Annotated in this window: 96 protein-coding genes, 7 tRNA genes and 1 pseudogene (2 of these 104 running past the window's edge); 52 read left to right on the top strand and 52 right to left on the bottom strand. The window is 39.3% G+C overall.

Going from position 1 to position 115,343, the window contains the following annotated elements; all coding sequences use genetic code 11:
* The 4 genes from QUE35_RS08240 to QUE35_RS08225 all read right to left on the bottom strand — a co-directional run.
* Positions 1-282: the start of a glycosyltransferase gene (locus QUE35_RS08240; protein WP_031258936.1), read on the bottom strand. The gene continues 864 nt to the left of window position 1, outside the view; 282 of the gene's 1,146 nt are visible here — the first part of the coding sequence; the start codon lies at positions 280-282; its stop codon lies beyond the left edge, outside the window.
* Between the two features lie 109 nt (positions 283-391).
* Positions 392-2,053 carry a putative transporter gene (locus QUE35_RS08235; RefSeq protein ID WP_009318156.1) on the bottom strand — a complete coding sequence of 554 codons (1,662 nt, stop codon included), beginning with the start codon at positions 2,051-2,053 and terminating at the stop codon, positions 392-394.
* A gap of 54 nt (positions 2,054-2,107) precedes the next feature.
* Positions 2,108-2,740 carry an HAD family hydrolase gene (locus tag QUE35_RS08230; RefSeq protein WP_022602960.1) on the bottom strand — a complete coding sequence of 211 codons (633 nt, stop codon included), beginning with the start codon at positions 2,738-2,740 and terminating at the stop codon, positions 2,108-2,110.
* A gap of 7 nt (positions 2,741-2,747) precedes the next feature.
* The gene (locus tag QUE35_RS08225) at positions 2,748-4,421 is read right to left on the bottom strand and encodes a nucleoside kinase (RefSeq protein ID WP_022602961.1); all 1,674 of its coding nucleotides are present in this window, start codon (positions 4,419-4,421) and stop codon (positions 2,748-2,750) included.
* Positions 4,422-4,619: 198 nt separating this feature from the next.
* On the opposite strand from QUE35_RS08225, the gene QUE35_RS08220 reads away from it, so the two are divergent.
* Positions 4,620-6,434: a Na/Pi cotransporter family protein gene (locus QUE35_RS08220; RefSeq protein WP_031258937.1), complete on the top strand. Its 1,815-nt coding sequence runs from the start codon at positions 4,620-4,622 to the stop codon at positions 6,432-6,434.
* 66 nt (positions 6,435-6,500) lie between these two features.
* Here QUE35_RS08220 and QUE35_RS08215 read toward each other — a convergent pair whose 3' ends face one another.
* Entirely contained in the window at positions 6,501-7,190 is a 690-nt protein-coding gene (locus tag QUE35_RS08215) for an SIR2 family NAD-dependent protein deacylase (protein WP_022602963.1), read from the bottom strand.
* Positions 7,191-7,437: 247 nt separating this feature from the next.
* On the opposite strand from QUE35_RS08215, the gene bamJ (QUE35_RS08210) reads away from it, so the two are divergent.
* The 4 genes from bamJ (QUE35_RS08210) to QUE35_RS08195 all read left to right on the top strand — a co-directional run bounded on the left by bamJ (QUE35_RS08210) (position 7,438) and on the right by QUE35_RS08195 (position 10,332).
* The gene (gene bamJ / locus QUE35_RS08210) at positions 7,438-8,022 is read left to right on the top strand and encodes a BamJ family beta-barrel-assembly machinery protein (RefSeq protein WP_009318149.1); all 585 of its coding nucleotides are present in this window, start codon (positions 7,438-7,440) and stop codon (positions 8,020-8,022) included.
* 17 nt (positions 8,023-8,039) lie between these two features.
* On the top strand, positions 8,040-8,897 hold the full coding sequence (locus QUE35_RS08205; RefSeq protein ID WP_009318148.1) for an FKBP-type peptidyl-prolyl cis-trans isomerase: 858 nt from the start codon (positions 8,040-8,042) through the stop codon (positions 8,895-8,897).
* 91 nt (positions 8,898-8,988) lie between these two features.
* On the top strand, positions 8,989-9,735 hold the full coding sequence (bamJ, locus tag QUE35_RS08200) for a BamJ family beta-barrel-assembly machinery protein (protein WP_022602964.1): 747 nt from the start codon (positions 8,989-8,991) through the stop codon (positions 9,733-9,735).
* A 126-nt stretch (positions 9,736-9,861) separates the two neighbouring features.
* Positions 9,862-10,332: an Lrp/AsnC family transcriptional regulator gene (locus QUE35_RS08195; protein ID WP_009318146.1), complete on the top strand. Its 471-nt coding sequence runs from the start codon at positions 9,862-9,864 to the stop codon at positions 10,330-10,332.
* An 11-nt stretch (positions 10,333-10,343) separates the two neighbouring features.
* Here QUE35_RS08195 and QUE35_RS08190 read toward each other — a convergent pair whose 3' ends face one another.
* Positions 10,344-11,291, bottom strand: a complete 948-nt coding sequence (locus QUE35_RS08190; protein ID WP_022602966.1) for a bifunctional riboflavin kinase/FAD synthetase — start codon at positions 11,289-11,291, stop codon at positions 10,344-10,346.
* A gap of 7 nt (positions 11,292-11,298) precedes the next feature.
* Entirely contained in the window at positions 11,299-11,913 is a 615-nt protein-coding gene (locus QUE35_RS08185; RefSeq protein WP_022602968.1) for an HAD family hydrolase, read from the bottom strand.
* Positions 11,914-12,262: 349 nt separating this feature from the next.
* On the opposite strand from QUE35_RS08185, the gene QUE35_RS08180 reads away from it, so the two are divergent.
* From QUE35_RS08180 to QUE35_RS08160, 5 genes are all read left to right on the top strand, one after another.
* A tRNA-Ile gene (locus tag QUE35_RS08180) sits at positions 12,263-12,336 on the top strand.
* A 250-nt stretch (positions 12,337-12,586) separates the two neighbouring features.
* A complete protein-coding gene (locus tag QUE35_RS08175; RefSeq protein WP_022602969.1) occupies positions 12,587-13,651 on the top strand; it encodes a hypothetical protein in 1,065 nt (354 codons plus the stop codon).
* Between the two features lie 8 nt (positions 13,652-13,659).
* Complete coding sequence (locus QUE35_RS08170; RefSeq protein ID WP_081705756.1) at positions 13,660-15,240, top strand: C25 family cysteine peptidase; 1,581 nt, start codon at positions 13,660-13,662, stop codon at positions 15,238-15,240.
* Positions 15,241-15,577: 337 nt separating this feature from the next.
* A complete protein-coding gene (locus tag QUE35_RS08165) occupies positions 15,578-17,839 on the top strand; it encodes a GH92 family glycosyl hydrolase (RefSeq protein WP_022602973.1) in 2,262 nt (753 codons plus the stop codon).
* A 189-nt stretch (positions 17,840-18,028) separates the two neighbouring features.
* Entirely contained in the window at positions 18,029-19,801 is a 1,773-nt protein-coding gene (locus QUE35_RS08160) for a family 43 glycosylhydrolase (RefSeq protein WP_022602975.1), read from the top strand.
* Positions 19,802-19,954: 153 nt separating this feature from the next.
* Here QUE35_RS08160 and QUE35_RS08155 read toward each other — a convergent pair whose 3' ends face one another.
* The 5 genes from QUE35_RS08155 to QUE35_RS08135 all read right to left on the bottom strand — a co-directional run bounded on the left by QUE35_RS08155 (position 19,955) and on the right by QUE35_RS08135 (position 26,018).
* Positions 19,955-20,422, bottom strand: a complete 468-nt coding sequence (locus QUE35_RS08155; RefSeq protein WP_022390276.1) for a flavodoxin family protein — start codon at positions 20,420-20,422, stop codon at positions 19,955-19,957.
* A gap of 105 nt (positions 20,423-20,527) precedes the next feature.
* Positions 20,528-21,403 carry a TlpA family protein disulfide reductase gene (locus QUE35_RS08150; protein WP_022602977.1) on the bottom strand — a complete coding sequence of 292 codons (876 nt, stop codon included), beginning with the start codon at positions 21,401-21,403 and terminating at the stop codon, positions 20,528-20,530.
* A gap of 6 nt (positions 21,404-21,409) precedes the next feature.
* Entirely contained in the window at positions 21,410-24,391 is a 2,982-nt protein-coding gene (locus tag QUE35_RS08145; protein WP_022602979.1) for a serine hydrolase domain-containing protein, read from the bottom strand.
* A gap of 13 nt (positions 24,392-24,404) precedes the next feature.
* Positions 24,405-25,166, bottom strand: a complete 762-nt coding sequence (locus QUE35_RS08140; protein WP_022602980.1) for a 5'-nucleotidase C-terminal domain-containing protein — start codon at positions 25,164-25,166, stop codon at positions 24,405-24,407.
* Between the two features lie 9 nt (positions 25,167-25,175).
* Positions 25,176-26,018: a bifunctional metallophosphatase/5'-nucleotidase gene (locus QUE35_RS08135; protein WP_031258939.1), complete on the bottom strand. Its 843-nt coding sequence runs from the start codon at positions 26,016-26,018 to the stop codon at positions 25,176-25,178.
* 271 nt (positions 26,019-26,289) lie between these two features.
* Here QUE35_RS08135 and rplS point away from each other — a divergent pair, with 271 nt between their 5' ends.
* From rplS to trxA, 6 genes and pseudogenes are all read left to right on the top strand, one after another.
* A complete protein-coding gene (rplS, locus tag QUE35_RS08130; protein WP_009318129.1) occupies positions 26,290-26,637 on the top strand; it encodes a 50S ribosomal protein L19 in 348 nt (115 codons plus the stop codon).
* A 259-nt stretch (positions 26,638-26,896) separates the two neighbouring features.
* Positions 26,897-28,414, top strand: coding sequence for a 2,3-bisphosphoglycerate-independent phosphoglycerate mutase (gpmI, locus tag QUE35_RS08125; RefSeq protein WP_022390271.1), 1,518 nt, complete (start codon positions 26,897-26,899; stop codon positions 28,412-28,414).
* Between the two features lie 82 nt (positions 28,415-28,496).
* Positions 28,497-29,081 (top strand): DUF3109 family protein, encoded by a 585-nt coding sequence (locus QUE35_RS08120; RefSeq protein ID WP_022390270.1) that lies wholly within the window; start codon positions 28,497-28,499, stop codon positions 29,079-29,081.
* A 198-nt stretch (positions 29,082-29,279) separates the two neighbouring features.
* Positions 29,280-31,734 (top strand): annotated as a pseudogene (locus QUE35_RS08115) (FAD-dependent oxidoreductase).
* 6 nt (positions 31,735-31,740) lie between these two features.
* Positions 31,741-32,106, top strand: a complete 366-nt coding sequence (locus tag QUE35_RS08110) for a MarR family transcriptional regulator (RefSeq protein WP_009318125.1) — start codon at positions 31,741-31,743, stop codon at positions 32,104-32,106.
* Between the two features lie 19 nt (positions 32,107-32,125).
* Positions 32,126-32,611 carry a thioredoxin gene (gene trxA, locus QUE35_RS08105; protein ID WP_031258940.1) on the top strand — a complete coding sequence of 162 codons (486 nt, stop codon included), beginning with the start codon at positions 32,126-32,128 and terminating at the stop codon, positions 32,609-32,611.
* 274 nt (positions 32,612-32,885) lie between these two features.
* Here trxA and serS read toward each other — a convergent pair whose 3' ends face one another.
* The 14 genes from serS to rsmH all read right to left on the bottom strand — a co-directional run bounded on the left by serS (position 32,886) and on the right by rsmH (position 49,520).
* On the bottom strand, positions 32,886-34,157 hold the full coding sequence (serS, locus tag QUE35_RS08100) for a serine--tRNA ligase (protein ID WP_009318123.1): 1,272 nt from the start codon (positions 34,155-34,157) through the stop codon (positions 32,886-32,888).
* A 28-nt stretch (positions 34,158-34,185) separates the two neighbouring features.
* A complete protein-coding gene (locus tag QUE35_RS08095) occupies positions 34,186-34,635 on the bottom strand; it encodes a GatB/YqeY domain-containing protein (RefSeq protein WP_022602991.1) in 450 nt (149 codons plus the stop codon).
* Positions 34,636-34,664: 29 nt separating this feature from the next.
* The gene (ftsZ, locus tag QUE35_RS08090; protein ID WP_416241614.1) at positions 34,665-36,014 is read right to left on the bottom strand and encodes a cell division protein FtsZ; all 1,350 of its coding nucleotides are present in this window, start codon (positions 36,012-36,014) and stop codon (positions 34,665-34,667) included.
* 67 nt (positions 36,015-36,081) lie between these two features.
* Positions 36,082-37,443 (bottom strand): cell division protein FtsA, encoded by a 1,362-nt coding sequence (gene ftsA / locus QUE35_RS08085; protein ID WP_009318120.1) that lies wholly within the window; start codon positions 37,441-37,443, stop codon positions 36,082-36,084.
* Between the two features lie 6 nt (positions 37,444-37,449).
* Entirely contained in the window at positions 37,450-38,184 is a 735-nt protein-coding gene (locus tag QUE35_RS08080; protein WP_022390267.1) for a cell division protein FtsQ/DivIB, read from the bottom strand.
* Entirely contained in the window at positions 38,181-39,551 is a 1,371-nt protein-coding gene (gene murC, locus QUE35_RS08075; RefSeq protein WP_022602993.1) for a UDP-N-acetylmuramate--L-alanine ligase, read from the bottom strand. Before murC ends, QUE35_RS08080 begins: the two co-directional genes overlap by 4 nt.
* Positions 39,538-40,662: an undecaprenyldiphospho-muramoylpentapeptide beta-N-acetylglucosaminyltransferase gene (murG, locus tag QUE35_RS08070; protein WP_031258943.1), complete on the bottom strand. Its 1,125-nt coding sequence runs from the start codon at positions 40,660-40,662 to the stop codon at positions 39,538-39,540. Before murG ends, murC begins: the two co-directional genes overlap by 14 nt.
* A gap of 12 nt (positions 40,663-40,674) precedes the next feature.
* Complete coding sequence (locus tag QUE35_RS08065; RefSeq protein WP_009318116.1) at positions 40,675-41,907, bottom strand: FtsW/RodA/SpoVE family cell cycle protein; 1,233 nt, start codon at positions 41,905-41,907, stop codon at positions 40,675-40,677.
* A 15-nt stretch (positions 41,908-41,922) separates the two neighbouring features.
* On the bottom strand, positions 41,923-43,260 hold the full coding sequence (gene murD / locus QUE35_RS08060) for a UDP-N-acetylmuramoyl-L-alanine--D-glutamate ligase (protein WP_009318115.1): 1,338 nt from the start codon (positions 43,258-43,260) through the stop codon (positions 41,923-41,925).
* Positions 43,261-43,288: 28 nt separating this feature from the next.
* Entirely contained in the window at positions 43,289-44,548 is a 1,260-nt protein-coding gene (gene mraY / locus QUE35_RS08055; protein ID WP_009318114.1) for a phospho-N-acetylmuramoyl-pentapeptide-transferase, read from the bottom strand.
* Between the two features lie 15 nt (positions 44,549-44,563).
* The gene (locus tag QUE35_RS08050) at positions 44,564-46,033 is read right to left on the bottom strand and encodes a UDP-N-acetylmuramoyl-L-alanyl-D-glutamate--2,6-diaminopimelate ligase (RefSeq protein ID WP_031258944.1); all 1,470 of its coding nucleotides are present in this window, start codon (positions 46,031-46,033) and stop codon (positions 44,564-44,566) included.
* 26 nt (positions 46,034-46,059) lie between these two features.
* On the bottom strand, positions 46,060-48,183 hold the full coding sequence (locus QUE35_RS08045) for a PASTA domain-containing penicillin-binding protein (protein ID WP_022603001.1): 2,124 nt from the start codon (positions 48,181-48,183) through the stop codon (positions 46,060-46,062).
* Positions 48,170-48,577: an FtsL-like putative cell division protein gene (locus QUE35_RS08040; protein ID WP_022390260.1), complete on the bottom strand. Its 408-nt coding sequence runs from the start codon at positions 48,575-48,577 to the stop codon at positions 48,170-48,172. Before QUE35_RS08040 ends, QUE35_RS08045 begins: the two co-directional genes overlap by 14 nt.
* 34 nt (positions 48,578-48,611) lie before the next feature.
* Complete coding sequence (gene rsmH / locus QUE35_RS08035) at positions 48,612-49,520, bottom strand: 16S rRNA (cytosine(1402)-N(4))-methyltransferase RsmH (protein WP_122329726.1); 909 nt, start codon at positions 49,518-49,520, stop codon at positions 48,612-48,614.
* 312 nt (positions 49,521-49,832) lie between these two features.
* Between rsmH and glsA the strand changes: the two genes are divergently transcribed.
* The 4 genes from glsA (at position 49,833) to QUE35_RS08015 (ending at position 53,627) form a co-directional block, all read left to right on the top strand.
* Positions 49,833-50,657, top strand: a complete 825-nt coding sequence (gene glsA / locus QUE35_RS08030; RefSeq protein ID WP_031258946.1) for a lyso-glycine lipid O-acyltransferase GlsA — start codon at positions 49,833-49,835, stop codon at positions 50,655-50,657.
* Between the two features lie 22 nt (positions 50,658-50,679).
* Positions 50,680-51,624 carry a glycine N(alpha)-acyltransferase GlsB gene (gene glsB / locus QUE35_RS08025; protein ID WP_022603008.1) on the top strand — a complete coding sequence of 315 codons (945 nt, stop codon included), beginning with the start codon at positions 50,680-50,682 and terminating at the stop codon, positions 51,622-51,624.
* Between the two features lie 77 nt (positions 51,625-51,701).
* Positions 51,702-52,415, top strand: a complete 714-nt coding sequence (locus QUE35_RS08020) for a phosphatase (protein ID WP_022603010.1) — start codon at positions 51,702-51,704, stop codon at positions 52,413-52,415.
* Positions 52,416-52,517: 102 nt separating this feature from the next.
* A complete protein-coding gene (locus tag QUE35_RS08015) occupies positions 52,518-53,627 on the top strand; it encodes a WG repeat-containing protein (protein ID WP_169721147.1) in 1,110 nt (369 codons plus the stop codon).
* A 45-nt stretch (positions 53,628-53,672) separates the two neighbouring features.
* Here QUE35_RS08015 and QUE35_RS08010 read toward each other — a convergent pair whose 3' ends face one another.
* Genes QUE35_RS08010 through recF form a run of 3 tightly spaced genes read right to left on the bottom strand, consistent with a single transcriptional unit; the run spans position 53,673 to position 55,525 of the window.
* A complete protein-coding gene (locus QUE35_RS08010) occupies positions 53,673-54,125 on the bottom strand; it encodes an acyl-CoA thioesterase (RefSeq protein ID WP_022603013.1) in 453 nt (150 codons plus the stop codon).
* 4 nt (positions 54,126-54,129) lie between these two features.
* Positions 54,130-54,420, bottom strand: a complete 291-nt coding sequence (locus tag QUE35_RS08005) for a DciA family protein (RefSeq protein ID WP_009318104.1) — start codon at positions 54,418-54,420, stop codon at positions 54,130-54,132.
* Position 54,421: 1 nt separating this feature from the next.
* The gene (recF, locus tag QUE35_RS08000; protein ID WP_022390253.1) at positions 54,422-55,525 is read right to left on the bottom strand and encodes a DNA replication/repair protein RecF; all 1,104 of its coding nucleotides are present in this window, start codon (positions 55,523-55,525) and stop codon (positions 54,422-54,424) included.
* A gap of 207 nt (positions 55,526-55,732) precedes the next feature.
* Between recF and QUE35_RS07995 the strand changes: the two genes are divergently transcribed.
* The 4 genes from QUE35_RS07995 to QUE35_RS07980 all read left to right on the top strand — a co-directional run bounded on the left by QUE35_RS07995 (position 55,733) and on the right by QUE35_RS07980 (position 57,210).
* On the top strand, positions 55,733-56,419 hold the full coding sequence (locus QUE35_RS07995; protein ID WP_022390252.1) for a tetratricopeptide repeat protein: 687 nt from the start codon (positions 55,733-55,735) through the stop codon (positions 56,417-56,419).
* A 90-nt stretch (positions 56,420-56,509) separates the two neighbouring features.
* Entirely contained in the window at positions 56,510-57,001 is a 492-nt protein-coding gene (gene ribH, locus QUE35_RS07990) for a 6,7-dimethyl-8-ribityllumazine synthase (protein WP_022390251.1), read from the top strand.
* Positions 57,002-57,033: 32 nt separating this feature from the next.
* Positions 57,034-57,116 (top strand) — tRNA-Tyr (locus tag QUE35_RS07985).
* A 21-nt stretch (positions 57,117-57,137) separates the two neighbouring features.
* A tRNA-Gly gene (locus QUE35_RS07980) sits at positions 57,138-57,210 on the top strand.
* A gap of 158 nt (positions 57,211-57,368) precedes the next feature.
* Here the strand turns inward: QUE35_RS07980 and fdxA are convergent.
* Positions 57,369-57,539 (bottom strand): 4Fe-4S ferredoxin, encoded by a 171-nt coding sequence (gene fdxA, locus QUE35_RS07975; protein WP_009318100.1) that lies wholly within the window; start codon positions 57,537-57,539, stop codon positions 57,369-57,371.
* Between the two features lie 189 nt (positions 57,540-57,728).
* Here fdxA and porT point away from each other — a divergent pair, with 189 nt between their 5' ends.
* The gene (gene porT, locus QUE35_RS07970) at positions 57,729-58,430 is read left to right on the top strand and encodes a type IX secretion/gliding motility protein PorT/SprT (protein WP_044261925.1); all 702 of its coding nucleotides are present in this window, start codon (positions 57,729-57,731) and stop codon (positions 58,428-58,430) included.
* Positions 58,431-58,566: 136 nt separating this feature from the next.
* Positions 58,567-58,638 (top strand) — tRNA-Met (locus tag QUE35_RS07965).
* Positions 58,639-58,802: 164 nt separating this feature from the next.
* On the opposite strand, the gene rbp is transcribed toward QUE35_RS07965, so the two are convergent.
* Positions 58,803-59,048 carry an RNA-binding regulator gene (rbp, locus tag QUE35_RS07960; protein ID WP_009318098.1) on the bottom strand — a complete coding sequence of 82 codons (246 nt, stop codon included), beginning with the start codon at positions 59,046-59,048 and terminating at the stop codon, positions 58,803-58,805.
* Between the two features lie 1,046 nt (positions 59,049-60,094).
* Between rbp and QUE35_RS07955 the strand changes: the two genes are divergently transcribed.
* From QUE35_RS07955 to QUE35_RS07910, 10 genes are all read left to right on the top strand, one after another.
* Positions 60,095-63,187 (top strand): SusC/RagA family TonB-linked outer membrane protein, encoded by a 3,093-nt coding sequence (locus QUE35_RS07955; protein WP_044261926.1) that lies wholly within the window; start codon positions 60,095-60,097, stop codon positions 63,185-63,187.
* Positions 63,188-63,198: 11 nt separating this feature from the next.
* Positions 63,199-64,632, top strand: a complete 1,434-nt coding sequence (locus QUE35_RS07950) for a RagB/SusD family nutrient uptake outer membrane protein (RefSeq protein ID WP_022391240.1) — start codon at positions 63,199-63,201, stop codon at positions 64,630-64,632.
* Positions 64,633-64,659: 27 nt separating this feature from the next.
* Positions 64,660-65,271, top strand: a complete 612-nt coding sequence (locus QUE35_RS07945; RefSeq protein WP_009318095.1) for a fasciclin domain-containing protein — start codon at positions 64,660-64,662, stop codon at positions 65,269-65,271.
* 35 nt (positions 65,272-65,306) lie between these two features.
* The gene (locus QUE35_RS07940; RefSeq protein WP_022603024.1) at positions 65,307-66,848 is read left to right on the top strand and encodes a hypothetical protein; all 1,542 of its coding nucleotides are present in this window, start codon (positions 65,307-65,309) and stop codon (positions 66,846-66,848) included.
* Between the two features lie 107 nt (positions 66,849-66,955).
* Entirely contained in the window at positions 66,956-69,040 is a 2,085-nt protein-coding gene (locus tag QUE35_RS07935) for a hypothetical protein (protein WP_022603025.1), read from the top strand.
* 19 nt (positions 69,041-69,059) lie between these two features.
* A complete protein-coding gene (locus tag QUE35_RS07930; RefSeq protein WP_031258950.1) occupies positions 69,060-70,895 on the top strand; it encodes a glycoside hydrolase family 71/99 protein in 1,836 nt (611 codons plus the stop codon).
* Entirely contained in the window at positions 70,882-73,224 is a 2,343-nt protein-coding gene (locus QUE35_RS07925; RefSeq protein ID WP_022603027.1) for a glycoside hydrolase family 31 protein, read from the top strand. Before QUE35_RS07930 ends, QUE35_RS07925 begins: the two co-directional genes overlap by 14 nt.
* A 9-nt stretch (positions 73,225-73,233) precedes the next feature.
* Positions 73,234-75,909 carry a glycoside hydrolase family 2 TIM barrel-domain containing protein gene (locus QUE35_RS07920; RefSeq protein ID WP_022603028.1) on the top strand — a complete coding sequence of 892 codons (2,676 nt, stop codon included), beginning with the start codon at positions 73,234-73,236 and terminating at the stop codon, positions 75,907-75,909.
* A gap of 19 nt (positions 75,910-75,928) precedes the next feature.
* Entirely contained in the window at positions 75,929-76,711 is a 783-nt protein-coding gene (locus QUE35_RS07915) for a sialate O-acetylesterase (protein WP_031258951.1), read from the top strand.
* Between the two features lie 30 nt (positions 76,712-76,741).
* A complete protein-coding gene (locus QUE35_RS07910; protein ID WP_022603030.1) occupies positions 76,742-78,151 on the top strand; it encodes a hypothetical protein in 1,410 nt (469 codons plus the stop codon).
* A gap of 240 nt (positions 78,152-78,391) precedes the next feature.
* On the opposite strand, the gene QUE35_RS07905 is transcribed toward QUE35_RS07910, so the two are convergent.
* A complete protein-coding gene (locus tag QUE35_RS07905) occupies positions 78,392-81,697 on the bottom strand; it encodes a UvrD-helicase domain-containing protein (RefSeq protein ID WP_022603031.1) in 3,306 nt (1,101 codons plus the stop codon).
* Positions 81,698-81,716: 19 nt separating this feature from the next.
* Entirely contained in the window at positions 81,717-82,067 is a 351-nt protein-coding gene (locus QUE35_RS07900; RefSeq protein ID WP_009318085.1) for a translation initiation factor, read from the bottom strand.
* Positions 82,068-82,221: 154 nt separating this feature from the next.
* Here QUE35_RS07900 and QUE35_RS07895 point away from each other — a divergent pair, with 154 nt between their 5' ends.
* The 5 genes from QUE35_RS07895 to ispF are packed head-to-tail and all read left to right on the top strand — an operon-like array spanning position 82,222 to position 88,787.
* The gene (locus QUE35_RS07895; protein ID WP_009318084.1) at positions 82,222-82,872 is read left to right on the top strand and encodes a redox-sensing transcriptional repressor Rex; all 651 of its coding nucleotides are present in this window, start codon (positions 82,222-82,224) and stop codon (positions 82,870-82,872) included.
* Positions 82,873-82,920: 48 nt separating this feature from the next.
* Positions 82,921-83,535, top strand: a complete 615-nt coding sequence (locus QUE35_RS07890; protein ID WP_009318083.1) for a fumarylacetoacetate hydrolase family protein — start codon at positions 82,921-82,923, stop codon at positions 83,533-83,535.
* 35 nt (positions 83,536-83,570) lie between these two features.
* Complete coding sequence (porU, locus tag QUE35_RS07885; RefSeq protein ID WP_022603033.1) at positions 83,571-87,035, top strand: type IX secretion system sortase PorU; 3,465 nt, start codon at positions 83,571-83,573, stop codon at positions 87,033-87,035.
* Positions 87,036-87,095: 60 nt separating this feature from the next.
* On the top strand, positions 87,096-88,298 hold the full coding sequence (gene porV, locus QUE35_RS07880) for a type IX secretion system outer membrane channel protein PorV (protein ID WP_022603035.1): 1,203 nt from the start codon (positions 87,096-87,098) through the stop codon (positions 88,296-88,298).
* Positions 88,299-88,310: 12 nt separating this feature from the next.
* Complete coding sequence (ispF, locus tag QUE35_RS07875; protein WP_022603037.1) at positions 88,311-88,787, top strand: 2-C-methyl-D-erythritol 2,4-cyclodiphosphate synthase; 477 nt, start codon at positions 88,311-88,313, stop codon at positions 88,785-88,787.
* Between the two features lie 16 nt (positions 88,788-88,803).
* On the opposite strand, the gene QUE35_RS07870 is transcribed toward ispF, so the two are convergent.
* The 18 genes from QUE35_RS07870 to prmC form a co-directional block, all read right to left on the bottom strand.
* On the bottom strand, positions 88,804-89,406 hold the full coding sequence (locus QUE35_RS07870; protein ID WP_122329727.1) for an acyltransferase family protein: 603 nt from the start codon (positions 89,404-89,406) through the stop codon (positions 88,804-88,806).
* A 47-nt stretch (positions 89,407-89,453) separates the two neighbouring features.
* Complete coding sequence (locus QUE35_RS07865; RefSeq protein WP_081705762.1) at positions 89,454-89,801, bottom strand: acyltransferase family protein; 348 nt, start codon at positions 89,799-89,801, stop codon at positions 89,454-89,456.
* A gap of 485 nt (positions 89,802-90,286) precedes the next feature.
* Positions 90,287-91,285 carry an aldose 1-epimerase gene (locus tag QUE35_RS07860; RefSeq protein ID WP_022603042.1) on the bottom strand — a complete coding sequence of 333 codons (999 nt, stop codon included), beginning with the start codon at positions 91,283-91,285 and terminating at the stop codon, positions 90,287-90,289.
* A 324-nt stretch (positions 91,286-91,609) separates the two neighbouring features.
* Positions 91,610-92,551, bottom strand: coding sequence for a malate dehydrogenase (gene mdh / locus QUE35_RS07855; protein ID WP_009318078.1), 942 nt, complete (start codon positions 92,549-92,551; stop codon positions 91,610-91,612).
* 765 nt (positions 92,552-93,316) lie between these two features.
* Entirely contained in the window at positions 93,317-95,782 is a 2,466-nt protein-coding gene (priA, locus tag QUE35_RS07850; RefSeq protein ID WP_022603043.1) for a replication restart helicase PriA, read from the bottom strand.
* Between the two features lie 340 nt (positions 95,783-96,122).
* Positions 96,123-96,197: transfer RNA gene (locus QUE35_RS07845), tRNA-Pro, on the bottom strand.
* Between the two features lie 99 nt (positions 96,198-96,296).
* A complete protein-coding gene (gene aroB / locus QUE35_RS07840; protein ID WP_022391258.1) occupies positions 96,297-97,358 on the bottom strand; it encodes a 3-dehydroquinate synthase in 1,062 nt (353 codons plus the stop codon).
* 4 nt (positions 97,359-97,362) lie between these two features.
* Positions 97,363-98,094 carry an inorganic diphosphatase gene (locus QUE35_RS07835; protein ID WP_022603044.1) on the bottom strand — a complete coding sequence of 244 codons (732 nt, stop codon included), beginning with the start codon at positions 98,092-98,094 and terminating at the stop codon, positions 97,363-97,365.
* Between the two features lie 184 nt (positions 98,095-98,278).
* Positions 98,279-98,758 carry a DUF456 domain-containing protein gene (locus tag QUE35_RS07830; protein WP_009318068.1) on the bottom strand — a complete coding sequence of 160 codons (480 nt, stop codon included), beginning with the start codon at positions 98,756-98,758 and terminating at the stop codon, positions 98,279-98,281.
* Positions 98,759-98,936: 178 nt separating this feature from the next.
* A tRNA-Leu gene (locus tag QUE35_RS07825) sits at positions 98,937-99,020 on the bottom strand.
* Between the two features lie 4 nt (positions 99,021-99,024).
* Positions 99,025-99,100, bottom strand: a tRNA-Gly gene (locus QUE35_RS07820).
* 144 nt (positions 99,101-99,244) lie between these two features.
* On the bottom strand, positions 99,245-99,727 hold the full coding sequence (locus QUE35_RS07815) for a Rieske (2Fe-2S) protein (RefSeq protein WP_009318067.1): 483 nt from the start codon (positions 99,725-99,727) through the stop codon (positions 99,245-99,247).
* A gap of 98 nt (positions 99,728-99,825) precedes the next feature.
* Positions 99,826-101,169 carry an argininosuccinate lyase gene (argH, locus tag QUE35_RS07810; protein WP_009318066.1) on the bottom strand — a complete coding sequence of 448 codons (1,344 nt, stop codon included), beginning with the start codon at positions 101,167-101,169 and terminating at the stop codon, positions 99,826-99,828.
* 11 nt (positions 101,170-101,180) lie between these two features.
* A complete protein-coding gene (locus QUE35_RS07805) occupies positions 101,181-101,594 on the bottom strand; it encodes a polyketide cyclase (protein ID WP_031258952.1) in 414 nt (137 codons plus the stop codon).
* A 7-nt stretch (positions 101,595-101,601) separates the two neighbouring features.
* Positions 101,602-102,240, bottom strand: coding sequence for an orotate phosphoribosyltransferase (pyrE, locus tag QUE35_RS07800; protein WP_022391262.1), 639 nt, complete (start codon positions 102,238-102,240; stop codon positions 101,602-101,604).
* Between the two features lie 97 nt (positions 102,241-102,337).
* Complete coding sequence (locus tag QUE35_RS07795; RefSeq protein WP_022603049.1) at positions 102,338-102,886, bottom strand: ComF family protein; 549 nt, start codon at positions 102,884-102,886, stop codon at positions 102,338-102,340.
* A 149-nt stretch (positions 102,887-103,035) separates the two neighbouring features.
* The gene (locus QUE35_RS07790; RefSeq protein WP_022391263.1) at positions 103,036-103,503 is read right to left on the bottom strand and encodes a regulatory protein RecX; all 468 of its coding nucleotides are present in this window, start codon (positions 103,501-103,503) and stop codon (positions 103,036-103,038) included.
* 100 nt (positions 103,504-103,603) lie between these two features.
* Entirely contained in the window at positions 103,604-104,452 is an 849-nt protein-coding gene (prmC, locus tag QUE35_RS07785) for a peptide chain release factor N(5)-glutamine methyltransferase (protein ID WP_022391264.1), read from the bottom strand.
* 42 nt (positions 104,453-104,494) lie between these two features.
* On the opposite strand from prmC, the gene ribD reads away from it, so the two are divergent.
* The 9 genes from ribD (at position 104,495) to QUE35_RS07740 (ending at position 114,040) form a co-directional block, all read left to right on the top strand.
* Positions 104,495-105,544, top strand: a complete 1,050-nt coding sequence (gene ribD / locus QUE35_RS07780; protein WP_022391265.1) for a bifunctional diaminohydroxyphosphoribosylaminopyrimidine deaminase/5-amino-6-(5-phosphoribosylamino)uracil reductase RibD — start codon at positions 104,495-104,497, stop codon at positions 105,542-105,544.
* 192 nt (positions 105,545-105,736) lie between these two features.
* Positions 105,737-107,353, top strand: a complete 1,617-nt coding sequence (locus QUE35_RS07775) for a DUF6242 domain-containing protein (RefSeq protein WP_022391266.1) — start codon at positions 105,737-105,739, stop codon at positions 107,351-107,353.
* 89 nt (positions 107,354-107,442) lie between these two features.
* A complete protein-coding gene (porG, locus tag QUE35_RS07770; protein ID WP_022391267.1) occupies positions 107,443-108,114 on the top strand; it encodes a type IX secretion system protein PorG in 672 nt (223 codons plus the stop codon).
* A gap of 21 nt (positions 108,115-108,135) precedes the next feature.
* Positions 108,136-108,873 carry an undecaprenyl pyrophosphate synthase gene (uppS, locus tag QUE35_RS07765; protein WP_022603051.1) on the top strand — a complete coding sequence of 246 codons (738 nt, stop codon included), beginning with the start codon at positions 108,136-108,138 and terminating at the stop codon, positions 108,871-108,873.
* On the top strand, positions 108,870-111,542 hold the full coding sequence (locus QUE35_RS07760) for a BamA/OMP85 family outer membrane protein (RefSeq protein WP_432416281.1): 2,673 nt from the start codon (positions 108,870-108,872) through the stop codon (positions 111,540-111,542). The genes uppS and QUE35_RS07760 overlap by 4 nt, the downstream gene beginning before the upstream one ends.
* A gap of 110 nt (positions 111,543-111,652) precedes the next feature.
* Entirely contained in the window at positions 111,653-112,168 is a 516-nt protein-coding gene (locus tag QUE35_RS07755) for an OmpH/Skp family outer membrane protein (RefSeq protein WP_022391269.1), read from the top strand.
* A 61-nt stretch (positions 112,169-112,229) separates the two neighbouring features.
* Positions 112,230-112,742 (top strand): OmpH/Skp family outer membrane protein, encoded by a 513-nt coding sequence (locus QUE35_RS07750; protein ID WP_022391270.1) that lies wholly within the window; start codon positions 112,230-112,232, stop codon positions 112,740-112,742.
* A gap of 67 nt (positions 112,743-112,809) precedes the next feature.
* Entirely contained in the window at positions 112,810-113,649 is an 840-nt protein-coding gene (murI, locus tag QUE35_RS07745; protein WP_022603056.1) for a glutamate racemase, read from the top strand.
* Between the two features lie 4 nt (positions 113,650-113,653).
* Positions 113,654-114,040: a S4 domain-containing protein gene (locus QUE35_RS07740; protein ID WP_081705771.1), complete on the top strand. Its 387-nt coding sequence runs from the start codon at positions 113,654-113,656 to the stop codon at positions 114,038-114,040.
* Here the strand turns inward: QUE35_RS07740 and QUE35_RS07735 are convergent, their stop codons facing one another.
* Positions 114,041-114,409, bottom strand: coding sequence for a hypothetical protein (locus tag QUE35_RS07735; protein WP_009318051.1), 369 nt, complete (start codon positions 114,407-114,409; stop codon positions 114,041-114,043).
* A gap of 126 nt (positions 114,410-114,535) precedes the next feature.
* Here QUE35_RS07735 and QUE35_RS07730 point away from each other — a divergent pair, with 126 nt between their 5' ends.
* Positions 114,536-114,862 carry a metal-sulfur cluster assembly factor gene (locus QUE35_RS07730; RefSeq protein ID WP_022391273.1) on the top strand — a complete coding sequence of 109 codons (327 nt, stop codon included), beginning with the start codon at positions 114,536-114,538 and terminating at the stop codon, positions 114,860-114,862.
* A 39-nt stretch (positions 114,863-114,901) separates the two neighbouring features.
* Positions 114,902-115,343, top strand: partial view of a UDP-2,3-diacylglucosamine diphosphatase gene (locus QUE35_RS07725; protein WP_022603058.1) — the 5' portion only. 302 nt of this gene lie beyond the right edge of the window; only the first 442 of its 744 coding nucleotides appear in the window; it begins with the start codon at positions 114,902-114,904; the stop codon falls past the right edge of the window.

Raw genomic sequence — 115,343 nt, 5'->3', positions numbered from 1 at the left:
AGGACAGTGAGCGTGTACTAAGGAGAAAGGCTTTTGGCAAATATGCTCATAAAAAGGCAGGTCGATACGGGGAAATCCTAATCTATAAGGCTTTCTCATAGGTATCGGGATAGAAGTATAACTATATATCGGGTATTTTTCTGTGTATTGAGTTCCCGGTATTTTAGGTGTTACGACACATACATTTTCATTTTTTTGATTCAGCCAGTAAGCATAATTTTTGACGGTAAGAGATACTCCGTCCATAATTGGCGGGAATCCATCATTAAAAAGTCCGATCAATCGTTTATCCATATCAATTCATTAGTCTATGCTAAATAAACAATGAAATGTTACGATCGTTTAACGAAAGGGTGACAATTTAAAGACTGTTTATAGTTAGACAGCTATTTTAGATAAAGAACATGAGAATTACTTGTGCGATAATTACCCGTAAAAACATACATAACGGATATACCGTGGCGTATGAAACAGCGGGATTATCTCCCGGGATAGTATCATTTGCATAATTCAGAGCCATTGGATTCGCCATGCTGCCGCACATCATTCCGGCTACCGATCCGAAATCGAGCTTGGTAATGCGCAAAGCAATTAATGCAACGATGATTACCGGGATAAACGTAATAGCGAATCCGAGAAGTATCCATATTAATCCTTCCGGACGGATTACCGTTTCGAAAAAATGTTGTCCGGCATCCAGTCCCAGACATGCCAGATACATAGATAATCCTAATGCTCGTAACATCAAGTTAGCGCTGCGGGTGGTATAAGTGATCATGTGTAAACGTGGTCCGAAACTTCCGATAAGGATTCCTATAACGATAGGGCCTCCGGCTATCCCCAGTTTTACGGGTGTACTTATACCCGGAATCGAGAATGGTATAGCCCCGAGAGCTAAGCCCAATACGATTCCGATAAATACAGAGATCAGATTAGGTTCGTTTAAACTTTTGACAGCATTCCCCAGAACTTTTTCTACATTTTGTATGGCGGCTGCTTCGCCTATGACCGTCAGTCGGTCTCCCATTTGCAATATAAGATCCGGAGTGGCTAACAATTGTACTCCCGAACGATATACCCTACTGATATTTATACCGTAATGATTTCGTAATCGTAAAGAGCTAAGTCGTTTTCCGTTAATTTCAGGACGGGTTACGACGATTCTTTGAGAAATGAGCTGACTGTCGATGGCATTCCAGTCTATATCTTCTTTATTCCAGTCTTTATTTTCGTGCTCTCCGAAAAGAACCGTGAGTGCATCGACATCTTTTTCGGAAGTGATAACGAGTAAACGGTCTTTTGCTTCCAGTTTCTTTTCAGATGTGGGAATGCTCACTTTGCCATCTCTCCAAAGTCGGGAAATAACGAATTTTTTTTGACTGAGAGATGCTGCTTCTCGTATGCTTTTTCCTATAATGCCGGGGTTGTTGACTTGGAACTCTGCAATATATACCGGTTTTTTCTTATCTTTCTCTTGTTCGGGAATATCCGAAGCCCGTGTAAATATTTTTCGTGTGGCGAATATTGCGAGAATTACGCCTAAGACACCTAAAGGATAGGTGACCGCACAACTTAGTGCCGGAGAATTAGAAGGCAACCCCATTTGCTTCAAAGTTTGTTGCGCTGCTCCTAAAGCCGGAGTATTGGTTGTTGCACCGCATAGGATACCTACCATGTCGGGTAGAGAAATACCACAAGTGAGATGGAAAATTACCGTCATGATAGTACCAATGAACACGACACCCAGAGCGAGAGCATTGAGAGTAATTCCTCCTTTTCGGAATAATCCGAAAAAACCCGGACCGACTTGCAGGCCTAAGGCATATACAAAGACGATGAGTCCGAAACTTTCTGCATAGTTGAGCATTTGCGGATCAACGGTTATTCCGATATGTCCTGCCATAATTCCGATGAAAAAGACGAATGTCACACCTAAGGAAATGCCGGCTATACGGATTTTCCCTAATGCCAATCCTATGGCGGATATTAAAGATACGACAATAACGGCTTGCATTGCCGAATGTTCGGAAAATAGACTATATAACCAATTCATCATCTTTCTGCTTTTAGGCAAGAGTTTGCAAAGATAGGAACAAAATCTTTGCTTTTATATAGAAATTCCGTTTAAAAAAGGAAATAGTTTTTCCCGTAGATTGTCTTCTGGACATACTTGACATACTTGAAAACCTGCTTGTCGTGCACCGTCAATGTTTTCTGTTTTGTCGTCTAAAAATAATGATTCGGCAGGATTTACTTTTGTGTCGTCGATTACTCTCTTATAAAATTCCGCATCGGGTTTTGACGCTCCTATTTCGTAAGAGAAATATAGCTTATCGAAATAATCGTCTATGGTGAGCCCGTTTTCCCGGAACAGATATTTTCTTGTGTATTCGATGTGGGTTATATTCGTGTTGCTAACCATATAAATAGGGAAATCCTCTTTTAAAGTGCGAAGAATTTTTAGTTTATAAGCCGGGATCGTTTGTATGATCTTGTTCCATGCTTGTCGTATCTCTTCATCTGATATCTCTATGCTCAAAAAGATTCTTAATTGGTCGAAGAAATCTTTTTCTTCTGTTTGCCCGTTTTCAAAATCTCTGAGAATTTTATGGAAATTCTCAGAATTAAAGGCCTCGGGAATAGTCGCACCGAATTTACAGAATGCTTCGATTGTTCCGTTAAAGTCTAAATCGACTAAGACTCCTCCGAAATCGAAAAAAAATTGTTTTACCGGTATCATAATGGAATTAATATTTGAAACTGCTACCTCCTAAAAATTCTCGTAATAAAGATGTCGGAGGAATTTCATGTTCGTTAAGAGGTAAAAAGAAATCCAGAAACTTGAGTAAGCGGTTTGCTTCTCCATATTCTGTACAATCTCTGGGGACGGCGTTCAGAATAGGCATTGCTCTCCGTTTTAAAACAGCGAGTTCGAATAATAGCGATGAATTGAACATGGCATCGGCATTTTCCTGGTAAGGAAAAATCCATTTTTCTTCACCTCTGCGCACGCTCGGCCAGCGGGCTATTGTACTTTGTGCCGTGCTTCCTCGATATTTTGCATCTCTGATGATGCGACGCAATAGCCGATTGTCTGTTGTCGGAACCCAGTTATGGTCATCTATGGATATAGACGTCAGTGCCGATACGTATATCTTGAATTTTAATTTATCTTCGATTTGAGGGGTTAAATCCGGATTTAAAGCATGAATACCTTCTAATATAAGAACTTCCGATTCTTTTAATCTTAGTTTGTTTCCTCGATATATTTTTTTTCCTGTCTCAAAATTATAAGTAGGTAGGTCTATTTCTTCACCCTTTAAAAGTCTGTTGATGTCATTATTGAATAATTCCAGATCGAGGGCATATAAAGATTCGTAATCGTATTCTCCATTTTCATCGAGAGGGGTTTCTTCCCGTTCTACGAAATAGTTGTCCAAAGAAATGGTTACCGGACGTATCAAGTTTGTCATTAATTGTATTGCCAGCCGTTTTGAAAAAGTTGTTTTACCTGAAGATGACGGTCCTGATATTAAGATAATTCGTGCACCCTCTCCGTCTCGGTTACGTCTGGTTATTTCATCGGCGATATTGCTGATTTTCTTTTCATGTAAAGCTTCCGAAACTTTGATCAAATCTGTTGCCTGACGGTTCTCTATGGCGAGATTTAAATCACCGACGTTATTCAATCCGATAATGGAATTGAAATGTATATATTCTTTGAATGCTGCCAGCATTTTATCTTGCTTTACTACAGTGCCTAAAACCGAAGGATTTTCGGTTGAAGGGGGAACTAACAATAATCCACCGTCATATTTGATCAGATCAAATAAATTCAAGTATCCGGTGGAAGGAACCAGACAACTGTAATAATAGTCAATGAGATTGTCGAGTCTGTAAAAGGTCGTATATAAAGATTTTGAAGTTTCCAACAAGTCGACCTTATCCAACAGATTTTGTTCTTGGAAAAGTTTTATGGCATCGGATGTTTTACATTCGATTCGCTGGAAAGGCAGATTATCTGCTATGATTTTTCGCATTCGGGCTTTTATGCGATTGGTGGTCTCTTGAGAAATTTCTTGCCGGTTGTTGATTCCACAGAAATAACCTTTCGATATAGAGTGCTCGATCCGTAACCGAGCTCCGGGCATTACGTCTTCCAATGCTTTATAAAAGACAAAACAGAGAGAACGTACATACGTTCGCATACCGGATGGATGAGAAGCATCGATAAATTCTATATCTTTAGGACGAAATACTCGATAATCAAGATCCTCGGTTTTATTATTGACTCGTGCACAGAGCACTTGATATGGTAATTCTACTCCTGATTGACCGTATATTTGAAGCAGAGAATCACCTTCGTTTATTTCAAGAATTTGGTCAGTGTTTTTACAGTGGACCAGCACTTTATTACTCATAGTTTATTTGTTATAGTATGTTTGATTTGCAACAGAGATTGAATAAATATTACATTCTCAAGAAAATTCAATGATCTACTCTGTCGTAAATTCTCTTATTTTTTTTATTTTTGCCTCAAATTTGCATTTAGCTATTATGCACGCTAAATATATTATATTCTTGCGGATTAAACAAAATATCAAATAAAGTAAATCGAAATGGAGTACACATTTTTTGACTTTTTGACGCTTATTGGCTCATTGGGTTTATTCTTGTACGGGATGAAAGTTATGAGTGAAGGGCTTCAAAAAGTGGCAGGAGACCGGTTGAGAGGAATTCTTACTGCGATGACGACCAATCGGGTGACCGGTGTGCTTACCGGAGTGTTAATTACCGCTCTTATACAATCTTCTTCCGCAACGACGGTGATGGTTGTCAGTTTTGTAAATGCAGGCTTACTTTCTTTGACACAGTCGGTGTCGGTTATTATGGGTGCCAATGTGGGTACTACCGTAACGGCGTGGATAATTTCTATTTTTGGCTTTAAGGTAAACATCAGTTTATTCGCTATTCCATTGATCGGTTTAGCGATTCCTTTTATTTTTTCCGGAAATAGCCGGAGGAGATCTTGGGGCGAGTTTATTATCGGTTTCGCTTTTTTGTTTATGGGACTTGAGTTCCTTAAAAATTCGGTTCCTGACATTCAGAATAATCCGGAAATACTTTCGTTTCTTACCGAATACACCAATATGGGTTATTTGTCGGTATTGCTTTTTCTTTTGATCGGGACGATTGTTACTATTGTCGTTCAGTCTTCCAGTGCGACAATGGCAATTACTTTGATCATGTGCAGTAAGGGTTGGATTTCGTTCGATATAGCGGCTGCAATGGTTTTGGGAGAAAATATCGGAACGACTATTACGGCTAATCTTGCGGCTTTGTCGGCTAATGTTTCGGCAAAGCGTGCAGCTTTTGCGCACTTTATGTTTAATATTTTCGGAGTATGTTGGATGCTTATTCTCTTTTTCCCGTTTACTCATTTTATCGGTTTTTTGGTAAAAGAACTTACGGGAGGCTCTCCGACAGATCTGATGACTTTTATTCAGCACCATAGTCCTGCAGTCGTAAATCGTATTTCGGCTGAGAGCGCAGCCGGTTTATCTACTGATGAGTTGGCATTGCGGGCACAATATCAGGGAATGCAGGTTACGGTATCTTATGCTCTGTCTCTTTTTCATACAGTATTCAATATTTTCAATGTTTTGGTAATGATCTGGTTTGTAAACTTGTATGTAAAAATCGTTACGCGGGTTATTAAACTGAAACATAGTGATGATGAAGAGTTCCAACTTAAGTTCATCTCCAGCGGAATGCTTTCTACTTCGGAACTATCTCTTTTACAGGCGAAAAAGGAGATTGCTTTATATGGGCAGAGAACACAACGGATGTTTGGAATGGTAAAAGATTTGCTTCACGAGAAGGAGGGCAGCGAGACTTTTTCTAAAATATATAGTCGGATCGAAAAATATGAGAAGATCAGCGACAGGATGGAGTTGGAGATTGCTGCATATCTGAATCAGGTAGCAGACGGACGTTTGAGTTACGATGGAAAATTACAGGTAAGCGCGATGTTGACGATGACTACCGAAATAGAAAGTATCGGAGATAGTTGTTTCCATTTAGCCAGAACTGTGATTCGAAAGCAGGAAGCAAAAGTCGAATTTAATGAAGGTATAGAGAAAGATATAGATTTGATGTTCAAATTGGTAAGCGAAGCACTCGATAATATGAATATTATTCTTGATAAGAATGACATGGCAGAATCTGATTTGAATAAATCCTATAATAAGGAGATGGAAATTAATAATTTCCGGAATCAGCTCAGAATGGAGAATATTGAAAATATTAATTCTAAAAAATATGAATATCAGTCTGGCATTTATTTTATGGACATTATCTCGGAATGTGAGAAATTAGGGGATTATGTGGTTAATGTAGTCGAAGCCGTGAAAGAAAAAAGAAGAATGAACTAATCATAACTTGACTTGTATATAAAAAAAGACCGAAATATTTTACATTTCGGTCTTTTTTACTTTTTATTATTTTTTTAGTATCTCGATCAATTCTCTCATTCCTTCGGAAGCTCCTTTTCGAATAAAGTGGCTTACTCGTCCCGAAGGATCGTGAACATCATTTGGATCAATCAGGTATATGGGAACGTTTGCTCGGACATAATTCAACAGTCCTGCAGCCGGATATACGTTTAAAGAAGTTCCGATGATAACAAAAATGTCGGCTTCTGACACTAACTCTATTGCCGGTTCTATCATGGGGACAGCTTCTCCGAACCATACGATGTGCGGACGTAGTTGTCCTCCGTCCTCCGCCTTGTCTCCAAGGTGAATTTCACAATGTTCAGGAGTGAGTGTGTAAATTAGTTTTTCATTTCGTACCGAACGGACTTTCATGAGTTCTCCGTGTAAATGTATTACGTGAGAACTGCCTGCACGTTCGTGTAAATTATCAACATTTTGAGTGATAATATGTACTTCATAATCCGATTCCAGTTCTGCTAATTTTTTATGACCTGCATTGGGCTCGGATTTAATGAGGGTTTTTCGTAGTCCGTTATAAAAATCAAGAACTAGTTCTGGATTACGATACCAACCTTCAGGTGTCGCGACATCCTCGACGCGGTGGTTTTCCCAAAGTCCATTACTACTCCGAAATGTTGATAATCCGCTTTCGGCACTCATGCCGGCACCGGTTAATACGATCAGCTTTTTCATTTTAGATCTCTCTTTTTAGCATGATAACGTTTATTTTCTTAAAATATTTGTTCAACAAAATATGTCACCTGAGTGTTATACATTTTACTTTTAAACGATTATGCTGTTTATTAGTTGCAAATTTATGTTTTTTTTTAATAGAAAATAAAAGAACTATACAATAAAAACTCTATCTTCGCCCGGTAATTAAAAACCGGATGGAGATACGGGAGGTTAAGAAAACTTCCGTTAAAAACAACAATTATATATGGATAAATTAAGCTATGCACTGGGGCTGAGTATGGGTAACAATTTTAAAAGCTCAGGTATCCAGACTCTTTCGGTTACGGATTTTGCTAATGGAGTAAAAGCTGTATATGAAGGTGAGAAACCCGAAATGACTTATGACGAAGCAAAACAGGTGATTAATGATTTCTTTACGCAGATGCAGCGAGAAGTTAATGATCGTAACCGAGCAGAAGGAGAGGCATTTTTGGCTGAAAATAAAAAGAAATCCGGAGTGGTGGTTTTACCGAGCGGATTACAGTATGAAGTGTTGACCGAAGGTAAAGGAAAGAAACCTGCTGCAACAGATCGGGTACAATGCCATTATCATGGGACATTGATAAATGGAGAAGTGTTTGATAGTTCTATTGAACGAGGAGAACCTGCGGTTTTTGGTGTAAGTCAGGTAATACCGGGTTGGGTAGAGGCTTTGCAGTTGATGCCGGAAGGCTCTAAATGGAGGCTATTTATACCTTCTGATCTGGCCTATGGAGAGAATGGTGCGGGAGGCAAGATTGCCCCTAATTCTACTTTAATATTTGATGTTGAACTATTAAAAGTATTATAAATAATATCACAAACACAATGAAAAAAACAGTCTTATGTTCAGTCTTGGCTGCAGGTTTAGTAGCTATGGGACTTACTTCTTGTAATAAAAAAAGTGGTGCTGCTTTAGCAGACGGTGTGGACAGTCTCAGTTATGCTTTTGGTGTACTGAATGGTACAGATTTGGCTATGGGATTGAAGCAATATCCTAAAAAAGTGGATATAGATCAGTTCATCAGAGGTATGCAGTCTACCGTAAATTCGGACAGTGCGAAATTTTCTTATGAATTTGGAGCAGCTATCGGTTCGAATATGAAACAACAGATCGAACAGATGGGAAAACAAGGCATCGAGATGAATAAAGAAGAAATCTTGTCAGCATTATTTGCTACATTAAAAGAAGATTCTACTTTAATTTCAAGAGCTCAAGCTGAAGAAGTTTTCCGTAACGGAATGCAAGCTATACAACTAAAAAAACAAAAAGAAGAAGCTGAAAAGTTAGCGAATACTCCTGAAGCAAAAAAGAATAAAGCCGATGGGGAAGCTTTCTTGGCAAAAAAAGCAAAAGAAGCAGGTGTGCAAAAAACAGCTTCAGGTCTATTGTATAAAGTAATTAAAGAAGGTAAGGGTGAAAAACCTGTTGAAAATGATAAAGTAACCGTAAGCTATAAAGGTACTTTGATCGACGGTACTCAATTTGATGCCAGTGAGAAAGTTCCGATGTCTGTAGGACAATTGGTTCCGGGATTTAACGAAGCATTGATGTTGATGACTCCGGGTTCGAAATATGAAGTGTATATTCCTGCAGAATTGGCTTATGGAACAAATCCTAATCCTCGTATTCCGGTTAATTCTACATTGATTTTCGAAATCGAATTATTGAGTGTTGATAAATAAACTTCGATAATATAGGGTAAAAAAGAGGACTGAACGAAATGTTCGGTTCTCTTTTTCTTTTCAAAAATAAATTAGATAGTAATGTAATATTATGAGAACATTAAAATTTCTGTTGGTTACATTGTTGATAATTTCAGCAGTACCTGTACAAGCAAGGCGAAAGGCTTCTAAAAAACAGCAAAAGGAGCAGGTACAGTTACCGGCAAAGGTAGATAGTATCAGTTATGCTTTTGGTATAGATGCCGGGAACGGAATTAAGGCTGCATTTAAAGATATTAAAGAACGAAGTGACCTTGAGTTGAAGCCGGAAATTTTCGTACAGGCGTTCAATAATGTTTTATTGAATGATTCTGCAGTATTTACAAAAGAGGAAGCAGCCGATATTTTGAATAAATTCGGGGCGGAGATGCAGCGTATTGCCCGAGAAAAACAGAAGATTGCAGCAGAAAAGAACCTTGCGGAGGGAAAAGCCTTTTTGGCTGCCAAGGCGTCTGAGGTCGGTGTGCAGAAAACCGAGAGCGGATTATTGTATGTAGTAGAAAGGCAGGGAACAGGAGAAAAGCCGACTCTAAATGATAGAGTAAAAGTTCATTATACAGGAAAATTGATAAACGGGAAAAAATTTGATAGTTCTTATGACCGTCAACAGCCGCTCGAATTGTCTGTCGGAGGAGTTATTGCTGGTTGGCAAGAAGGTTTGCAGTTGATGCCGGTAGGATCTAAATATATTTTTTATATTCCGTCTGAGTTGGGATATGGAGAACGTGGAGCAGGAAAAGATATTCCAGCAAATTCGGCATTGATCTTTGAAGTCGAATTGCTTGAGATAATTCGTTAAAAGGGATAAATGTAGCACAATGAAAAAATGTAACTTTCTTTTTGCTGATTTCTTATAGTATTTCGAGGTTTATTCAATAATAAACCTTACTTTTGCTGTCAAAATGATTTATTATAGCTTTTGAATATGGAAAAGATAGATAACCTTGACAGGCAGATATTAGAAATTATTATGCGCAATGCGCGTATTCCGTCTAAGGATGTGGCCGCGGAATGCGGAGTTTCGCGAGCTGCGATTCATCAACGTATCCAGAGAATGATCGATATGAATGTGATTGTCGGTTCTGGATATCATGTAAACCCTAAAATACTTGGATATCGTACCTGCACTTATATTGGGGTAAGATTGGAAAAAGGTTCTATGTATAAGGATGTAGTTCCTGAATTGGAGAAAATTCCCGAAGTTGTGGAATGCCATTTTACAACCGGTCCATATACAATGTTGTGTAAACTTTATGCTCGTGATAATGAACATCTTATGGAATTATTGAATGGTCGCATTCAGGAGATTCCGGGGGTTACGGCTACCGAGACGTTGATTTCTTTGGAACAAAGTATGAATCGAGAGATTCCCATTCGAAAGAGGAATGAAGAATAAGGTATAATATCTTAATACGAAATAGAAGAGTTAAGGAGTATGTTCATAGCATGCTCCTTATCTTTTTGTAATTGATCGGTCAATTCTTTCAATCCGTTCATTTTTTTTTCAGAACGGAGACGGGCTATAAATTGTATTTTGATATACTGCTCATATAGGTTGCCTGAAAAGTCGAATAGATGGGCTTCTATGCATATCTCTCCATCGGAATGCACGGTAGGACGGTTACCGATATTTACCATTCCATTATAGTGATATTTCCTGTTTACTATGATTCTGACGGCATATACTCCGTTTGCCGGGATTATTTTGTGCAGGTTGTTGATGGCTATATTAGCAGTGGGAAAACCTATTTTTCTACCGATTTGGTATCCCGAAATGACATATCCTTGCAGTGCATACGGATGGTTTAATAACAGAGCTGCTTCAGATACATTTCCTTCGTTAATTAATTTACGGATTACGGAAGAACTTACATTTATATGTTTTTCCCCCGGCATATACATTTTTGCCTGTAGAACATCTATTCCCAATATTTTCCCATATTTTGCATAGTCATCGAATCCCTCGCTCCTATTGTGACCGAAACGGTGATCATATCCAATGAAAAGACATTTCAAAGAATAGTTATCTATTAAAAATTCAATAAATTCAAATGCGGACATTTGAGACATTTCAACCGTAAAGTCGAGAACAATACAATAATCCAGTCCGGTTTCAGAAAGATTATTGATTTTTTCCTCGAAAGTATTGATCAGTTGAGGACAGTAATCGCTATGTAATACCTCTCGGGGATGGTTACGAAATGTTATCACAGCCGATGACATGTCCCGGCTTTGAGCTGTAGAAATAATATTGGAGATCAAAGACCGGTGTCCGGAGTGTACTCCATCGAAAAAACCGATTCCGGCAACTATACCGGTTTCGATAATAGTATGGGGTTGTTCTATGATCTGCATTTGTAATTTATAAATCGAAAATAAATGAAAAATCTTCTCGGGGAGCAACTAAATAGGTTTGAAATCCGAATTTACGGGCAGCATCGATATTCTTTTGCGAGTCGTCGAGAAACAACGTCTCTTGTGGTAATATTCCGGAATCAGCAATGATCTTTTCAAAAATTTTCGGAGAGGGTTTTGTTACACCGAGTTGATATGATAAATATAATTTATCGAAATAATCAGGAATATTTAGCCCTTGTATCCGGAATAATTCGGGAATTCGGCTTTCGAACATAATAGGGTTTGTATTGCTGAGCATAAAAAGCCGATAAGATTTATGCAGTTGACGTAATAATGTCAGTTTTTGTTCCGGTATTCCTACAAGAAAACGGTTGAATGCTTCATCGATTTGTTGGTCTGTGATTGCCTCACCGATATGTTTCCGGACTTCATCCCGAAATTCGGTTGCAGAAATAGTCCCGTCTTCCAAGTCCATGAACATTCCTTTTTGTTCATATTCTCCCAGATATTCAGTAATATCCGAAAATCCCAGATCTTCGAATGCATCGATACATTTTTGTTTATCGAGATCCATTAGAACACCGCCTAAGTCAAAGATGATAGTCTTGATATTTTTCATTATACCGGTAAATTTATTGATCAAATGACGCACAAAAATAAACAAACTTTGTCTATGAGGTACGAAACGTTTCTCTATTAACGTTTATTTCCAATATTCAAGAGGATAATGATAGAAGTTTCTCATTTGTCAGCATGTCGGGTATCAATTTTTTTTGATAGTCTGAATTTAAGATGTGAATAGGAGAAGGTGTTTCTCAGGATATTTCTGAATGGGAGGTAAAGTTTATCTGATTTTTGGTGATAATTGGAGTGTGAATGCAGATACTTGATGTAAAAAACAAAAAATAATTTTGGTGATTCGAAAAAAAAAATTACTTTTGCAATCACTTTCGGGAATGCTCCGAATCGGTCCTATAGCTCAGTTGGTTAGAGCATCTGACTCATAATCAGGGGGTCCTTGGTTCAAGCCCAAGTGGGACCACATTTATAGTTTAAATCGTCTGTTAGATTTATATCTAATAGACGATTTTTTTTATATATCAGATGTCTGATAGTGAATTGGTAAAAAATATTTTAGATCGATATATAATTTTGTTTTTAATATTTTATTATTTCACTGATATTTATTTCATTTGCATAAATGAATAGTAAATTTCTGACGTTTTTTCTTTTGTAAAGAACTTCTGATAAGAAATTTTTCCTTTTTATCGATTGTATTAATAAAACATGATATGCGCAAGATATTGCTTTTATCTTTGTTATTTATACTCCCCTTTTGTGCTTATGCACAATTTGGGTTGATTTCAAATGCTGTTTCTAAATCAAAACAAAAGAAGATCGCCAAACAAAAAACTTTACTCATACAGCGTTATTTGCAGCTCGATACTATCATCGGTGATACGTTATCGATTTTGCGAGTTCCACAAGATGAATTGAATAAGGTTCTTGATTCGAAAGTTGCCACAAGGATCTTTCGCTTGCAGAAAGATCTCGATACTGAGAATAAAAAGTATCATGAAAATAAGGATGTCGCTCTTAATAATATCTCGGACGATTTATTTTTGTTGGGGATAATAGATAACGGATGGGATATTTCTTATTATCAGCGAGAGAGAGATGCTTATGATAAATATCAAAAGGTTAGGGAATCAGAGAAAAAAAAGAAGCTTGTTCTGGAGAAGGCCCGTCGGGATAGTTTGAAAAAAGCCCGAATGGCTTTAGGGGAACTTCAACGCAAGGAGCGATTGTTGCGTCAAGATAGTATTAATAAAATAGCGGCACAAAAAGCCGATAGTCTTGCTTTGGTAGAAAACCCCTATCTTTATTTGAGCCGGGCAATGGAAGACGTTGCTCCACATAGACAATTTACAGTTTTTTATGGCATCGATCTTGATTTTGCAATGCCTCGTCTGTCTATGTTTTTGCAAGGAGACCTGATGAAACTGACTCCGGTTGATTTTAAAGCTGTTCAATCGGGGGTTATGGAGAAATACGAACCCCGCATTTCAACGGAAAAAGAGTATTTAAATGTGAGGTATTATATAAAAAAAGAGGGTAAGCATAATAATATAACTCGTTGTGAGATTGTCGGTACTGCGGATTTGGCGGTCCGGCTTTATATTCATTTTTGGCCTCAAAAGTTAAAACTCGGAGGCTATAAACGAGGGGAAATTGCACATTATGAATATTTAGGAGACCGTGTTTCTTTATATGGTATATCTCCGAATATATATAAAATCATAATTACTTCAGGTAATGTGAAAATAGATTATTATAAAAATTTCCATATTAAATAGAAGAGTGTATGAGACGAGTAAGATTTTTGGTTTGTTGTATATTTTTATGGGGGATGTCTTATCTATTACATGCTCAAATGTTGGTGGTATGTGCACCGGAGTATATAGAAGAGATGAAACCTTTCGTGACATGGAAGATACAGAAAGGAATTCCGACGCAAATGGTGTCTATGTCGGAAATTGGAGAGACGTATGAGGAATTAAGGGATTATGTGAAAGATTATTATCAGACGCATCATAATCGTTATCTTTTGTTGGTTGGAGACGCAAATCAGGTACCGATCAATTATCTTCCCGGTTATGATGTAACGCCGTTTACACCTTATACCGATGCTGAATACGGATATGTTTCCGGGACATATCCTCCTGAAGTTTTGGTCGGTCGTCTTTCTGCGGAAACGGCAGATGATGTCAAAGTCCAAGTCGAGAAGATTATCTTTTATGAGAAGAATGTGGATGAGAATGCATCCTGGCTTTCGCAATGCGTGGGTATTGCAGATCCTTTGGCTACGGATAAAGGGGACAATGACGAGACAGATATTCAGCATATCCGTCAAGTGAATTCGGTTTTAGAGCAATATGGTTATACGACGCATGAGACGAGTACGAAAAAAGAGTTGACGGATTTGTTGAATATAGGTTGCGGAATTGTGAATTATGCGGGACATGGCTTTATGTCGGGGTGGGCTACTTCGGACTTTTCGGTTTCGGATGTAGCGGCATTGTCTAATGAAGGAAAATTTCCTGTAATTATTTCGACCGGATGTGATAATGGAAAATTCGCTACCGGGACATGTTTTGCCGAATCGTTTTTGCGGGCTCGTAATAGTGCTGGAGATCCGATAGGGGCGGTTGGAATGTTGGGATTTTCAGCTCAGGTTACTTGGAATCCACCGATGTTGGGACAAGATGAAATGGTCAGAATCATGACTTCTCCGGATATTCCCGATTCCCGGAAAACTTTTGGCGAAGTTGCGAATGAAGCATATCGGAAAGTGATTGAAAAATATAGAGGCAGTGGAGAAGATGCTGCAAAAGAGTGGATATTGTTCGGAGATCCGAGTATGATGTTACGCACCCGTATTCCCGGAAGAATGGCCGTTTCGCATATCGAGGCGGCAGATAATGGAATTACGTCTTTATCTGTCAGTTGTGATAAAGATGGTGCTGTCGTAGCTTTGTCAGAAGGGAATAATTTATTGGCTGTGCAGACTGTTGAAAAGGGGAAAGCCATGCTTGATTTTCCGGCGGTAACCGGAGATAAGATATTGACTGTTACGGTGACCGCTTTTGATAAGGTTACTTATATGGGTCAAGTTGTTATCGGAGATGGTTCTGGTTTAGAAGTTGCTGATAGTGATGCTTCTGTGACGATCTATCCTAATCCTTCACGGGGAGAAATTCGTATAGACGGATTATCTGCTTCTTCAGCTTTTATTTCAATATATTCTTTAGACGGAAGCCTTATAAGAAAAGCCGAAGTCGATCCAAATACTTCTATTCCTTTGAATGTAGAGCCGGGTACTTATTTTTTACATTTGCAAAGTGACGGAAGATATATTGTTCGTCGTATTTTAGTAACGGAATGAAAATGATGTAGCTATTGTTTGACTATAAGAAATTCAAGAGCCTGCCTAAACTTTCTAATAAGATTTAGGCAGGCTCTTGAATTTTTGATTATTATATGCTTAATTGATCTAAAGTGAATATTTTTATTTTTTGAAACAGGGAAGTATCAGTAACCCACTTAATTTCTTTTTCCGGGGAAAAAAATTCTCTATTATGTTTTTTCTAATTGATACGTTAAGTCTATTTTACGAAATTATTAATTATGTGCGTCTATCTTTGTTTTTGTAATCGTGTAAAAGGTGTCTGCATATAAAGCACATTACAGTAACTGTATATCAAAAACAAAAATAGTTGTACATGAAAACAAAAATGTTGTTCGCTGCTGCACTTGCCGGTGCGGTCTTTTTTTCTTGTAAAGAGCAAAAAGCTCCCGTAGAAGAGCTTTATAGCCGAGTTGACCCGTATATAGGTGCGGGAGGTCATGGGCATGTATTTGTCGGAGCTAGTGTTCCGTTCGGTGCAGTACAGGCCGGTCCTAATAATATTCATAAAGGTTGGGACTGGTGTTCTGGATACCACTATTCTGACAGCATTATTATCGGATTTTCTCAAACTCATCTGAATGGAACAGGCTGCTCCGATATGGGGGATATACAGTTGATGCCTTATCCGGGAGATGTGAAGATAGATCGGGGAGAGCAAAATAATATCGAGGGAGCTTATGCTTCTACTTACAGTCATAGCAATGAAAAAGTAGAGCCGGCTTATTATTCTTTATTGATGGATAATGGCGTAAAGGCTGAATTGACGGCTACCGCGCATGCCGCAATGCATCGTTATACTTTCCCTATCGACCAGATGGCAAATATTATGATCAATTTGGTAGAAGGTAATGGGGATAGGGCAGATTCTACTTATATAAAGCTGGTAGATCGTAATACGATAGAAGGATATCGTTTTTCTAAAGGATGGAGTCCCAGACATAAAATCTTTTTTGCAATTAAAAGTAATGTCCCTGTAGATCAGTTAGCAGTTTTTGATAATGATCAACCGGTTGAGGAAGAAGAAGGATATGGGTTGATTAAAGGTGTCGCTCGTTTTGAAAAAGCACCATCAAATGTTGTTTGGAAAATCGGGATTTCATCGGTAAGTTGTGCAAATGCTATGGAAAATCTGGATGCAGAGATGCCGTCTTTCGATTTTGATAGTGTTGTTATTGCCGGTAAAAAACTGTGGGAACAAGAACTTTCACGAATTGCGATTAAAACGTCGAACGAAAGATATAAGAAAATTTTCTATACCTCCCTTTATCATACGGCTATTGCTCCTACGAGATACAGTGATGTAAACGGAGATTTTCGGGGACATGATGATAAAATATACAGAAATGTGCCTTATACCAATTATTCGACACTTTCTTTATGGGACACTTATCGTGCGTTGAATCCGTTGTTTACGATTATTCATCCGCAAATGATTCCGGATATTGTAAATTCGATGTTGGGTATTTACGATCAGCAAGGACGTCTTCCTATTTGGCCGTTGGCAGGAGGAGAGACGAATTGTATGCCGGGTTACAGCGCTATTCCGGTTATTGCAGATGCCTATTTAAAAGGGTTCGATGGCTTTGATACCGAACGGGCTTTTGATGCATGTGTCAAATCAGCTACTAATCCGAATCAAAAGGGTATTTCTTTCTTGATGAATCGTCGTTATATCCCTTGTGATTCTGTTCATGAAGCCCCCTCTTTTGCCATGGAATATGCTGTCGGTGACTGGGGTATTGCTCAAATGGCGAAACGTATGGGAAAACAATCTGATTATCGTGTTTTTGCCGAACGAGCTAACTATTTTGAAAATTATTTTGATAGTTCTATCGGGTTTATTCGTCCCAAAATGGCTGACGGAAGTTGGCGGACTCCTTATGATCCGTTCATTAATGTTCATGGACGGGGAGATTTCTGTGAAGGAAACGGTTGGCAATATACTTTCTTTGTCCCTCAAAATCCGGAAGGGTTGATCTTGTCGTTTGGCGGAGATGAAGGCTTTACAAAAAAATTAGATGAATTTTATGTCGCAGAGGGAGATCTCGGAGAGTATGCCGCTCCTGATATTTCGGGATTGATCGGACAGTATGCGCATGGAAATGAGCCGAGTCATCATGTCGCTTACCTTTATGCGTTTGCTGGACAACAGTGGAAAACTGCTGAAAAGGTACGCTATATTATGGATCATTTCTATACAGATCAGCCGGACGGAATTATTGGAAATGAGGACTGCGGTCAAATGTCAGCTTGGTATATACTCTCTTCTATGGGTTTTTATCAAGTGAATCCGTGTAACGGTGTGTTTGTATTCGGAAGTCCTTTGTTTGACGAGGTGTCGATCACGCTGCCTGAAGATAAAACATTTATTGTAGAAGCGATAAATAACGGTCCGGAAAATATTTATATACAAAAAGTCGAATTGAATGGAAAACCTTATTCTCGTAGCTATATCCTTTATCAGGATATTATGAAAGGTGGAAAACTGACTTTTTATATGGGAGATAAGCCGAATTATGATTTTGGAACAGCAAAAGAAGATCGACCTGTTTCTTTAATTTTCGATAAAGAGTAGAAATCCGGTTAATATTAGGAATATAGAACAAAGGCTGTCGCAAAATAGAAATCTGCGGCAGCCTTTGTTCTATATTTTGATCGAAAAATGTAGGTTATCGATTTGTTAATCGATTATTAAGTGCCAGTTATAAGAGTGGTTAATATTCTGCATTTACCTTTGTCTTGTAATCGTTTTAATTTATATATCATGAAAAGAATTTCATTGTTGCTATTTGTCCTTTTGGGGTTTTCTATTTTGGTTGAGGCTCAGAAGACGATTTGTAATCCGCTCGATCTGAGTTATGGTTGCGGAGGTAAAGATGCCAATAAGCCCTATAGAGAGTGTGCCGACCCGGTTATTGTGACGTTTAAGGAGAAGTATTATTTGTTTACGACTCAAGATCGGGGAGGGTATCGTATGTCGGACGATCTTATTCACTGGAAAGATATGGAGTTCAGCGATAATGTCCGTAAAGATGCGATTGCTGACGGAACGCACTATGTTGCGCCCGCTGTGGCTGCTGATAGTAATTATGTGTATTTTTTCGATTTCAACGGAAAACGAAGTCCGGGATTGATAATCCGATCTTCAGACCCTTCTACCGGGAAATGGGAACCTTTCGGGAAAATCCGTATGTCGGCAGATCCTCATTTTTGGATAGAGAACGGGAAAATATATGTATATAACGGTTTAGGAGGCCCGGGAGAATGTTTTGAATATGATATGCAGAAAAAGGAGGTTATCCCTCAATCGCAAAGTATATTGCGTCCTCGTATAACAAATATGGATACATGCGCCGGGTATCATTTCGGACAACATGAATTGGCTCGGGAGTTGGAGGCCGGGAAGTTGAAATATAATTTCAAACGGCAGCCCTGTCCTGAAGGCAGTTGGATGGTAAAACATGATGGGAAATATTACCTCCAATATGCAACACCCGGGACAGCATCCCAATGGTATTGTGATTTTGTGTTGGTAGGAGATAACCCGAAAGGACCGTTTGTAGAACAGCCTTATAATCCTATCTCGTTGAATGTCGGGGGATTTATGGGAAGTGCCGGGCATAGTTGTGTCTTTCAGGATAAATATGAAAACTGGTGGCAGGTTTCTACGATGTGGGTAGGTAAATATACCGGATTCGAACGTCGGGTCGGCTTATTTCCTGTGAAGTTTGATAAAGAAGGGCGAATGAAAGTATATACTCGCTTCGGAGAATATCCCTCATATATCCCGCAAAAGAAGTTCGATCCTGATAAAATCAATTGGACAGGTTGGAATCTTTTGTCCAAAGATAAGGAATGTACTGCTTCCTCGTTTGAAAAGGGAAAAGAACCTTCCAAAGCTGCCGATGAGGACATTCGTACATGGTGGGCTGCTCGGTATAAGAAACCGAATGAATGGTTATGTATGAATTTGGGAGGAGTAAAGACCGTGCGGGCGATACAGGTCAATTTTACCGAAATAGAGATCGATAAAAATTTAAAAGATGCCGATGATTATAATTTATATAAGTTATATGTATCGAAAGATGGGAAAAATTGGACATTGTTGATCGATAAGAGTAAAGAAAAAGCTTATACGCATGATTATATAGAATTGGAAAAACCGGTAAAAGCCGCGTATATCAAAATAGAAAGTATTTATAGTGCTAAAAACGGAAAGTTTGCCTTGTCTGATTTACGGGTTTTTGGAGAGGGCAACGGAAAGTTACCGAAGCGGCCGGGAAATGTTTCTGTGTTACGGGATGGAAAGGATGATCGTTATGCTACTGTAAAATGGAATAAATCTCAGAATGCTGAAGGATATATCGTACAATTCGGATATCGTAAGGATTTCTTGAATCAGACGATTCGGGTGAAAGATAAAGACAAGACGTCTTTAGATATTCATATTCTCATACCCGGACAAAAGTACTATTATCGGGTGGATGCATATAATGAAAACGGAGTGGTTGAGGGACGGAATATTGTGGCGGATTGATATGGAAAACTTGTTCGTTTTTTTCGATAAAAAATGCCTGTGCGAAATGTAAATAGATTTTAAAGGAGATTCTGAAAGTCCGATTTAAAGAGATAAACACCGTGTCTGTTTAGGCTCGGCGTTTGTCTCTTTATCAACTATGTTGTGACTTTTCTATAAATGAGCATTCGGATTATAGTTCATTTCTTGGGTTGCCTCTTTGACCTCTTCAGTTGTTGTCTTTTCGTTATCTGCTTTATCTATAGCCATTCCGGCATATTTTTCACTGGGAGCAATGCATTTGTTGATATATTCTGCACCACTGCCTTTCAACTTATCTCTGAATGTTTTTGCCGGACAAATATTGAGGCTCTCATCATAGCCGACTAATGCGATCTTTTTTGATTTGAGATCTGATTTTTTTAATAAGATGACAGCGTTCTTCCATTCGTCAGACAACTCTCCGGCTTGCCAGTTGGGAGATACGAAAACAAGGGTATCATAATTTTTTAGTTTTTCCTTTGTCATCGATATAAGAGGGAAAGTGTCGGACTGTTTGACATCCCATTTTTCAGAAGCCTCTTTAATCGTATTTCCTCTTTTTTCGATATGTGAGTCATAAAATATTGCAGTTTTTCCCATAAACTATATTTGTTTTTTGATTTATCGTTTATGTCAAAACAACTCATCGGTACAAAAGGTTTTTCTCTGTCGGGTTTCCGTAGCAATATTTATAGAAAATAGTATTTAATTTTCTGCCGACAACTGTTCTGTTAAGAATGTTTTAACTTCTTCTATCTCTATGTCTTTCGATATTATGCGTCTTTCGGAGTCCAGAATGTAGAAAGACGGGGAGAGCGGAGTGTCATAAAAATTATCATATCGGGATATATCCCTATCAGGATCCCATAGATTTGTCCAGTCTTGTAGTTTATGTTTCTGTATGAAAGAGCGCCATAAATTTATATCATCAGAGATATTGAATGCAACAATACTCAGTTCTTTCGGTGTATATTTTTTGTAAAGTTTATGCAGAGAAGGGATTGCTTCTTTGCAGTGAGTGCAGTCGGGATCATAGAAACAGATAATCATATATTTCCCGGAGAGATCTTTTAAATTTAATGTATCGCCTTGTGGTGTTAAGGCTGTGAAAAGAACGGCTTTTTCTCCGATCAGGCAGTGTTTTTTTAATTTTACGGTATATTTTAACCGTTCTATCCATCCCGGATCTTCATTTCCGAACGGTTGTTTTAAATAATACCGCTCTGCCAGTTTTACCCAAACGTTTTCCATCCACGGTATTTGACTGTCGATTGCCCGGTAGAATAAAAAATCCAGAGTCCATTGCTTTGCTTTATCGGATGAGCAGTTGTCTATCAACCGACAGCTTACATTGAATATTGTGTCAGGTTGTTGATAAATAACCGAATCCATGAAATATGCAAGCCGGTGAGAAAAGTCCGGAATATTGAAATCTTTATGATTCAAAAAATCTATGAATGTTTTTATATTATCTTGAGACACTGAGTATTTGTCAGAGGTTTTATTCTTTCCATTTGCTTTCGGAACAAGTAAGGAAAAAAATAAACAGATAAAAAATCCGACATAAGAAATCTTTTTCATATCCTGTTAATCTTTTATGGACTGATATATGACCGATTGTATGCGAGGACGAATATTCAGGGACATTAGAGCCGTATTCCAACGATGAGCATAGACCCGATTGCTTAAAAATATAAAAATCAAATCATTTTCCGGATCAACCCAAAATGCTGTTCCCGTATAACCTGTATGTCCATAAACACATTCCGGAGCTTCTTCGCAGGTCGGGCTTTTTTTCGTGTTTTGCATATCCGGCTTGTCGAAGCCCAATCCTCTTCGGCTATTGGGACTTTTGGTTTGAGTAAAAAGTTTAACCGAATTTTCAGTTAAGATACGTTTGCCGCCGTAAACTCCTTTGTTGAGCATCATTTGCAGTATTTTTGCCATATCGGTCGAATTGGAAAACAATCCCGCATTTCCACTTACACCTCCAAGAAAACAAGCCAGTTCGTCATGAGGATATCCGATCATAATCTGTTTTCGTAAAAACTCCTCGTTTTCGGTGGGTGCGATTTCTGATCTGTTTATTTTCAATAATGGTCGGAAAGTGGTTCTGTTGGCTCCTAAAGGTGCAAAAAAGTTTGTCATCAAATATTTATCAATACTTTCTCCTGTAATGTTTTCCACCGCTTTCTGAAGCAGGACGAAATTGAGATCGCTATATCGGTATTTCTTATTTTCGAACGGTTTTATTTGGTAGATAGCATTTAGAATAGTATCCTTTAATGCCGGAGATGCAAATAAATTTTCAGCGATAGGGATAGTAAAATCTTTTTCTTTGACCGAAGAGAATAAGTCCGGACGAAGTTTGCTGTCTTTATGGGCGAATAATTTTTTCTCAACCTGAATCCGGTAATTGATGTCTCGGCTACCTTTATATAGGGGGGCTTTACCCGGAAGAGTATCTGTCAGCAGCTTTGCGATAGGAATACCCGAAGGTAATCCGGTTTCGTGGAACAGGACTTTGCGAATTGTAATGTTCGGAGAGAATGTTTTCCGGATTTCCGGAATATAACGGCTGATTCCGCTGTTGATGTTGATTTGGTTTTTATCGTTTAACAACATGATTGCCGGGATTGTTGCGATTGCTTTGGTTATCGATGCGACATCATAAACATCTTCGGACCTTACCGGATGGGTATGGGCGTAATCGAAATAACCGAAAGTACGGTCATAAACGATCTTCCCTTTTCTGGCAACTAGAATTTGGCATCCGGGAAAAGCTTTTTGTTGAATACCTTCTTTTATTATGGTATCGATTTTTTGTAAGATACGGCTGTCCATTCCGGCTTCTTCAGGAGTGGCATATCCTAAGCGGGTTATCGGAGTTTTCAAGCCTTCTCCCATAGCATATAAACCCTGTATGTTAACCGGCAATTTACCTTTTGCTTCTATACCTCCGAATAATAGTTCGGCTGCATATTCTTGAGCTAACGGAGTGCTTTCGTAAGCCATTATTACGGCTTCTGCATCGGGTAATATGTCTTTATATGCATTTAAAGTATAAGGAGATACGAAAAAGACAAGGATAGGGCGTTTCCCTTTGCAAGCTCGTTTTACGAGTTCGATATTTTCCTTTTTTTCAGAATATATGCCGATGATTATCGTATTATATTTTGATAGTTGCTGAATTGTTTCGTTGGTTAATGCCGGTTTCATACCTGCATATAGTAGTGAAGGGGTGACCTCTGCATAATTTTGAAGCATGTTTTGGAAAGAGGTTTTAGCTTTCACACCTACCGAGACAGCTCCGAATGTCCGTTTTTCGAGATCTGAAAAAGGGATCGTATTATTCTTATTTTCTAATAGAGTCACTGAACGGGCGAAGAGCTGGCGAGTGATTCGTTCGGCATTAGGATTGTTAAGCTCTTCGATAAGGTTTTCCGTTTTGATCGGTCGGTATTGGTTCAATCTGAGTATATATTTGTAACGCAATACTTTAAGACATTTCTCCTCAATTATCTGGTGAGATATTTCATTATTTTCCAACGCTTTTTCTAACCGTTCGATTTGAGTTCCCGGAATAATCGGTTTTAACAATATGTCATTTCCGGCTAACAATGCGGTAAGAGCTTGATCGGGATAAGACGATGCTCCTTTCATTTCTAAAGCGTCAGTAAAAGTCAATCCCCGGAATCTGAGTTTTTGTTGTAATAAGGTATCGACGATAACCGGAGAAAGAGAGGCCGGTAACTCTGTCGTACTGTCTAATGCCGGAATAAGCAGATGTCCGGTCATCATTCCGGATAATCCGGCATCGATATAATGTTTAAAAGGCAATAGTTCGTTTTTTTCAAGATGTATTTTGCTGTGATTGACGACCGGAAGTGTGTGGTGAGAATCTTCGGACGTATCGCCGTGCCCGGGAAAATGTTTTCCGACAGCCATGATCCCTTCGCTTTCGAGACCTTTGGCGTATGCGATTGCTTTACGGGCTACCTGTTCCGGATTTTCACCGAATGATCGCCTTCCGATTACCGGATTCTGCGGATTGGTATTGACATCGAGTACCGGAGCGAAGTTTACTTGTATTCCCATTCTGCGACATTGACGTCCCATTTCTTTGCCGTAAGCATAAATAAGGCTGTCGTTGCGGATTGCTCCCAATGTCATATTGATCGGGAATTTTGTCGTATTCTTTAACCGCATGGCAAGTCCCCACTCACCGTCCATCGTGATCATGAGCGGAATTTTTGCTAGAGATTGGGCGTAATTGGTTAATTCCGCTTGTTTTTGTACATCCCCGCTTGTAAATAACAGACCTCCAACTTTGTATTCTTCAACATATTTGCGTATCAGTTCTTTGTTCTTTGCGGATGTGTTGACATCGACTGCCAACACAAAAAGTTGCCCGATACGTTCTTTTACGCTCATTGAGTCGAAAACCGAATCTACCCAATGCTCCATTCTTTGGGAATCTGCTTTTTTATAAAGATCAGGTTCCCGTTTTGCTTGTACGGGAAGTATAAAAAACAATATAAAAAGAATTGGCAATATTCGGTCTTTCATTGATTTGTTTTTTTTATTTTTCTTGAATGAGCCTGTTGTCTAACGAGGCTTTCAGTTTTTCTCCTTTAGCCGTTTTGTCTGCTATATATTGCAACATGACGTCTCTCAACCGCAAATCCAAATCGGTGCGTGACACTGAATTTTTAAACGGGATCAGTTCATCGTTGCCATTGGCTATGTAATCGATTGTAGCTATTGTATATAATCGGGAATCATCGATTTTTTCTCCGTTGATTTTTAGTCCGTATGCTTTCCCGTCTTTCCCGATTTTTACTTCTACCTGTTTGCTTACTCCTTCACCTCCGCGACGGGCTATGATATCAAAAAGATCTTTTACATCTTTTCCTTTCAGAGTAATTACGGAAATGCTGTTTTCGAACGGGAAAATACTGAATATATTTCCGACCGTAATATCTCCTTCAGGTAAAGATGTGCGTATTCCGCCTATATTCATGACTCCGAAATCACATTTCTTTCCGGTATTTTTTTCTGCAGTTTCCACTAACAAATCGGAAGTGAAATTCGACAGACAGCTCTGAGGACGTTCTACGTCCATTGCTATTTCCGATTGTCCGATTACACGGGATGTGATACTGTCGACTTTTGTTTTGTAAATATTTATAATTTCGGCAACTGACGCATCGGGGGAAGCATCGAGCCTTTCTGTTACGGGAATGGTATATCCTTTGCTTTCTATGACTGTATAATGAGTCGCAGTACAAGCTGTGATAGTGTATAAAACGACTCCGACGATAATATATTTCAATGTATTCATAAATTCTTTTTATTCTTTTTCAACGGTTAACTCTATGATTCCGACGTTCAGACCGCTTTTGCCGGTTTGCCCGATAATAACATCTTTTCCTAATTTATTTTTTACTTTTTTGGCCACAGGCAATAAAGTATGCGTATGTCCGCCGATAATAACATCTATATTTTCGCTTTGTTCTGCTAATTTGATGTCATCAGGCACGTTTCCCGGCTCTTCAAAACCTATATGTGACAAGATGACAATGACGTTTACCCCTTTTTCTTTTAATTGTGCCGCTACTTTATTGGCTGTCTCGATAGGATCATGGAAGATGATGCCTTTAAAGTTTTTGGCTTCGATAAGACTTTCCGGATTTACCCCTAACCCTATAAAACCGACCGTAATGCCATCTATTTCTTTGATGACGTAAGGTTTTATTTTAGAAGCCAGAGCTGTTTTGCTGACGTCGTAATTTGTATTTATAATATCGAATTTTGCAAGAGAGTACATTTGTGCGAGGGCTTCTATTCCGTTGTCGAATTCGTGATTTCCTATCGTCCCTATTTCATAGCCTAAAGCGTTCATCAGTTCTATCTCGGTTTTCCCTTTGAAAAAATTAAAATAAGGGGTACCTTGAACGCAATCTCCGGCATCGACTAAAAAAACGTTTTTTTCGACATTACGAACACTATCTATAAGAGCCTTTCTTCTTAAAATTCCTCCCATGTCCGGGTCTTTAGAAGCTGATTTTGATGTCGGCTCTATCTGACTATGAGTGTCATTTGTGTGTATAAATACAATTTTTTTAGTTTCCGCCTGTAATGTCAACGTGATGAAGCTCAAAAAAAAGAAAGCGGATAGAATTTTTGTTCGCATGATTTTATTGTTCCTTTTGTTTTATTCTGATGACTTTCATTGCGAAAATAACAAACTTTATCGGGGCTGTGAAACCCAATACCGTTATTAACGTTTATTTGTTGTTAAGGAAGTTTGCTCGTTCGGTATTTCCGTTTGCAAAAAAAATCCCTTTGATTTGGTTATCTGGCAAATAAATTGTTACTTTGCACCGCTTTTCGTAATCTCTGGCAGGAGAAGAGTACCCTGTTACATTACGTTTCAATACAAACATTTTAAATAGCTATTAAAAATGGATCTGATTAAAGTTGCAGAAGAGGCATTTGCTACCGGAAAACAACACCCGAAATTCAAGAGCGGGGATACGATTACCGTAGCATACCGTATCAAAGAAGGTAACAAAGAACGTATACAGTTGTATCGTGGCGTTGTTATCCGTATCTCAGGACACGGTGATAAAAAGCGTTTTACAGTTCGCAAAATGTCTGAGAATGTGGGAGTGGAAAGAATTTTCCCGATCGAATCTCCGTTTATCGACAGTATTACTGTAAATAAAATCGGTAAAGTGCGTCGTGCTAAATTGTATTATTTGCGTGCGCTTACCGGAAAGAAAGCCAGAATCAAAGAAAAGAGAGTGTAATTATTCTCAAGAAAGGCTATATAAAAACCGCTTCGGAAATACGAGGCGGTTTTTATTTTGTATTAGTCGTGGTTTGAGCAAAATTGAGGATTTCTGAGTAATTCAAAATCTTCATAAAATTATTTTTGTCCCGTTTTTAGATAAAATTTTAAGCAGGAATAATAACATATAACAATTTTCTGTGTATAAAAATATTTTCGTTTTTCGTACCTTTGCGTCGCATTCAGAAAACAGGTTATAATTATAAAACAGATACACAATGAAAAAGAAGGCGTTTCTTATGATTTTGGATGGCTGGGGTATCGGCGATCATGCGAAAGATGATGTTATTTTCAATACTCCGACACCTTATTGGGACTATTTATTGGCGACTTATCCTAATTCCCAATTGCAGGCTTCCGGTGAAAATGTAGGTTTGCCCGATGGACAAATGGGAAATTCGGAAGTCGGTCATCTTAATATCGGCGCGGGACGTGTCGTATATCAAGATTTGGTAAAGATCAATAGAGCTTGTGCAGATAATAGTATTTTGAAAAATCCTGAAATTATTTCTGCTTTTTCATATGCAAAAGAAAAAGGGAAGAATATCCATTTTATGGGATTGACTTCTGATGGAGGAGTACATAGTTCTCTCGATCATCTTTTTAAACTTTGTGATATAGCCAAAGAATATAATCTCGAGAATGTATTTATTCATTGTTTTATGGATGGCAGGGATACCGATCCGAAAAGCGGTGAAGGCTTTATAAAACAACTCTATGCTCATTGTGAAAAGAGTGCCGGAAAAATAGCGTCTATTATCGGACGTTATTATGCTATGGACCGGGATAAACGCTGGGAACGTGTTAAAGAGGCTTATGACTTATTGGTAAACGGAGTAGGTAAAAAGGCCGATTGTATGGTGAAAGCTATGCAAGAATCTTATGATGAGGGAGTAACCGATGAGTTTGTTAAGCCGATTGTCAATGCGAATTTTGACGGGACGATCAAAGAGGGAGATGTGGTTATATTTTTCAATTATCGGAATGACCGGGCAAAAGAGTTGACCGTTGTTCTTACTCAACAGGATATGCCGGAATTCGGGATGCATACGATTCCTAATCTGCAATACTATTGTATGACTCCGTATGACGCATCTTTCAAGGGCGTACATATCTTGTTCGATAAAGAAAATGTAGTAAATACATTAGGCGAATTTTTAGCTTCGAAGGGACTGAAGCAGCTTCATATTGCCGAAACGGAAAAATATGCACACGTAACATTCTTCTTTAACGGAGGGCGTGAAACTCCGTTCGATAACGAGGACCGCATTTTAGTACCTTCGCCGAAAGTTGCTACTTACGATTTAAAACCGGAGATGAGTGTTTACGAAGTAAAAGATAAACTCGTAGCAGCAATAAATGAAGATAAGTATGATTTTATCGTCGTGAATTATGCAAATGGCGATATGGTAGGACATACCGGAGTATATGAAGCTATCGAGAAAGCTGTCGTTGCCGTAGATGCTTGTGTAAAAGACGCTATCGAAGCAGCTAAGGCAAACGGATATGAAGCTATTATTATTGCTGATCATGGAAATGCAGACCATGCTTTGAATAGTGATGGCACACCGAATACGGCACATTCCTTGAATCCTGTTCCGTTTGTATATGTGACGGAAAACAAGTCTGCGAAAGTGGAAAACGGAATTTTGGCAGATGTAGCTCCTTCGATTTGTCATATTTTGGGAATTGTTCCTCCTGCCGAAATGACGGGTAAGTGCTTGATTAACGATTAAAAAATTTGAAGGTTCGTAATTTTATATGCAATGGATAATAGGAATGTCCCTGTTATCCATTGTCTTTTAGTAAGAAAAATTTATGTTGCAGATACAAGATACGTTGGTTAGTTTTGATGTAGTCGAGAAAGAATTTATCTGCGATCTGGAAGCTTGCCGGGGTGCTTGTTGCATTGAGGGTGATGCCGGAGCTCCGATCGATGAAGAAGAGCGGAGAAAATTAAAAGAAGTATTACCGGTGGTATGGAATGACTTGACTCCTGCTGCTCATCGGGTAATAGAAGAACAAGGAGTTGCTTATATCGACGAAGAAGGAGATTTGGTTACCTCTATTGTCAATGGGAAAGACTGTGTATTTACCTGTTATGAGCCGGGAGGCATGTGCCATTGTGCCATAGAAAAGGCTTATCGGGAAGGGAAGACCGATTTTTATAAACCGATATCTTGCCACCTTTATCCTATACGTCTGACGGCTTATGATACTTTTACGGCAGTGAATTATAGCCGATGGAAAATTTGCAAGGCTGCTGAAGTTTTAGGTAGAAAAGAGGGGGTGAAAGTATATCAGTTTCTTCGAGAACCTTTAATTCGCAGATTCGGTCAGGAATGGTATGATGAGTTGTGCCTGACTGTTGCCGAATATGAAAGGCAGAAAAAGGGAAAGTGATATTTTGATTTTTTATGAAATAACCTCATGTAGTTTTGAGCAGAAAGTGGCATGAGGGATTTTTATTTTTATAATCTTGTATTTATCTTATGAATTAAATATTTTCCAATGGAAATTTGTTTTATTGAAAAATATATCTATCTTTGCAATATTATTTTCTTTTGGAAAATATTTTTGTAAGAAATAAATAGAGATAATATGAAATATTTAATTGTAGGAGGAGTCGCCGGTGGAGCGACAGCAGCGGCTCGGCTTAGACGGAATGATGAACAGGCTGAGATTATATTGTTTGAAAAAGGTAAGTATATATCTTATGCCAATTGCGGATTGCCTTACTATATCGGTGGCATAATACAGGATAGAGAAAAATTATTTGTGCAGACCCCTGAAATATTCGGAAAACGGTTTAATTTGGATGTCAGGACAGAATCGGAGGTCATTTCTGTAGATCTCGGTCAGAAGAGAGTCCTGGTGCGTAACGGTAAAGGAGAAGAGTATGCCGAATCTTACGATAAGCTGCTTTTGTCTCCGGGAGCAATACCCGTACGTCCTCCTCTTCCGGGAATCGATTCGGAGGGTATATTCACTTTGCGTAATGTCGATGATACCGATGACATTAAGAAATTTCTCCAGACTCGAGACGTGAAGAAGGCGGTTGTTGTCGGTGGCGGATTTATCGGGTTGGAAATGGCGGAGAATCTTTGGCATAATAATATACGTGTTTCTGTCATCGAAATGGCAAATCAGGTAATGACTCCGGTCGATTATTCGACTGCGGCTATAATACACGAACATTTGCGTCAAAAAGGTGTGGATTTGTTGTTGAATGAGAGTGTAATCTCTTTTGAACGAACTGCTTCCGGATTAAAAGTGAATTTTAAAAGCGGGCGGGTCATAGATACCGATATGGTAATTCTGTCTATCGGAGTTCGTCCGAATAATTCGTTGGCTGTTAGTGCCGGGTTAAAAATCGGGGAACGGGGAGGAATTGTCGTTGATAAATTTCTCCGGACTTCGGACGAGAGTGTGTATGCCGTAGGGGATGTTATCGAGTATCCGCATCCGTTGACCGGAAAGCCTTGGATGAATTTTTTAGCAGTTCCTGCAAATCGTCAGGGGCGTATTGCTGCTGATAATATGAGTAAAGGAAATGTCGTCATGTATGAAGGCGCTGTCGGGACTGCAATTGCGAAAGTCTTTGATATGACGGTAGCAACTACCGGCTTGCCGGCTAAGCGCTTAGCTCAGGAAAGCATTGATTATTGCTCTTCTATTACCCATTCGGGGTCTAATGCCGGTTATTATCCCGGAGCAGCACCTATGTCGATAAAAATTACTTTCGACCGACTGACCGGAAAGTTATATGGAGCTCAGATTGTAGGATATCAAGGTGTAGATAAGCGGATAGATCAATTTGCTCAGGTAATTAAGCATAATGGAACGGTGTATGATTTAATGACGCTGGAGCATGCTTATGCCCCGCCTTTTTCTTCAGCGAAAGATCCTGTAGCTATTGCTGGATATGTTGCCGGAAATATTTTGGAGAAAAAAATGAATCCGTTTTATTGGAGAGAGTTGAAGACTCTTGACCGAAATAAAGTAACGTTGCTCGACGTCCGTACAGCAGATGAGTTTGCATTGTGTTCTATCGAAGGGGCTAAAAATATACCGTTGGACGAATTGAGAGAACATTTGGATGAAATTCCTCGGAATAAGCCTGTATATGTATATTGTGCTGTCGGCTTAAGAGGGTATTTGGCTTCTTGTATTTTGAAAGGAAACGGATTTCAAGAGGTGAAAAATCTTTCGGGCGGATATAAAACTTATAGCGCAGTAATGCATTCTCTCTCCTGAAATTCCGCAGTGTGAACTGGATGCGGTTATTCAGGATATCGATAATCAGAAAGCGCAAAAGCCAGTTGGCGTCTTAACTGTGGATGCGTGCGGATTGCAATGTCCGGGGTCTATACTCAAACTGAAGAAAAGTATCGATGAGATAGCGCCGGGAGAACGTGTAGAGTTGATTTCCTCTGATCCGGGTTTCTTAAGAGACAGTGCTGCGTGGTGTAAGCAGACAGGGCATAAGCTTATCGCTCAAACGGAAGCATCGGGAAGATTCTCGACTGTAGTTGAAAAGAATGTGAAGAAAGATGTGGACGTTCAGTCGGTATGTAGTACTACTCCCAAAGGGAAAACTTTTATTCTGTTTAGCGATGATTTGGATAAGGCTTTGGCTACATTTGTATTGGCAAACGGTGCGGCTGCAACAGGAGGAAAGGTGACTTTGTTTTTTACGTTCTGGGGTCTGAATGTTATAAAGAAGGAGATAAAACCAAAGGTTAAGAAAGATATTTTTGGCAGGATGTTCGGATTTATGCTGCCTTCGGACTCTTTGAAACTCAAACTTTCCAAAATGAATATGGGAGGATTGGGTAGACGTATGATGCGCTTTTTGATGAGTAAGAAAGGTGTAGATTCGTTAGAATCTATGCGACGTCAGGCTTTGGAAAACGGAGTAGAGTTTATTGCTTGCCAAATGTCTATGGATGTTATGGGCATACATCCCGAAGAGTTGTTGGATGAGGTTTCTGTAGGCGGAGTAGCTACATATATGGCTAAGGCGGATGAATCTAATGTGAATCTTTTTATTTAAGGAGTTATGAGAAATATATGTATTATGCGGGATATATACCGGGCGTTAAACGACTTCGAACGGGATTTTGAGAAAGTACATGGAGTAGGGCTGAATGAAGCGATGGTACTTTGTTGTTTAGAAAATGCATCTCTATCGTCCGGCGAAATTGCGGAAAGTACGGGAATGACTTGTTCCCATACTTCGAAAATGATAGGTTCGGTTGAAGGAAAAGGATTGATAGAACGTGTTTTAGGAGAACGGGATAAGCGTCAGATGTATTTTCATTTGACGGTAAAAGGTCGGGAATGTTTGCAGGGAATGGTTTGCGGAAGTGTTCCTGTACCGGATATTTTGCAGCCGATATTTGAAAAAAATTGTAACAGAAGGTAATTATAAGACAAGGTTGGTTATGAAAAATTTTGTATTCGCATTTTTACTGTTTCCTTTATTTGTGGCCTGTAATGGACAAAGTAAGCCGGAAAAAGAGAATATTTCGGATGAGACACAATCCGTTTTAAGTAGTGAGCCGGAAAATGTTCCGGTTCACCTGAATAAAGTACAGTTTTTGGATAAGGTGGCGGATTATGAAAAGAATCCGGACACATGGGTATATCGTGGAGATAAGCCGGCAATCATAGATTTTTATGCCACTTGGTGCGGTCCGTGTAAAGCTGTTGCTCCGATTTTAGATGATTTGGCAAAGGAATATAAAGATCAGATTTATATTTATAAAATCGATACAGATCAAGAGCAGGAGTTGGCTGCTGATTTTGGCATTCGTTCTATTCCTTCGCTGTTATTTATCCCGATGAACGGACAACCGCAGATGATACAAGGAGCTATCGGGAAAGAAGAATTCAAGAAAATTATCGATGAATTTCTTTTGAAAGAATAACTAAGAGAGTGTTTAATTTTGATCGTATCGGGTTTGAGAGCTTTTTTCAAGGATGTTTTTCTGAGAGTGAAAACGGGAAAGCTGTCCAAAAGAAAACGAAAAGATAATCTGATAAAATGCTCTTATTGGGAAGTGTAAAAAGACTCTGAAATTTTGTAATGAAAAGAGCCATATCCTTACTCAAAAATAGAGTTTGATATGGCTCTTTTGTGATTGTTGATTTTCAGTTTTGAAAATATTTTCGATTTCTCCTTTCGATAGGAGTGTTGATTTTTTAGTCGATAATATCAAAGCCCGTATAAGGAACTAATGCTTTGGGAATGCGGATTCCTTCCGGAGTTTGGTTATTTTCGAGCAAAGCTGCTACGATACGAGGTAAAGCCAAAGCACTGCCGTTAAGAGTATGCACCAATCGGGTTTTCTTATCATTGGTACGGAAACGGCACTTCAGACGGTTTGCCTGATAGCTTTCAAAATTAGAAACAGAACTTACCTCTAACCATCGTTTTTGGGCTGCAGAGAATACTTCGAAGTCATAAGTAATGGCAGAAGTAAAACTCATATCTCCTCCGCAGAGACGCAGGATATGCCAAGGTAATTCCAGCTTTTCGACCAGGCTTTGAACATGAGCGATCATTTCGTCTAAAGCTTCATAAGAGTGGTCGGGATGTTGTATCTGTACGATTTCGACTTTGTCGAATTGGTGCAGACGGTTCAACCCTCTTACGTCTTTCCCGTATGAGCCGGCTTCACGGCGGAAGCAAGCAGAGTATGCCGTATTTTTTATCGGCAAATCTTCTTCGTTGAAAATTACATCTCGATAAAGATTGGTAACCGGGACTTCTGCTGTCGGAATCAAATATAAGTCGTCTTCGTTACAATGGTACATTTGTCCCTCTTTGTCGGGTAATTGCCCTGTCCCGTATCCCGATGCCGCATTAACGACATAAGGCGGTTGTATTTCTAAATATCCGGCTTCCCGAGCATTATCCAGAAAGAAACTGATCAGAGCCCGTTGCAGACGTGCTCCTTTACCTTTATAAACCGGGAAACCTGCTCCTGTAATCTTTACACCTAATTCAAAATCGATCAAGTCATATTTTTTTGCCAATTCCCAATGGGGGAGAGCGTCTTCTCCCAAATCGGGCATAGGACCGCCTTCTCGTACGACAACGTTATCTTCAGCACTCTTTCCTTCTGGAACCATGTCACATGGAGTATTGGGTACGGATAACAAAATTTCCGTAATTTCCGCTTCAGCATTTTTCATATTTGCTTCGAGCGTTTTATTGTGTTCTTTTAGTTCGGAAACTTTATTTTTAACCGTTTCGGCTTCGGCTTTTTTCCCTTCTTTCATTAGCTGGCCTACTTGGGCGGAAAGAGTTTTCAATTCAGACAGACGAGTATCCAATTCTGCTTGAGACGTCCGTCTTGTTTTGTCCAGATCCAGCACTTTTTCGATCGCGTCTTTTGCGTCGAAATGTTTTTTTGCTAATTTCCGAATGATTTCTTCGGGATTTTCTTTAATAGCAGCAAGTGTTAACATATAACATAATGTTTTGTTCGTGAATAGATTAGGCAAGTAATTCTTTTACTTTTGCCGAGATAGCTTTTCCTTCGGCTTTCCCTGCCAATTGTTTGGTTGCTATACCCATGACTTTGCCCATATCTTTTGCCGAAGTAGCACCGGTTTCGGCTATGATGGCTTTTAATGCTGTTTTCAGTTCCTCTTCTGTCATTTGTTGCGGCAAATACTCTTCTATGATTTTAGCTTCTGCTAATTCACCTTCCGCTAATTCCGGACGGTTTTGCTCGATATATATTTGTGCACTGTCCTTGCGCTGTTTTACCATTTTTACTAAAATCTTCATTGCTGTTTCATCGGGCAGATCTCCGTCCGATCCTTTTGCCGTTTTAGCTTCCAGAAATTCTTTTTTTACACCACGCAGAGCTTCCAGTCTCTGTTTGTCTCTTGCCAGCATAGCAGCTTTTATATCGCTGCTGATTTGATCAAATAGGCTCATTTGTTTGTAGTATTTAAGTTCAATTTATTTTAAAATAATATTCTCCCGTTCGGGTTATTATCCTTTTCGGAAGTTTGTACCGAAATTACGCTTTCCTGCTCTTCGGCTTTATTTTCCATTGCTTTTTCCAGCTGGGATTTGAATTGCGGGGTTCTGTTGTAAGTCGGGGATTTATCGATCATTTCCAGTATCGTGTCGTTATCCATTTGGTCTATCGACAAGATGGCGAATGAAGCCCGAGCTTTGGTACGTTTCATCTCATCGGCAGCCTTTTGCCCGTAGATTTGCTCTATAATATTTTCTTTATTATTCGGTATCTGTTCGTTTTTTTCTTCCGGATGTTCATCCGAAGGAATCTCCCAAGGATTTTCTATCTCTGCGTATTGCGGTCGGCCGGGTAATGCACTTGATCCGAATCCTGTTGCCAGAATCGTAATTTTCATCGTATCCTTGAGTGAATTGTCGAATGCCGCACCCCAGATGACTTCGACATCATCGTTAAATTTAGACATGAACTCGTTTACTTCGTTCATCTCTTCCATTTTTACCTGATCTTGGTCTTCAGGGCTGAAATAAAGGTTGAACAGTACCCGTTTAGCATCGAATACGTTGTCATCGTTTAGAAGAGGAGAGTTCAATGCATCTTCGATCGCTTTGGTTACACGCTTCTCCCCTTTACCGTATCCGCTGCTCATAATGGCTACACCACCATTTTTCAATGTGGTTTTTACATCGGCGAAGTCGAGATTTATGCGCCCCTCTATCGTAATGATTTCTGCGATACTTTTTGCTGCGATAGTCAATGTATCATCGGCTTTGGCAAAAGCGTTCATAAAGTTCAAGTCCGGATAAATTTCCCGGAGTCGTTCGTTATTGATTACGAGTAGTGCATCTACGTTTTTCCGCATTTCTTCGACACCGACCCATGCTTGTTGTATCTTTTTTCGGCCTTCGAAAATGAACGGAATCGTTACGATTCCGACGGTAAGAATACCCAAATCTTTGGCGACTTTGGCTACGATCGGAGCTGCACCTGTTCCTGTTCCTCCACCCATTCCGGCCGTAATAAAAGCCATTTGAGTTCCGTCATTGAACAGTTCGGTAATTTCATCTATACTTTCTTCTGCAGCTTCTCTTCCTTTAGGAGGAATACCGCCAGCTCCCAATCCGGCTCCCCGGCCTTTTCCGATTTGCAATTTTCGGGGAATGTCCGAATTTGCTAAAGCTTGTCGGTCGGTATTACAGAGAACGAATGTAACATCCTCTATTCCGGTTTTGTACATGTGGTTTACGGCATTGCCGCCACCACCGCCGACTCCGATCACTTTAATGATCGAAGGAGAAGGGTTTCCTCCCTCAAAGGGAAGTGTATTATTTATGTCGATAGTTTCATCCATAGCCGTTGTGATTTTAATTTCATGAATGGTCTGAGATCAATACTCCGTATTAATTTTTTTTTCGAGGAGGGTTTGCATCTTCCTCATCTGTTAAAAAGTTTTCAGTAGAACTGATGACTTTATCGGTCATTTTTTCAATAGCCCCGAAAATATTCCATGATTTTTTCGGTTTTTTCTCATGTTCTTTCTTTTTCTTTTCGTCTGAGATTTCTTTATTTTCGGGCTTCTCCGGTTCTTCTACAGTCGGTTCTGTTTTTGGGGTGATAGGTTTCTCTACGCAATTCTCTTCACCTAATAAAAGCAATCCTATCGCTTGTGAATAAGCCGTCAAACCGCCTTCTTGATGTCCAGAGAATGTAATTCCTTTTTGAAGATTACCCCGTTGTACCGACATTTTTGTTTCTCGGGCAAGAAGTTCGGGCAGTTCTTTCAGTAGCGATGCACCACCGGTTAAAATGATACCTGCCGATAACTGGTCTTTATATCCCGATTCTTTGATTTGTTCGACAATATTGGCAACGATTTCCTCAATACGGGCTTCTGTTACACGGCATAATTCTTGATAATTGATTTTAGAAGAATCAATACCTTCTATTCCGATACCTTTGGGTTCTTCTCCATTGTTGATGGCGCACCCGAAGGCCAATTTCAGTCGTTCGGCTTCCGACATCAGAATATTCAGGCTGCTGATATCTTGTGTAATATTGCGTCCGCCGAATGGAATCGTCACTACATATCTCAGAAAATTGTCTTTATAGATGGATAGTGTGGTTGTTCCTGCTCCGAAATTGATCAAGGCGCACCCCAGACTCTTTTCTTCATCGTCTAATAAGGCGGCGGCATCTGCATGCACCGACATTATATAGCCGGCTATGGGAAGTTTCAGCCGTTCGACGATGCAACGGTTTATATTTTTCTTTATAGACGGACGTCCTACTACAAGTTGTAAATGGGCTTCGATTTCTGAGGCATAAGTGCCTTTAGGTTGAGTTTCCAAATGATTGTCGATTGTATATTCATTGGGAATGACGTCCATAATTTCTGCATTGGCGACCGGGAAACTCCGGCTCTCGGCATGCAGGGAGTTGATGATCATATCGGTAATAGGAGTATCCTCTGCCAATTGCCGGAAAACGGAATGACTGATCGAGTGCACCGATTGCCCGCCGACACCGACATATACTTTTGTGATCTTGAGAGAAAGCCTGTTTTCGAGTTTTTTGATGATTTTCTGTATTTTAGAGGCGGTATCTTCGACGTTGAAGATACATCCTCGCTTTATACAGCCGGCGGAGTCTTCTTTCTCCGTAGCCAGAATATTTAATCTGCCGTCTTCGTTTTTAACTCCGACAATCCCGACTATTTTTGATGTCCCAAGTTCTATTGCTACTATGTATTTCCCTGCTTCCATAACGGTTTATTTATCTCTTTTTGAACAAATCACCTGATTGTTATATTTCAGGTTGATTGTGTCATATTTGTTCCATCCTACTTTGGAAAGTGCTTGTTCATATAAACATTGCAGATTCTCGAGTTTCTGTTCAAAGTTATCAATTTTTCCCAAAAGTATCAAGTTATCCCCAATACGAGGAATTAATTCTATCTCGTTGTTTTCCGTAACATATATTTGCTCGATCTGGGCATCCCAGAACGGGTTATTTTTCAGATAGACGGCCATCGGATATAGTTGCGATTTTGCGTAGGAATGGGTGATATATCCTGTTGCTAAAGGCAAATATGCTGTAAACGAAGATGTTGTCGGCATAATATCTCCGTTTTCATCGATGTAATACGATTCAAATCCGCTGATAATCCGCATAATCGGTACACGCTGTTCTATGTCTATGCGAATAATCCCCGACGGAGATTTATAACATTCGGCACGGGCTATTAGTTGATTCTTTTTGAGAATCTTTTCCATTTTTTCGGTGTTGATGCTTCCTAATGGTTTGCCCGTAGGATCTATGCCTTCATCTTTGATCTGTTTTTTGATTTCTTGAACAGATGTAAAATGGGTATCGGTGCTGTCCAACAAAGTGATTTCTATGCGCGAACATTTCTGCTCGTCATGTGCTGATGCATAAAAAACAAGGCTGGCAATCAGATATGCCGGCAATAATGAAACAAGTATGTATTTAAAAAACTTTTTCATTTATAGTTCAGCGTGTCTCGTATTTCAGGAAGCATGCGGTCTATATCTCCGGCCCCCAATGTAATTAGGACTTCAAAGTTACGTTGTTTTATTTTTTCTAACAACATATCTTTGTGACAAAGTTCTTTATTTCTGCAAGTTACTTTATCAAAAATTATTTCGGACGTGACACCCGGAATCGGTTCTTCCCGTGCCGGATAAATATCCAACAGAATCAATTCGTCCGCAAGAGACAGTGCTTTTGCAAATTGTGGAGCAAAATCCCGGGTACGCGTGTAGAGGTGGGGTTGAAAAATGACACTGATTTTTTTCTCCGGATAAAGTTCTTTAACGGATGAGATGCTGGCTTTGATTTCATCCGGATGATGAGCATAATCGTCGATCATTACCAAATCATCTCGTTTTATCCAAAAATCGAAACGCCGTTTTGCTCCTTGGAATGATGCGACGGCATTTTTTATATCTGTTGCCGATACACCGTTCAACCAGGCTATGGCCATTGCCGCAATGCTGTTTTCGATATTTATTTTTACAGGGACGCCAAGCTCTATATCTTTAATTGTCTCTTTCGGAGTTACAAAGTCAAAAATGATTTGTCCGTTTCCGATACGGATATTTTGGGCATAAAAATCTCCTCCGCCATTCATAGAATAATGATAAACGGTTACTCCGTTTTGTACGTCGGGCCGAATCTTTATCCCCTTTTTTATGATAAGGACACCTCCCGGTCGTATCAATGTCGTGAAATATCGGAAACTTTCCAGATAAGCATCTTCGTTTCCGTATATATCTAAGTGATCGGGATCGGCAGCAGTAATTACTGCCATATACGGACTTAGCTGGTGGAAAGAACGGTCATATTCGTCAGCTTCGATGACTGTCAGATCGCTGTGATCGGAAAGAATCAGATTGCTGCCGTAATTTTTCAGTATTCCGCCGAGAAAGGCATTGCATCCTACCGGAGATTGTGCAAATATATGTGCCGCCATGCTGGATGTGGTCGTTTTTCCATGTGTTCCGGCAAAACATAACCCCTTGCTTGTACGGGTAATCATTCCGAGCAGCCGGGCGCGTTTTACGATTTCGAAGCTGTTTTCTTTGAACCATATCATTCCGGCATGGGATTCGGGAACAGCCGGAGTATATACGACCAACGTGTTTCCCGGATTTTTGAAATCGGAGGGAATCAACATCGGGTTTTCATCGTACACGATTTGCGCACCTTCTTTTATAAGCTCTTCTGTGAGGGGGGATGGAGTTTTGTCATATCCGGCAACAGGATAACCTTTGGCTAGGAAATATCGAATCAAGGCACTCATGCCGATTCCTCCTGCTCCGATAAAGTATAATGATTTATAGTTTTCCATTTTTCTTGTTTTTAGTGACCAGTTCAAAAATAATGTCGGCAATGCGTGTCGCAGAATCTCGTTGCGCCATTTTTGAAATGTTGTCGCTCATGTTTTTTAATGACGTTTCATCTTGAACAGTTTTTAATGCTGTGTCTATCAATAGATTTTGGGCATCGCAGTCCCGTATCATCAGAGCTGCATTCTTTGTCGATAAGGCCTGAGCATTCTTTGTTTGATGATCTTCGGCTACATTTGGGGAAGGAATCAGTATTACGGGTTTCCCTAATAAGCAAAGTTCTGATATAGAACTCGCTCCGGCTCTTGATATTACCAAATCAGCAGCTTTATAGGCCATATCCATACGAGAGATAAACGGCATTTGTTTTATATTCTCCGGTTTTTTCTCTTCCAGAGCCTTTTTTGCCTGAGTATCATATCCTTTCCCGCTTTGCCAGATTAATTGTATATTCTGAGGAATTTTTTCTATTCCTGCAGCGATACTGTTATTGATTGTACGTGCTCCGAGGCTGCCTCCGATAACAAGAATTGTTTTTTTCGAGGGATCGAGATTGAAAAAACGAATAGCTTCTTCCCTGTTTATCGTATCGTTTTGTAATTCTTGCCGCACCGGATTCCCTGTGAGGATAATCCGGTCTTTAGGGAAAAATCGTTCCATATTTTCGTAGGCCACACATATTGCCTTCGCTTTAGATGCAAGTAATTTGTTGGTAACACCAGCATAAGAATTCTGTTCTTGAATCAATGTCGGAATGCCCCTTCGTGCAGCAGCCCATAAGGTAGGACCGCTGGCATACCCTCCTACACCTACTGCAATATCCGGAGAAAATGATTTTACGGTCTTATCTGCTAAACGGATGCTTTTGAATAATCTGAATAATACTTTGATATTTTTTAGCAGATGCTTGCGGTCAAAACCGCTGACCGGCAGTCCTATAATAGGATAGCCTGCAGCGGGAACTTTTTCCATTTCCATACGATTTTCTGCTCCGACAAAAAGAATATCGGCATTCGGACATTTGTTTTTAATGGCGTTCGCAATAGAAATGGCCGGAAAGATGTGTCCTCCAGTTCCTCCGCCGCTGACAAGAACTTTTATTTTTTTATCCATGATATTCATTATTTACAACATATTGGGATTCGGAGCAGAAATGTCTTCTGGTATTTCTGTTTCTTCTCCTGTCAATTCTTTTTCTTCTTTAATAGCGTCTTGGGTCGCATATCGGCTGATACTTAGCATGATCCCGAAATAAGCACAAGTAATGATCGTCGATGTCCCTCCTCGACTTATCAAAGGAAGGGGCTGGCCGGTTACGGGAATGAGCCCCGATGCGACCGACATGTTGACTATGGCCTGGAATACGATCATCATGGCAATACCCATGATCAGAAATGCCGGAAAAGCCCGGGTACATTTTTTTGCAATCATTCCGGCCCTTATAAGTAGGGACAGATAAAGAGCCATTACTACAACTCCGCCTACAACTCCCATTTCTTCGATGATAATCGCATAGATAAAATCGGAGTAAGCCTGTGGTAAAAAATCGCGCTCCCGACTGTTCCCGGGAAATGTCCCTATCGCTCCTCCGTTTGCTATTGCCATGCGGGCATGGTGTACCTGATAATTCTTGTCGTTTGTTTTTACTGCATATTCCGGGACGTCGTTTCCATGAGAAAAATTAAGGATACGGGCTCGCCAAGTAGGAATACGATCCAGTACGGGTGTATTTTCAGGAATGTAGGGACTGATAGAGAACAGTACGATAACGAATCCTGCGAGTACTGCTACTAACTTGAATAGTTTTATCAATTCTACACGTCCGATCAGCATTAGGCAAAAACAGACCAGTCCTAATAGTGCCGATGTGGAAAAGTTTTCGGGCAGGATCAACATGCAGAAGATACTGACTATGATGAGTATCGTTTTGAATGTGTCGGGTTGCACACCCCCCGGTACTTGTTTTTTAGCCAAAATGAATGATACGGTGATGACTACCGCCATTTTAGCTAATTCGGATGGCTGTAACGGAATTCCGCAGATTGTCAGCCAACGCTGTGCCCCGTTTACTTCTTCTCCGAAAAACATCGCGTAAACGAGCAGAATGAACGATAGTGGCAATAATACTACCGGTATCAGTTTGAACCATTTATAGTGAAAATTATGAATAATGATGACCCCGATTGTCCCGCAAAAAAGAATGAGTGTGTGCCTGATTGTGGGTGCTAGATAATCTTGGATCTTGAAGGTCAGTGTACTGGTGGCGCTATACATTTCTACTATTGAAATCATACAGAGCATCAGGTATACCCCCCAGATATATTTATCTCCTTTCAGAATCGATTTTACAGTATCCATAACTTTTTTATTTAGTTATAAATTGCGTACACATTCTTTGAATTGTTCTCCTCGATCCTCGTAACTTTTGAATAAGTCGAAGCTTGCACAACAAGGGGACAACAGCACGGTTTCTCCTTTTTGAGCACAAGCAAAAGCTTTATCTACGGCTTCTTTCATTGATGAGGCATCTTCTATATGCGGAACTTTCCCTTCAAAAAATGCGTGTAGTTTGCTGTTGTCGACACCTAAACAGATGATTGCATTTACCTTTTCTTTTACCAACTCTTCAATTTCGGAATAGTCGTTACCTTTATCTTTTCCGCCAAGTATCAATATAACTTTGGTACGCATGCTTTCGAGTGCATACCAGCAGGAATTTACGTTTGTCGCTTTCGAATCATTGATAAATTCTACACCTCGTACACGGGCGACTTTTTCAAGACGATGTTCCACCCCTTTGAAATCTTTAAGCCCTTCCCGTATGTCTTCTTTTTTTATATCGAGAACTTTTGCCGAAATACTTGCTGCCATGGAATTATATAAATTATGTCGTCCTTGTAATGCTAAATCATCTTCAGTAATTGTCAGAGTATCGTTCGGAGCATCGATGACAATTTGGTTGTTTTCCGTGTAAGCCTTTACTCCTTCCTCTTTTTCTTCTGAAAAAGGATAGAGACGGGCTTTCAGGTCATGGGCTTTTAGTTCTTTGGTTATGATCGGGTCATCATTCCAGTAGATAAATGCATCGTTTGGGGTTTGATTTTGCGTAATTCTGAATTTGGCGTTGATATAATTTTGCATGTCATATCCGTATCGGTCAAGATGATCGGGGGTAATGTTTAGCAAAACTGCGATATCGGCTTTGAATTTATACATGTTATCAAGTTGGAAGCTGCTCAGTTCGATTACATAATAGTCGAAATTTTCTGTTGCTACCTGCAATGCCAAACTTTTGCCTACATTCCCGGCAAGGCCGACATTTAGTCCTGCATTTTTAAGAATGTGATATGTTAATAATGTTGTTGTCGTTTTTCCGTTACTCCCGGTGATACAAATCATTTTCGCATGAGTATATCTTCCTGCGAATTCGATCTCGGAAATTATAGGAATTCCCTCTTTTTGTATTTCTCGAATAACCGGTGCGGTATCGGGTATTCCGGGACTTTTTATTATTTCATCAGCATTGAGAATTTTTTCGATACTGTGACGGCCGTCTTCCCATTCTATTTCATATTTATTTAATAACGCCTTGTAAGTATCCTTGATCAGGGACATGTCCGAGACAAAAACGTCAAATCCTTTTACTTTCGCCAAAACGGCAGCTCCTGCACCGCTCTCTCCGGCTCCTAAAACTACAATTCGTTTATTCATTGATATATATTGTTTTAATATATGTTCTTTATCGCATTTTTAAAGTTACGATGGTAATGACCGCAAGTATAATGCCAATGATCCAAAACCGGACAACGATTTTTGATTCCGGAACCGGACGAAAAGGTTTTTGTATCAACGCTATGATTCCGGCATTTCCCGGTTTCTGGAAATGATGGTGTAACGGAGTCATCTTGAATATGCGTTTCCCTTCTCCGTATTTCCGTTTTGTAAACCGGAAATAGGCGACTTGAATCATTACCGATAATTCTTCTACAAGAAATATCCCGCAGAGAATGGGTATTAATAGTTCTTTGTGTATAATAATTGCGAATACTGCTATGATACCGCCTAAAGTGAGGCTTCCCGTATCTCCCATGAAAACTTGGGCAGGATATGCGTTGTACCATAGAAATCCGATCGTCGCTCCGATGAACGCACTGGCGAAAACCACTAACTCTTCTGTTCCCGGAATATACATGATGTTCAAATAAGAGGCGTAAGCGATATGTCCTGATAGATAAGCGAGAATGCCTAATGTGACACCTATGATTGCCGAACTCCCGGTAGCCAGTCCATCGAGTCCGTCTGTCAGATTTGCACCGTTTGAAACTGCTGTAACAATAAAAATAGTTACTAACACGAAAATGATCCATCCGGCAGTTTGAGCATGATCTCCCATGAAAGACACTAAATCGGCATAATCAAAGTTATTGTTTTTTAGGAATGGGATAGTCGTTTGCGTCGATTTGATATTTTCGGGCATATATCCGACAACTTCTTGATTATTGGCATCTTTTATAAGCACATTTTCTCTGATTACGACATTCGGGCTGAGGTAAAGGGTCAGTCCGACGATAAGCCCTAATCCTACCTGACCGATAATTTTGAATTTCCCATGCAACCCCTCTTTATCTTTTTTAAATACCTTGATGTAATCGTCCAGGAATCCGAGTGTCCCTAACCACAATGTCGTGACCAGCATCAGTATCATATAGATGTTTTCGAGCTTTCCTACTAACAAGCATGGAATGATAATGGCGATGATAATGATAATGCCTCCCATCGTCGGAGTCCCTTTTTTACTCATTTGACCTTCGAGCCCGAGGTCTCGAATGATCTCTCCGATCTGTAAGTATTGTAATTTGTCTATGATCCGTTTACCTATGATCGTTGAGATGAACAGGGATAGAATTAGCGCCAATCCGGATCGGAAGGAGATATATTTAAACATCCCTGCTCCGGGAAAGTCTAATTGGTCGAGATATTGAAATAAGTAATAAAGCATTGTTTGTCGGATTTCTTATTTTTCTGATTGATCGTATTCTTTAAAAATTTTCTCTACTTCTTCTTTGTCGTTGAAATGGTATTTCACACCTTTAATCTCCTGATAGTCTTCGTGACCTTTTCCTGCGATAAGTATGACATCTCCCGGCTGAGCAAATTGAGTTGCCGTCTTTATCGCTTCTCTTCGGTCGGAGATAGACAGAACCTGACGCAGTTGTTGAGGAGAGAGTCCTGCCCGCATATCCGAAAGAATATCTTCCGGTTCTTCGAATCGGGGATTATCGGATGTCAAGATTACACGGTCACTTATTTTAACAGCTTCTTGTGCCATTATAGGGCGTTTGCCTTTATCCCGGTTACCGCCTGCTCCTACGACTGTAATGATCCGGCCTTTTTTACCGACGACCTCACGTATTGAGCCGAGCACGTTGGCTAATGCGTCCGGAGTGTGAGCATAGTCGATAATTACCGTATATTTTTCAGGGGAATGAATGGTTTGGAAACGTCCGGCTACGGGTATAAGCATGCTGAGTTTTATCAGTGCTTTTTCCGGATTTTCTCCTAATAGGCAAGTTGCTCCATATACAGCCAATAAGTTATATGCGTTGAATTTGCCGACAAATTGAACTTCAACTTCTCTTCCGTTTATTTCGAGAGTCGTTCCGTCCAAACGGCTTTCTATGATGCGCCCTTTATAATCGGCCAAAGTTTTTAGCGAGTATGTGTGTTTTGCGGCTTTTGTGTTTTGCAGCATGACCATGCCGGACTTATCGTCCAAGTTGGTAAGAGCGAATGCGTTTTTCGGCAGATGATCGAAAAACGATTTTTTTGCTTTTAAATAAGCCTCTACGGTTTTATGGTAGTCGAGATGATCCCGTGTGAGGTTTGTAAAAATTCCGCCGTCGAAGTCTAATCCAGCTATACGTTTTTGATCGGCAGAATGAGAACTTACTTCCATAAATGCATATCGGCATCCGGCATCTACCATTTCCCGTAATAGTTTGTTCAGGGTGATAGGATCGGGTGTCGTATGTGTGGCCGGGACGGCTTTTTCGTCTATATAATTGCAAACGGTAGAGAGCAAACCTGCTTTTTCTCCGAATAGGCGGAACATCTCGTATAACAGTGTCGCAATAGTTGTTTTGCCGTTAGTACCGGTAACTCCGACCAATGTCAATTGTCGGGATGGATTTGCATACCACTTGGAGGCTAATAATCCTAATGCTTCTTTACTGTCGGATACTTGAATATAAGTTGTTGTCGGAGTTATGTTTTCCGGCATTTCTTCACAGACTATTGCTGTCGCTCCTGATTCGATCGCTTTGTCGATAAACTGGTGTCCATCGACGGCAGTGCCTTTTACGGCAACAAAAAGGAAATCTTGCTGTATGTTTCTTGAATCGGAATCTAAACCGGAAATTTCTTTATTTGTATTTCCTGATATTTGTTTGACCGGAATTGCTTGTATCAATGATTCTAATTTCATAATTGTTTCTGTTTTTTTATCCGACACTATTTTAATGTCAACGTGATTCTTTGACCTTTAATTAAGCGAGCTCCTGCCGGAATCGATTGCTCGACGACTTTCCCTTTTCCGGAAATTGTTACATGAAGTCCGGCTTTCTCCAACAAATATATGGCATCTCGAGCTCCCATCCCTTTGACAGAAGGAATCGATTCTTCTGGTGTTTTTATCCCGTTTAAAATAATTTTATTTGAATGGTTTGCCGTTTCTACCCATGAACACTCTTTAGCATAATCCTCATATTGAATTTTCAATAAATCGCAAGCAAATGTCAATTTCTGAAAATTCCCGTTTTTGATATATGGGATGAGGGGGTGGAGCGTATCGGGATGCTGTACGACGACAGAAGGGTATAATCCTTGAGCGTATATTTGTTCTGCAATACTCCGAACTACAGCTCCGGACATAGAGCCTCCCGACGGATAACCCTTATGAGGGTTGCTTACTAAGACCATGCATGTATATCTTGGTGTCCCGTCTGCCGGAAAATATCCGCAGAATGAGACCCTGTGCTGTTTCCCATTACCCCGGTATCCGGCTGCTCCTTGGGCTATTTGAGCCGTTCCTGTCTTTCCTGCAATTTTTACGTAATCCGATTTTACAGGACCTGCTGTTCCCTTTTGAACGACATCGGTCAGCATTTGCTGTATCTGTGCTAATGTTTTGGGTGTACAAATCTGAGGGTTGATGGTTTCTGTTTTTTTAGTTTCGATAATAACCCCGTCTTTACTGATTTCTTTAACGAAAATAGGTTTGATCATTTTCCCCCCGTTCGCAATGGCATTATAGAACATCAGAGTGTATATAGGCGGTATTTGTATCTCATAACCGAATGTCATCCATGGTAAGGTCGTTTTATACCATCGGTTCTTGTCTTTGATCGGATGTTTGATTTTGGGTCGTCCTTCACCGGGGATATTGAGGTTTACAGGTGTATTCAGACCCATAGCATATAGTCTGTCGACAAAGTCTTGCGGACGTTTTTCGAATCCTTTGAGGATGATTTTTGCGATTCCTATATTGGACGAATACCAAATTGTCTGAGCTGCACTGATGCGATGATACCCGCCTCTGTGAGCATTGTGGTCGGTCATTCGAGAGCCTGCATACATGAAGATACCGTTTCCGACATCTACGGTATCATCGGGTTGTATGATGCCGGCATCCAAGGCTACCATCATAGAGACGGTTTTAAATGTTGACCCCGGCTCTACTTCATCTGCAACAGCGTGGTTGCGAGTTTCTGCGTATGTCCCGTCCGGCATGCGTCCGATATTTGTGATTGCTTTTATCTCTCCGGTAGCAACTTCCATCACAATTGCCGTGCCTGATTCAGCCTCAATTTCCGAGAGTTTTTCGACAAGAGCCTTTTCTGTAATATCTTGAATTTTTATGTCTATTGTCGTGCGGATATTTGCCCCGTTTATCGGTTCGATATTAGTCATGTTTACCCAACGTCCGCGTATTTTTTGTTTTGTTCCGCGACCTGGAGTCCCACGCAATAAAGAGTCATAGGCAAGTTCTATCCCGTTTTTTCCGCCTTTTTCATATTCTCCGTAAATATCTCCGATTGTACGGGAAGCTAATGATCCGAAAGGTTTTATTCTTCGGACCATTTGCTTCGTATAAAATCCGCTTTTATTAGGTCCCATTCTGAAGAGCGGGAACTGCTTTATCTCTTTCAAATCTGTATAGGAAACCCTTTTTCGATAAACGGGATATTGGCGGCTTTTAGAACGGTATCCTTTCAATAAATGGGCTTCATATCCGGCAGGAGTACGATCCCCGAGTTTTTCTGAAAGAGCTTTGCTCAAAGGTGTGATGTATTTCATGAGGGTGTCCCGTTTCAATCCGTCGGCTTTGAAGTCTATGTACAAATAGTATTGAGGAACGGTACTAGCCATTAATCGTCCGTCTTCTGCCAGAATATTGCCTCGTTCTGGCAGAATCGTTATATTTTCGATTTTGAGAGAATCTGCTTTTCGTTGCCAGTGCTCTCTATCGATAAAAGCAGTGCGGCCTACCTTATAAAGTATTGCACAGCAAATGAATACGATTAATAAGGTAATGATAATATATCGAAATATGATGTTTCCTCTATCGGTTGCCATGATTTTTCTTTACAAGTTTAAACGGGGGCTGTTTTGACTCATGCAGATCAAGACCTTTCGATTCTATTAATTTCTCGACTTGCGATTGACGGCTGCTTCCCATTAATTTAGAAGACAATGTCAGGGCCTCATAACGGACATCGACCAGATGTTTTTGTAATTCACCGATCTGGGTGATTTTTTGCTGGCAGGTATATCTGTTGCTGATATAAATGAAAAGTAATATGACAATTACCAGAATGCGTTTCCATTGGCGTATAAGAATGTCATTGGAAATGAATCGTCCCAGAAAAATATCTTTTACATGAAGTCCCTGAAAAAGATCTCCGATACGAAATCCTTTTTTGTCTTCCTGAACTTCTTGATTTTTCTCCGTTTTTATATTTTCTTCCATTTGAGTGGATAATTTTCTTTAGAAAATTTATCTATTATATTTTTTCCGCAATACGCAATTTTGCACTTCTTGACCTTGGATTTCGTTCTATTTCTGCATCGGACGGGGCGATCACTTTGTTGTTTATCGGTTTAAAAGGAGTATTAATTCTTCCGAAAAAATCTTTTTCGGCTTTCCCTTCGAAATTACCGGTCTTGAAAAAATTCTTCACCAATCTATCTTCAAGAGAATGATAAGTCAGAATAGCAATACGTCCTCCGGGTTTTAATAACTCGGCTGCTTGTGTCAGCATTTTACGGAGGCTGTCCATTTCGTGGTTTACTTCGATGCGTAAAGCTTGGAATAATTGGGCCAATTCTTTTTTTTCTTGTTTCCGGTTTATGAACGGATGTATTATCTCTAAAAAATTTTCAATATCCGTTATTTTTCCTACTGTTCTTTTTTGAACAATTGCTGCAGCTATTTTCCGGGCGGTTTTTAATTCTCCGTAAAGAGAAAATATGCCCGATAATTTTTCTTCATCATAATTATTTAAAATATCAATGGCAGAAATTCCTGCCCGATTGTTCATCCGCATATCCAGTTTTCCGCCAAACCGAAAAGAAAAGCCTCGCTCAGAATCATCGAAATGATGAAATGAAACACCTAAATCAGCTAATAGTCCATCGATTTTTTCGACATTATAATAATGCATGAAATTCTTAAGAAAACGGAAATTGCTACGGACAAAAGTGAATCGGCTGTCGTGTAAGATATTCTGCTCTGCATCGGCATCTTGATCAAATCCGTATAGGTGTCCGTCATCATCCAGACAGTTTAGTATCGCTTTAGAATGTCCACCTCCTCCGAACGTAACATCGACATATATTCCGCTTGGTCGGATATTCAATCCTTCGATACATTCATTGAGTAATGCAGGTATGTGATATACAGTGTTTTGCATAAGTTTTTGATCGCCGATAAATATGAAATAGTTTTTAGACGATAAAGGTATGAATAATTATTTATAGGAGCTTTATTTTTTTATCAAAAGTTATCAACAAAATATGGCTTTGCAAGGGTTTGTCGGATAGTGGGTTATTGTAATGTTAAACAATATGTGAAAATTGTTTTTTTTGATGTAAAATCTTCGGAAAAAACGGCATTCGATATTGAAAATTTTAAGAGATAAGGAATAAAAATTAAAAAAATAAGAATGAAGCTCAAGGGAGTTAAAGAAATATATGCTATTTTTGTTTCTCTTTTTATGGATAAAATGGAAAAGGAAGAGCCTATACAGATTGATATTGAAAAGGTTATTAAGAAAAAAGCTCCTGAGGTCGGGAAAAAAATTCCCGGATTTGTATATCGTTTTTTAGAAAAAACGATTTGTCAGGAGCAGATGAATTATATTCTGCGGGAATATGCCGATTGCAAAGGCGTTGATTTTGCAGATGCTTTGTTGTCGGAGTTGAATGTAAAGGTGAAGTTGGAGGGAGAGGAGAACATTCCTGCTGAAGGTAAATTTACGTTTGCATCGAATCATCCTTTGGGGGGCTTGGACGGTGTTTCTTTGGTGTCTGTGTTCGGGAAAAAATACAATTCTCATATTAAGGTTCAGGTAAATGATCTGTTGATGAATGTAGCACCTTTAGCTCCTGTGTTTTTGCCGATAAATAAGCATGGACGTCAGGCGAAAGATGCAGCCGATGTATTGAAGAATGCCTATGAATCGGATGATCAAATGTTCGTTTTTCCTGCAGGATTGGTATCCCGACGACAAAAAGGTCGAATTTGCGATTTGGAATGGAAAAAAGCTTTTATTTCTAAGACTATCCAGTTTCAGAGGGATGTGATTCCTATATATTTCGAGGGATTAAATTCCAGTTTTTTTTATCGGTTTGCTCGTATTCGTAGGAAACTGGGATTGAAATTTAATATAGAAATGATATATTTGCCGAGTGAAATGTTTAAAAGTAAAAACAAAACATTTGTGATACATATCGGTAAGCCTATACCTTGGCAAACTTTTGATAAATCGAAAAGCCTTTTTGAATGGGCTCAGTTTGTGAAAGATAAGGTGTACGAATTAAAAAAATGATAAGAAATTCATCAGTGATATTATGGAAGAAATTATAGCGCCGATAGATAGAGACCTGATCAAAGCCGAACTTACTCCGGAACGCTTTCTTCGCCATACTCGTAAAGGGGGAAATGATATATATATCGTCAACTGTTTTAATGCTCCTCATACGATGAGAGAGATAGGACGGTTACGGGAGATAGCATTTCGTCATGCCGGTGGTGGGACAGGAAAGGAGGTCGATGTAGACAGGTATGATCTGATGGATGAGCCGTGCCAGCAGCTTTTGGTATGGAATCCGGATGCTGAGGAAATATTGGGCGGTTATCGGTTTATATTGGGAGAAAATGTCCGTTATGATGAATCCGGACATCCAATAATCGCGACTTCTCATATGTTTGATTTTTCTCAGAAATTTATTGATGAATATATGCCCAGCACTTTGGAGCTGGGGCGATCGTTTGTGACATTGGAGTATCAATCTACCCGTTCGGGTTCTAAGGGTTTGTTTGCGTTAGATAATCTTTGGGACGGTTTGGGTGCTTTGACCGTAGAATATCCGCAAATCAGATATTTTTTTGGTAAGGTGACGATGTATCCTACTTTCTCTGCAGAGGGACGCAATATGATTCTTTATTTCTTGAATAAGCATTTCCCGGATCCTGATCATTTAGTCTGGCCGAGAACGCCTTTGGAGACCAACATGGATTATGAAAAAATGTCCGGACTGTTTAGAAACGACGATTTTAAAGAAGATTATAAAGTCTTGAATCAGTATGTAAGATCTTTGGGATTCAATATTCCGCCTTTAGTAAATGCTTATATGAGTTTATCTCCTACGATGAGGATGTTCGGGACGGCTATTAATGATGAATTCGGAGATGTGGAGGAGTCGGGAATATTGATTGCCGTAGATGAAATTCTGGAAGAAAAAAGAAGCCGGCATATCGAAACATATGATAAATCAAATATAAAGATAGTATAATCGAAGTTGTATGAAATAGGTCTGTAAAAGGACATCTTATCAAGATGTCCTTTTTGCTTTTATATTTAAAAATGTTTATGGATATATTGTTGGATGTACATACTCATACGATTGCGAGCGGTCATGCGTTCAGTTCTTTGCAGGAGATGGTGAAAAGCGCTGCGGAAAAACGATTGCGGTTATTGGGAATAACAGAGCATACTCCCGGCATTCCGGGAACGTGCGATTTGATTTATTTCAGGAATTTGCACGTAGTTCCCCGGAAAATGTATGGAGTGGAGTTGTTATTAGGTGCGGAAACCAATATCGTTGATTATAAAGGAAATGTGGATTTGCCGGAAGAATATTTTTCTTTTTTGGATATTTGTATCGCAGGGATTCATTCTTTTTGTTATTCTTCCGGAACGGCAGATCAGAATACCGATGCGGTAATCGGAGCTATAAGCAATCCGCATATCGATATCATAAGTCATCCCGGAGATGGAACTGCTCTTTTGAATTTTGAACCGATTGTATTGGCATCTAAAGAATACGGTACATTGCTTGAAATAAACAACAGTTCTTTAAATCCTGTCCGTAATAAGAGTGCTGCACGTAGAAATAACTTGGAGATTTTAAGGCTGTGTAAAAAGTATGAAGTCCCTGTTATTCTCGGGAGCGATGCCCATATATCATTCGATATAGCCTGTTATGACAGGCTGTATGATTTATTGAGGGAAACCGAGTTTCCGGAAGCATTGGTGATGAATGATAAAGTAGATGAATTTAAAGCTCGGTTGAAACGGGTATAGACTTTTGTATTCTTGCTGTTTTAAGAGCCTGCCTGAATTTTTTCGATGAAAAATATGAAACAAAACCGTATATTTGTAGTTATACATAAAAGTTGTAGACAGATGGTTGCACGGAAAGTTAAGTATTGTCTTGGAGCGGTTTTGGTATCGCTGTTTGTTTTTTCTGCCTGTAATTCACAATCGGGACGTATCGAATCTGTTACTCTTATTCCGGTTTGGCATGGAGATAGCTGTTTATATATAAACGCTGAAGATAAAATGGAGTTTAACGGACTATATCCTTCGGTTTCGCTTTTCCGTGAGGATATTGCTTTGGTACAGACGGCCGGGCGTGGTGCTCGTATCGGGTTTATCGACAATTCCGGAGAATTTGTTCTGCCGGCTGTTTATACACAGGCAACGGTTTTTCGTGAAGGAATGGCTTTTGTCGTTCGTCCGGGAGAAGCACCTTGTGCCATTAATCAAAAGGGAGAGCTGAAATTTACACTTCGGGATGCAGAAAGTGTGGAGACTTATCATGAAGATATGGCACTCTATTCGATCCGTGAAAAAGGGAAACTTCGTTATGGATATGTCGATAAAAAAGGAGAACCGGTAATAGAACCGGTTTTTTCCGGGGCAATGTCTTTTTCTCGGGGTAAAGCCGCAGTTCGGGATGCTAAAGGGAAATGGGGTTTTATAGATAAAGGCGGGGAGGCGGTTATTGAATGCCGTTATGATGAAGCAATGCCTTTTAATGATCGGGGTGTAGCTTTGGTGAGAGAGGACAGATTGTGGGGAGCCATTGATGAGAAGGGTAAATATGTTGTTGACCCTCAGTTTGAGATGATGTGTAGTGATGGAAAATGGTTTCAGGTGAAGTCTGAAGAAAACTTGTGGGGTTGGTGTGACCTTAGCGGGGAAATAGTAATCTCTCCCCGTTTTGAGAAAGCATTCGGCTTTTTTGACGGAGACAGGGCTCCTGTACTCCTTGAGGAGAAATGGGCGTATATCGACAGAAAAGGTATGGTTGTTATTAAACCCCAATTCGATAGGGCTCTCCCTTTTGTGGGTAATTTAGCCGCAGTTTGGGTCGGGGATTATATAGGATTTATAAATAAAGAAGGCCGTTACGAGATAAATCCTCAATATAATGGCTTGAGTCATGACTATGAGGCGAATGCTGTGTGGGGAGAATCTTGTTATGAACGTGTTACTACGGGCAAAAAGTAAAAAACTTTTTGTCTGTAATTACCGGTTTAAAAGATTTGTTTAAATTTATTCGGGTCTGATTTGTGGCTTTTTAGAGAAATCCCGTTCTTCATAAAAAGAAATAGCCTCTCTCCATGCATCGGAAATTTCTTTTGCCGAAGATGTTTTCACGTCGAATCCGACCAAGATTGTTTCACAAGTTGCTTTTATCTCTTTTGTCTCGATATTTATGATTCGTTGGGCAACTTTCAGGCTTTTGTTTCCGATAGATATTGTGGCGGTCTGCACAGCTATTTTTTCGTGCATGAAGACCGGTAGTAAAAAATTGGCATTGATATTCGCGATGACGAGATCTGCATCATTCCAGTTGATGGGGCTGCGTTTTACGTCTTCAAAATAACGGGCTTTCCCCAAATCATAGAATGTGAAATAAATAGAATTGTTTACATGTCCTAAGGCATCGATGTCGTTGAATCTGAGTTGTACGGGTAACGTATGTTTGAAAATCATGTCTTGCATAGAGCTATCTGAATATTATGTTTGTTATAATTTGACGTCCTACTTGTTTATTTAGTCTGTCCATCAACATATTCCGGCACATACTGAGTTCGCTGCGTAATACGGAAGATGAGAGATGTACATACAGAACACCCCGTTGAATATAAAGTTTGGTCGTATAAGACGCGACTTGCTCGCCCAGCAGAGAATTCCATGCCTTTATAAGGCGGGTTTCGTCTAACTTCAAATCGAGATTTTGTTCTTTGAGTACTCGATCGATGATTTCTCCGATAGATTGGGCATCTTGCTTTTTCATTTTATTTCTCCTCCTTTAAACTCTCGATATTTCCCTGTATTACCTGATAAAGATGAAAATCATGTCCGGTTTTACGGATAATTTCGTCGAGATATTCCCGGTTGGTATCTGTTATGAAAATTTGCCCGAAACGCTCTTCTGAGACTAAAGAAATGATACGCTCCATCCGTTGGGAGTCTAATTTGTCGAAAATGTCGTCTAATAGTAAAATCGGAGAAGTGAATCCGTTCCGGTTCAGGAAGTCGAATTGGGCAAGTTTCAAGGCGATCAGAAAAGTTTTATTCTGACCTTGTGACCCGATTCGTTTCATGGGATATTCTCCCAATGTCATTTCCAGTTCATCTTTATGAGAACCTCGAGTGGTGTAACCTAAAATACGGTCACGTTCTCTTACTTCTGCCAATTGGGCGAATAGTTCTCCATGTTCGTGATGTGACCGATAAGATAATCCGACCGATTCATTACCGCCGGATATATAAGTATAAAATTCTTGGAAGACCGGTATGAATGTGGATAAAAACGATTTCCTTTGTTTGAAAATCTCTTCTCCCGTAACAGACATCTGTTCTTCCCATATTTCATATAAAGCGGCATCTTTGATCTCTTGCTTAAGCAAAGCGTTCCGTTGAGCTAAAGCTTTGTTATAACGAATAAGCGTATCGAGGTAGTTCTTGTCGAATTGGGAAATTACAAGGTCTAAAAAGCGCCGTCGTTCGTCACTTCCTCCCAAAATAAGATCTGAGTCGGATGGCGAAACCATAACCAAAGGAATGAATCCGATGTGGTCGGATAGCCTGCCGTATTCTTTCTTATTCCTTTTGAACTGTTTTTTTTGACGTTTTTTCATCCCGCAATATACCTCTTCTTCATTTCCGTTATTATCATAATACCCTTGTAACATAAAAAAGTCTTCGTCATGGCGGATGATTTGCGAGTCGGCTATGTGAGAGTAGCTTTTGCAGAACGAAAGATAATAGATCGCATCCAACAGATTTGTTTTCCCCATACCGTTATTCCCTAAAAAACAGTTGATATTCGGGGAGAACGAAAGGTCTGCCTGTGCGATATTCTTGAAATTTATAATGGATAACCGTGATAAGATCATTCGTATATACGTTTGAGATGCAAACGTACATAAACTTTTTTATTCTAAAGGGAATTTGGTGGTTAAAACCCGATAAAAAACAAGATATTAAGGGGGTAGATGTAAAAAAATGAGATGGAAATTTCATTTATAAATATAATTAAATTACTTTTGTCAACCTAAAAACACATGCTTAAAAATTTATACGCGAAATAAAATTAAAATCATATGTCAAAAGAAAAACTTGAACACGACGAACTTGATAAGGTAAATGAGGTTTTGTCGTCCTCCGAACAATTTGTAGAAAAATATCAAAAGCCTTTGTTGGTTACCGTATTGATCATTATTCTTGTGGTAGCCGGTTTCCTTTCGGTACGGCATTTTTATTTTCAGCCCCGTGAAGTGAAAGCTCAGGCTGCGATGTACAAAGGTGAAATATATTTCGCTAAGGATTCTTTTGAATTAGCTTTGAAAGGAAATGGTGCAGATTTTGTAGGGTTTGAGGCAATTGCCGATGATTATTCCTCTACAAAAGCAGGAAATTTGGCTGCGGCATATGCCGGTATTTGTTATTATAACTTGGGCAAAGATGCGGAAGCTTTGGCGTATTTGAAAAAATTTGATGGTGACGATGCATTTCTGTCTCCGAATATTGAAGCTATGATCGGTAATTGTTATGCCAATATGGACCAATATGATGATGCAATCAAGGCCTTTGAAAAGGCTGCAAAAAAGGCGGATAATGAAATGGCTTCACCTATATTTTTACAAAAAGCCGCTACCGTAGCAGAAAAGATGGGAAATTATAAGAAAGCTCTGGATTTTTATCAGAAGATCAAAGATGAATACTCACAATCTATGATCGGTCGTGATATTGATAAATATATAGAAAGAGCTAAAGCTCATGTAAAATAAACCTGAATCATATATTATAAATGAAAAGCCGCCTTTTTCGGGTGGCTTTTTTTAACAAGTTGAATATATAAATAAAAATTTTGAAGATATATGGCGACAGCTTATCAAAATTTATCCTCTTATGATCCGGCTACAGTCCCTGATGCAAGTAATATGCGAGTAGCGATCGTTTGTGCTGAATGGAATGCGAATATTACCGAGAAACTTCTTGAGGGAGCTTGTAATACGCTTGAGAAGCATGGTGTGAAAAGCGACAATATATTTGTCGGTCGTGTGCCCGGGACATTTGAACTGACTTTTGGTGCTCAACGTATGGCTTCTTTTTATCATCCGGATGCCGTAATTGTATTGGGATGTGTCGTACAGGGAGATACCCCTCATTTTGATTATGTGTGTCAGGGAGTGACATCGGGTATAACTCATTTAAATGAGGTATTGGATATTCCCGTGATTTTCGGAGTGTTAACTACCGGAAATATGCAGCAGGCAATAGACCGTTCAGGAGGAAAATATGGGAATAAAGGAGATGAAGCAGCAATAACAGCAATAAAAATGCATGCTTTTGCTTGCAGATTAAAATAATTTGACTACCTTTGCTCCGCAATTAAGAAAAGGGGCGAATACCAGAGTGGCCAAATGGGGCAGACTGTAAATCTGCTGTCTTACGACTTCGGTGGTTCGAATCCATCTTCGCCCACCTTTTTTAGGTTGTATAAATGCGGGAATAGCTCAGTTGATAGAGCATTAGCCTTCCAAGCTGAGGGTCGCGGGTTTGAGTCCCGTTTCCCGCTCACAAGAAAGCCGGTCGAAATATTTCGACCGGCTTTCTTTATATTACATTTGTGCAAATCTGATTTGATAGAAGTATTTTCGGCTGATGGATATTAAGGTACAAAAAAAGACGATTCGAAGAATCGTCTTTCGTTTTTTTTAATCTTGATTATATTGCTTATTCAGCAGGATGAATAGCTCCGGTCGGACAAGCGTCAGCACAAGTTCCGCAATCTGCGCAAATTGATGGGTCGATTTTGTAGATATCGCCTTCAGAGATAGCTTCTACCGGACATTCGCTGATGCAAGTTCCGCAAGCAATACAATCGTCACTAATAACGTAAGCCATTGTTTCTAAGTTTTAATTGATGAATTAGTACTAATTATGTTCTGCAAAAGTAGTAGTTTTATCGGTTCATTCAAATAAAAAAGGACTTTTTTGTTTTGGCGTTTACTGACAGGTATTGCCAAAATGTTATCTTTGCAGGCAATAAGAGGAACTTTTCACCGTTTAATGTATGTATTAAAGGAGACGCGATTGAGAAAGACGATACTTTTGTTTTTGATGTCATTAATGGCTGTTTCAGGGATTGCGCAGAAACGTAAATTGGAAAGATTGCCTTATATTGACCAGCGGAGAATACATTTCGGATTCTCGGTGGGATTACATACGCAAGATTTAGGATTTACTCATACCGGATATATGACTGAAGCGGGAGAAACTTGGTATGCCGAAGTCCCCTCTTTCTCTCCCGGTTTTAATGTCGGGCTGGTTAGCGACCTTTATCTTTGTAAATATCTTAACCTTCGCTTCTGTCCCACCATGTATTTTGGAAATAAGACGGTCGAATTTCGGGAAGATCATACAGATGAACGTCGTACTGTAGATTTGAAGTCGAATTATATTATGATTCCGATAGATATAAAATATAGTGCGAAACGTCTGAATAATTATTGCCCTTATATTACTGCAGGAGTTGCTGGGGCTTTTGATATTTCAAAAAAGAAAAATGAACTGTTGAAGCTTAAGACTTATGATACTTATTTACAAGTAGGATTGGGGTGTGATATTTATTTGCCTTTTTTTAAATTGATTCCGGAACTTAAATTTTGTTTCGGTCTTGGCGATATTTTGCAGCATAAGCGTCCTGATCTGCGCGATCCTTTGGATTATAAATATACACAAGCGATTAAGCGGGCATCTTCTAATATGGTCGTGCTTACATTCTATTTCGAATAAAGTCTGTTTTTGCTTGTTTTCAATCGAAAATAGCATTTTTCTATGCTTAGGACTCAACACTGTGTTAAATATGTAGATTTAACATTTCTCTTCTTGTATAATCGGACAATATGTTATAAATTTGCATCATAAATATCGCGGGGTGGAGCAGTGGTAGCTCGTTGGGCTCATAACCCAAAGGTCGTCAGTTCGAGTCTGGCTCCCGCAACTAAGTTTAAGAGCGCTAAGTGGTTGGCGTTCTTTTTTTGTTTTATTGGGGGCGGTTTGTCCTGATTTTTAAGGCAGAAAATATTGGGACTAAAAAAAATATCCGGACTTTAAAGTCCGGATATTTTTTTTAGTCGTATAATGGAAATACGAAAATTCAAGAGTTTAGAATCGAGGTCGGGCTTCTTTTACTACCATCGTGCGATTGTCATACTGTGCACCATTAAGTTCTTTAATTGTGTTTGCTGCTTGCATGTCATCTGGCATTTCTGCAAAAGCAAAACCTTTGGAACGACCGGTTTCGCGATCTTTAATTAATTTTACAGAGTTAACTGTACCATACTCTTCCAAAACTTGGATTAAATCTGACTCCTTAACATTATAGCTAAGGTTACCAATGTAAATATTCATAAGAATGAAATAAAAATAAATAATAAAAAATTGAAACAACGAGATTTGGGGAAAGATCTTGACCGACGATAAAAAAATACTCAACGGTTTGCGTTTGAGAAAATCCTCATAGAAGAGTAAGAGCGATATAAACTCTCTTTGTTTGTATTGCAAATAACGATATAATAATCGATATATCTACTATGTTATCTTTATTTTCTTCGTAATTTAAATATTTAGCTTTTTATTTTACGCATTTTACCATTCCAATTTAGAGCCCTGTCTGAGAGAAAATGTTATCAGGCCATTGTTTTCTTCCAGTCTGTTTTCCGGTTTTCACTCGTTAGATAGCAGGCCATCATTCTCGTAAAATCGAAGAAATATCCTCAATCGAAATTCTCAAACGTAGACTGAGCAAAATTTAGACGACAGATCTGAATATAGTTTGTATATCGTCACTATTAATATTAAAAGACTTTGAAGCGGGTTGTATATATAGATATATTTTTATAGTAAAGAATACATTTATGGCTTTTGTGTTTCTTTTTTATATTAATAGTATAACAATATGTTGTTTTAATTGTAGAATTATTATCTCAGAATATGTTTAATAACATATTTTATACTTGATATTTTTTTATAAACATTTGATTTGTAATAAAATATGTGATTTTGTGTGTTTTGTGTGTGCGCACACATATTTGTTATTTAAAATTTATGCCATATATTTGTCCGTGAAATTGAGCCTAAATCTGTTTTTATGCCGATTGATTAGACTGTCCAAATAAACGTTCGTTTATTCGGACTTTTTTTTATTCACTAAATTTCTTCCTTAATTTTTACACAAATTTTTGTTATCAATACATTTATCGAATATCCAACACTACATATTTAAGACTTTTCATTCCGTTTAGTAAAACGAACATTTGTTTGGACAAAAGATGGAGTTTGTAAATAAAAGAAGATATCTATTACCATGTCTATCTGAGTGTTTAAATTTTTTTACTAAACTAATACATAACATGAAAAGTGGAACAGAGCGAATAGTCCGTATTGTCGGATGCCTAATGGCTTTTTTCAATTTCTTATTGCTGGTGCAGCCAATAAATGCGCAGACTTCCGGTAAAGTAAGTGTGAAAGGTGTTGTTCTGGACGAGGCAGGGGAAACATTGCCCGGTGCTACCGTCACAGAAAAAGGGACAAAAAATGTTGCAGCGACCGATTTGGATGGTAAGTTTACGATTAAAGTATCGAAAAGCGGTGCTACTTTGATCGTTTCGTATGTCGGGTATGTAACTAAAGAGGTTACATCAAAGCCGGATATGAAAGTTATTTTGTCCGAAAATTCTAAAAATCTCGATGAAGTAGTCGTTGTCGGATACGGAACGATGAAAAAACGAGATGTAACAGGTGCTATCAGTTCTATATCCAGTAAAGATATAGAGCAGAAGATGGCGACGAATGTGTTTGAGGCTTTACAAGGACAGACTGCCGGAATTCAGATTATTTCCGGTTCTGGCCAACCCGGGGAAACTTCTTCAATTAAAATACGTGGAACATCTACATTCTCTGCCGATGGAGTAAAACCCCTTTATATTGTGGATGGTATTCCTTTGGATGATATTGATGGAATCAACCCAACGGATATTGCATCTATGGAAATTTTGAAAGATGCAGCTTCGGCAGCTATTTACGGTTCTCGTTCTGCTAATGGTGTGATTATCATTACAACTAAGCAAGGAGAAGCGGGTAAGCCCCGTATTGATGTGAAGTACAATCATTCATGGGGAACATTGTCTCATAAGTTGGCTCAGGCAAACCGTGCTGATCGTCGTTATTATGATAATGCTCGTCGTCAGTATTTTTTAGATAATAATATCGGTAATGCAGATGAGAGTATCCAAATGATTCAAGACTCGTTGAATGTATTTTTTAATGTAGATAATGACTATCAGGATATGATTTTGCAAACTGCACAGAAGGATCAGGTTGATATTAGTGTGGGCGGTGGCAGCGACAAAATCAAATATTTTATCAATACCGGTTATTTTAATGAAAGAGGTATAGTTCCTAATACGGCATTTCAGCGGTTGACAACTCGTATTAATTCTGATTACAAACCGGTAAAATGGATGAATATGGGTAGCCGCATCGCTCTTACTTACTCTAAAAAAGAGGGTATAAACGAGAATGCATTATTAAATGCAATGTTGAGTCGTCGTCCTTATTTCTCGACATACTACCCTGATGGCTCGCTTGTGGGAGTGTTTAACGGACAGAAAAATCCGATTGCGCAAGTCGAGTATACAACAGATTTTACAGACGCATATAAAGGGAATTTTTATCAGTTCTTTGAATTTGACATTTATAAAGGTTTGAAGTTCCGTACGAATATCAATGCCAATTTCTCGCTTAGTAAACGGAAGAAATTATATCCCAGTATTATTACGGATGAGTGGCAAAAAAGTAATGAAGGCGGTTCTTATAACTATTTAGGCTGGAACTGGATGAATGAAGATTATTTCAGTTATAGCCACAAATGGGGAGACCATAATTTTTCTGCAATGGCGGGTTTTAGTGCTCAGCGTTGGTCAAATCAAAATGAAATTCTTGTAGGGACTAATTCTTCTACCGATTATATTTATACGATGAACGCTTTTGCGTCTAATTTGACTCAAACTTCTACCGGTACATGGCAGACGAGCCATTCTTTAGCTTCTTTGTTTGCTCGTATAACTTATGATTATAAAGGACGTTATTTATTGACGGCAAATGTGCGCCGAGACGGATCTTCTCGTTTTGCTGAGAATAATAAATGGGGGAATTTCCCGTCTGCATCTGTCGGTTGGCGTATTTCTGATGAGAAGTTCATGCAATTTGCCAAACCTGCACTCGATGATGCGAAGATTCGTGTAAGTTATGGTGTAACCGGAAATGAGTCTATCGGAAATTACGATTACGTATATACTTATTCTCCGAGCACTATTTATGACGGTGTCGGAGGCGTTTCTGCAACTCGTATCGGTAAAGACAATCTGAAATGGGAAGAGACAAAACAGTTTGATATCGGTCTTGACCTTTCTTTCTGGAATAGCCGTCTTACCGCTACATTTGATTACTATGACAAATATACTTCAGGATTGTTGGCAGATTATGAACTCCCGAAAGAGTCGGGTTTTTCAACGATGAAAACCAATGTGGGCGAGGTCAGCAACCGAGGATTCGAAGTCGCTATTGCCGGAGATATCATCCGTACAAAAAATTTCCGATGGAATGCTTCGTTTAATATTTCACGAAACATAAATCAGATAGAGCGTCTTTCTGAAGGTAAAGCTTATTTGGAAGGAGATTTATGGTGGATGCAAGAAGGAGGACGTATCGGAGACTTCTATGGATATAAATATATTAATGTTTTCCAATATGATGAGTCTAATGCTTTTGCCGAAGGATCATGGCAACAGCTTACACCGGTTTTTGAAAATGGTGTGTTTCAAAATAAATATTTATTGAATGGAACGGAATATACCGGTAAAGTCTTGCAGAAAACTTTACCGAACGGAAAACCTTTTCGCGGAGGAGATATTAACTGGGAAGAACCAGAAGGTAGTCGTGACGGAATTATCGATGATAATGACCGTATGATTATCGGCAATGCACTTCCTGATGTTACAGGAGGTCTTAGCACTCAGTTTACGTATAAGGATTGGAGCTTGTTTATTTCTTTTTATTACTCTTTGGGTGGAGAGATTTACAACTTCGGTGAGCATAACCGGAATATGTTTAAATATACCGGAACGACACCTTCTCCGGATGTAATTTATAATACATGGTTGAAACAGGGAGATATAGCCCTTTATCCGAGACCTTATAATGATGAATATGATAATGCCCGTTATGCTAACTCTTTCTATGTCGAAGACGGTTCTTTCATCCGATTACAGAATGTGCGGTTAAGTTATAACCTACCGAAAAATTGGTGTCGGAAATGTGGTGTAAAAGGTATAAATCTGTATGCTTTTGTAAATAACGCTCTTACTTGGACTAAATATTCGGGATTTGATCCGGAGTTTTCGACGAGCGATCCGTTACAAATCGGTCGGGATAATTATCGTTACCCGAAAAAAAGAGAATATGGTGTAGGTATGTCTGTTAATTTTTAATCGAAACTACTATGAATAGGATAAAGTTATTTTTTGGAGTTGCCGCACTTGCTTTTTCGTTGAGTTCTTGCGAGGCATTTCTTGAGGAAGAGCCGATAAGTGAAATACCGGTAGAAGAGATGTGGCAAACTTCACGGGATGTAAAAGCCGGAGTAAATGAAATTTACGGACTTTTCCGTACGACTATGCGGAAGAATTATTTTTACTGGGGAGAGTTCCGTTCAGACAATATGTCTCCCGGTTCTTCTTCTGCAGCAGATCAACAAAGGGTAATCGATAACTTGATAACGACGAGTCATGAATGTGCCAAGTGGACAGATTTATATAAAATGATCAATCAGGCAAATCTGGCGATTAAGTATATTCCGACAGTCGATATGCCTTCTATCGCTACTCGTAACGATTATTTAGGACAGGCCTATGCCATGAGAGCTCTCGGTTATTTTTATGCTATTCGCGTTTGGGGAGACGTACCTTTGTTTACTGAGCCGAACGAAAAGTATAGTACTGATCTATATAAAGAGCGTACCGATAAAAATTATATCCTTAGGAATGTGATTCTTGAAGACCTTAAAAAAGCTGAAGAATTGATGGATAAAACGAATAATAAAGAACGGAAACGCATTTCTATTTATGGCGTTTGGGCTATTATGGCAGATGTGTATATGTGGCTTGAGGAGTATAATTTGGCAGATCAGACTATTGATAAGATGTCCGGAGACGCTACGTTTATGAAACTTGAAACAAGTATTGAGAATTGGCGGAAAATGTTTGTGGAAGAACTGAACGGAAAACCTTCGGATGATACTCCTGAGAATGATGAATACACGACTAAAGAACTCATCTTTGTTGTCCATTTTGATATGGACGAAGTGGGATCGAGTGGATATAGTTATATGTATCAATGGTTTACTGGATCGGGAAACCGTGCCGCCGTTTTATCAGATGCTATTCTTGAAAAGTTTTCTGATGATGATTTAAGAAAAGCATATACAACTCAGTATTATCAAAATGGGTGGGAGCTCAATAAATTTATCGGAGGAACAATCAGTACGACTTTAAATAAGACATGTGAAGTGGCTTATCCTATTTACCGCTATTCAGATATGATTTTGTTACAGGCCGAAGCGCGTGCCCGTATGGGAAAATGGGAAGAAGCGTTGGATTTGGTAAAACAGATTCGCGACCGTGCTGGGTTGACAACCGCTACGTCTATGGATTTTGCTTCGGAGGACGATATTATCAATTATATTTTGGATGAACGTCAAATAGAGTTGGTCGGAGAAGGACGCCGTTGGTTCGATTTGTTGCGTACGAAAAAGTGGAAAGAAGTCATGGAGCCTATTAATGGAATGAACCAAGATGGAAATGAACTTTTCCCGATACACTATTCCCATATCAATGAGAATCCGAAATTAACACAGAATCCGTATTACGGTAAGTAAAAATAACCACATCTAAAATATAGAATCATGTTGAAGAATTTATTAAATAAGATAGCGGTTCTACTGGTCATTATCGGTACGATGAATAGTTGTGACATGCCGTTGCAGAAAAATTACGACTATGAAAGTTCTGTTCTTGATCCGCATGTGAATATGACTGCATGGGAGTATATTAATTCTCGTCCGGATATATTTTCAACCTATATCGAAGCAATAGAATATACCGGAATGAAAGATTATTTTACTCAGACTGATACCGAATATACTTTTTTGGCATTGAACAATACTGCCATGAAAAATTTTATGGCAGATCGTTTTCCGGGAATATCATCTATTTCTGATTGTGATATGGAAAGCGTAAAAAAATTATTGCAGTATCATATTATTGAAGGAAGTTATAGCGCTTATGGAGATTTGCCCGTAGAAGCAATCCATGTTCTTACTTTGCTAAGAGGAGAAGAAGGTCTTATGACTATCCTGGTACGGAAAAATCCATGGCAAGCAGATGCGGGTAAAGTGATTATCAATGATACGGGGACAAATGGAAATTCTCCGATGAGAGCAGCTATCACCAGCAATATTATGCCTGTAAACGGTGTAATTCATGTCTTTGACTCATATTGCTATTATAAAAAATAGTTTATCATAAGTAGTAACGCTTAATATATAAACGTATGTTAAAAAAAATATTATCAATATTGTTTCTTACAGCTTGCATTTTACCGTTTTCGAGCTGTAAAGATGACGAAGAGACCTTAGATCCGTCATTGAGCCAACCGGTTATTAAGTTCGCTTATGATGATCTTCAGGCCGATATGAATGAAGTGGATAATTTGCCGGTAGTCGCTGTTATCCGTTCTGAGCTTGGACTGAAAAAAGTTATAATGCAAATCGAGACGGAAACAGGGATGATCGATTATAAAACGGTAACGACGTTCTTTAATGAGAAGGCATATAGCCTGTCTGAGAACCTGAACTATCAGGAAGATTATAAAGCTTTTGTCGTTACTGCGATCGATAAACTGAACCGGGAAGCCAAAGCGACTTTGGAGTTAGGAGTTACGGGAATAAAAGAAGGTCCGTCGATAGTCTTTGATCCTGAATCGATTACTTATGATGAGTTGGTTGGCGGGGATATGCCGAAAACGCATTTCACGGTAACCTCTGTCGCCGGATTGAAGAAGATCGAGATGTATCTTGTGTCGGAAAGCGGACAAATGCAATATGGTTTCCCGATCGAGTTTGATAATGCTGAGACCGAATATGTTTTTGATGAGCAGATTATGTATATGGAAGGGGACAAAGGTTTTAAAGTAAAAGCTACCGATGTTTACGGACAAGTGAAAATTGTTACGATGACGGTAAATTATCTGACACCAGCACCTCCGACTATTACGTTGAAAGAAGATACTGTATTTGCGGATAAGGATGAAACGAAAGCGATTACATTGCGTATGGAATCTCAACGCGGTATCCGCAATGTGAAAATTTATCGTATAGAAGATTCGCAAGAGGTGCTTGCCGCTACGAAAGATTTTGCAGACTCTCCTCTTTCGGTTACCGAATCTTTGGATGTATTGTTGACGAATGCGACATCTAAGCTGAAAATTGTGGCTACCGATGTTGTGGATAAGACATCGGAGGCGACGATGACGGCGATTGTCAATATGGATTTTGTCGCTAATCTTTCTGTCGGCAGCCAGATATTGGCTAATGGGAATGCAAATTATCCGGATGTATATGCCTTGATCTCATTGAAAGATATGAAGACTTATTCGGTAGATTATGCACTTGAAAGTTCGGCCAACGCTTCAAATGTAGATCTCAAATTTTATGCTTATGGCGGACAAGGGGTATTGCGTATGTATGCAATAGATGGAGGTAATGATACGAAATGTTCTGAATTTAAAGGAAAGAACGGATCGGTAGCAGATATGGAGGTTCAAAACAAAACTCGTTTGTTGGCAGTTCCCGGATTTGATTTCGATAATGCCACGGCAGAGTCTATATCGAATGCTATTTCTGCATCTAATATAACATCGAACAAAATCAATCCGTTTGTTGTCGGAGATATAATTGCATTTAAAACGGTAGATACCTCTACTGCAGGAGGCGGCCGTATCGGTGTAATGAAAATCTTGAGCGATACGCAGGTTGTGTCGAATAATCCGACAGCCCGTATCATAACAGTATCGATCAAGCTTCCGAAAAAATAAATCTTGAATGAAAATATGCGGTATGGCATTTTTATATGCTATACCGTGTATTCTCTTTTTTCGTAATCCTAATCAAGAATGTATAACTTCTGTTCAAATAGTGTTTTATGAAAAGATTGTTGACTTTATTTCTGCTGACGGTTTTACTTTTTCCCGTTTATTCGCAAAAAAAGGTATATGCCGATTATCATGGAATCCGCCGTACCCGTCTCTATGACGGTGAATTCGGAGAATGGAAGTATGCTTCGAAAATGACTTACAGCCCGGAAAAGTCAGGCGTTACTCAATTAACGTATAATCCTGATCTGATTTTGGCGAATGGACAGCATAATATCGCGGCCTATGAATATCCTTTGGTGGGTATGCAATCGCAATACGATCCGGATAATATCGAATATCAAGTATTAAGTGCCAAAACTGCCGGGATTGACGGATTTTTTGTGGAATGGGGTTATATAGACCATACATCGAACACTCTTTTGCAAAAAATTCAGGAGGTTGCGAAAAAGTATGATTTTGAAGTGGGCGTTAATATTTGTGATGGATGGTTGATGGAAAAGGGATGGCATGCCGGTACACGAGAAGAGAACGTAGAGTATTTTATTACCTGTATGCAATATCTTATAGATAATGTGTTTACCGGTTCGACAGCACCGATTGTCAATGGTAAACCTGTATTTTATTTGTTTCATGACGGATTTACCGCCGAAGAGTTTAAAACGATTCGTGAATATACTTATACGTATCCGGATGGTTATCCGGTAAGCGGTACGGATAAATTTCCGAATGTAATTATGCGTACGACACTTAACCCGTCTTTGACGAACGATGTATATACTCCTAAAAGTCCGTTGACACAAGCCGGTTCTGAATGGGTGAATGAAAATAAAGTCGTGCCTACACCTTGGATGCCTGAACGCATACGTACCGGTTATCATCTGACTCCTAAATTTCACCGATATGCTTCTGCTGATGATTGTGAAATATTTTTGAATGCTTTTGCTACGACGGTATGGCGTTCGGGATATCCCGTCAAATCGGGATTTGTAGCTCCCGGAATGAATAACTACGGGTGTGGAGGATGGTCAACGACCGGAAAACTTTCTTATATTCCGAGAGATGATGGAGATACCTATGAGAGAATGTGGGAATTGAATCTGAAATATAAGAATATGTTAAACATGATTTATATCGGATCATGGAATGATTATACCGAAGGGCATGAAATCGAACCGACTGTCGAGAACGGAGATCGTGATTTGCGTATGACGCTTAAATATGCGACACAGTTTAAAGGTGAAACCTCCTATGATGAATCGGGTATAACCCTGCCGCTCGAACTATTTAAGTTACGTAAGAAAGCTGAGTTTTTTACTCTTTGCGGCATAGACGGTTCTGCTTATACTTCTGATCTTGATAAGATAGCCATGTCTATATCCGATGGAGATTACGCCGATGCAGAATCGGAGATTGAGGATATGAAAGACCGGTTTGCTCAGTTGGAAGCAGGGGTAACTTCAGAGAGTTATCATATCGATGCAGCCGGTTTGACGATTACAGGCTCATTGAATGATGACGGTGAATATGTATTGTCTAATGGCCGTACCGGAGTAACGATAAAAGACAATGATCTTAAAGGTAAATTGGCTGCCCAGAATTATGAGGGATATATGAATTTCGAATATTGGGATGACACATGGGGTAAGAATATCAATATCGTATCCGGAACATATAAAGAACCCCGAGATATGTTCAAAACGATAGCGCAACTTAAGCATGAAGGACTGGGTGCATGGAAAACTGCGAAAATACGCTTATATAAAGAGAATGTAAAATATGGAGCAGAATCGGGAAATAGCGATATTTCGTTTTATGGAGACGATTCGAAGGTTTCTAAGATCAGAAATCTGTCATTTGATTTTACCGTTTATTCGACAACATCGGGAGCTGTTTCAAAATCGGTATCCGAAACATCTGTACGGCTTTTTATGTCCGGGAAAAAACTGAATATTCTTAATGCAGGGGAAAATGCCCGTTTGCAGATATATAATGCTGCTGGGGGAAGTTCGGTTTGTGATATGCTTGTGACAAAAGCGGTTGAAACAGTAGATCTTACAAGTTTGTCTTCGGGAGTGTATATTGCGTTTATTGTTTCGGACAGCCAGTATTCCTCATGTAAGTTTATCCGTTAACCGATAAAATATCCGGATCATGAAAAAAAGGCTACTATATAGATTAATGCCGCTTCTGTCTTTGTTTCTATTAAGTTATCCGACGATAGCGAAGAATACGGGGAACGGCAAAAAAGTATATGCCGATTATCATGGAGTACGTTATACCCGAAATCATGACGGGATGTTAGGTCGTTGGACTATGTATGCCGATACCCAAAAATCTCATACGGGGATAAATTCCTTGTGTTATAATGCAGATAATTTATCGGGAGATAAAGAGCCGTATATGAATGAAATTGCATCGGTTCATTATCCGATTCTCGGCATACAGTCCGATTTGGATGAAGACTATATCGAGTATCAAATTCTGAGTGCAAAGACTGCCGGGATCGACGGCTTTTTTATCGAGTGGGGATTTATGGGGCATGAGAATGATGTCTTGTTAAAAGCCATGCAAAAAGTCGCGGCTCGATACGATTTTGAAATCGGGGTGAATTGGTGTGATGGTTGGCTGTATTATGATTGGATAACCAAACGTTATCCTGAAATTAATACTCGCAAAAAAAAGACCGAACATTATGTACGTTGTTACCAATACCTTATCGATAGTGTTTTTACTGGAGTTACAGCCCCGATAGTAAAAGGATATCCGGTATTTTATCTATTTGGTCCTGGTGCGACTGTTGAAGAGTATAAATGGGCTTATGAAAGAGTCAGAATTCCTGTAGGAATGAATGCTCCGGTAGTCTTACGTCGGTGGGCAGATTGGGGAAGATTGGAAAATAACCGTTATATTCCGGTTACTCATAGCGAAGAAATTGATGAATGGATCGGTTTGGGAGCAGTTCCTACAGCATGGTTGCCTGCCCGTGTTCGTATAATGGATGCGGCTCATCCTTATTGGGATAATTATGCGGAAACGGAAGATTTGATCGAATTTATGAAACCATTTCGTGATTCGATCTGGAACAATCCGAATCCTGTTTTCAGAATCAAGTCGGGATTCGTGATGCCCGGTATGGATAATCGGGGATGTGCAGGATGGGGACGAGGGCATTTCTTTTATATTCCGAGAGATCGAGGAGAGACATATCGTAAAATGTGGCGATTCAATATGGCGAACAAGGATAGTCTGGACATGGTTTTTATTGCGTCATGGAGCGATTTTACGGAAGGTCATGAAATTGCTCCGACACGTGAAAACGGAATACGTGAACTGGAAACTACATTGTATTATTCCTCTTTATTTAAAGAAAAGATTGCAGATAAAAGGGGATTGCTTTTGCCGGAACGGTTGTTTTATCTTCGAAAACAGTTTGCCTTATTGAAAGATTCAGGCATAGACATCGAAAAAAAGCAAGTACGAATGTTAAATGATGCAGCTAAGTATATTTCCAAAGAAAAATATAAAAAGGCGGACGGATTATTGAGAGCTTGTACGGATTATGTCTTGAAAATGTCTTCTCGTTTGATGAAGGAAAATTTAAACCTTTCGGAAAAAGATCTTTTACGGGACTCACTCGATAAACAGGGATATGATGTCGGCAAAAGTTTGAAACTTTATTTGCCGAAGGATTTGCATCATAAGCTTTTAAAATATAATTATGAGGGATATATATGTTTTGAATATTTAGATGAAGGAGATGATTTCATTCGGATATATTCCGAAACAAATAGGATACCTAAGGATAAATATAGTGTTGTAGGAAGTATTCGCAAAAATAAGACCGGTCAATGGAAACCTGTTCGAATACGTCTTTATAAGGGAAATATCTTTTATAAAGAGAATAATCCGGCATTTTATATTAAAGGACGGGGGCATGTTCGAAATATTATGTTACAATATCAGATGATGCATTATGAAAATGATTGACCGAATTTGTATTCTTCTTGTTTTTCTGTTGTCCGGATGTTCTGTCTCGGAAACAGGTATAATATCTTTTCGGGAAGATAACGTTGATTATCGGGTCGAATTCTTTTCACCGCGGATAGTCCGGATATTATCATATCCGTCGGGAGATACTTTGGTTACGAAAAGACTTGTTGTAGATACCTCCTTACCTCGTTATACCGGTTATACTGTAAAAGATAATTCTTCTGAGTACCGTTTTGTTACTCCTGAACTTATCATTCTTTTTGATAAAAAAGAGAAAGCCTTTGAATTTAGAGAGGTCGGTACGGACAGACTTTTATTGCGTGAGAAGAATAATGGGGAGGCTCGAACGTTCCGCAGAGATACTGTTGCCGAAGAACCTTGCTTGCACGTAACGCAACGCTTTGTCCCGACAGAGAAAGAAGGTCTGTATGGTTTAGGTCAATATCAAACAGGTGTCATGAATTATCGCGGTGATACCGCTCTTTTGTTACAGGCAAATATGGACATAGTGAATCCATTTCTTATCTCTACTAATCGATACGGGATATTATGGGATAATTATTCTGAAACCCGTTTTAGAGATAATGAACAGGGATACAGTTTCGATTCGGAAGTCGGAGATGCCTCAGATTATTATTTTGTTTATGGGGAAAATATGGATGAGGTAATCGCCGGTTATCGAACTCTTACCGGGAGAGTCCCGATGTTCGGTAAATGGGTTTTCGGTTTTTGGCAATCTAAAGAACGTTATCGTTCGTTCTCAGAATTAGAAAATGTCGTGAAACGCTATCGGGAAGATAGTATCCCTCTTGATAATATTGTACAAGATTGGGAATATTGGGGTGATAAGACCCATTGGAACGGCCTGATGTTCGATACGTTGAATTTTAGCCGACCTAAAGAGACGATTGCCCGATTGCAGAATGATTATCACGTTCATTTTACGTTATCCGTATGGCCTGGTTTTGGAAAAGAAACATCTGTTTATAGAGACCTTGATTCTATACACGCTTTGTTTGATGAACCTACTTGGGCAGGTTATAAAGTATTTGATGCTTACAATCCTTATGCTCGGGAAATATTCTGGAATCATTTGAAACGAGGGCTATATGATCAAGGTGTTGACGGATGGTGGATGGATGCGACAGAACCTTCCTTCAGAGATGGGTTTACCCAGTTGAAGCAGGCCGAGAAAACAAAATCTGCCGGAAATACGTATATCGGTTCATTTCATAGGTATTTGAATGTATATTCGTTAGAATTGTTACGTTTTTTACACGATAAACTTCGTACCGAAAATGATGAAAAACGGGTGTTTATACTTACCCGGTCAGCGTTTGCTTCTCAGCAACGATATGCGACGGCGGTGTGGTCGGGAGACGTATCTGCATCATGGGAGAATTTTCGCAAGCAGATTGCTGCGGGAATAAATCTTTCTATGTCGGGCATTCCTTATTGGACATCGGATATTGGAGGTTTTTTTGTAACCGAAAGAGATGCTTGTTTCCCGAAAGGATTGGATGATCCGGCCTATAAAGAATTGTATCTTAGGTGGTTTCAGTTTGGGTGTTTTTCTCCGTTATTTCGGGCGCATGGTACGAATGTACCAAGAGAAATATGGCAATTTGGAGAACCCAGTTCTGTATATTATGATACACAGTTGAAATATATCCGCTTGCGATATAAATTGTTACCTTATATTTATTCCGTCTCTCGGCAGGTAACAGAGCGTCATGGCTCTGTTATGAAAGGGTTGTGTATGGACTTTGTCTCCGATACATCTACATACGATATTGCCGATGCGTATATGTTCGGTCCGTCGTTGCTGGTTAGCCCTGTCGTGACTCCCGGTGCACGGGAGAAGAGTACATATCTGCCCGGACATTCCGGAACGTATTGGTATGACTTTTATTCCGGTGAGGCATATCGTGGAGGACGTATGCAAAAAACTTCGTCACCATTAGATGTCATTCCTCTTTTTGTGCGGGGCGGGTCGATATTGCCTATGACCGATGTGAAACAATATGTTTCGGAATGTCCTGACCTGAAAGTAGAACTCCGTATATATACAGGGGCTGATGCCTCTTTCGAATGGTATGATGATGAGGGTGACTCATATCGATATGAAAACGGGGAGTTTGCTATATGTCCTGTCTTGTGGGATGAATCGGATAAAAGTGTAACATTGGGAGATCGTATAGGAAAGTATCGGAATATGACTGAAAATCAACGAGTAATTGTAAAAGTTTATTTCCCGGAACAATCTACCCCGATAGAAAGAGAAATTTTTTATACAGGAGAAAAAATAAAAATCGATTTTAAATAACGCATAATTATGAGAAAGAACTTAGTATTTGTTTTTCTAATAGCATTGTTCGCAACAGCTTCAGCCGGAGTACGAACAGTCTATACGATAAATGACCGATGGAAGTTTTGTCCGGGATCTCCTTTTGATGCGCAAAATATCGGAGCTGATGATAGCTCGTGGGAAACCGTAAATATTCCTCATACTTGGAATAATCTTGACGGAGATGATGAGATCCCGGGATATTACAGAGGTCCGGCGTGGTATAGGAAATCTATATTTGTAGATGAGTCCCGGGAAAATCAGAGTGCGGTTATTGTTTTTGAGGGAGCGAATCAGGTCGTGGAACTTTATGTAAACGGACTTTATGTGGGTAAACATATAGGGGGATATACCCGATTTAATTTTGATATCAGCCGTTTCCTTAATTATGGAAAGAAAAATGTTTTTGCTATAAAAGTAGATAACGGGTATGATCCTAATATACCTCCGTTGTCGGCAGATTTTACCTTTTATGGAGGCATTTATAGAGATGTTTACCTGATGTTTGTCGATAAGGTACATTTGGCGACAAATGATTATGCGTCTTCGGGAGTATATATTCGTACACCTGAAGTGACAGAGAAAAAAGCGGTTGTGGAGATTACCTCTTTGGTCAGTAACGATACTGATTCTCCTGTGGAAATTATTCTTGAAAATAAAATATGCGATGCTACCGGAAAAGAGGTGAAATCTTTGCGGACAAATCTGAAAATTGCATCTCGGACTACGGAAACCGGTATACAAAAGAAAATCATAATCGATAATCCTTTGCTTTGGGATATTGATAACCCGCATCGCTATCAAGTTTATACACGTGTTTATGATAAAAAGGGCGATGTCCTTTATGACGAAGTTTCTAATCCGCTCGGACTTCGTTGGTTTGAGTTCGACCCGGAACGGGGGTTTTTCTTGAACGGTAAGCCGAGAAAGCTGGTCGGAAATAATCGGCATCAGGATTATCTGGCTAAGGGAAATGCTTTGCGGGATGAGATGCATGTCAGGGATATTTTGTTGATGAAACAGATGGGAAGCAACTTCTTGAGAGTATCTCATTATCCTCAAGACCCGGTTATTATGGAGATGTGCGATAAGTTGGGAATTGTAACTTCCGTTGAAATACCGGTTGTGAATGCGGTTACCGATACGCCGGAATTTCTTGAGAATTCGGTAAATATGGTGAAGGAGATGATCCGGCAGGATTTTAATCGCCCGTCGGTAATGATCTGGGGATATATGAATGAAATATTGCTTCGGCGTCCGCGTACGGATGAGGATTTTCTAAAATCTTATTATCCCGTTGTGGAAAAGACAGCGAGAACGTTGGAAAATACTATTCGAAAAGAAGATACGTCCCGTTATACGATGATGGCATACCATAATGCTCCTGATTTTTATGAACGGGCTCATTTGACGGAGATACCGATGATTATGGGATGGAACTTGTATCAAGGATGGTATGAACCGGATATCGATGAATTTCAAAGGCTTCTTGACAGGGCTCATGATAAGTATAAGGGAAAAGTGTTGTTGGTGACTGAATATGGGCCGGGAGTTGATCCGAGACTACACTCTTATAAACCGGAGAGATTTGATTTTTCTCAAGAGTACGGAATTATTTATCATCGTCATTATTTGCGGGAAATGATGGCACGTCCGTTTATTGCCGGATTTACAATGTGGAATCTGAATGATTTTTATTCCGAATCCCGAATAGATGCCGTGCCTCATGTAAATAATAAGGGTGTAACGGGGCTCGATCGTGAGCGTAAAGATACCTATTTGTTTTATGAGGCGTCTTTAGGGAACAAAGATGTCTTGCGCATAGGTAACCGAGAATGGAAAAATCGAGGAGGAGTCGTAAATACGGTAGAAAATACATGTGTTCAATCTGTTCCTGTATTTTCTGACTATCCGGTGGTTGAGTTATATGTAAACGGCAAAAGTATCGGGTCGAAAAAATGCGAAGAGAATATCGCGTTTTTTGATGTTCCGTTTGTCAATGGAGAAAATGTTGTGGAAGCAGTTGCCCGTAAAAACGGGAAAGAGCTGCGTGATATGATTCGGATCGATTTCAAACTTATTCCCGATGATTTGAAAAATGGAGACGTTCCTTTTACCGAAATGAATGTTATGCTCGGTTCTCCCCGTTATTTTGAAGATCGTACGGCAGAAATGATCTGGATACCCGAACAGCCTTATAAACCGGGAAGTTGGGGATATATCGGAGGTGAGCCTTATCGCAGAAAAACAGGCTTCGGTTCGATGTTAGGTTCTGATATAGATATATTCGGAACGGACAATAATCCGATTTTCCAGACTCAACGTACCGGTTTGGAAGCTTTTAAAGCGGATGTCCCGGATGGAGAGTATTCGGTATATCTTTATTGGGCGGAATTGGACACTGATAAAAAGAAAGAATCTTTGGTATATAATCTTGGCGCGGATACGGAAAACGGGGGGTATAGTAAGCGTACTTTCGGATTGGAAATAAATGGTAATCCGGTAATGGATAAGGTCGATATTGCTGAAGATTACGGTTTTGGTTGTGCTGTTATCCAGAAGTTCATTGTGAATGTAAATGACGGGAAAGGCCTGACTGTTGGTTTTAAACGTATAGAAGGAGAACCGATATTGAATGCTATTCGCATTTATAAAAATTATTAGGAGATAATCAGGTTATAAAATGAAAAGATTTTTTACATATCTGATATGTAGTTTGACGTTTACCATGATGATTGCCCGTTCCGAAGCGTCCGGGAAATTCGACATATATCTTTGTATCGGTCAGTCTAATATGGCAGGGCGGGCGACTTTAACACCGGCTGTTATGGATACTTTAGTGAATGTTTATCTTTTTAATGACCGAAATTTTTTTGAACCGGCCGTTAATCCGCTGAATCGTTATTCTACAATAAGAAAAGGGATAGGAATGCAGAAATTAGGGCCGGCTTATTCTTTTGCCCGTAAAGTTTCAGAAAAGAGTGATTGTAAAATCGGGCTTGTCGTAAATGCCAGAGGCGGCTCTTCTATTAAATCATGGGAAAAAGGAGCATCGGATAATTATTATGGAGAGATGTTGAGCCGAATTAGAGAAGCCTTGAAGTATGGTCGGTTAAAGGCGGTATTATGGCATCAGGGGGAAGCCGATTGCCGTTATCCCGAGTCGTATAAAATCTATATTTGTAAATTGGTTGAACAGTTGCGTGCAGATTTGAATATGCCTGATTTATTGTTTGTTGCGGGAGAAATTTCTCGATGGAACTGGACAGGGCATACCGAAGGAACAATCCCTTTCAATAAAATGCTCAGATCGTTAGAAGATAGCATTCCCCGATTTAAGGTGGTATCATCTGAGGGGTTGAAACCGTTAATTGATGAGAACGATCCTCATTTTGATACCGATAGCCAAATTATACTAGGAGAACGGTATGCAGAGAAAGTCCTCCGATATAACAGGGGGAAGTAATTAATTCTTTTATTTATAAAATGTTGTATTATGAAAAGATTTAGACTCTTTTTGGCAGGAATAGTCGTTATGGCCGCTGTTTCTGCAACACAAGCCGCTGTTGTGACAGATGGTTTTGATTTTGTTGAAAATTTGGTGGTCGGTAGCCAGAATTATGTACAGACTGCACCGGTCGATTATCTCGAATCGTTTGCGTTTATTTCGGTAAATGATTTGAAAACCTATGCTTTTGATGATGTTTTCGGTGTACAGGAGAATAATATAGATATGAAATTCTATATTATGGGAGGAAGTAATAATGCAACGGTACGTCTGTATAGTATGGATGGCGGTAATAACACGAAAGATTCGGAATATAAAAGCGGAGATAAAACTCAGGCCGATTTTACGGTAAAAAATGCAACTCGTTTTATGGCCGTTAAAGGTGTTGATTTTGATGCGGCTACTGTTGATCAGTTGAAGAGTCTGTCATTTACAGGGACGAATGCTGTGAATCCTGTGAATGAAGGGGACGTTATCGTATTTAAAACGGCAGAGACTTCAAAAGCTGCTGACCGTTTGGGATTGATAAAAGTTCATTCTATCGTAAAAGAGAATGAGACCAGCAGTAAAGGGGTGATTACTGTGTCTATTAAAGTGGTGAAACCGGCAAAAGTAGAAACTACGGGATTCCGTTATGGCGTTGTGAAAGTTGGTACTTATGGATTTTCTACAGGAACAGTTGAAGGGTATGAAGGTATAGGCTCTCTTCTTTCGATAAAAGATTTGAAATCATATACCGTAGATGAGGCTAAATCTAATTTTAGGAATGTGGATATAAAACTTCATTTGCAGGGAGCTGATTCTGAACCTCGTGTGTATAGTATGGAAAACGGAGATTCAAAAAACTCTCAATATAAAGATGCCGAAGGAAATACATTACAATCTTTATTGACTGCGGAAACGACGAATGCAACTCGTTTTTTGGCTGCCGACGATATTGATTTCGATAATGTAACAGCATCTGAAATAGCGGCTATCGATCCGGAGACGATCGGAAAAGGGACGATAAAACCTGCTGCCGAAGGAGATGTCATTCTTTTTAAAACCGATGAAAATTCAACTGCCGGAAGTAAGGTCGTAGGAGTAATGCGTATTGATCGGATAACTTTGGTTAATAACGTGAATAAAGAGCTGGGCTGCTATACTGTATCGATAAAGGTATTGGATAATACAGAAAGTGTATCTGTCCCGAAAGTCTCTAATAACGAATGGAGTTTGAAGGGCAAGAGTGTTCGTATTTTGGTCGATACCGGATCTAAACTGAATGTATATGCTGCCGGTAGCGGACAGTTAGTAAAGACAATTGATGTTGTAGCCGGAGATGTGATAGATTTTTCTAATTTTTCGGGTGCTCATATAGTTTCTTATGGAGGAAAGTCGGAGAAGGTGATTTTCTGATATGAGTTGTGAGAAAAGATTTGTCCGTTAAAAGTCCTGTGAGAATTTTTGACGGACAATCTTTTTGTTGTTGAAAGCCATTAAATTTCCTGATAAAGGAATGTTATCCGATCATTTTTGTGTTTTTCCTAGCCTGTTTTTTTGTTTCTACTCGTCAAATAACCCATTATCCTTTTCGTAAAAACAGGAAAATATTTTCAAAAGAGACTCTCGAACTTGACCAAGCAAAATTGAGATACTCTATACGGGTACGATTTTCCCTAATTCGACATACCAGATATAACCTTTTACTTGGGAGAATCCCATTTCTTTTATGAGGGATATATACCGGATCACTTGTTTATGATAGCTTTTTTTCTGAATATTCCCGAATTTATAGTCGATTACAGAAACTTCTTCTCCGGAAATGACTACCCGATCCGGACGGAGGAATGTCCCTTTTTGCTGTAAAATTTCCGTTTCGTTGATAATTTGTGTATCGGGAGAAAACCATGGAGCAACTTCAGGTTGATCTAACCATGTTTTTAATTTTTTTTCTAAGATGACTCCTTCTTCATGGCTGAGTTGCCCGTTAAATATATATGGTAAAACGGCGTTGTGAATATCTTCTGCATAGCGGACGTTGCTGAGAATTTCGTGCATGAGATTGCCGTGTTGCCGTTCGTGACTGTCTCCGAAATAGCCTTTCCCGTGTAGTCGTAGTTGAAGACGTTTGCCGGGATCGGTAGACCGATATTCGGGCATTGTTTTAATTTTCTGTTTTTCTTTTGCTGTTTGTAGATTTTCCCATGTCTCTCCGGCTTCATAACAGTTCTTTTCAGGATCATAATAGGCAGATAAATCGATTATCGGTTTGTCTTTTTCCTCCGGACAGTTTATTTCATTTTCGGGATTGACACAATAATATAGCAATCGGGAAAGAGAGCCGAAAGTCCCTTCTTTCTTAGGTTTCGGAGTAAAGAGCAACAGTTCGTCTTCCGCCCGGGTAAAAGCTACATATGCAATGTTGAGATTGTCGATGTAGGCGTGCATCTTTTCGTTGAAGTATGCATCGGCATAAAGGCTTTTTTTCAAGATCGATCCATAACGTATCGGGACAAGCGGAATGTCATCCAGAGGTTCTTTTTGGTTGCACCAAAGTATGTTTTCGTGATGCGGGTTGTGATCGATTTCCCAATCGCAGAACGGGATGATAACGGCTTTGAATTCCAATCCTTTCGATTTATGGATCGTCATGATACGAATTGCATTTTGGGAGTCGGGTGTTGTTATGGTTTTCTTTATCCCTTGTTCGTTCCACCATTGTAAAAAAGAGGCGGGATCGGCCGAATGATTTGTTGTATAGTCGAGTACGATATCCTGGAATGCCTGAATGAATATACTTTCATTTCGTTCTCCGGAGGGAGGAAACAAACTGATAATTTTTTCGCACATTTCGAATAATGGCGTGTTTCTCAATTGTTCGAGTTCCCTGACGATTTCAGGATCGAAATGATGCGATAATTCTTTCTCCTTTTCTGCAAAATAAGAGGCGAGAGCTGTTTCCGGAGGGAGATTCCGGTGCGTTGTCGAATATTCATATACGGCAAGTATCCGGTTTATTTCCGTCTCTGGATTTTGCAGGTAGTTTAAAATACCGATTACCAGTTTGACAATCGGGGCATTGTGGATGAAAAGAGCTTCGTCCGAAATAATATCGAAGCGATATGTAGAATCGTTATTCTCGGCTTTGGCTTTTAAAAGACAATCTGCAACAAGGCTGCCTTCAGCTTTGCTTCTGACCAGAATGGCAATGTCCTTTAACGAGATATTTTTATCTTGAAGTTCTTTTAAGGTTTGCGGAAGTAGTTCTGTCGCCCGATTTTTCCAATCTATTTTTTCTCCTTCTTCCGTCTCGGTTTCCAAGAACATTACTTTTACATGGCCTTTTTTTCCTTTATTTTTAGGGGATATATGTTGGTATATATCTCGGTATGCTTTCCCGATCTTCTCGGCATATTCGGAGTCGATGTGTACATTGGCGGGGGTATCGGCTATTTCTTTTTGTAAAGATTCTTGAAGTAAGAATGATGCTTTCCTGAAAAACGAATTGTTGAACTGTATGACATTTATACAACTTCGCCAGTTCGTCCCCAATACATAGTCGTTCAGTTCTTCCGGCTTCTTGAATTGGTTGCCCAGTTCGTCATTCAGCAGTTTCCAGTCTGAATTTCTCCATCGATAAATACTTTGTTTTACATCCCCCACGATGAGGTTACGGCCGCCTTTATCATTACTCTCCTTAATCAACGGAAAGAAATTATTCCACTGCATCCGCGAGGTGTCTTGAAACTCATCGATCATAAAATGGTCGATCCGGTTACCGGTTTTTTCATATACGAAAGGCGTATCGCTACCATCGATGATTCGGTTGAGCAATTCGGTGGTATCGGACAAAAGAAGGATATTGTGTTCTTTTTCGTATGTCTGAATGTGTTTGTCGATGTCGCTCAAAATCCCTAATGTGTAAATATAGCGGCGTGTTTCCATTACCGATATATAAAATGGATAAGCGTTATAGCAAGCGATAATCTGTTTGATATATTCGTTTAATTCCGGATATATTTCCCGAACTTTTGTAATAATGTCGGGAGAAGTTTTTTTTGTCGTCCAGTTTTCGATATTGTCGGATAGTTGTGTAAATGAAGCGTTCGGTTCTTTTATGTTACCGTCCGCCCATTTGGAAAACTCTTTAAACGGAGAACGGTTACCGCCTTTCAGGTCTTCAGGAGGTAGTCCCGCTTTTTTCATTATTTCGGTGGCTTTTCTTGCTATTTTCCGACTTTCGGACTCGAAGTCTTGTTTTATGATATTCAGTTTTTTGATATATGCTCTTAATAGATCTTTATCCGCCATGAAATGGCGTATTTCCGAACTGTGCGATTTATATTCTTCTTTAAATATTTCTTGTGCCAACTGGACGATATTTCGTTGTATTCCCCAGCTTTTTCCTCCTTCGACCTGCTCTTCGGAAAATCGGATCAGCCAGTTTAGCAAATCTTTATTTTCAGGATTTTCGAGATCGAAAAACATCCGGTCTATGGCTTCCGTAAGCACATGACTATTGTCTATTTCGGTATTGTATCCGCCTTGCAAACCGATTTCTCGAGTGAACGCCCGTGTCGTTTGTTGAAAAAACTTGTCGATAGTACTGATATTGAAACCCGAGAAATCGTGCAGAAGGGTAAATAAAATTTCTGAAGCTCTTTTTTGAAGTTCTTCGATGCTTGCCGGGATTCCGTCTTGCCCCAACAGGTCATTTAAATATTCCGATTCGGAAGTTTGATGAGCCAGAATATCGAGTTTTTCGATAATGCGCCGCTTCATCTCTTCTGTCGCTTTATTGGTGAAGGTTACGGCAAGGATATGTTGAAAAGCCTTGTTCCGTTCCGATGGCAATATCGGTTCGTTATTGGGACGAACAGGAGATAATAACAATTTGAGGTATTCTAATGTCAGCTTATAGGTTTTCCCCGACCCGGCTGAAGCTCTGTAAACATGGAGCATATCGATATTTATTTAGACTCTAAATAATCCGGGCTTTCGTATAGCCTTCTTTTTTCAGAATTTCCAATACCTTAGCACGAAAATCCCCTTGTATAAGGATTTCTCCGTCTTTACTTGATCCTCCGACTCCGCATTTTGTCTTTAATGTTTTTCCTAACTCTTTGAGGTCTTCTTCTTTCCCGGAGAATCCTGTGATCAACGTTACCGATTTTCCGTTTCGGTTACGTTTGTCGAGTTGTATTTTCAACGGTTGTTTTTCCGGAGCTTGAGTCTCCGGTTCTTCTGTTTCTCCGGTATCGTACGAAAAATCGGGATTTGTCGAATAAACGACATTCAGGCGATCTTTCCAGTCATTATTATTTTTTGCCATTGTTCGCTATTTTAAAGAATGAGATTATCGGGTTGTAGCCGATATACGGTATATTTGTTTTCAAATTTAATACAGATCGTGAACGTAGCCAAACAAAATATATAGTTTACGAAAAAATTTATTACTTTTGTATTATTCAGAAAACAACAGATGAATGGCTGGAGATAATTCAAAGATAACGATTAAGTTGCCTGAGCCGTCTTTGAGGCGGTTGCCTTGGTATTTAGCGTATGTAAAACTCCTTAAAGACAGAGGGGTCGAATATGTGTCTTCTACGCAAATATCGAAAGATATTAATGTCGATGCTTCACAGATAGCTAAGGATCTTTCGTTTATCAACATATCGGGTAAGACCCGTGTAGGATATGAGGTGGAGTCTTTAGTTTCGGTGTTGGAAGATTTTCTCGGATTCACAGATGTTCATAAGGCTGTCATTTTCGGAGTCGGCAGTCTGGGTGCTGCATTGCTTCAGGATTCGGGTCTGGCGCAGTACGGAATGAATGTGATTGCCGGATTTGATATAAAAGAAGAGTTGGCAGGAACTTTTATTAATGGTATACCGGTATATCATGTGTCGGAGTTTGAGGAACGGCAAAAAGAGTTGAATGCGCACATCGGTATTTTGACGGTCCCGGTAGAACGTGCACAGGAGACTGCTGAAAGTATGATCGCGGGAGGAGTTAAGGCTATCTGGAATTTTACTCCGTTCAGAATACGTGTGCCAAAACATATTGTCGTTCAGAATACTTCTATTTATGCACACCTTGCCGTTATGTTCAATAGACTGAATAATCTTAAAAAATAAAAAATACTTTCCGGTTTTTTATTCCGGAAATCTTATAAATACTTCAGAATGAAAATTATTGCCGTAGGTTGGAATTATCTCGATCACAATAAAGAGATGAATCGTACGTTATTACCAAAAGAACCGGTTATATTTCTGAAACCCGAAACGGCTTTATTAAAGGATCACAAGCCGTTTTTTCTTCCGGATTTTTCGAACAAAATAGAATATGAAACAGAAATCGTGGTTCATATTTGTCGGTTGGGAAAGAATATAGCTCCGCGTTTTGCTCACCGTTATTATGATGCTGTTACTGTCGGCATCGATTTTACGGCACGGGATTTACAATCCCGGCTGCGAAGTGAAGGAGCTCCGTGGGAAATATCCAAGGGTTTTGATTCTTCGGCAGTTGTCGGAGATTTTGTCTCGCTTGATCAGGCTGGAGAAATACAAAATCTTGCCTTTTCATTGCAAATTAACGGAGAAACGGTACAGCAGGGAAATACAATAGATATGATTTTCCCGGTAGATGAAATTATTGCGTATGTAAGTCGTTTTTATACGCTTAAGATAGGAGATCTGATTTATACGGGAACACCGAAAGGTGTAGGACCGGTGGCGATAGACGATCATTTGCAGGGATTTTTGGGAGACCGTAAAGTATTGGATTTCCGTGTGAAATAGACCGGTAGAAATTTCTGTTGCTTAGAATTATAAAAATGAGAAAGAATACCGTTGTTTTATTTTTTTTGTTACTGTCTTTTGGCATTTTCTTTTTCCCGGAAATGTTGAATGCACAGTCTGACCGATATACCGGAATATCAAAATTAAATTCCGGTTATTGGGTAAAAATCAGAATATCGGAGAGCGGTATATATCAGATTTCTTATGCCGATTTGCGGGCATGGGGATTTGTCGATCCGGCAAAAGTGAAACTTTACGGATATGGCGGAGCAATGCTGCCGGAGGACTTTCAAAAGCCTTATATCGACGATTTGCCTGAAGTGCCGGTGATGCGTTACGGAGAGCGGATGATTTTCTATGCACAGGGAGTCGTGAAATGGACGGCCGGCAGTTCGACGTTTACACACGAAAGAAATCCTTATTCACAGTATGGATATTATTTTTTGTCCGAAAATGATGACCAGCCTCGAACGATGGAGACAGTCTCTGCAAACGAGTCTATGAGTGCGACAACTGTGAATGTCTTTAATGACTATGCTTTGCATGAACAGGAACTTATTAATTTAGGACGTACAGGCCGAAAATTTTATGGTGAAGATTTTATTTATGAACAAATCAGAACTTTTACATTCGATATTCCGGGAATTACGGAGACTCCGGTTTCGATGCAGATCGATTTTGTTGTTAAAGCTTTGGCCTCAAATTCCAATACTATTGCCGGACAGATAAAGATCAAGCACAACGATGTCTCTCTTTCTCAATCTTCTCAGGATAGGGTTTATGCGATTTTGAATAATAGCCAAGAAGCTACTTATGCAAGCGGACGTTCTACGTCTACTACCAAAACATGGGTGAGAGATCCCGATAATCCCGACCGTATTACGATACAATTCGAAGGGAGTCAGGCCTCTACGGCGCGACTCGATTTTATTCGATTGAATATGGAACGGGATCTGAAAATTTATGACGGGATCGTTGCATTCCGAAATTTGAAATCCCGCAATACATTATTAAAATATGCCGTTAATGTATCAGGATCTTCAGATCCTCGGATTTGGGATATAACCGATCTTCAAAATCCTGTATCTATCGAAAGTTCACAACATGACGGATGCTTGTGGTTTGTTCCTCAGTCGGTAGGATTAAAAGAGTATGTCGCATTCGATGCTGCACGGACATTCCCGTCTCCTGAGTATGTAGGAATTGTGTCGAACCAGAATTTGCATGGTTACAGCCGTGCCGATCTAGTTATTATAGTTCCGCCGGAATTTTACTCACAAGCCGAACGTTTGGGAAAATTCCATGAATCGGAAGACGATATGTCGTATTTAATTGTATATCCGGAACAGATTTACAATGAGTTTTCTTCCGGAACTCCTGATGCGACAGCGTACAGGCGCTTTATGAAGATGTTTTATGACCGGGCTGAAGGAAATGAAGATTTGAGACCGCGTTATTTGCTGCTTTTTGGAGACGGTACGTATGATAATCGTTTGATTACGAGTGAATGGCAAGGCTATAAGTATCCGTTTTTATTAACTTTTCAGTCAGAGTCGAGCTTAGATGAACGTACGTCTTATGTAACGGATGACTATTTCGGTTTTTTGAAAGACACGGATGGCGCGAATCTACTGGCTGATAAACAGGATATTAGTATCGGACGTTTTCCGGTACGAACGTTAGCCGAGGCGACCGTTGCCGTGGATAAGGTAATCGAATATGGACAAAACAAAAATTTCGGAGTATGGAAAAATAATCTTTGTTTTGTAGCCGATGACGGAAATAATTCGGATCATATGGAATTGGCTGATGAGTTGTGCGATAAAATAGAGTCGAAATATCCTGAATTTTTCCCGTATAAAGTTTATCTCGATGCTTATACCCGGGTAAGTTCTGCGAGCGGAGGTACTTACCCTGATGCAAAGAAACGTATGTTCGATTTGTTGGACGATGGGTTACTCTTTATCAATTTTTGCGGGCATGGGAGTTCTACAAGCTGGACGGCGGAGAAGATTTTGGAAATGTCGGATATTCGGAAACTTTATTTGAAGCGTCTTCCGTTATGGATTACGGCAACTTGCGATTTCAGCCGGTTCGATGACAAATCCAATTCTGGAGGAGAAGAGTTGTTCCTGAATTCAAAAGGCGGAGGAATCGCCCTTTTTACGACGACTCGAGTGGTATATATGGAAAAGAATGCCATTCTAAATAAAATGTTGATCGAAAATATCTTCGAACGGGATACGGACGGCTCGAGATACCGCTTGGGAGATGTGATGCGTGTTGCGAAGAAGGCTGTTGCCGAATATGTCAATTCGGATGGAGTTCGTCCGTATGAAAGAGATCTGAACAAATTGAATTTTATTCTTTTGGGAGACCCTGCGCTTCGGTTGGCTTATCCTGAATATAAGATGGTAATTACCGAGATTAACGGAGATCCGATTGACGAAACTTCAGATTTACAGACTCTGAAAGCACGTTCTTGGGTAAAAATGAAAGGAGAAGTGCGGGATCATACTACAGGCGAAAAGAAAGAAGATTTTAACGGTTTGGTATATCCCCGGTTATATGATTCGAAGAAAGAGATAACGACGAATGGTTTTGAAAGCGATGTACCCTTTACGTTTTATGAACGTGCGAATATGTTATATTCCGGTAAAGATTCGGTTCGGAACGGAGAGTTTGAATTTGAGTTTAAAATGCCTGTAGAACTGAATTACTCCTCGGAGACCGGATTATTGAATTTGTACGGGTATGATGAGCAAGGACGTGAAGCACAAGGATCGAATGAGCAGTTTGTCATAGGAGACATGGATAATGATGTCGAGGCGGATACGGAAGGTCCGATTATCCATTCTATGTATCTGAATAGCGAGACATTCAGTTATGGCGATAAGGTAAATGAAGAACCTGTGTTTATTGCCGATGTGGAAGATGAATCGGGAATAAATATTTCTGGAATCGGTATCGGGCACAATATGACGGTAACGATCGACCATTCTTCGGCTCAAGAATATATTGTTAATAACTACTTTGATCCGGTGGTAGGTGAATTCGGGCGAGGAACAGTAATGTATCAATTACCGTCTTTACCGGCAGGATCACATACTTTGACGTTTAAGGTTTGGGATACGGAAGGTAATTCTACGGAAAAGACAACTTCGTTTGTTGTCGTACCGGGTATGAAACCCCAGATATTCGATCTTTATCCTCAAAAAAATCCGGTGTCGGAATATGCAGAGTTTTATTTGAAGCATGATCGTCCGAATATGAATATACAATTAAGGCTGTCTATTTATAATTTGATGGGTACAGAACTATGGACTTATTCGGATGACGGACTTTCCGATATGTGGACTTCTCAACCGATCGTTTGGAATCTGACCGATAAAGCCGGAAGACGGGTTGCGCCCGGTGTATATCTTTATCGGGCGTATATCTCGACAGAAGGCAGTAAGGAGGCTACCAAGACTAAAAAAATCATAGTCGTTGCACAATAAAAGCCTTTGAATACAGTTTTTATTAAGGAGAAATAAAATAGAAAAGAGAGAAATATATTTATGAACCGGATACGAAGTTTTTTTGTAATTGCTTTTCTGGGAGCTTGTTTTACTTCGTTTGCTCAGAACGATGTTAAGAATAAATTTAATCCGATTAACACGGGAGTAACCTCTTTGGGTATTGCTCCGGATGCTCGAGGCGGATCTATGGGAGACTTGGGAGCTGCTACCGATCCTGACGTGAACTCTCAATATTGGAATCCTGCAAAATATGCTTTTGCATTCAGCCGTGCGGGAGTTTCTGTATCTTATACTCCATGGCTGCGTAAATTGGTCAATGATATTAATTTAGCGTATGTGGCCGGTTATTGGAAATTCGGCAGTAGCGATTTACAGGCATTGAGTGCTTCATTGCGTTATTTTTCTTTGGGATCGATCAATATTACAGATGATGGCGGAAATATAACTAATTCTATAAATCCGTATGAGATGGCCTTTGACCTCGGTTATTCCAGAAAATTGTCACAAAGTTTTTCAATGGGTGTCGTCTTCCGGTTTATCTATTCAGATTTAGCTTATGATGAGACCGAGGGAATGAAAGGGGCGGCGGCTTTCGCTGCGGATATATCCGGTTATCAGACTTTTTATCCTATTGTAGGACGGAGCGAGTGCCAGTGGTCATGGGGATTTAATATTTCCAATATCGGTTCTAAAGTTTCGTATGACGGCGGAAATAACAGCGCTTTTTTGCCGACGAACTTGCGTTTGGGAACGACTTTCCTTTTCCCTTTGGCTGATTATAATACGTTGTCGTTGAGTCTTGACTTGAATAAGCTGTTAGTACCTGCAGCTCCAAGACAAGAAGATTATCTGGATGTAGAGGGAAACGAAGATAGAGAAGCTTATGAAGCTGCAAAAGAGAAGTATCAAAGTACATCTCCCATCAGCGGAATTTTCAAATCGTTTTCAGATGCTCCCGGAGGATTTAAAGAAGAGCTTCAAGAGATAAATTTTTCGGTAGGTGCAGAGTATGCATATAACAATCAATTTTTTCTGAGGGCCGGATATTATAATGAAAACAAGTATAAGGGGAATCGTAAATATTTTACTTTCGGAGCAGGATTTGCACTTAAGGTCCTTCGGCTGGATGCCGCTTATGTAGTTGCTACTGCACAGAGTAGCCCGTTAGATCAAACTCTGCGTTTTTCCCTTTCGTTCGATATGGACGGAATAAAAGATTTAGTCGGACGTAGAAGACGTTGATAAAAGAGACAAATGAAGATAAGGGTAGGCTTCGGTTTTGATGTTCATCGGTTGGTCGAAGGCCGGGAACTTTGGTTAGGAGGCATTCGCATAGAACATTCGTGCGGTTTGCTCGGGCATTCGGATGCGGATGTTTTGATTCATGCCCTATGCGATGCTTTGTTGGGGGCAGCCAATATGCGGGACATCGGCTTTCATTTTCCGGATACGGCAGGAGAGTATAAAAATATAGATAGTAAAATTCTGTTGCGAGATACGGTTAAGATGATTAGAGATAAGGGATACCAAATAGGTAATGCAGATATTACGGTTTGTGCCGAGCGGCCCAAATTAAATCCTCATATTCCGGCAATGAAGAAGTGTCTGGCAGAAGTTATGGAAGTTGATGAAGAGGATATATCTATAAAAGCTACAACAACAGAGAAGCTTGGATTCACAGGGCGAGAAGAAGGTATTTCGGTCTATGCCACGGTGCTGTTGCAAAAATAATATGCCTGAAATATCATTATATTATTTCATTAATCCATTTAAAACGTGGTTTTTTGCTCAATTTTATTATAATAGAGGCTGTTAGTGTACTTAGTATAGCACATAAAAGCCAAAGGTTATAAACATCAGAAGTAAAATGTCCCCATATCCGTGATAATAAAAACACAAAATACATGTGCAGAAAATAAATCAGAATGCTTTCTTTTCTCAGCCAAGTATAGATTTTCTTTTCTGGTAAATTTATTTCGATTGCAACAATAAAAACTGCTATACCTGAAAGTAACCCGCTAAAAGGAGTAAGATTTCCAATTATAAATACAAGAACACTTGCACTCATGCATAATGTAAATAAAATAAATTTTATGCGTAATGAATATTTCTGTAAATGAAAAATCATCATTCCTGTAGAGACATAAGCTAATCCTTGAAATACTCCATTTCGTGCATTTGGAAAAATCCATTTACAAGCTTTACATAAAAGTTGAGGAATTTTTGGAAGATTTTCTATATCAAGTTGATCATACTCACAACCTACCAATAAAAATATTAAGCCGGTATACCACAAAGCCTTTAAATGTACTCCACGAGTTCGAAAATATTTTATTATGAATACGGCCACAATAAGCGCAAGTAAATACCACAAAGGCCAAGAGAAAGGTTGTTCGCCTACAAAAAGAAATTACGTATGAAGAAAAGCAAGTCAATAACCCAATTGTAGTCATTGGTCCAAAATATAAACAATGTGATTGGAAGATAGATTACCGTCCAAATAAGATAACGTTTAACACTTTTACGAAGAAATTGCTCATAAATTATATTGGCTTTATCGATTGATTTTGTTTGTGTTTTGCGTTCAAGTAAATAGCCTGAAGTAATAAAAAATATAGGAACTGCCCAGCGAAGGAAAAAATATACCCATAGAGGAACTGCTTGTACATTGAATTGCAGGCAATGAATTCCTACAACAAATAATGCCATAATGTATTTTATGACATCCAAAAATCTGTATTGCATAAAGAAGATGTGTTATCTGCGTTAATGCTCCCTCTTCTTTCCTACGAACACAAAAAGTGGACGTTTCTAGTCCACTCAGTGCGGTCGTAGGAAAACCGGATATAACAGACCGAAACGCCCACGTGCAACGTGAACGTCCACACATCTGTTCTCGGTTATATCTATGAAATTTCCTACGTTTCACTGAATTAAGAACAAGATTGCAAACGCAATTAATATTATATAAAAGTCTTTTGCTGCTAATGACTTTCGTGTACAAAGTTAGTTTTTTTCAACAATAAAAGAAATGATTTCAACTTTTTGGACAGTAAATATTTAATCTTTAACGACGAAAGGCAAAAAAGATTTGATTAATTATACTAAATATACAGAGTTCAAGATACACTCAAATTCACACTTTTATAAAAGGATCTTATTCAAAACGTCATTGTAAATAGAAAAACAGCCGCTGTTTTTCAGGCGACTGTTTTTCGTATATGAATTATCTATCTCACATATAACCGTGTTACGGCTTTCCACTCTTTACCGGGTTCTATAAATTGAAAACCGGTGAGTTGTGCCGGCAGTTTCAAGTTCGGAGCGTTCGTTGCCCAGCTTTGCGGTTCAGGACATACATAGGGAACTTCGCCACCGTTGTTCCAGAGAGTCCAGTGTTTAAATTGCTCGTCGGTTTCATAGAATACGCTTATTCCTTTTTCTGTATCGGTCAGAATCGCTCCGTTATAGTTTTTCCCGTCTATCGATAGCGGTTCGTTAGTTAAAGCCCATTCTATTGCTTTGCCGAAAGGATAAAGACCCTCGGTGCGCAGTAGAGCTTCTTCTTCGTTCAAGTCGTTGAGTTTTCCGGTCGGGAGCGAACGTTCGCTCATTTCCCAGCGTTTTCCCACCGACAGTTTCAGTTTATAGTTGTTTCGCTTTCCGTTTGTTGTGAAGGGAACATTGATAGGAGTGTGGAATCCCATGCCTATAGGCATATTTTCTTTGCTTTGATTGATGAAAACGGTAGTTTGTTTTAAACCTTCTGCCGACAGTCGGAAAATCATGCGGCAAATGAATTCATGAGGAAAATGTTTATAAATGGGATCATTAAATAAGTTAGAGAAATAAGAAGCCTCTATTTCTACGTAGTCATTTCCGGTTTCTGTCCGGGTAATTATAAACGGCTGGGATTTAATGATCCCATGATGGTAATTGTTCTGAGCGGGGATGGTAATCGGATATTTGTATGTACGGTTCTCGAATGAATAAGTTCCGTCCTCGATACGGTTAGGAGGGAATAAAAGCGGAAGTCCGAATACTTGAGGTCGTCCTTTGAAAGTCTCTATTTCGTCTTCTGCCGGAGTTCGCAATATATTTGTGCCGGAAGCTTTATGGCTTAGTTTAACGACATTAGCCCCGATTTCGGGAATCATAATTGCTTCATATCCGCCTGCTTCGAAATGAATGGCTGACATTCCGTAAAAATCAATTTTTTCGATTTGCATATTTCTTTTGTATTAGTTGGTGACAATTGATCTTATTTTTCCAAAAGTACAAATATCCGTTAACCTTGATGTATGAAAAATGGTTATTTGTGTTTAAAATCTGGTTTTGAAACCTGCTAGATTTTACTCGGGTCAGGTTTGGGAGTTCCTTTCGGAAGAAGTTAAAGGCGGCAGTTGACTGTGTGGTGTACCGGAATGAGAAAATAGGTTGCAAAAGACTCGAAAGATTCGGATATATAATTTTATCGATTTAAACAGGCTATTAATGAAAAAGCCTGTTGCAACTTGCAAACAGGCTTTTTATTATCGAAAATACGGTAATTTTTAGAGAGCTTTGATCTCGTGAAGTACACTGTTTGTCTTGTGAACGGCAGCAGCACTTTTTTCGAACAACTCTTTTTCTGCATCATTAAGTTTGAAATCGACAACTTTTTCCCAACCGGTGCGACCCAAAACAACCGGAACGCCTATGCAGATGTCTGACTGTCCGTATTCGCCTTCCAGATATACACTGCAAGGAACGATTTTTTTCTGATCGTGAAGGATAGATTCAACAACGTATGCAGCAGCCGCACCCGGAGCATACCATGCAGAAGTTCCTAGTAATTTTGTCAATGTAGCACCTCCTACCATAGTGTCGGCAGCAACTTTTTCTAAAGTTTCGGCATCGAGAAGTTGAGATACCGGCAAACCTTTATAGGTAGCAAGACGAGTTAAAGGAATCATTGTCGTGTCGCCATGACCGCCGATTACAACGCCTTCCACTTCATTGGGGTTGGCATTCAAGGCCTTGCTTAAGTAGCATTTGAAACGAGAGCTGTCCAATGCTCCACCCATACCGATTACGCGGTTTTTAGGAAGTCCCGAAGTTTTCTGAATCAAATAAGTCATAGTGTCCATAGGATTGCTTACGCAGATAATGATTGCGTTAGGAGAGTGTGCTAATACACTTGCTGCAACCGATTTTACAATCCCTGCATTTACACCGATCAATTCTTCGCGAGTCATACCCGGTTTACGAGGAATACCGGATGTAATGACAACAACGTCAGAACCTGCGGTTTTTGTATAATCGTTGGTAACTCCTGTGATACGAGTATCAAAACCGAGCAAGGTTGCTGTCTGCATCATGTCCAATGCCTTACCTTCTGCTACGCCTTCTTTGATATCCAACAATACTACTTCGTCGGCCACTTCATTAAAAGCCAATACATTTGCGCATGTAGCACCTACGTTACCTGCACCTACGACTGTTACTTTTGACATAATAATTCTTTATTTATTAGTTGATAATTAAACTCTTTTTTACGATTGCAAATGTACAAACGATATTTAATTGTGGAAAATTTTCCGTATTTAATTTTTGATAAATCATATCTATTCGGGTTAATTTTATTCGGTTTACATCAGAATATTCGACATTAAGTAATGAACAGGGGATATGAACGGTTGTTGATAATTTTAATTGTCAGATATATAGGTAATTATAAATTAATTTTGAGAAGGATATGAACAAGTGTTGTGCATAAGTTAGGTATTTTTGTGAATAACTCCGATTGTGTTCCGTTAATAACTCGGTCATTGCGGAAAAGAGGCTAAAACACAGGTCGAAAAATCGGTTACTCGTTGGACTTCTGTTTTTGTTATTAACAACAGTTGATAATGTTAATGTCTTTATTTTTATTAAGTTATATTTTTTATCAGAAGAGTTATAAACATGAATTGTTGATAACATTGTTAATAGTCCGATGTAATTTGTAAGTTATAAACTATTCGTTGATAATCGGTTGGATAATCAAACTTTTATTTATTGGGGGATTGAGTTTACTCAAAATAAAAGTATTATTGTAACTCTTAGAGCCTGTCGTAAATTTTGCTCGGGTCAGTTTTGAGAGTTTCTTTCGAGGATGTTTTTCTGTTTTTAGGAGGATGATAGCGGGCTATCTGACGAGTGAAAACGGGAAAACAGACCGGAAGAAAGCGCAAAAATGACCTGATAATATTTTTCTGTTGGAAAATTTAGACAAGCTCTTACATAGGATCGACATCGTAATATACGGTAACAGATTTGAATCGTTCGTCTTTTAACATATCGTCTTGAGCCTGATATAAGAGTTCTCTCACTTTTGCCATAGATGCATTATTTTCTACTTTTAGAACGATTTTGCGGATATATAGAGATTGTATCCGGGCAACGGGAGGAAGATCCGGGCCTAATATGCGATGAGCGAAAACTTGTCGTAAACGTGTTGCATAAGAACATGCAACCGAATTGAGAATTGTTTCATCCCTATGTTTCAGATAAATATATATCAACCGAAAGAAAGGGGGATAGGAGAATTGCTGACGCTCTTTCAATTGCGTATGAAACATTCCTGCGTAGTCGTGGTTGATAACTTGTTGTATGAGCGGATGTTCGGGCTGTGCCGTTTGCAGAATTACAGTACCCTGACGCTTCTTTCGTCCGGCGCGTCCTGCAACTTGAGCCATAAGCTGAAATGCCCGTTCGTGAGCTCTGAAATCAGGGAAATTCATCATTGTATCGGCACTTAAAATACCGACTACGCTTACATTATCGAAGTCCAGTCCTTTGGTGATCATTTGAGTCCCGACCAGAATTTGAGTTTTGTGCTGTTCGAAGTCTTCGATCAGTTGTTCATAAGCCTTCCGTGTACGAGTGGTGTCCAGATCCATACGGGCGATTTGGTAATCCGGAAAATATTGGGCTATATCTTCTTCGATGCGCTCTGTCCCGAATCCTCGAATATCGATTTCGGTATGTCCGCAGGCCGGGCATTGTCTGGGAACTTCACATGTATATCCGCAATAATGACAAGTAAGCTGATGATATCGTTTATGATAGGTTAACGTTACGTCGCAATATTTGCATTTGGGAACCCAGGCGCAAAGTTTGCATTCTATTACCGGGGCGAAACCTCTACGGTTTTGAAATAAAATGACTTGTTCTCCTCTTTTTAGGGCCTGATTGGCTTCATCGAGAAGCAGAGGAGATATATTGCCGGTCATCTGTTTTTTACGACGAAGTTCTTGAGTGTTGGCTACTAATATTCGGGGCAATTGTATATCTTCGAATCGGGAGGTAAGTTCTACGAATCCATATTTCCCTTGTTGTGCATTATAATAGCTTTCTAAAGCCGGAGTTGCACTTCCTAATAATGTTTTTGCGCCGTGCATCGATGCCAATACGATGGCTGCGTTACGGGCATGATAGCGTGGTGCAGGATCTTGTTGTTTATACGTATTTTCGTGTTCTTCATCTACAATAACCAGTCCTAAGTCTCTGAAAGGCAAAAATATCGAGGATCGCACTCCGAGAATGACTCGTATTCCCTTGTCCTTTAGGAGATTGTTCCATATCTCTACGCGTTCGTTATCCGTAAATTTGGAATGGTAAATAGCAAGACTGTCTCCGAAAACCCGTTGTAGTCGGGTTGTAAGTTGAGTGGTCAAAGCTATTTCGGGAACGAGATAAAGCACCTGTCTCCCTTTTTGAATGACTTCTTGAATCAGGTGGATATATATCTCAGTCTTACCGCTGGAAGTTACACCGTGCAGCAAAGTAACCTCTTTATCCTTGAAAGAATGAAATATTTGGTCAAGAGCTTTTTGCTGCACTGTATTGAGAGCATGAGCAGGCTCGGCAGACCGTCCGGAAGTGTCTAACCGGCTTATCTCCCGTTTATAAGAGATCAGTATTCCTTTGTCGATCAGCCCTGAAAGGACAGATGAGGATACATCGGCTCTTTCGAGCAGAGTGTTTCGGGGTACTTCTTTAAATTGCCCTCTTTGCATGAATGATGACAATTCGAGATAGGCCATCAATAATTTGAGCTGTTTCTTGGCAGGAGCTAATTGTTCGAAAATGGGCCGTAATTTCTCTTGTTCTTCCGGTCCGAAAGCCAGTTTTATATATGTCTCGGTTTTAGGACGATATTTCCGTTTTATCTGTTCTGTAATGAATAAGGCCTCTTTGTCGAGCAGAGTACGGATAACGGGTAAAATATTGCGTAATCCGCTCTCTTTTTCCAGATCTTGTACTGAGATTTTGGGATACTTGCTTAGTGTGTCTAATAATATTGACTCCCTTTCTATCAGTCGATTGTCCGGATTTTCTTCATAATCAGGGTTAGGAGAAACCAAGGTTTCGCTTTCTAATTTTAACCCCGACGGTAATGCCGCTTTATACACATCGCCGACAGAACAGAAATAATATCCGGCAATCCATTCCCAAAATTTGAGTTGAGGACGCCGTAAAATAGGTTCATTGTCTAATAAAGAGATGATTTCTTTTGTCTCATAATCGGCAGGTGCATGATTGTGAGTAAAAATGACGATAGCCGTATAATATTTTTTTCGTCCGAAGGGGACGATAACCCGGCTTCCGGTAGATAAATTTTCTTTTAATTCCGCAGGAATACGGTATGTATAATATTTATGTAACGGAAGAGGTAATATGACATCGGCAAATTGGGACACGACTGATACGGATTTAGAATTGTCAGACAAAAATAGTAAAATGCCGTATATTTATGGTGTTCTTTCCGTTTAATTATAAATTAAAGAATATTGTCACAAAATCTTGTTTAAATTTTATACAGACATTTCGAGAGAGTTAATAAGGGATGTCGTATTAGAAAAACAAACTGAAAAAAAGACTTATATAACTGAATGGATAATTTTATCGGAAATTTTCAGATAAGGTTTTAAAAACAAATTATGAAAGTCATTTTTTTCAACCCTCTCCCGTATTTCTCCCGGCACAAAATAGCGACATGGCCATAACTTATTGAATATCAATAAGTTATGGCCATGTGTGTCGGGGTGACTGGATTCGAACCAGCGACCACACGCCCCCCAGACGTGTACTCTAACCGGACTGAGCTACGCCCCGATTAATTGTGAGGCAAAAGTAGTATATTTATTTTTACCAGCAAAATTTTTCTATAAAATTTAGGGAAATACGGCTTATTCTGTGCGGAAAGCTATTTCTTTATAGATGAAAAAGATCTCGGTACAGATCAAAAGCGGTACATATTTCCTCTTTTGTTGCTGTTTGGTTAATTTCCACTATGCCGACATCTTTCAGCAATGTGAAATTGACACTATCCGATTCATTTTTTTTGTCGTGGGTCATCTTTTCATATAAAGAGTCGTAATCTTCACACGTAATTGGAAAAGCACCGTAATTATCAGCAATGAAAGTCGATAATTGACGAATACGCTCTACCGGAAACCCTAAATGCATGTGTGATAATAGCAGTTCGCAAATCAGTCCCCAAGCTACGGCATATCCGTGTTGTATCGGAGATTTGCGTTCGTGCGATAAACTTTCGAATGCATGCCCTACCGTATGGCCGAGATTTAAAGATTTTCGGATATTCTTTTCAAAAGGATCAACTTCCACTATGTGTTCTTTTACTTTTACCGATTCTTCCAGTAGTCCCAGCAATTTGTCTAAATCGAGATCGGAGAAATCCAATGTCAATAATTTGTTATATGTGTCGGGAGTGCTAATCAGTCCGTGTTTAAGCATTTCTGCATAGCCCGAAAGGAGATGTTCTCGAGATAATGTTTTAAAAAAAACAGTAGAAATCAATACCGATTCGGCCGGATTAAATACTCCGATTTCATTTTTTAGTCCGTTGAAGTTGATTCCGGTTTTCCCGCCTACAGCAGCATCTACCGCACCTAATAATGTTGTGGGAATATTGATATAACGAATACCTCGTTTGAATGTGGATGCTGCAAATCCTCCCAGATCAGTTACCATGCCACCACCCAGATTGATCATAAAAGAACGGCGGGTAGCATGTTTATCACTTAAAATTTTCCATACGGAGGTTAAAGCCTCCAAGTTTTTATGCGTGTCGTCCGCTTCGATGATGATCTGTTCGGCGTTACTGCATAACTTACTGTTTTCAAGTAAAGGGAATGCAAATTTGAAAGTGTTCCGGTCTGTTAATACAAACAACTTATCATAGGAATAACGAGATAGTATTTCATCGATACTTTCAGATATATTTTGTGTGAAAATAACGGGTTGTTTCGACATGGACTTATTGTTTTAGTGTAGTATATATTTCTTCGAACCGATCAGCTAAAGTTTGCATATCCGAAACAAGCATGTTTGCTCCGGCAGATAGAAGAACTTCGTCATCTAATGGTCCGGTATTTACTCCGATCGTAAAGATCCCTGCGGCAACTCCGGCTTCTACACCTAATGGGGCGTTTTCGATGACAATTGCCTGATTCGGCTTTGCTTTGGCTTTTTGCAATCCTATTAAATATGGTTCGGGATGAGGTTTTCCATATTTGACGTCAAAAGCGGTTACCATTGTTTCCGGGGTAAAGATTCCGGGGTATTCGTGGTCTAATTTATCAAGAAGTGATGTTTGTCCTGATCCGGTTACCAAAACCGGAGTTAATCCGGCTGCTTTTATCTTTTTTAGAAATTCGGCCGCTCCCGGCATGGCTTCGGCTTTTGGTTGGCGGTTAAAACTTTCGGTTTTCTTTGCATAGATTTCGTGGATCTCTTTTTCGGTAGCCGGCCGGTTGAATGCTCGTTGGAATAGTAGGTTGATTGTCGAAGCACCGGTTCTACCTTCATATAAATAAAATTCACGGGGTGTAGAATCTATGCCTAAAGCCGAAATCGTTTCATACCACGCATTCGCGTGATTTTTCATCGAATCATACAAAACACCGTCCATATCGATAAGTACGGCTTTCAGATCGATTTTGTCATATCCATGCTTATCTAAAAAAGTCTGTATTTCCGGATTCGTCATCTTGTCTTTTTTTTAGTTTTGCAAAAATACAAAGTATTTGTTACTTATAGTTGCAAAATTTACTTTTGAATGAAAAACTTTATTTGAGTAGGGAAAATTTGAAGATATGAGTCACCGTAACTCGGAATATAGATTTTTAGTGGCATAACTTCTTGAGGATATCGGTCGAATTGGTGTGATATTTTTAGGCATTAATAAGACTTGTTATGAATGTGTATGTAAAGTAAAGGCATACGATAAATTTTAATGCAGTTCCCAGTAAGAATCCGACTAAAGACCCCAACCCTGATTTTATAGCATGAGAAAGTTCTTTTTGCCCTAATAATTCGCCGATAACAGCCCCAAAGAAAGGACCGGCTATTATTCCCCAAGGTAAAAAGAAGAGCCCGACGATCGTTCCGATTAGGCAACCTCGGTTTCCCCATTTACTTCCACCGCTATATTTGCTGCCCAGCATCGGGATGAAATAATCTAAGACCAATGTGATGATGACGATAAGCAACCAAATCAGCAATTGTGTGCCGGAATATTGTACTTTGTCGGTGAAGTGTAAGAAAAGAATGCCTAAATAGGCAACTGGCGGTCCCGGAAGAACCGGAAGAAAACATCCGGCTATTCCTGTAATGAGGCAAATTATTCCTAAAATAATCAATATGGTATCCATATTTTATTTTTTGACTTATAAGGTTGTAAATATATTCTTTTTTGTACAAAATAAGTGTGTTTTCGGTAAATAAAAATTGAATATAAGTAATAGGTGAAAGGCGTAAATATCGGTGTGTTTTTTATAGAGTATTGTAAAAAAAACGAAAAGGCGACAAACTTTGATTTGTCGCCTTTCGTACCCGGAGCGGGACTTGAACCCGCACAGCTGCAATAGCCAAAGGATTTTAAGTCCTTCGTGTCTACCATTCCACCATCCGGGCGGCCTGGAGCGAAAAACGGGACTCGAACCCGCGACCCTAACCTTGGCAAGGTTATGCTCTACCAACTGAGCTATTTTCGCATTTGCGACTGCAAATATAGAATTGTTTTTTGTTTTTACAAAAGATTTATAGTCGAAAAGCAGGATAAACTTAAAAAAATATGATTTTATAAGTTTATAGAGATGTGATTTTATATTAATATTTAGCCTGTTAATGTTTGATTTTTAGTTTGTTATATAGTATAACCCGTTTGCTATGCCGACTTGATAACTTCGTAACATATATTTATGTTCTCGAGCTGTTCCGCTTAAAGGCGAACCTGTCCCTTCAAAAACATCGAATGTCGATTTGCATTGTGGGCAATAAGCGTGATATGTCTCTTCATCTATATCGATTCTGACAGAGGGGTCTCGTTCTACTGGACATGTCAGGTCGTATGCATATAATTGATTAGAATACCCGCAAACCAGTAATACTCCTCCATAGCCTGTTGCAGAAGATACATTATAAAACTCTTTGTTGGGAATTTTGTTAAGAATGAATTTCTGATAGTCGGGAAACGCATGTACACCGTATTGACTCCATAAAGCAGAGCTCCTGAACTCGATTCTTACAGTCGTTACCGGAATACGGTATTCATCATTTTTATCGCATCCGGAGAAAAGAATAATTAGAAATAGATATAATATGAATGGATATTTGAACATTGCAGGCATTTAATATATAAAACGCAGAGATATTCTTTTTTGGTATATCTCTGCGTGTGAAGAATTTATTTTTTTCTTTAAAAATCTTTGATCTTTTGTCAAGATTTCCCTAAAAGAGCAGCTTCAGCCGTTTCGATTTTATTAAAATCAAATCCGTCTATAACTTGCTGTTTTAGTAAAGATATGCGGTCGTTGCAGAGATTACCGATACTGCCTTCATGTGTATGTTGCACATGTTTGTCGGGTTCAAATGTTCCGGCTTCGATGCTCAATCCGACCTGTTTGTAAGCATCCCGGAACGGAACTCCTGAAAGGGTCAGACGATTGACTTCTTCGACGCTGAATATCAATTTGTATTTATCATCGTCCAGAATATGGGTGTTTACGGTCATATGGCTCATCATTTCCGTTACCATGCGCAGGCACTCCTTTAATTCATCAAAGGCCGGTAAAAATACTTCTTTAATGATTTGCAGGTCTCTGAAATATCCTGATGGAAGATTGTTGGAGATTAATGTAATTTGATACGGCAGAGCTTGTATTTTATTACATTTGGCACGAGTCAATTCAAATACGTCCGGATTTTTCTTGTGTGGCATGATGCTTGATCCTGTAGTATATTCATCCGGAAGTTTGATGAATCCGAAATTTTGGGAGTTAAATAAACAGGCATCAAAGGCCAATTTAGATAATGTTGCAGCGATTGACCCCATTGCCGATGCAACGATCCGTTCGGTTTTTCCTCGTCCCATTTGAGCATATACAACGTTATAATCCATAGAATCAAACCCTAAAAGTCGGGTAGTCATTGTTCTATTCAAAGGGAATGATGAACCGTATCCGGCAGCAGATCCTAACGGGTTTCTGTTGCAGATGCGATAAGCCGCCTGCATAACAGTCAGGTCATCGACGAGACTTTCTGCATAGGCTCCGAACCAAAGTCCGAAAGAAGAAGGCATGGCGACTTGCAAATGCGTGTATCCGGGCATTAGGATATTTTTATATGTATCGCTTTGTCGGATTAGTGCATTTATTAAGTTGTCGGAAAGCTCGACAAGAGTTTTTATCTCACTCCGAATAAATAGTTTTAGATCTACCAGCACTTGATCATTTCGAGAGCGCCCGCTGTGTATCTTCTTCCCTATGTCCCCTAATTTGCGGGTGAGCATCAGTTCTACTTGCGAATGAACGTCTTCAATACCGTCTTCGATAATAAACTCGCCCTTTTCAGCTATGGTGTAGATGTTCCGAAGTTCTCCGGTCAGAATATCCAGCTCGTTTTTTGTCAATAATCCGATACTTTCGAGCATAGTAATGTGGGCAATAGAGCCCAATATGTCGTACGGGGCCAAATAGAGATCCATTTCTCTGTCTTTCCCTACTGTAAATCGGTCTATATCCGCATTTACCTGAACATTCTTTTCCCAGAGTTTCTGTGCCATGAAAATTTTTTTTATTCGTAAGTAATTGTCGTCAACATATCCGCCAGTTTTTCGATACCGTCTTGTAACGGTTTCGAAACCATTCCTTTGATAAGCATATTCAGTTCAGCCCGGCATGTGATTTTGATTTTTGTCTCTTGATCGGTTACGGGTAATAATTGTATCCATAAAAAGAGTGGTACCGGAGATTTTTCCGTTTCAAACTTGATCGTTTTGTAAGGTTCTCGTTCGATAATTCTTAGTCCGAGAGAGCCGACCGGATTTATCGAGAATGAACAACTGTTCGTGTCACAGGAGAAGTCCTGTATTTTATCGACAGGCAGGCGGTCTTTAATTTTTTCCAGATTTTTTAGATCGGATATCGTGTTAAAGATGATCTCTATATTTGCAGGAATAATTTTTATACTACTTTCGAATTGTGTCATTTGCCGTTTATTTATCTTGATTCCATTTAGCGGGGTCACGTCTCCATTCTTGTAAAGTAGCAAGATCTTCTTCTTCGATATATTTGGTTTCCAAAGCTACTTCCAATACTGCATCGTAATTGCTGAGGGTGGTCAGTTTTACATTTGCCGCTTTAAATCGTTCTTCTGCAATCGGGAAACGATAGGTGAAAATTGCTGCCATACCTATAACCTCGCAACCTGCATTACGTATGGCTTCTACAGCTTTGAGGCTGCTTCCGCCGGTAGAGATCAAATCTTCGATGACCACGACCCGTTGTCCCGGAATCAAATTTCCTTCGATCAGATTTTCAAGTCCGTGATCCTTGGGCGTAGAACGCACATATACATAGGGTAGTCCTAATTCGTCAGCGACCAAAGCTCCTTGAGCGATTGCCCCTGTCGCTACTCCAGCAATAGCATCGACATTTTCATATTTTTCCATAATCAGGCGACACAATTCAATTTTGATAAAAGAACGGAGTGCCGGATAAGATAAGGTCTTGCGATTATCTGTATAAATCGGTGATTTCCATCCGGAGGCCCATGTGAAAGAGTTGGATGGCTGGAGTTTTACTGCGCTGATTTTTAGCAATTTCTCAGCGACTAATCTCTCTAAACTTTTCATATTGTTATTGGTTCTATGTTGTAACTCTTTTATTGTAAATGCAAAGGTACAAAAAACAGAACGAAAGAAAATTTTCTGCAATGATTTTTTCAGGGTCTTATTTGTTGTTTTGTTGAGTGATGGCTAAGGTTAAAAGAGAAATTTTACAATTTCCGGATTTCAATAATGCTTCAGCGCATGCCAATAGAGTAGCTCCGGTAGTTACGACATCATCAACCAGTAGAATATGCTTGTCTTTTATTTTTGACGTTTCTTGAACATAGAATGCCGAATGAGTGTTTAGCCAACGTTCATAGAGCGATTTATGGGTTTGACTTTCGTTTTTTTTTCTTCGACATAATAAATGAGGACACACCTCTTTCCCGATAACATCGGCAATGCCTTTGGCGACCCATTCGCTTTGATTATATCCTCTGGCACGCTCTCTGCTGTGATGTAACGGAACGGGAGCGATAATGTCTATATCTTGAAGCTTCCCTTCTTTGAGCAATTCCGAAGCGAAAAGACTCCCCAGATATTTCCCGCAGCGTTTTTCTCCTTTATATTTTATGTTATGTATTAGTCGTCTGTAGTCTCCGTGTTGGGTAAAATAGAAGAATGCGTATGCATCCTGTATGTCGATTTTCCCTCTGAACAATTGTTCCATTGGATGGGATTCTTTTTTGTGAAAATCGGTTCGGGGTATATTGTGAATGCAATGAAGACATAGAAATTCTTCGTGAGTTAGCAGCATTCTTCCACATACTCGACAGGTGCGAGGATAAAATAGATCTATTATATTCCCGATCTGTTTTTTCATAGTTTCATGGATTGAATGACCGATTGTATAATATCCGGTTCGAATCCTTTAGAAGCGGCAAATCGGAATAGTTTTGCGTGCAGGTCGTATTTATCGGCCGCTTTTGTGTTTTTTTGTTTGTTTTCCAGAATTTGCAAAAGAGTATCCCGATACTGCTCTTCATTTATGTTATAAAGAGCTTCATCGATTAATGTCTCCGGGATTTTTTTTTGACGTAAAGCGTATGCGATTTTAGTTTTTCCCCATTTATTGAATCTGAATTTGTCGTTTGTAAATCCTTTTGCATAACGGGCTTCATCGATAAAGCGCTGTTTTATCAGATATTCTATGATTTTAGAGGCTTCGGAGTCTTCGATTCCCCATTTTTTTAGTTTCTCGGATATATCGTAACAGCATTGTTCTCCTGAAGAACAATATGCTGCAGCCTTGTGCAGAGCTTCTTGAGGTGATAAGGACTTAGGCATAGCGTATATAATGAAAGTTATTCGGTCAATTGGTGTTATACAAAGAAAAAAGAAAGATCGACAGATGAGAAAGAAAAATGGAAACTTTTACTGATTGAGGCTATCCGTCGTTTTTTGCAGAAATAAACCGGTTTTTCCCTGAAATATCTTTATAGATATGAACATCTGTGTAGCCATACTCTTCTACCATTTTTTGCGTTTCTTTGCCGAATAAAGCATTGATTTCGAAATAAAGTCTCTTTCCGGGTTTAAGGATGCTTTTTCCTGCTTCTGCTATTTTTCGGTAAAAAAGTAACGGATCGGAATCTTCTACAAATAAGGCGAGGTGCGGTTCATAATCCAAAACATTTCTATCCATTTCTTTCTTCTCTCTTTCGCAGATGTACGGGGGATTACTTACGATCAGATCATATTGCCGGGAGATTTCCGAGGTGTTAAGATTTAAAATGTCTTTTTGTAAAAAAAATGCTTCAATACTGTTTTGTCGGGCATTCTGAGTTGCTATGTTCAGTGCTTCGACAGAAATATCCCAGCCTTCTACTCGGGATTCAGGTAAGAATTTTGCCAGAGCTAATGCTATGCATCCGCTTCCTGTACCGATGTCGAGAATGTTTCCTTTCAGCTTTTCATTTTCTTTTAAGATAAGTTCGACCAATTCTTCCGTTTCGGGGCGAGGAATCAGTACTCCGGGAGCTACGTTGATATTTATTCCGTAAAATTTTGTATGTCCGAGAATATATTGGATCGGCTCGTTTTGTTTCAACCGTTGTAATATAGTTTCGATCTCCTGGTGTTTACTTGCCGATAAAATGCTATTTTTGTGCAAGAGTATATCTGTAAGAGAATATTGGCATACTTCTTCGAGAATGATGCGGGTCAATGCCTTGATTTCTCCGGTAGGATATATATCCTGTAAACAATTTTGGATACGTCGAATACTTTGTTTCATGTGCGGCTTGCTGCTTTGTGTACAAAGATAAGAAAAAATAGTATGAAATATTCGCATGAGGATCATTGCCGCTATATGCGCCGTTGTTTACAATTGGCGGCATTAGGTCGCGGTCACGTATCGCCTAACCCTATGGTGGGGGCTGTGGTCGTGCATAAAGGGAAGATTATCGGAGAAGGGTATCATCGCAGGTGCGGAGAAGCACATGCCGAAGTCAATGCCATTCGTTCGGTCAAAAATGAAGAGTTGCTTAGAGAATCTACGATCTATGTTTCGCTCGAACCTTGTTCTCATTATGGGAAAACACCCCCGTGCTGCAAACTGATTATCGAAAAGCAAATACCTCGGGTCGTCATGGCCTGTTTCGATCCTTTTCCTGAAGTTTCCGGGCGAGGAGTCCGAATGCTGCGTGAGGCCGGAGTTGAGGTAATTACGGGGATACTGGAAGAGGAGGCTATCCGTTTGAATAGCCATTTTATGACAGTTCAAAAATTTCATCGTCCGTATATCCTTTTAAAGTGGGCGCAGAGTTCCGATGGATTTATCGATCGGATGCGATCTTGTAGTGAGTCGCCCGTTTTATTTTCCAATGCTGTCACTTTAACATCTGTGCATCGGTTAAGAGCTGAATATGATGCAATTTTGGTCGGGACGCGTACGGCATTATATGATGATCCTTCTTTAACGGTACGTTATTGGAGCGGTAAGAATCCGTTACGTTTGGTTATAGACCGGAGGTTAGAGCTTCCTGAAAATTTAAGATTGTTTTCTGATGGAAATCCGACATTAGTCATTACGGAAAAAATACATGAACCGAGCGGTAATATCGAGTATCTGACAGTCGATTTTACAAAGCCGATAATTCCGACACTGTTGCAGGAACTATTTCGTCGGAAAATAAGCAGCTTGCTTGTAGAAGGAGGTGCGGTTCTGTTACAAAGTTTTATCGATTCGGATTGTTGGGATGAGATCCGGATAGAAGAGACTCCGTTTGAATTGAAAAACGGAGTCTGTGCACCGGTCGTAACTCGTGTTCCCGATCGATTTTTTTATTCCGGAGGACATTTGATTTCAAAAATACATCGTCGATAGAAATGTCGGATAAATAGAGTTATTTGGCATGTATATCGAAAAACAGGATAGTTTTTCATCGGTTTTATTAATTTTGAAACTTGGCAAAATTAGAAATGTTTTTGCAACTATAATTTATGGTAATTTGTAGATTGCTATTTTGTTGAAAAAAATCGTGGTTTACTATAAATTGTTATAATTATATGCAATACTGTGGCTAAAGCGAAAAATGTTTCTAATTTTGCAGCTTTAATAGCTATTAATGTAAAATATTTCAGCATGAAAGTGTCTAAAATACTTTTTTCTCTTTTATCCGTATTTTTTATATTGTTTATTAGTTGCAATGATGCGGAAGATGAAGATGTGCCGTTGTATTCCTCTTATTCGAACACTATGGTAAAATCTTTTTATCTGTCCGATGATACGACTTCTATTGTCGATAATTTATCTAAGCGCTTTTTTACGATCGATCTTGTATCCGGAAATATTTACAATGCAGATTCTTTACCTTACGGGACGGACATTTCCCATTTGGTCGCAAATATGGAATTTTCATCTCCTTCAAAAGTTGAAATATATATAAAAGGTAAAGATGATTCGGGAAATGACAAGACTACGACGATTAACTATTTAGAATCGCCTTCCGATTCCATTGATTTCTCAGGAGGAAGAGGTTCGGTGACCATGACCGTTGTTGCAGCGGACGGGACGACTCAGCGGGATTATGTGATCGATGTGCGGGTACATCAGGTAAAAGCCGACTCTTTAATTTGGGAGAATTTGTCGGGTAGCGGGCTGCCTGCATCGGATGCTGTTGCTCAGAAGACCTTGATGAAAGACGGAAGTGTTTATTGTTTTACTGAAAATGAGTCGGGAGAATATTCTTTGTTTAAAACGGCTACTCCGGGACAAGGAAACTGGCAAAAAGGTACGATTTCAGGAATATCCGATTTAGATATAAATTCTATTATCGTTTCTCCCGAAGGCTTTTTTGCACTGGTCGGGACATCGGACTCAAAGACATTAGTCTCTTCTTCTGATGGTGTTAGTTGGAGTCCAGTAGCAGGTTCTTCTGCATTTTACAGTTTGATAGGAATGTACGAGAGTACCTTATTGGGAATAGTTAAAGACGGAAGCGCATATAAGTATGCTTCTTATCCTCAACAAGGTGAATTGACTGCTGTTCCGGCAGACTTTCCGGTTTCTGGTTTTAGCAATACGGTCTCTTATAAAAGTGATTGGGGAACGTCCCAGATCGTTTTTGTCGGCGGGCGATTAAGTGACGGGCATTCTTTTTCCAATTCGGTATGGGGATTTGACGGAGAAAATTGGGTTTCGTTGAATAATGTAAACGGAGGGGCTGGTGGAGCTCCGATCACGCCGAGAGAAGGAGCTATGTTTTTTACATATTATACATATAAATATCATTCGTCTCTTGACTATTATACAGAATTATTGACATACTTTATTATAGGAGGATCGGACGGAACAAAGGTGTTGAATGATATTTATACTACGACAGATTTGGGAGGTTTTTGGACGAAAGCAGAAGACGGATCTTCCTTGTCTTTACCGAAAGATATTAAAGGCAGAGCCTTTGCATCGGCTGTCGTGTGTGAAGAAAGTCTTGATATCCGATCATCTCAAATGTCTTGGAATCTTTTGGAGAGTCCTGTTATTCCTACAGGTATGCGGCGATATACAAAAGCTTTGACGACCGAGCCTGTGCCTTTTATATATATGTTTGGTGGAGTGGATGAAAACGGAGATTTGTATGATGAGGTGTGGCGGGGAGTAATCACACGGCTTACTTTTGAGCCTATACCTTAAATAAATAAAGGTGAAAAATGAATTCTTGAAATAATTTTAATCAAATTGTAGCGTTTTTATTATTAGGTTGCATTTTTAAATGACATCACATGAAGAAGCTCTTTTTGATTATCATTATATCGATAGCTTCTATATCGGTAGTCCGAAGTCAGGATTTTAAGTATGAGATCGGTGCGGGCGCAGGTATAGGGTTTTATATGGGGGATATTAATCCTTCAAAAATATTTCGAAAGCCGGGAGCGGTTTTCGGAGCGGTATTTCGAAGAAACCTGAATTATCGCTGGGCTATAAAATGTGATTTGGCAACGTCTGGTATCAAAGGTGATACAAGAGGAATGTCCAATGTTTTTCCCGGAAGAGCTGATTATATATTTAAGCGACAGTTAATCGATATGGGAGCTCAAGCCGAATTTAATTTTTTCCATTATGGATGGGGTTATTCTTATTTAGGAACGAAGCGATTTTCCCCGTATTTGTTAGTCGGGGTTGGAATTACGGCAGTTCCTAAGAAAGGTGACGGATATTTTAGTTTGAATATCCCTATCGGGGTAGGACTGAAGTATAAATTAGCTGAGCGATGGAATATCGGTTTTGAGTTTTCTATGAGGAAATCTTTAGGGGATAAGCTTGACGGAAAAGTGTTGGACGATCCTTATAAAATTCAAAGTTCCGCGTTTAAGAATACCGATTGGTATTCTTTTACATGGTTTACAATAACTTATGATTTCGGACGTAAAAAGACTATTTGCAATAACTTATAATAAAAATAATGAGATCGACTTATGTCGTATTTAGAGAAAATAGATAAAACACGTTTGCCTCAACATATTGCTATCATAATGGATGGTAATGGTCGTTGGGCGAAAGAGCGGAATATGGAACGTACTTACGGTCATAAATATGGTGTAGATGCCGTGCGTACCGTTACAGAAGCTGCTGTTGAAATAGGTGTCAAGTATCTTACATTATATACTTTTTCAACGGAAAACTGGTCACGTCCGGATGAGGAAATAACGGCTTTAATGGCTCTTATGGTAATGGCTATTGAGAGAGAAACTCCGGATTTGATGAAGAATAACGTTCGTTTGAATGCTATCGGAGATTTGTCGCGTATGCCGGATGAAGTTAAGGCTCGATTAGATAATTGTATAGCGCAAACCTCTGTTAATACCGGGCTTACATTGATATTGGCATTAAGTTATTCTTCCCGGTGGGAAATCACGGATACTACAAAACGCATTGCTACAGATATTATTTCAGGGCAGCTTGCAATAAGTGATATTGATGAATCTTTGATCAGTTCTCGTTTGACGACTGCTGCTTTTCCTGATCCGGATTTATTGATTCGTACCGGAGGTGAATTGCGGATCAGTAATTTTTTAATGTGGCAGCTTTCCTATGCCGAACTTTATTTTACGGAAGAATATTGGCCTGATTTCGGCAAAGAGAGTCTGTATAAAGCTATCTGCGATTATCAGTCGCGCGAACGACGGTTCGGAAAAATAAGTGAACAGCTATGAGAACGATATTAGAAATTTTACAACGCAATATGCTCAAACACCCATTATTACTGCTCGTATTCCTTTTATTTGCAACCGGATCTATGTTTGCACAGGATGGGGCGACAGTTAAAAACGATACGATTTATAATCCCGAAGTTTTATATTCGGCGACTCCTAAAAAATATGAAATTGCAGGAATATCGGTTTCCGGAGTAAAGAATAATTATGAAGATTATGTTTTGATCGGTTTCTCAGGATTGTCGGTAGGGGAAACGATCGAAATACCCGGAGACGCTATTACGACTGCCGTAAAACGTTTTTGGAGGCAAGGGCTGTTTTCTGATGTCGCTATTTCTGTAACTAAGATATATGGTTCTCAGGTATGGTTGAATATCGATTTGAAACAACGTCCCCGTATTTCTCAAATCAATTATAATGGAATAAAAAAGTCGGAGCGGGAAGATTTGGAATTGAAGCTTGGATTGGTAAAAGGTAATCAAATCACTCCGAACATCGTAGACCGGGCTAAGATGTTGATAAAAAAGCATTTTGAAGAAAAAGGCTTTAAAAATGCAGAGGTACAGATTTTGCAAAAAGATGACCTTTCTCATGAAAATCAAGTTATCGTCGATATTAATATCGATAAAAAAGAAAAGGTTAAGGTTCATAAAATATATATAGACGGAAATACTGTCCTTTCAGATAATAAGTTACAACGTGTAATGAAGAAAACCAATGAGAAAGGGAAATTGATTAATCTGTTCCGTACCAAAAAATTTGTAAAAGAAAAATTTGCGGAAGACCTTAATTTGATTATTGATAAATATAATGAATTGGGTTATAGGGACGCTGTTATCGTAAGTGATAGTGTTGCCCCTTATAATGATAAGACTGTAGATGTATTCATTAAGGTAGATGAAGGCCGAAAATATTATTTGAGGGATATCCGTTGGGTGGGGAATACCCTTTATCCTTCTGAATACTTGAGTGCATTGCTTCGAATGAAACCGGGAGATGTATATAATCAAAAGCTCTTGAGGCAACGGACTATGGAAGATGAAGATGCAGTTGCCAATCTGTATATGAATAACGGTTATCTTTTCTTCCAACTCGATCCTATCGAAGTAAATGTCGAAAATGATTCCATAGACTTGGAATTGCGTATGTACGAAGGACAGCAAGCTCGTATCAACAAAATCATCATTCAAGGTAATGACCGGCTGTATGAGCATGTCGTTCGTCGGGAATTAAGAACTAAACCCGGAGAACTTTTCAATAAATCCGATCTGATGCGTTCTGCTCGTGAAATTGCCCAGATGGGACACTTCGATCCGGAAACAATGGATATTCGTCCCGAACCTGATCCTGAGAACGGAACTGTAGATTTGGTGTATGCTTTACAATCGAAGGCTAATGACCAAATAGAATTTTCTGCCGGTTGGGGACAGACCGGAATAATCGGTAAATTGAGTTTGAAGTTTACTAATTTCTCTGTAAAGAATTTCTTGAAGCCGAAGTCTTATAAAGGAATTATTCCTCAAGGAGAGGGACAAACCTTGACAATCAGTGCTCAGACTAATGCCCGTTACTATCAATCTTACAGTTTGTCATTTATGGATCCTTGGTTTGGTGGAAAACGGCCTAACTCATTCAGTTTTTCGGTTTATTATAGCCGTCAAACTGATATAAGTACCAGTTATTGGAATAATAACTATATCGATCCGTATGGTTATGGGTATAACAGTTATTATGGCTATAATAATTATTATGGTGACAATTACGATTATAGTTATGCATACGACCCCAGTAAATCTTTACAGATGTTCGGTGTTGCTGTAGGGTTCGGGAAACGATTGAATTGGCCGGATGACTATTTTACGCTTTCTGCAGAATTGGGGTATCAGTTGTATAAATTGAAAGATTGGGAATATCTTTATTTTATGCAGAACGGTACGTCCCACAGTATTACCTTGAATTTGACATTGGCTCGAAATTCTATCGATAATCCGATATATACTCGTCGGGGGTCTCAATTCTCACTGTCATTGCAGCTTACGCCTCCATACTCACTTTTCAATAACGTCGATTATAGTAAACTCGATCCTTCCAATAATAAAAAAGATCGGGAAACGATGTATAAGTGGATCGAATATCATAAATGGAAATTTAAAGCAAAAACATTTACTCCGCTTACTTCGGCGGAGAGCCAGCATACTCTTGTATTGATGACTCGTGCCGAAGTGGGAATCTTAGGCTCTTATAATAGACATAAGCGTTCGCCGTTCGAGACTTTCTATGTGGGAGGAGACGGAATGTCGGGATATAGCTATAATTATGCGACCGAAACTATTGCGCTTCGCGGATATGAAAACGGATCATTGACTCCCTATGGGTATGAGGGGTATGCATATACACGTTTGGGAGTGGAACTTCATTTCCCGGTTATATTGCAACCATCGTCTACTATTTATGCTTTGGCATTTGCCGAAGCCGGGAATGCTTGGACTGAAGTGAGGGATTTCAATCCATTTAAATTGAAACGTTCTGCAGGTGTGGGAGTCCGTATATTTTTACCGATGATCGGAATGATGGGGCTCGATTGGGCATACGGATTCGATAAACCTTTTACCGGAGTACAAAAAGTCGGAGGCAGTCAATTACACTTTATCCTCGGGCAAGAATTCTAAGGAATGTTATTTGCTGTGGGTAAAGCGGAACAAAGAGAATGAAAGAAATGTTTTTAGGAGAAGGAGGCTCTTTCTGCCGATTCTGTTTTTAACCTTTAAAATAATTGAGTATGAAACGGATTATTTTTATTTTAGCATTAGTTGCCGCTTTTGCATTCGAGAGCAAGGCTCAGAAGTTTGCATTGATAGATATGGAATATATCTTGAAGAATATACCTTCGTATGAAATGGCGAACGAACAACTGAAACAAGTTTCTCAACGGTGGGAAAAAGAGATAACGACTCAGGCGCAAAAAGTAGAGAGTATGTATAAAGAGTATCAATCTAACTCCGTCTTTTTGTCAGATGATCAAAAGAAAAAGAAAGAAGAAGAAATTGTTGCTGAAGACAAAAAAACTCAAGATCTTCGTCGCAAATATTTCGGGCCAGAAGGGGAGTTGTTTAAGAAGAGAGAAAGTCTTATGAAACCGATACAGGATGATATCTATAATGCCGTAAAGCAAATTTCGGAGACAAAAGGATATCAGATGGTAATGGATCGGGCATCTTCTGCGAATATTATATTTGCCTCTCCTCGCATTGATATAAGCAATGAAGTCCTTGCAAAATTAGGATATTCGAAATAAATATGTATTTTTGTGTCCTGTTAATAGTTCTCGATTATTAAAAAATAAAAAATTGAATTATATGTTTAAGAAACTTTTGATTATTGTATTGTTTGCATTGCCTTTTTGTGCATTTGCTCAGACTCCGCAATTTAAATTCGGAACTGTAAATACTATGGAAATTTTTTCTGCTATGCCCGAACGGGAAGCTGCACAGAAAGAATATGACGCTCTTGCTAAAAAGTATGAAGATGAATTCCTTAAAATGCAGGAAGAATTCGGCAAAAAGTATAAAGAATTGATGGCGACACAAGATTCGATCTCTATTCCGGAAAATATCAAAGCTCGTCGTCAACAAGAATTGGCTGAATTGAACCAAAGAATTCAGAATTTCCAAGAGGTAGTTCAAAATGATTTAGCCAAGCAGCAACAGCAATTGCTCGCTCCGGTAGAGAAAAAAATGAGAGATGCTATTAAAGCGGTGGGAGACGAATATAAGTTTACCTATTTGTTCGACCTTAACGCTGTGTTGTTTGCCGGAGCTAGTAGTGAAGATGCTACTCCGCTGGTAAAGGCAAAATTGGGATTAAAATAATAATTTTCAATACATAATCAGAGAAGGATGATCGCCTGTATCATCCTTTTTCTGTTTTCTTGTGAAAATGAATTTATATAGCGAACAACCCGGTCCGATAGGAGTATTTGATTCAGGTTACGGCGGATTGACTATTTTGGAAGATATTCGTCGGCAAATGCCCGAATATGATTATATTTATTTGGGAGATAATGCCCGTGCTCCCTATGGAACGCGCTCTTTTGAGATAGTGTATGAGTTTACTAGGGAGGCTGTATTGACCTTATTTGAGCGTGGTTGTCAGTTAGTTATTCTGGCTTGTAATACTGCTTCTGCGAAAGCACTTCGTTCTATTCAACAGAAAGATCTTCCTCAAATTGCTCCTAATAGGAGAGTTTTAGGAGTTATTCGCCCGACAGTCGAAGCGTTGGGGCATATAACCCGGACAGGAAAAATCGGGATATTGGGAACGACGGGGACTATACAATCTTGTTCATACCCGTTAGAGATAAAAAAACTATATCCGGAGTATGAGGTATTCGGAGAGGCATGTCCAATGTGGGTACCATTAGTCGAAAATAATGAGCATCGTTCTCCCGGTGCAGATTATTTTGTACGTCAATATATAGACCGTCTTATGATGCAATGTCCCGATATAGATACGGTTATTTTGGGATGTACTCATTATCCTCTGTTATTGGATAAAATCAAGACATTTTTGCCGGAGGGAGTATTGCCTCTTCCTCAAGGTGATTTGGTTGCCGTAAGTCTTAAGAATTATCTTTATCGGCATCCTGAAATGGAGAGGCGATGTACTAAAAGCAGTACATGCCGTTTCCTTACGACCGAATCCCCTCAAAGGTTTTCTATGGCGGCATCTTTGTTTTTGAAAGAAAATGTAAATGTTTCACGCATTGTTTTGGAATGATGATATGGAAAAGATAAGGATCAATAAATATATAAGTGACGCAGGTTTTTGTTCTCGTCGAGAAGCCGATCAGTTGATCGTAGACGAGCGAGTAACGATAAATGGTGTTCTTGCAGCTATGGGAGCTAAAGTGTCGTTAGAAGACAAAGTGCGGATAGATGGTGAAATATTGCATTTTCCGAAAATAATTTCAAAAGATGAAGAGAAGAAGAATAAACGGAAATCTTCTGAAAACTTTTCATCACGGGAAGATGCGACCAAATTACGAAAAACTTTGCGTGGCACACGTGGAAACGAGAGAAAAAAGGTCGGGAAAGAGATTTCTATGCGTTCTAAGTCAGAAGATAGAACACGTAATGTCAAGAAGAAATCTCAGCATCCTAGTCGTTGATTATTCGGTAAGCAGACTTCTTATCGATTCGGCCAAGGCAATACGGTCAAAAGAATAGGTCCGGTCTCGTTCTTGCACGAAGTATAAAAGCTGTTGAGCTTTTTCTATTTGCTGGCGGTCGGTATTTATTCTGTCATCGGCTAACATCAACTTGACTAATAATTCAAGGAGTTCCCAGTCCGGCACTTTCTCGGTTAACTCTTCAGCTGTTGCATTTTGCACCTCTTGTAAGCTCAGGTGTATATCTTTGTAGCAATCATCGGCGAGAGTATCTGTGTTGCTTCCCGGAGTTTCTTTCTTTTTCAGAAGCTTAGCTAATTTTTTAGCGAGTTCTTCAATTTGTACCAATAAAAAATCTTGTTTTATCATCGTTACGTAAAGTTTATTTATTTGGATAGGGTCTTTTATGCAAATGTAGTAAAATGCTTGAACTTTTTATCTCTGTTTTGAGTTTCCGTAAAAATTAGCTACCTTCGTTAAGATAAATACTACATTATGGAAGAAAAAGAAAATGATATATTGACTGTTGAGGAAAAAATCGTGAAGATGCTCCGTACGGTTTATGATCCGGAAATCCCAGTAAATGTATATGATTTAGGGTTGATTTACTCTATTGAGGTAGATGATGAGAAGAATGTCCATATAGAGATGACCCTTACTGCACCAAATTGCCCGGCAGCAGATTTTATCATTGAAGATGTCCGGATGAAAGTCGAGAGCATAGATGATGTTAAGAGTGTCGATATTCAGTTGGTTTTTGAACCGGAATGGGATAAGGATATGATGAGTGAAGAGGCCAAACTGGAACTCGGTTTTTTGTAAAAACGAATTCCATATCCTTATTTTATAAAGTGCCGTTAAATGAAAAAAATCTATTTCTTGTCCGATTTGCATTTGGGCGCACGAACATTAGAAAATCCGCTTGAGAATGAGCGAAGAGTGGTGCGTTGGTTCGATTCGGTTAAAGAGGATGCTTCAGCAATATATCTGATGGGAGATATATTAGATTATTGGTATGAATATAAGACTGTCGTTCCAAGAGGATTTACCCGATTTTTCGGTAAAGTTGCCGAATTGACAGATAAAGGGATAGATGTGCATTGGTTTATCGGAAATCATGATATATGGATATTCGATTATTTACCCGGTGAATTAGGTGTAAAGGTGCATTATACTCCGGAAATTGTCGATTTAAACGGAAAGACATTTTATTTGGCTCATGGTGACGGGTTAGGAGATACTCCGCTGATTTTTCGTTTTATACGGTCTGTTTTTCATAATCGATTTTGTCAGAAGTTATATT

The organism is Coprobacter fastidiosus, from assembly GCF_030296935.1.
Classification (GTDB): domain Bacteria; phylum Bacteroidota; class Bacteroidia; order Bacteroidales; family Coprobacteraceae; genus Coprobacter; species Coprobacter fastidiosus.
The sequence above is the reverse complement of the archived record's forward strand: the minus strand, read 5'-3'. Positions and strand labels throughout refer to the sequence as shown.

Bases quoted from the DNA above. Each gene is read 5' to 3' on its own strand.
- ribH (WP_022390251.1), top strand. From the start codon at position 56,510: ATGGCGACAGCTTATCAAAATTTATCCTCTTATGATCCGGCTACAGTC.
- QUE35_RS08005 (WP_009318104.1), bottom strand. From the start codon at position 54,420: ATGAAAAAGCAAGATGCCCAATCTATCGGAGAAATCATCGATCGAGTA.
- QUE35_RS08150 (WP_022602977.1), bottom strand. From the start codon at position 21,403: ATGAAAAAGATTTCTTATGTCGGATTTTTTATCTGTTTATTTTTTTCC.
- QUE35_RS08050 (WP_031258944.1), bottom strand. From the start codon at position 46,033: ATGAAATTAGAATCATTGATACAAGCAATTCCGGTCAAACAAATATCA.
- gpmI (WP_022390271.1), top strand. From the start codon at position 26,897: ATGAAAAAGAAGGCGTTTCTTATGATTTTGGATGGCTGGGGTATCGGC.
- uppS (WP_022603051.1), top strand. From the start codon at position 108,136: ATGTCGTATTTAGAGAAAATAGATAAAACACGTTTGCCTCAACATATT.
- QUE35_RS07735 (WP_009318051.1), bottom strand. From the start codon at position 114,409: ATGATAAAACAAGATTTTTTATTGGTACAAATTGAAGAACTCGCTAAA.
- QUE35_RS08080 (WP_022390267.1), bottom strand. From the start codon at position 38,184: ATGAAAAAGTTTTTTAAATACATACTTGTTTCATTATTGCCGGCATAT.
- QUE35_RS07890 (WP_009318083.1), top strand. From the start codon at position 82,921: ATGAAAATTATTGCCGTAGGTTGGAATTATCTCGATCACAATAAAGAG.
- QUE35_RS08145 (WP_022602979.1), bottom strand. From the start codon at position 24,391: ATGAAAGACCGAATATTGCCAATTCTTTTTATATTGTTTTTTATACTT.
- ribD (WP_022391265.1), top strand. From the start codon at position 104,495: ATGAAATATTCGCATGAGGATCATTGCCGCTATATGCGCCGTTGTTTA.
- QUE35_RS07925 (WP_022603027.1), top strand. From the start codon at position 70,882: ATGAAAATGATTGACCGAATTTGTATTCTTCTTGTTTTTCTGTTGTCC.
- QUE35_RS08120 (WP_022390270.1), top strand. From the start codon at position 28,497: ATGTTGCAGATACAAGATACGTTGGTTAGTTTTGATGTAGTCGAGAAA.
- QUE35_RS07795 (WP_022603049.1), bottom strand. From the start codon at position 102,886: ATGGAACAATTGTTCAGAGGGAAAATCGACATACAGGATGCATACGCA.
- porG (WP_022391267.1), top strand. From the start codon at position 107,443: ATGAAGAAGCTCTTTTTGATTATCATTATATCGATAGCTTCTATATCG.
- mdh (WP_009318078.1), bottom strand. From the start codon at position 92,551: ATGTCAAAAGTAACAGTCGTAGGTGCAGGTAACGTAGGTGCTACATGC.
- porV (WP_022603035.1), top strand. From the start codon at position 87,096: ATGAACCGGATACGAAGTTTTTTTGTAATTGCTTTTCTGGGAGCTTGT.
- bamJ (WP_009318149.1), top strand. From the start codon at position 7,438: ATGGATAAATTAAGCTATGCACTGGGGCTGAGTATGGGTAACAATTTT.
- QUE35_RS07750 (WP_022391270.1), top strand. From the start codon at position 112,230: ATGTTTAAGAAACTTTTGATTATTGTATTGTTTGCATTGCCTTTTTGT.
- murD (WP_009318115.1), bottom strand. From the start codon at position 43,260: ATGAATAAACGAATTGTAGTTTTAGGAGCCGGAGAGAGCGGTGCAGGA.
- QUE35_RS08195 (WP_009318146.1), top strand. From the start codon at position 9,862: ATGGAAAAGATAGATAACCTTGACAGGCAGATATTAGAAATTATTATG.
- QUE35_RS07955 (WP_044261926.1), top strand. From the start codon at position 60,095: ATGGCTTTTTTCAATTTCTTATTGCTGGTGCAGCCAATAAATGCGCAG.
- QUE35_RS07895 (WP_009318084.1), top strand. From the start codon at position 82,222: ATGGCTGGAGATAATTCAAAGATAACGATTAAGTTGCCTGAGCCGTCT.
- QUE35_RS07935 (WP_022603025.1), top strand. From the start codon at position 66,956: ATGAAAAGATTGTTGACTTTATTTCTGCTGACGGTTTTACTTTTTCCC.
- QUE35_RS08225 (WP_022602961.1), bottom strand. From the start codon at position 4,421: ATGAGTAATAAAGTGCTGGTCCACTGTAAAAACACTGACCAAATTCTT.
- glsB (WP_022603008.1), top strand. From the start codon at position 50,680: ATGGAAGAAATTATAGCGCCGATAGATAGAGACCTGATCAAAGCCGAA.
- QUE35_RS07940 (WP_022603024.1), top strand. From the start codon at position 65,307: ATGTTAAAAAAAATATTATCAATATTGTTTCTTACAGCTTGCATTTTA.
- QUE35_RS08215 (WP_022602963.1), bottom strand. From the start codon at position 7,190: ATGAAAAAGCTGATCGTATTAACCGGTGCCGGCATGAGTGCCGAAAGC.
- QUE35_RS07995 (WP_022390252.1), top strand. From the start codon at position 55,733: ATGTCAAAAGAAAAACTTGAACACGACGAACTTGATAAGGTAAATGAG.
- pyrE (WP_022391262.1), bottom strand. From the start codon at position 102,240: ATGAAAAGTTTAGAGAGATTAGTCGCTGAGAAATTGCTAAAAATCAGC.
- QUE35_RS08135 (WP_031258939.1), bottom strand. From the start codon at position 26,018: ATGCGAACAAAAATTCTATCCGCTTTCTTTTTTTTGAGCTTCATCACG.
- QUE35_RS08185 (WP_022602968.1), bottom strand. From the start codon at position 11,913: ATGAAAAATATCAAGACTATCATCTTTGACTTAGGCGGTGTTCTAATG.
- QUE35_RS08230 (WP_022602960.1), bottom strand. From the start codon at position 2,740: ATGATACCGGTAAAACAATTTTTTTTCGATTTCGGAGGAGTCTTAGTC.
- QUE35_RS07760 (WP_432416281.1), top strand. From the start codon at position 108,870: ATGAGAACGATATTAGAAATTTTACAACGCAATATGCTCAAACACCCA.
- QUE35_RS07950 (WP_022391240.1), top strand. From the start codon at position 63,199: ATGAATAGGATAAAGTTATTTTTTGGAGTTGCCGCACTTGCTTTTTCG.
- QUE35_RS08235 (WP_009318156.1), bottom strand. From the start codon at position 2,053: ATGAATTGGTTATATAGTCTATTTTCCGAACATTCGGCAATGCAAGCC.
- QUE35_RS08020 (WP_022603010.1), top strand. From the start codon at position 51,702: ATGGATATATTGTTGGATGTACATACTCATACGATTGCGAGCGGTCAT.
- fdxA (WP_009318100.1), bottom strand. From the start codon at position 57,539: ATGGCTTACGTTATTAGTGACGATTGTATTGCTTGCGGAACTTGCATC.
- QUE35_RS07900 (WP_009318085.1), bottom strand. From the start codon at position 82,067: ATGGCAAAAAATAATAATGACTGGAAAGATCGCCTGAATGTCGTTTAT.
- serS (WP_009318123.1), bottom strand. From the start codon at position 34,157: ATGTTAACACTTGCTGCTATTAAAGAAAATCCCGAAGAAATCATTCGG.
- argH (WP_009318066.1), bottom strand. From the start codon at position 101,169: ATGGCACAGAAACTCTGGGAAAAGAATGTTCAGGTAAATGCGGATATA.
- QUE35_RS07945 (WP_009318095.1), top strand. From the start codon at position 64,660: ATGTTGAAGAATTTATTAAATAAGATAGCGGTTCTACTGGTCATTATC.
- prmC (WP_022391264.1), bottom strand. From the start codon at position 104,452: ATGAAACAAAGTATTCGACGTATCCAAAATTGTTTACAGGATATATAT.
- QUE35_RS08190 (WP_022602966.1), bottom strand. From the start codon at position 11,291: ATGCAGATCATAGAACAACCCCATACTATTATCGAAACCGGTATAGTT.
- rsmH (WP_122329726.1), bottom strand. From the start codon at position 49,520: ATGCAAAACACTGTATATCACATACCTGCATTACTCAATGAATGTATC.
- trxA (WP_031258940.1), top strand. From the start codon at position 32,126: ATGAAAAATTTTGTATTCGCATTTTTACTGTTTCCTTTATTTGTGGCC.
- QUE35_RS07815 (WP_009318067.1), bottom strand. From the start codon at position 99,727: ATGTTCAAATATCCATTCATATTATATCTATTTCTAATTATTCTTTTC.
- murG (WP_031258943.1), bottom strand. From the start codon at position 40,662: ATGGATAAAAAAATAAAAGTTCTTGTCAGCGGCGGAGGAACTGGAGGA.
- recF (WP_022390253.1), bottom strand. From the start codon at position 55,525: ATGATCTTATCACGGTTATCCATTATAAATTTCAAGAATATCGCACAG.
- QUE35_RS07920 (WP_022603028.1), top strand. From the start codon at position 73,234: ATGAGAAAGAACTTAGTATTTGTTTTTCTAATAGCATTGTTCGCAACA.
- QUE35_RS08110 (WP_009318125.1), top strand. From the start codon at position 31,741: ATGAGAAATATATGTATTATGCGGGATATATACCGGGCGTTAAACGAC.
- QUE35_RS07730 (WP_022391273.1), top strand. From the start codon at position 114,536: ATGGAAGAAAAAGAAAATGATATATTGACTGTTGAGGAAAAAATCGTG.
- glsA (WP_031258946.1), top strand. From the start codon at position 49,833: ATGGAAAAGGAAGAGCCTATACAGATTGATATTGAAAAGGTTATTAAG.
- mraY (WP_009318114.1), bottom strand. From the start codon at position 44,548: ATGCTTTATTACTTATTTCAATATCTCGACCAATTAGACTTTCCCGGA.
- QUE35_RS08045 (WP_022603001.1), bottom strand. From the start codon at position 48,183: ATGGCAACCGATAGAGGAAACATCATATTTCGATATATTATCATTACC.
- QUE35_RS07755 (WP_022391269.1), top strand. From the start codon at position 111,653: ATGAAACGGATTATTTTTATTTTAGCATTAGTTGCCGCTTTTGCATTC.
- QUE35_RS07740 (WP_081705771.1), top strand. From the start codon at position 113,654: ATGGAAAAGATAAGGATCAATAAATATATAAGTGACGCAGGTTTTTGT.
- QUE35_RS07805 (WP_031258952.1), bottom strand. From the start codon at position 101,594: ATGACACAATTCGAAAGTAGTATAAAAATTATTCCTGCAAATATAGAG.
- QUE35_RS08205 (WP_009318148.1), top strand. From the start codon at position 8,040: ATGAAAAAAACAGTCTTATGTTCAGTCTTGGCTGCAGGTTTAGTAGCT.
- QUE35_RS07930 (WP_031258950.1), top strand. From the start codon at position 69,060: ATGAAAAAAAGGCTACTATATAGATTAATGCCGCTTCTGTCTTTGTTT.
- aroB (WP_022391258.1), bottom strand. From the start codon at position 97,358: ATGTCGAAACAACCCGTTATTTTCACACAAAATATATCTGAAAGTATC.
- QUE35_RS07790 (WP_022391263.1), bottom strand. From the start codon at position 103,503: ATGCCTAAGTCCTTATCACCTCAAGAAGCTCTGCACAAGGCTGCAGCA.
- bamJ (WP_022602964.1), top strand. From the start codon at position 8,989: ATGAGAACATTAAAATTTCTGTTGGTTACATTGTTGATAATTTCAGCA.
- QUE35_RS08175 (WP_022602969.1), top strand. From the start codon at position 12,587: ATGCGCAAGATATTGCTTTTATCTTTGTTATTTATACTCCCCTTTTGT.
- QUE35_RS07830 (WP_009318068.1), bottom strand. From the start codon at position 98,758: ATGGATACCATATTGATTATTTTAGGAATAATTTGCCTCATTACAGGA.
- QUE35_RS08160 (WP_022602975.1), top strand. From the start codon at position 18,029: ATGAAAAGAATTTCATTGTTGCTATTTGTCCTTTTGGGGTTTTCTATT.
- rplS (WP_009318129.1), top strand. From the start codon at position 26,290: ATGGATCTGATTAAAGTTGCAGAAGAGGCATTTGCTACCGGAAAACAA.
- QUE35_RS08065 (WP_009318116.1), bottom strand. From the start codon at position 41,907: ATGGATACTGTAAAATCGATTCTGAAAGGAGATAAATATATCTGGGGG.
- QUE35_RS08040 (WP_022390260.1), bottom strand. From the start codon at position 48,577: ATGGAAGAAAATATAAAAACGGAGAAAAATCAAGAAGTTCAGGAAGAC.
- QUE35_RS08170 (WP_081705756.1), top strand. From the start codon at position 13,660: ATGAGACGAGTAAGATTTTTGGTTTGTTGTATATTTTTATGGGGGATG.
- QUE35_RS07910 (WP_022603030.1), top strand. From the start codon at position 76,742: ATGAAAAGATTTAGACTCTTTTTGGCAGGAATAGTCGTTATGGCCGCT.
- QUE35_RS08155 (WP_022390276.1), bottom strand. From the start codon at position 20,422: ATGGGAAAAACTGCAATATTTTATGACTCACATATCGAAAAAAGAGGA.
- porU (WP_022603033.1), top strand. From the start codon at position 83,571: ATGAGAAAGAATACCGTTGTTTTATTTTTTTTGTTACTGTCTTTTGGC.
- QUE35_RS07835 (WP_022603044.1), bottom strand. From the start codon at position 98,094: ATGACGAATCCGGAAATACAGACTTTTTTAGATAAGCATGGATATGAC.
- murI (WP_022603056.1), top strand. From the start codon at position 112,810: ATGAATTTATATAGCGAACAACCCGGTCCGATAGGAGTATTTGATTCA.
- QUE35_RS08095 (WP_022602991.1), bottom strand. From the start codon at position 34,635: ATGAGCCTATTTGATCAAATCAGCAGCGATATAAAAGCTGCTATGCTG.
- QUE35_RS08015 (WP_169721147.1), top strand. From the start codon at position 52,518: ATGGTTGCACGGAAAGTTAAGTATTGTCTTGGAGCGGTTTTGGTATCG.
- QUE35_RS07860 (WP_022603042.1), bottom strand. From the start codon at position 91,285: ATGCAAATCGAAAAAATTGATTTTTACGGAATGTCAGCCATTCATTTC.
- QUE35_RS08165 (WP_022602973.1), top strand. From the start codon at position 15,578: ATGAAAACAAAAATGTTGTTCGCTGCTGCACTTGCCGGTGCGGTCTTT.
- QUE35_RS08140 (WP_022602980.1), bottom strand. From the start codon at position 25,166: ATGAATACATTGAAATATATTATCGTCGGAGTCGTTTTATACACTATC.
- QUE35_RS07915 (WP_031258951.1), top strand. From the start codon at position 75,929: ATGAAAAGATTTTTTACATATCTGATATGTAGTTTGACGTTTACCATG.
- QUE35_RS08220 (WP_031258937.1), top strand. From the start codon at position 4,620: ATGGAGTACACATTTTTTGACTTTTTGACGCTTATTGGCTCATTGGGT.
- QUE35_RS08010 (WP_022603013.1), bottom strand. From the start codon at position 54,125: ATGCAAGACATGATTTTCAAACATACGTTACCCGTACAACTCAGATTC.
- QUE35_RS07905 (WP_022603031.1), bottom strand. From the start codon at position 81,697: ATGCTCCATGTTTACAGAGCTTCAGCCGGGTCGGGGAAAACCTATAAG.
- ftsA (WP_009318120.1), bottom strand. From the start codon at position 37,443: ATGGAAGCAGGGAAATACATAGTAGCAATAGAACTTGGGACATCAAAA.
- rbp (WP_009318098.1), bottom strand. From the start codon at position 59,048: ATGAATATTTACATTGGTAACCTTAGCTATAATGTTAAGGAGTCAGAT.
- ispF (WP_022603037.1), top strand. From the start codon at position 88,311: ATGAAGATAAGGGTAGGCTTCGGTTTTGATGTTCATCGGTTGGTCGAA.
- murC (WP_022602993.1), bottom strand. From the start codon at position 39,551: ATGGAAAACTATAAATCATTATACTTTATCGGAGCAGGAGGAATCGGC.
- QUE35_RS07865 (WP_081705762.1), bottom strand. From the start codon at position 89,801: ATGCAATACAGATTTTTGGATGTCATAAAATACATTATGGCATTATTT.